We start from the raw sequence: 115,343 nt of genomic DNA, 5'->3' as shown, positions 1-115,343 counted from the left end.
CCGTCGGCGATGAGGCGGCGTAGTTCGCGGAAATCGTTCACGCCGGACAGCCCCTTGATGCCGGAGTCCCGGTTGAGCAAGGTGTCGATCTCATCGATGTCCATGTGCGCGGATCGGGCCAGATGCGCCACGATGCCGGGGTCGAGATCGCCGGACCTGGTGCCCATCACCAGACCTTCCAGCGGGGTGAGTCCCATGCTGGTGTCGACCGGACGCCCGCCGCGGATGGCGGAGGCCGACGCGCCGTTGCCCAGGTGGAAGACGATCTGGTTCAGCTCGGCAGGGTCGCGCCCGAGCAGTTGCGCCACGCAGCCGGACACGTACTCGTGCGACGTGCCGTGAAAACCGTACTTCCGGATGCCGTGCGCGGCGGCCACTTCGGCGTCGATGGCGTAGGTCTTCGCGGCGGCGGGCAGGCCGTGGAAGAACGCCGTGTCGAAGACGGCGACCTCCGGCACTCCCGGCAGCAGCGCACGCGCGCTCTCGATCCCGGCGACGTTGGCCGGATTGTGCAGCGGCGCCAGCGAAGCGAGTTCGGTGATCGCGGCGACCACGTCGTCATCGATCAGCGTGGGCCGGTAGAACACCTCGCCGCCGTGCACCACCCGGTGCCCGACGGCCCGCACACCCTCTCGGACCAGATCGTGGCCCGTCGCGGCGAAGGTGTCGAAGACCAGCCGCAGCCCGGCGGCGTGGTCGGCGATCGGCTCACGACGCTCGGTGGTCGAGCCGTCGGCGCGATGCACGATCCCGCCCTCGTCCTCGCCGATGCGCTCGACCATCCCGGACGCCGCGACCACGCTCGAATCCGGATCCACGAGCTGGTATTTGATGGACGAGGAGCCGGAGTTGATCACCAGCACCATGCCCTCGGCCGTCTTGCTCATCCCGCCTCCTGTGTCCCGCGCGGCGCCCGCACCCGGCGGGCTCGCCGCACTCGCACGGCAACCACGATCACGACGCGATCATTCCGCGTCGCCCGCTCGCGGCGGCATCAGCTGTCCTGCGCCTGGATGGCGGTAATCGCCACGGTGTTGACGATGTCGGCCACCAGCGCGCCGCGGGACAGATCGTTGACCGGCTTGCGCAGCCCTTGCAGCACCGGGCCGATCGCGATCGCGCCCGCGCTGCGCTGCACCGCCTTGTAGGTGTTGTTGCCGGTATTGAGGTCGGGAAACACGAACACCGTCGCGCGCCCGGCGACTTCGGAATCGGGCAGCTTGGTATCGGCGACAGTCGGTTCGATCGCGGCGTCGTATTGGATCGGCCCTTCCACCGGCAGCTCCGCCGCGCGCTCACGCACCAGCTTGGTCGCCACGCGCACCTTGTCCACATCCGCCCCGCTGCCCGATTCGCCGGTCGAGTACGACAGCATCGCGACCCTGGGTTCGATGCCGAAGCGGTCGGCGGTCGCCGCGGAGGAGATCGCGATGTCGGCCAGTTGCTGAGCGCTGGGGTCCGGCACGACCGCGCAGTCGCCGTACGCGAGGACCCGGTCGGCCAGGCACATGAGGAACACGCTGGAGACGGTGGAGACCCCCGGCACCGTTTTGATGATCTCGAGCGACGGCCGGATGGTGTGCGCCGTGGTGTGCGCCGCACCCGAGACCATGCCGTCGGCGATCCCCTTGTACACCATCATGGTGCCGAAATACGAGATGTCGGCGACGGTTTCGCGCGCCCGCTCCAGCGTCATGCCCTTGTGTTTGCGCAGTTCGGCGTACTCGGCGGCGAACTCGCCCAGGTAGCCGGAGCTGCGCGGGTCGAGCACCTCCGCGGCGGAGATGTCCACCCCCAGTTCGGCGGCGCGGGCGCGCACGGCGGTCTCGTCGCCGAGGATGACCAGGTCGGCGATCTTGCGCTGGAGCACCCGGCCCGCCGCACGCAGGATGCGGTCGTCGTCGCCCTCCGGCAGCACGATGCGCTTGCGATCGGCCCGCGCGCGCTCGATGAGCTGGTACTCGAACATCTGCGGCGTCACCACCGAGCTGGGCGGAACGTCGATGCGCCGCAACAGCTCCGCGGCGTCCACGCGCTGTTCCATCAGCGCGAGGGCCGTGTCGACCTTGCGCGGGTTGCCCGCGGACATGCGACCACGGGTGCGGTACGCCGCGCCCGCCGTGTCGTAGGTGCCGAGATCGGTGGTGAGGATCGGCAGCTTGGGCTTGAGGCCGGTCATCAGCCGCGCCACCGCGGGATGCGGCAGCAGGCCGCCGTTCATGATGATGCCCGACAATGACGGAAAGCCCTCGGCCTCATGCGCGTTGACGACGCTGAGCAGCACATCCGAGCGGTCGCCAGGGGCGATCACGACGACGCCCTCGACCAGCCGCTCCAGGATGTGCTCGGCCGTCATGCCGCCGACCATGACTTTCAGCGCCTCGCGGTGCAGCAACTCCGGATCGCCGCTGTACATCTCGCCGCCGACGGCCGTGCACAGCTCGGCCATGGTGGGCGCGATCAGCAGCGGGACCTCGGGCAGCGTCCACGACGGGACGCCGAAATCGCGCAGCGCCGCGCACACCTCCTCCAGTCGCTCCGGGTCGCAGCGATTGGCGATGATGGCGACCAGCTGCGCGTGCTCGTGCGACAGCTCGGCCGCGCACAGCTCGGCCAGCTGCTTCACCTCGGCCGGGGTGCGGTCCGCGCCGCGCACCACCAGCAGCACCGGTGCACCCAGATTGACCGCGATCCTGGCGTTGAAGCGCAGTTCGCTGGGGCTGGCCACGTCGGTGTAGTCGCTGCCGACCACGACCACCGCGTCGCACATCTTCGCGACCTCGTGGAAGCGCATGACGATCTCGCTGATCGCGGCGTCCGGGTCGGCGTGCACCTGCTCGTAGGTGGTGCCGATCGCCTGCGCGTAGTCGATGTCGGCCGTACTGTGCTCGAGCAGCAGCTCGAGAATGTAGTCGGGCCCGGTGGTCGAGCGCGTGATCGGACGGAACACCCCGACCCGCGCGGTCGTCGCGCACAGCATCTGCAGTACCCCGAGAGCCACCGTCGATTTACCGGTGTCGCCTTCGGGAGAGGCGATGTACACGGCGGATGGAGCGTTGTCGGCCATGACCGAGAGCTTAGTGAACCGGCGGCTACCGGGCCGTGCCACGCGACGGTCGGCACCGGCCGCGTGACCCGGGCCTCTCCCGCTCGAGAGCGGGTCCAGCGCGACGCGGACCTGCTCGGGGCGAGTCCCGACGCGACGGGTTCGCCGCGACAACGAGAGCGCGAGCAGCGCCGCCTCCCGAAGCCGCCGTGGCCGTTGCCGCTCGCCGCTATAGTCCGGGCATGGCTGAGCAATTTCCGGATCGGCAGTGGGGTTCGCGCACCAACCTATACGCCCGCGCGGCAAGTAGATTCGCGGCTACGAAGCTCGGTTCCCGGCTCGTCCGCGCCCTCACCCCGCTGGACCGGGCGGTCCTGGAACGCACCCACGCCAAATACACCGTGCTCGGACCGATCGGCGCGCCGGTCATCCTGCTCACCACCATCGGTCGCAAATCCGGCCGACCGCGCACGCAGCCGCTGCTGTACGTGCACGACGGCGACACGCTCTACGTGATCGGCAGCAATTTCGGCCAGGCCCATCACCCCGCCTGGACCGCCAATCTGCTGGCGAACCCCAAGGCGACAGTCGCCATCGCGGGTCGGCGCCTCGAGGTAACCGCCACCCCCGTCGAGGATCCGGATAAAACCGCCATCTTCCAGCGCTTCGTCGACATCACCGGCGCCTACGCCGCCTACCGCTCCCGAACCACCCGCGACCTGCGCATCTTCGCCCTCCGCCGGGCGTGATCGCGCGAGTGGCACACCGTCGCGGCCGAGAAGGCCACCGCGTGGTGTGCCGGTCGGGAAACGTCAGGCCAGCGCGCGCAGGCGGGGGGCCAGGTCGCGTTGGAAGAGGTCGAGGAAGCGCCGCTGGTCGTGGCCGGGGGCGTGGAAGACCAGGTGGTTGAGGCCGGCGTCGAGGTAGGGCTTGATCTGTTCGACCGCTTGGTCGGGGTCGCTCGCGACGATCCAGCGCTTGGCGATCTGTTCGATCGGCAGCGCGTCGGCGGCGGCCTCCATCTCGATCGGGTCGGTGATGCTGTGCTTCTGTTCCGCGGTGAGCGAGAGCGGTGCCCAGAAGCGGGTGTTCTCCCGGGCCAGTTCCGGGTCGGTGTCGTAGGAGAGCTTGATCTCGATCATCCGATCGATGTCCTCCACGCCGCGTCCGGCCTTCGCCGCGCCCTCGGCGACCGCGGGCATCAGCTTCTCGGTGTAAAGATCCATGCCCTTGCCCGAGGTGCAGATGAACCCGTCACCCGCGCGCCCGGCGTATCGCGCGACCAGCGGGCCGCCCGCCGCGACGTAGATCGGGATGCCACCCTTGGGCACGTCGTAGATGGAGGCGCCGACGGTCTTGTAGTACTGCCCGTCGAAGTCGACGCGGTCGCCGGTCCACAGGGCGCGCATCAGGTCGACCGCCTCGCGCAGACGCGCGAAACGCTCCTTGAACTCCGGCCATTCGCCGGTGTACCCGGTGGCGATCTCGTTGAGCGCCTCGCCGGTGCCGACGCCGAGCATGACCCGCTCCGGATACAGGCAGCCCATGGTGGCGAACGCCTGGGCGATCACCGCGGGGTTGTAGCGGAAGGTGGGGGTGAGCACCGAGGTGCCGAGTTGGATGCGCTTGGTGCGCTCGCCGACCGCGGCCAACCAGGCCAGCGAGAACGGCGCGTGCCCGCCCTTGTGCCGCCACGGCTGGAAGTGGTCGCTCACGGTGGCGCTGTCCAGGCCGTGTTCCTCGGCCAGCACCGCGATCTCCACGAGTTCACGCGGACCGAACTGCTCCGCCGATGCCTTGTATCCGAGCTTGAGTCCGCTCATCTGCCACGCTCCTCGCGTTTCGTTTCGCTGCCATCGCGATCCGTCATCGACAGTAGCCAACGCTGCCGCCGCCCCTGCCGATGGCCCGGCGCGGATGATCTTCGCAGTGGGGCGATCGCAGGCCCACCTCGACCGGCCGTAACAGGAGAACGCCGTGCCGGGGGTGGAATGTTTCTGCGGCCGAAGATGCCGACGGCACCGGCCCGGCCGGTCGTGCCGGTTTCGGTCGCGGGGCGATAGCGGATAATGGCCCGCGTGACCGCAGACGACGAGCCGATCCTGTCCTACTTGACCGATATGGACGGCGTGCTGGTGCACGAGGACCACCTCATCCCGGGCGCCGACAAGTTCCTCGCCGAACTGCGCGCCAACGAGACGCCGTTCCTGGTGCTGACGAACAATTCGATCCGCACCCCGCGCGATCTCCAGGCGCGGCTGCGCCACACCGGCCTGGACATCCCGGAAGAAGCGATCTGGACCTCCGCGCTGGCCACCGCTACCTTTCTGAGCGAACAGCGGCCGAACGGAACCGCCTACGTGGTGGGCGAATCCGGGCTCACCACCGCCTTGCACGAGATCGGCTATGTGCTGACCGACAGCGATCCGGACTACGTCGTGCTCGGCGAGACCCGCACGTACTCCTTCGAGGCGATCACCACCGCGATCCGGCTGGTCGAGCGAGGGGCCCGTTTCATCGCGACGAACCCGGACCCGACCGGGCCGTCCCGCGAAGGTTCGCTGCCCGCGACCGGCTCGGTGGCCGCGCTGATCACCCGCGCGACCGGCCGCGAACCGTACTACGTCGGCAAGCCGAACCCGCTGATGATGCGCTCCGCATTGCGTCGCATCGGCGCGCACTCCCAGTCCTCGGTGATGATCGGCGACCGGATGGACACCGATGTCATCTCGGGGCTGGAAGCGGGCATGCGCACCATCCTGGTCACCTCCGGCATCTCCACCCGCGCGTCCTTCGAGGCCTACCCCTACCGGCCCACGATGGTGGTGGACTCCGTCGCCGACCTGATCGGCAAGACCAAGTCCCCGTTCACGGCCTGATCTGGTGCGCGGGCCGACAGCCGCCCACCAGATCAGGGCTGGACGCTTCCGGTCCGAACACCGTCACGCGCACCGATCGGCCGTGATGCGTGATTCCTTCTGCGTCCGAGCCATTCGAGGAAATCCCGCCCTCAGTCGGCGTCGGTGGTGATCGCGTCCATCGCGGCGGACAGCTTCGTGAGCACCTCGACGGTGCGCACGAGCTGCTCGGGGCCGAGTTCGTCCGCGAGCCGTTCGGACATCACTTTGTGCTGCGGGTCGATGCGGCGGACCGCGGCCAGCCCCGCGTCGGTGACTGCGACGAGTTTCGCGCGGCGGTGCGCGGGGTTGGGACGGTATTCGGCCAGTCCCTTGTCCACCAGCAGATCCGCGATGCGCTGCACGCTCTGGCGGGTGATGCCCATTTCGCGGGCGATCCCGGCGACGGGCAGCGGCGTCCGCAACACCGCGCCCAGCACCTGCCACCAAGCGGCGGTGAGACCCGCCGGTCGCGCCAGTTCCTCGGCCACCGCGAGGAACTGACCGTTCAAACGGAACGACGTGATCGCCGCCGTGGCGAACAGCTCCTGTTCACCGGTCATGCCGAGCCTCCGATATCCCTCGCTCACGCATGCTGCGCGTCGTACTCCGCGAGCACCGCCCACCCGGCCGGATCGGCGTGGGCGAACAATCGGTACCAGCCGTCGAGCACATGCGGCTCGTACACCCCGAGCCTGCCGAGCACCTCGCGCGCGAATTCGAACGGCGCGCTCGCACTGGCGGTGATCACGTCCCCGTCGGTGACGGCAGGCTCGTCGACATAGTGCTCGGCGCCCGAATACCCGCTGTAGAGCAGGAATTCCGCGACATTGCTGGTGTGCCTGCGCGTATCGAGCAGGCCCGCCTCGGCCAAGCCGAACGTCGCCCCGCAGATCGCGGCGACCGGAACACCCGCGTCCACGAACTCGCGCGCCTTGTGGGCGAACGGCTCCAGCTCCGGCCCCTCCCAGGTCTCGGCGCCCGGCAGGATCAGCATCGCGCTGTCGGCGGGCGTGAGATCGGCGAGCACGAGGTCCGGCACGATGCGCATCCCGCCCATCGTTGTGATCGGTTCCGCCGTCGGGCCGACGGTCCGCACCTGCCAGGTTCCCGGCTCCCGATGCCAGCTCGACTTGTTGATGTGCGCGGTGGCCGCGCCCACCTCCCAGTCGGCGAGCGTGTCGTAAACGGCCATGTGCACTGTCTTCGTGGTCATGACAGTATCCTGTCATAATTGACAACATACTGTCAATCCTCGCAGCGCCGTCGAACGCCGGGTAGGAAGCACGACGCCTGGGCGAACCGGGAACTACGCTGAGTGCATGCGGATCTCGGTGGCGGCGGACGAGTGGGCCGGGGTGGCTCGGGAGCTGGTCGAGGAGCTGGGCAAGCGCGGCCACGAGATCGTGCCGCACGGCGCGCTATCGGACGAGGAACGCGACGACTGGGCGTGGGCAAGCGAAGCGGCGGCCCGCGACGTCGCCTCCGGCCGGGCCGATCAGGCCGTCGTTTGCTGCTGGACCGGTACCGGCGCCTCGATCGCGGCCAACAAGGTCGCCGGCGTCCGCGCCGCCCTCTGCGCGGACGCCTCGACCGCGGCCGGCGCCCGCACCTGGAACGACGCCAACGTCCTGGCCCTGAGTCTGCGTTCGACCTCCAGCGCCGAACTCCGCGAAATACTGGACGCGTGGTTCACGACCGAACCCAGCTCCGCCCCCGACGACCAGGCCAACATCGCCCATCTCGCCGAGATGGAACGGCGCTCCTGACACGCCGCACAGCTGCCCGAGATTCCCCTGACCCCTTGCCCGCGCGCGGCGGGATCAGGAGAGGGCGTGCTCGAGATCGGCGAGGAGGTCTTCGACGTCTTCCAAGCCCACCGAGATACGGACGACGCCGTCGGTCAGGCCGATGGTGGCCCTGCCTTCGGGGCCCATGGCGCGGTGCGTGGTGGTCGCCGGGTGCGTGATCAGGGTCTTGGCGTCACCGAGGTTGTTGGAGATATCGACCACGCGCAACCGGTTGAGAACCTCGAAAGCGCGCTTCTTCGCCTCGTGCTCGGGGGCGTTGAGCTCGAAGGTAACCACGGTGCCGCCCGCGCTCATCTGGCTGGTGGCCAGGGCATACTGCGGATGCGACGCCAAGAACGGGTAGCGCACCCAGCTGACCGCCTGATGATCTTCCAGGAAGCGGGCGATACGCAGGGCGGCCTCCGCCGAATGGCGTATCCGCAGCGGCATCGTCTCGAGGCCCTTGAGCAGCGTCCACGCGTTGAAGGGGCTCAGCGCGGGGCCGGTATGACGCATCAGCGTTTTCACCGGACCGTCGATGTAGTCCTTCGCGCCCAGGATCGCCCCGCCGAGCACCCGACCCTGCCCATCGATGTGCTTGGTGCCCGAGTAGACCACCACGTCGGCGCCGAGCTCGAAGCCGCGTTGCAGCAGCGGAGTGGCGAACACGTTGTCGAGCACGACTTTCGCGCCCGCCGCGTGCGCCAGCTCGGTCACCCGGCGCACATCGACCAAGGTCTGCATCGGATTGGCCGGCGTCTCGAAGAACACCGCCTGGGTGGGCACCGACAGCGCCTGCTCCCACTGGTCGAGGTCCTCGCCGTCGACGAAGACGGTCTCCACGCCCCAGCGCGGCAGGATCTCGTTGCACACCACGAAGCACGAGCCGAACAGGCTGCGCGCGGCGACGAGCCGGTCACCCGCCTTCAGCAGCGCGCCCAGCGCGGTGAACACCGCGGACATGCCACTCGCGGTCGCGAAGCACGCTTCGGCGCCGTCGATCAGGCGCATCCGCTCCTCGAACATGGCCACCGTCGGGTTGCCGTAGCGGGAGTAGACGAAGTGCTCGACCTCGCCGGTGAACGCGGCCTCGGCGGCCTCGGCGCTCTCGTAGACGAAGCCGGAGGTCAGATAGAGCGCCTCGGCGGTCTCCTCGAAACCGGAGCGCCGCAGCCCGCCGCGCACGCCCAGCGTCGCGGGGCCGACGCCGTCGGGCAGCGGCTTGTCGAACGCGCCGCCGGTGATCACGACTGCCGCCAGGGCAGTCCGAGGGCGCGCCAGCCGGCGCCGCCGCGATGCCCGAATTCGTCGAGAGGGCCTTCGAAGCCCTCGAGCACGTTGTAAGAGGTGCGGTAGCCCGCCGACGTGGCGGCGATCGCGGCGCCCACCGAACGCTGACCGGAGCGACAGAGGAAGACGACGGGGGCCTCGGGGTCGTGGCCGTCGAGCGCCTGCTTCAAATGCTCGACGAAGGCCTCGTTGCGGGCGCCCGTGGAATCGACCCACTCGATCAGCACGGTCGGCCGTTCGATCGAACTCGTGTCGGGGACGCCGACGAACTTCCATTCCGCTTCTGTCCGCACGTCCACGAGGACGGCGTCGGGATTGTCCCGCAACAGTTCCCATGCCTGCTGCGGAGTGATGTCACCGGCATAACTCATGTGCACCTCCTGCGAATCCGCACTTGCCGCGCCCGGGACCGAGGCGCCGCCAGGTCGTCACCCGGAGCACCCCACCGCGGAGGAGGGTTGCCGACCAGTAATGCCGGGGCTTGACACTGGTTCTCATGACCTTCGACTGAGATTGCACCGACCCGGGTCATCGTGTCAAACGATGGCTCACACTGCGGGAACGCTCAGGTGCAGACCAGCCACTTGTCGCCGGATCTGGTGAGAATCCAGGTGGAGGTGGCCGCCCTGCCGTCCACCGTCGTGGTGACGGTCGCCTTGCCCCGGTCGCCGTCCACCATCGGCGGGTCGATTTTCGCGATCTCGACGGGCTTTCCGGCGCCGTCCTGTCCCGCCAGGGGCGAGCGGTCGGCGTCGAATCCTTGGCACGCGGTGCCGGGCGGCGGCACGATGTCGCTCCGGTTGGAGCCGTCGACGAAGTTGCGCACGGCCGCCACGATGCGGTCGGCTTCTGTGACATTTTTCTCAGCGGGCGACAGCACGCCACCGAGCACGATCGCGATCAGCACGATCACCGCGACCACCGCTGCCGCGACGAACGGGGCCGCGGAGCGCTTGTCGGTCTGATCGACCCGGATGATCTCGTCCTCGCCCGCGGTCGGCTGCTGTTCGGTCATGGCTCGATGATCCCTGGTCGGCGCCGGTATCGAGCGCTCGGCCCCCGGCTCGAGACAGTGGCGGCGCGGACCAGCTGCGGGCGGGGCGCGATAGGCGGCGCGGGAGCGGGTAAGCGAGGAATGTGACATGCGATGGCATCCGCCGAGTTCACGCACCGACGCGGGGCGGTATGGACCATCCCGATAGAATCGCGGGACGGCGGCCTGCTGTCATAGCGAATCGGCAGCTCATCGCCGCGGCGAACGGAGCACCGTGCAGCCACGAGCCGGCAACGCCGGCGTCCGCACCGGACGGGTGCGACCGAGCCGGTGCGTCAACTTAGCCTAAGCTAAGCCCAGACGTCATTAATTGTTTCGACCATAAAGGTGCGCGTAAAGAGATGACCGAACAGAGTGAAGTATCGGATGGCGGTGTGCGCGAGCCCTCCGTGGTGACGCAGGCTTCCTCCTCCGGGCCTGACGCGCACACCGCGAGGACCCGCCCGCTGCGCATCGCGATCGTGGGCGCCGGGCCGGCTGGGATCTACGCCGCCGACGCGTTGATGAAGTCCGATGCGGAGGTGAGCATCGACCTGTTCGAGCGCATGCCCGCGCCGTTCGGGTTGATCCGCTACGGCGTCGCGCCCGACCACCCGCGGATCAAGGGCATCATCACCGCCCTGCACAAGGTGCTGGACAAGCCGCAGGTCCGCCTGCTCGGCAACATCGACTACGGCACCGACATCACTCTCGACGACCTGCGGGCCTTCTACGACGCGGTGATCTTCTCCACCGGCGCCAACGCCGACCGGGCGCTGCCCATCCCCGGCATCGATCTCGACGGCTCCTTCGGCGCCGCCGACTTCGTCTCCTGGTACGACGGCCACCCCGACGTCCCCCGCACCTGGCCCCTGGACGCGGAGAAGGTCGCGGTCCTCGGCGTCGGCAACGTCGCGCTCGACGTCGCCCGCGTGCTGGCCAAGACCGGCGACGAGCTGCTACCCACCGAGATCCCGCCGAACGTCTACAAGGGCCTGAAGGAGAACAAGGCCGTCGAGGTCCACGTCTTCGGCCGCCGCGGACCCGCCCAGGCCAAGTTCACCCCGCTGGAACTGCGCGAGCTCGACCACTCCCCCACCATCGAAGTCATCGTCGACCCCGAGGACATCGACTACGACGAGGGCTCCGAAGCCGCGCGCCGTCATTCCAAGCAGGTCGACATGGTCGCCAACACCCTCGAGCAGTGGGCCATCCGCGACGTCGGCAACCGGCCGCACAAACTGTTCCTGCACTTCTTCGAATCCCCCGCCGAAGTGCTCGGCGAGAACGGCAAGGTCGTCGGCCTGCGCACCGAGCGCACCCAGCTCGACGGCACCGGCAACGTCAAGGGCACCGGCGTGTTCAAGGACTGGGACGTGCAGGCGGTGTACCGCGCCGTCGGCTACCTGTCGCAGAACCTGACCCAGCTGCCGTTCGACGACCAGGCGGGCACCGTGCCGAACGAGGCGGGTCGCGTGATCGCCGACGAGAACGCCGACGGCGCCGAGCGCTACCTGCCCGCCACCTACGTCACCGGCTGGATCAAGCGCGGCCCGGTCGGCCTGATCGGCCACACCAAGGGCGACGCCAACGAGACCATCGCCTGCCTGCTGGACGACGCTCCCGGCTTCACCCCGGCCGAGCAACCCGAGCCCGAGGCCGTCACCGAGTTCCTGGAGAGCAAGGGCATTCCGTTCACCACCTGGGCAGGCTGGTACCGCCTCGACGCGCACGAACGCTCGCTCGGCGAGCCGGAGGGCCGCGAGCGGGTCAAGGTCGTCGAGCGCGAGGACATGCTGCGCGCCAGCGAGCCGCACAAGGTCTGATCACACCGCGGTGACCGACGCCGCTGCCACCGCCGCACCCCCGCTGTGGCAGCGGAAATTCCGACACTGAGGCATTCTGTACAAGTGTTCGATGCCCACCTGCACATCTTCGACCCGCGGTTTCCGCTGGCCGAGAACGAGGGCTACCTGCCCGATCCGTTCACCATCGCCGATTACCGCAAGCGCATGTCGCGATACGACATCGGAGGCGGCGCGGTGGTCAGCGGGTCGTTCCAGGGCACGGACCAGAGTTATTTGAAGGCCGCCCTCGCCGAACTCGGCGAGGGCTGGGTCGGCGTCACCCGGCTCGATCTGGACGCCACCGACGAGGAGATCCTCGAACTGGACCGGGTAGGTGTGCGCGCGCTGCGGTTCAACCTCAAGCGCGCGGCCACCGACATCACCGGGATGACGTTGCAGGCGCTGCGCGCCTACGAGCTGGCAGGCTGGCACGTCGAGGTCTACATCGACGGCACCATGCTGGCTTCGCTGCAACCGGTCATCTCCAAGCTGCCCGCGCTGTCGGTCGACCACCTGGGCATGTCCGCGGAAGGCGTGCCCTTCCTGCTCGATCTCGTCGACCGCGGAGCCAAGGTCAAGGCGACGGGTTTCGGCCGGGTCGCGATGAACGTCGCCGACACGCTGCGCCGTATCCACGCGGTGAATCCCGAAGCGTTGATGTTCGGCACCGATCTGCCCGGCACCCGAGCCGGACGCCCGTTCCGGGACTCGGACGTCGATCTGCTCTGTGATGTGGTGGGCACCGACATGCACGCGGTGCTGGAGGACAACGCCCGCGCGTTCTACCGGCTTCCGGCCCGGGAGCGCACCGTCAGCGACGATCCCGCCCCCACGCTGCCGCTGTACCGCCCGGAACCGCCGACTCTCCGGCTGCACCGCGACGAACTCCCGGGAAGCCGTGCGGGAGACACCATTCCGTTCCCCGCCATCGATCGGTAGCGCTCAGACGGCGAAGACGCCGACGATCCAGACACCGATGGCCAGCAGCGCGCCGAAGAGCTCGATCAGGATGGACAGGCCGACGCCCTTCAGCGCGTGTACCGTCGCTTGCCAGGCCTGCTGGTTGACGCGCAGCCGCTGGAGTTCCGAAAGGTACACGCCCAGCACGAAACCGATGAACAGGCCGACCACCGGAATGACGAAGAAGCCGACGACGCCGAGGATCGCGCCGAGCAGGACCGCTCGGTTGGACACTCCCGCGTCCTTCATCTTGCGCCCCGGCCAGGTGTATTTGACGACCCCGGAGAGCACCAGCAGCAGCGTGCTGATCGCGAAAACCGTCCAGGCCGTGGCCCCTCCGGTCAGAAAGGCCCAGACGGCGATCGCGGCGAAGATCAGGATGACGCCCGGCAGGATCGGGACGACGATCCCGACGAGGCCGACCAGAATCGCGAGGGCGGCGAGAAGGGTGTACCACCCCTGATCAGAGAGCGCTTCCACACGTGCAGCCTATAGTGGCCTGCCCCGCGGAGCCGTCATGAGATTCCGCCCACTCAGAGGAACTCGGCGAGTGCTTCGTTGAAGCGCTCCGGTTCCTCCGAGAACGGCGCATGACCGCTGTGCTCGAAGCGCACCGCCTTCGCGTTCGGCAATCGCGCCGCGAGCCATTCGTCGAGCGGACCGGGGAAGATCTTGCTCTGCGCACCGTAGATCAGCAGTGCGGGCACGGTGACCTGGGGCAGAACCTGCCGGAAGTCCGCGAAGGCCATGTCGTACCAGATGGCGCAGGCCGCCGCGGTCGGCGTTTTCGCCGTCTCCGCGTACACCGCGTCGATCACCTCCGGTGGCGGGGTGTCGGCGAAGCATGCCGCGATGAACGGCTTGATCACCGACGGCCGCGCATGCTTCACCGCTTGCACGAAAACCGCGAGATCGCTCTGGGAGTAGCCGCCCTGGAGCGGAAAGTCCCAGCCCGGCGCGTCGAGAAACCGCGGCGACTGGTCCACGAAAACCACCGAATCCAGCCGCTCGCAATCGAAGTGCTGGATGTAGGCGAGGATCACCGCGGTGCCCATCGACCAGCCGACCAAGCACACGTCCTCGAGCGAGAGGTGTTCGAGCAGACTGCGGATGTCCCGTGCGTACTGCGCGAGGGTGTGCCCGTCGTCGGTCTTCCCGGAGGCGCCGTGCCCGCGAAGGTCGAGATTGATCACCCGATTTCGCTCTGCCAGGGCGGGCACGTTCTGCGCCCAGAAGGTGGTGTTCATGGTCCATCCGTGGATGAGCACGACCGGCCGCCCGGCCCCGTGATCCTCGTAGTACATCGGCACACCATCGGGCAGTTCGAAGTACGGCATCGACAACCTCCAGTCCACGAGCAACGGTTTCGCACACGATGGCGCGCATTCGTCGCCGTGGAAAGGCGCCGGTCGGGGGTTGCATCAACGTTGCAGCGCAGCGCGACTCGTTGTCAGGGCGACGGCGCGGTCCTTAGTCTGGTCCCGACGCCGGGACGTCTCCGGGCGGTAGGACACCGCGGCCGATCCGAATACCACGAGGCACACGCTTTTGGTGACAAGGCAGACACACTCGACGCGTGCGGACGTGCGCGCCTCATGGGATCGCGCCCGAGGTCGCGGCCTGCATCCGGACCGGCATCTCCCCGAGGTCGGCCTGACCGACGACGAGGTGCGCACCTGGCGCAGGAATCATCGGATGGCCTCCGTTTGGCCGGTCCTGTTCGCGAGCCTCGAGGGCGCCGCGTTCGAACCGGGCCACGTGCTGTTCGGCGCCGACGCGGACGGGCATCTGCTGTGGGTGCAGGGCGATCCCGCGACCAGACGAGCGGCGGGACGAGCCAATCTCGTCCCCGGAGCGCGCTGGCACGAGACCGAAGCGGGGACCAACGGCGTTGGCACCGCTCTGGCGCTGGGGCGCGCGTTCCAAGTCCGCGGCACCGAGCACTACCTGTCGGTCGCCGCGGACTTCACCTGCTCGGCAGCCCCCATCAGGGATCCCGTGGGCGGCGCGGTGATCGGCGTCGTCGACGTCACCTGCCGACTGCGCGACACGAATGCCCTGGCGTTGCCTCTGGTCACGGCGGCGGCGCGGCTGGCCGAGGCGCATCTTCGTTCGCTCACCTGGCGGCATGACGCCGAGATACGGACCCGCTACCTCGATCGTGTCCTCAGCCGGCTCGGCGACCGTGGCGCCCTGCTGTCACACGACGGCCGGCTGTTGCACGCGTCGCCTCGCGGCTGGCTGCCCGACGTCTGGCCCGCACCACTGGTCGAGGGCGAAACCGAACTGCCCGACGGTCGTCGCGTGGTGCTCGAAAGGCTCGCGCCGGGCGGACCGTTCTCGGTCTGCGCTCTGGCGGGCAGCGTTTCGGGCGAACGGGCGCCGCGCGTGAGCACACTGGGCCGCGCCCGCGCCCTGTTGTGGATGGACGGCGTCGTCCATGAACTCAGTCCTCGGCACAGCGAGCTGGTGGTTCTGCTGCTCGACAATCCCGATGGACTGACCGCGGCGCTGTTGGCCGAAGAGCTGTACGGGACCGGCGGAAAGGCGGTCACGGTACGCGCGGAACTGGCCCGGCTCCGGCGAATCGTCGGATATCGCCTGGTATCGGACCCGTATCGTCTCGACCCGCGAATCCGCGCCGACTTCCGTCAGGTGGAGGACGGTCTCGGGCAGGAATCGGTCAGCGAACTCCGCAGCCGATATCCGGGTCCCTTGCTGCCCGGCTCCCAGGCACCCGGCATCCGGAGAATTCGACATCGGTTGGACAACCGGCTGGCATCCTTCGGTCCTGCTCGGTAGTGCCGGCTTCCGGCGGATGGCGTCTCGCGATTCCCAGTGGTGAGGACCGCGCGGTGAAATCGAGCGGCACAATCGATCTCGGCAACAGCGCTGGTTGAGAGGCGTGCCGGATGGGCGTGTGGGCATGCGGAGGTGGTCGTGACTAGCGGGGAAGCGACTCACCTCGTGGATGGCGAGGCAGCTCCCGAGGGCGGCGCTGTCGAAGACTCGACCAGCGCCCCGGGGCCCGCGACCTCCGCGTCTGAGCGAAAAGACTCCGACATCGCCGCCCAGGCAGCCCGTGTCCTCGCCGATCTGGCACGACACGCGCCCGGTGGAGCCCCCGCAGCCCCCACGTCGAACTCACGCGCGCAGCCCGTTTCCGCCCCCACCCCCGCCGCTCCGGCACCCAATGGCGCGCAACCGCCACCGGCTACCGGCACCGCGGTCCCCGGCGGAACGGTGGCGCCGCAGCCCGGTGGCGTGGTGGCGCCGCCCGGGGGCGCTGCACCGCCGCCGAACGGCGCCCCGCCACCACCGGACGGGGAGCCCGCCCCACCACCCCCCGGGATCGATCCGGAGATGATCGCGGCCATCGCCCCGACCGCCTTGATGGCCGGATCGATGGCCATGATGGCACTGCCGATGCTGGCGCAGGCGCTCGCCGGCCTCGCGGGCGGCGGATCCGGCGCGGGTGCGGGCGGGACGAATGCCACCCCCACCGCCGCCAATGCGGCCGCGCTGACTCCGGAGGCGCAACAAGCCCTGGACGCGTTGAAGAAGCTGGAGGCGCTGTACGGCACCGACGGCGACGCGGCGGGCACCGCGGGTCTGGGCGCACGACCCGGTGGGTCGGTCGGTTCGGGCGCGGGAGCTACAGCGATCAAGGCGCGAGCGTTGTACCAGAAGAACGCGGCGAAGGCGTTCAACAATCTGGACAACGACCTCGCGCGCTACATTGCCGGCCTGGCCGGGGACAACCGAGCCGACCGGAAAGCGGTGGTCCGGCTGATCCGGGAGGTCAACGTACAACTGGCCGAACTCGGGCCCAGCGCCTACACCAAGGAAGGTCAGCGGAAGGTACACCAGATACTCTCCGAGGCTTTGCGCAAGGCTCAGACCATAGTGCGGGGCGGGCAGGCCAAGGCGACCGAAACCGCCGCCATGGTCGACCGCCTCACCGCGCAATACCTCAACGGCATAGCCGGGAATCACAGGAGGCTCGCAAGCGCCTTGCCGGGCGACGGCCGCCCCCGCTCGCCCATCGACCCCGGGAAATACCGGATCAGCTCGCACTACGGTCCCCGGGGCGGCAAACACCACGGTGGGCTCGACCTCGCCGCCCCCGCAGGCACGCCCATCTACGCCGCCACCGGCGGCACCGTGGTGAAGGCGGGCAACTTCGGCGACGGCTACGGCTATCAGGTTCGGATCCGCTCCGCCGACGGCACCGAGACCATCTACGCCCACCAGACCCCGGGCAGCATCCGGGTCCAGACCGGCCAGCGAGTCTCCGCGGGCACCGTGATCGGCGCGGTCGGATCCACCGGCAACTCCACCGGCCCACACCTGCACTACGAGGTGCGGCGCAACGGCCGCGCCGTCGAGCCCGTCGCCTATCTGGCGTCACAGGGTGTTCGTGTATGACCCGGCTCCGGCCGCAGCGTTATTGTCATACTGTCAATACACCCCTCCCGGTCGCGTCCGGGAGGACGCACCGGCCATTCGGTGCGCTGGATCAACGACGAACCGAGGTAGGGCGTGAGCATTCCATCCACCGCCGAGAAGGGCCCGCTCGCGGGCATCAAGGTCATCGAGTTGGCCGGTATCGGCCCTGGCCCGCACGCCGCGCTGCTGCTCGCCGATCTCGGCGCCGACGTGGTGCGGGTGCAGCGTGCGGGTCAACTGCCCGGCGGGTTCGACCGCCCTCAGCTGCGCGGCCGGACCATCGTCGAGGCCGACCTCAAGGACCCCGCCGACATCGAGAAGGTACTCGGCCTCATCGAGAAGGCGGACGTGCTCATAGAGGGCTTCCGCCCCGGCGTCACCGAGCGGATGGGCCTCGGCCCGGACGACGCGCTCGCCCGCAATCCCCGCCTGGTCTACGGACGGATGACCGGTTGGGGCCAAGAGGGCCCGCTGGCCGACCGCGCCGGACACGACATCAACTACATCTCCATCACCGGCGTGCTGCACGCCATCGGCCGCAAGGGCGAGCGCCCGGTCCCGCCGTTGAACATGGTGGGCGATTTCGGCGGCGGTTCGATGTTCCTGGTGTTCGGCATCCTCGCCGCGCTGGTCGAACGGCAGCAGTCCGGCAAGGGCCAAGTGATCGACGCGGCCATGGTCGATGGCGCCCTTGCCCTTTCGCACATGATCTGGGGCATGCGCGGCGCCGGCGTCTGGTCCGATGAGCGGGGCGTGAACCTGCTCGACACCGGAATGTCGTTCTACGACACCTACGAGACCTCCGACGGCAAGTACATGGCGGTCGGCGCGATCGAACCGCAGTTCTACGCCCAGCTGCTGACCGGGCTGGAGATCGACGCGGAGGGCCTGCCCTTCCAGCTCGACCCCGCCGGGCAGGACACGCTGAAAAAGCTGTTCGCCGAACGCTTCCGGACCAAGACGCGCGACGAGTGGACCGAGATCTTCGTCGGCACCGACGCGTGCGTCTCGCCGGTGCTCACCTTCGAGGAGGCCACGCGCAACGAGCACATCGCGGCCCGCGGTTCGTTGCTCGAGTTGGATGACATCACCCAGCACGCCCCGGCCCCGCGATTCTCGCGCACTCCGAACGGGATTCCGACCCCGCCGCCCACCACCGCGACCCCGATCGAGTCGGTCTGGATCGACTGAGCACGCGGCGGGGTGTCGCGGCGCGGCATCCCGCCCGAGCGAGGCTGATTGAAAGTTGTAACAAACCAACCGGTTCGACAGTTCGGCGCTGCGCCTGCCATACTGTCCGCGAGCAGGTGGCTTCCGAGAACAGCGGATGCCCCGGACATCCTTCCGGTCCGCTTATTGACCGCCGCTCGAGCTGGAGGCCTCGGCGCCGTGCGAGCTTTCTGCACGCTGCCCGAGCACGAGGAGGGCCAGCCCCGAGGGGTGGCCGGCCGATCGTGCCCGGCGGCGCTCGGAGGGGAAGTGCCGCCGGCGGAGGCTCTCCCCGCTCCAATTCGGCAGAAACGAACGCGAAATCCTCTCAGTAGCAGGTCAACGGCGTCAGCGGATCTACCGCGCGCGGCGTCAGCGCGGCGTAGGCGGACGCGATGGCCTTGACCGCCAATCGCAATTCGGGCTCCTGATGGGTGAAGGGCAGCCGCAGGAACCGTTCGAACGCGCCTTGCACGCCGAATCGGGGCCCGGCCGCGAGCAATACGCCGTGGTTGGGAGCCGTGGCTGCCAGCGCCGTGGAGACCGAGGTCGGCAGCTGCGCCCACACCGACATGCCGCCGGCGCCGACAGTGACGCGCCAGTCCGGCAGTTCCTCGGCGAGCGTGTCGAGCAGGGCCGCACGCTGGGAACGCAGCTGGTCCCGCCGGCGGTCGAGGATGAGGTCCGCGTGCTCGAGCAGGTGCACGGTGGCCAGCTGATCCATGACGGGGGTGCCGAGGTCGACCGTGGAGCGGATGCCGAGCAGCTTGGTGATCAGCGCCTGGTTGGTCCGGATCCAGCCGACGCGCAGACCGCCCCAGAACGATTTCGAGGCCGAGCCGATGGTGACGATCTCGGAGCCCTTGGCGAAGGACGCGACCGGCGGCGGCGGTAGGCCGCCATCGAGGCCGAGATCCGCCATGGACTCATCGATCACGACGGTCATCCTGGTATCCCTGGCGATGGCGGCCAGTTCGGCGCGGCCCTCGGCGTCGAGCAGCAGGCCGGTGGGGTTGTTGTAGTCCGGCACCAGATAGGCCAAGCCGGCGGCGGTCTGCCGGGCGGCACTGCGGATTCCGTCGAGATCCCAGCCGCCCGCCGGGTCCTCCGGCCGCAAGGGCACCGGCACCGGCCGAGCGCCGACGTCGCGGATCGCCTCGATGGCGTTCGGATAGGTCGGATGGTCGATGAGCACACGGGCCGCGGGCGCCGTGAGCACGTTCAGCAGGAGACGCAGACCGTGCTGGGCGCCGAGGGTGACCAGGATCTGGTCGGGTTCGGTCGGCAACCCGCGCTCGGTGTAGCGGCGGGCGATCGCCTCGCGTAGCGCGAGCACACCGACCGGGTCCATGCCGTGGGTGCCCAAGTAGGCCGGAATCCCCTCCAGGGCAGCGGAATACGCCTCCTGCATCTCCAGCGGGGCGGCCATCGCGGCGTAGGTCATGTCGATGGTGGGCAGCTCGGGCGCGGCCATCATCGCCAGGATGCTCCTGGCCGGTTTGACGCCGTCGTGTTGCACGTCCCGGGGCAGTGCCACCGTACTGCGCGATCCCTGGCGGCTGATCAGGTAGCCGTGCTCGCGCAGCAACGCGTAAGTGGAGGTGATGGTCGTGCGGCTGACCCCGAGGGTGGCGGCGAGATCGCGTTCGCTGGGCAACGCGACACCAAGTGGTGCGCGACCGTCGTGGATCAGCAGCCGGATGCCTTCGGCGAGCGCGAGATACGCCGGGCGGGTGGACCGCCGCCCGGCCGCATCCGGACCACCGTCGTGCGCCTGCCGCCAGCGGCCCAGATCGCGGGCCAGACTGCCCGCGCCGATCACTCTCGTCGCCATGCGGTCCAGTATCGGCCGATTGGATATTTCTTGGCAAGGCCAGTGGCGCGCACGCTGACGGACATGACCGCCCTCGCCACCCTGCTCATTGTCGCCCTCTTCGGCTACCTGATCCACCGATTCGCGCCGAGGAACGACGAGCGCGCCTTCCGGCTCGAACGCTTCCACCCGGGCATGCCGGTGTCCCACCAGAGCCTGTCGTACTACGACCACCAGCGGCGATACTCCGATCTCACCGCCGTCTACGGCCGTGGCGACGTGCCGCACCAAGGCTTGCCCGGCTGAAAGGAGCCGCGCGAAACGCGCGGAATCGACTTCGTGCCGCGTACGAACCAAGCGCCCCGCTAAGCCACACTGCGCCCATACCAGGCCAGTGGGGGCGGCACTCCGTGTACCGTCACGTGACCCAGCACGTCGACGCCGCACGCGATCGTCGCGACACATACTGATACAAGGCCACTTGTGAAACTGGCCTGCTCATTGCGTACTTGTCGGTCCCGCGGTGCAAACTTGGCTCATGAGTGACGCCACTCGGCTCGCCGCCGCGACCGAGCCACCGGCGACGGAGACCACCGGTTCCGCTACCGAGCCTGGAGCCTCCGGCCGCCACGCCGCCGCGACGCTGTTCGACACGACGATCGGCTGCTGCGCGATCGCATGGAGTTCGGAAGGGGTGATCCGATTCCAACTCCCCGAGGCGAGCCCGGCGGCCACTCGCGCGCGCATCACGCGCCGTCGCGCCGGACACCCGGACGCGGAGATCCTCGAGGAACCACCCGCCGACGCCATCGCAGAGGCGATCGCAGGCATTCGCGCCCACCTGGCGGGCGAACTCGACGACCTGCGCTGGATCGCCCTGGACACCAGCGGCATTCCGCAGTTCCACCGTGCCGTCTACGCTGTCGCCCGCGCCATCGACCCCGGCCACACGCTCAGCTACGGTCAGGTCGCCGACCGCGTCGGCGCACCCGGTGCTGCCCAAGCGGTCGGGCAGGCTCTGGGCCGAAACCCGATTCCGCTGATCATCCCGTGCCACCGCGTACTCGCCGCCGATCACGCACTACACGGCTTCTCCGCCCCAGGCGGCATCGACACCAAGCAGCGTTTGCTGACCATCGAGCGCACATCGGGATTCGGCGAGCCCACTTTGTTCTGAGCAACCCAGGCGCCGGTACCGGCCGCGTACAGCGCCGGATCCGGCCGCTCGCAGTCCCGCGGATCCCACGCTCCGATGAATTCGTGGAGTTCGCTTCGTCCCTATGAGCGCAGCATCGGCGGAACCCGCCCGATAGGAAAGAAAGTGAGCAAACGATGGAGACTGTGACCTCGGCCGACGGTACCGCGATCGCGTTCGACCGGCACGTCGGCGGCGACAACGGAGTCGTGATACTGATCGGCGGCGCCTTCGGTTTCCGCCGATTCCCCAAGATGGTCGAGTTGGCCTCGGCACTGGCCGAGCAGCACCACCTGACCGTGATCAACTACGACCGGCGTGGCCGCGGCGACAGCGCGGATTCGCCTGGCGTCTACGAAGTCGACCGGGAAATCGATGACATCGCCGCGTTGGTCGAGGCCGCGGGTGGCACGGCGGCGTTGTTCGGCTGGTCCTCAGGCGCCGCGCTCGCGCTCCGCGCCGCCGAGTCCGGCCGGGTGCGGGGCATTACGAAGGTCGTCGCATTCGAGCCGCCTTTCGTGGTCGACCGCGAAGGATTCGTGCCCCAGGCCGACCTGGAGATACGGCTGCACGAACTGATCGCCGCCGACCGCCGCGGTGACACCGTGCGGTTGTACATGACCAAGGCTATGGGGATGCCGCGTGTCATGGTCGCGGCCATGCGTCTGACCCCCTTCTGGAAGGATCTGCGCGCCACCGCACCGTCCACCGCGCACGACTGGGCGGTGATGCGTGACTTCATGCGCGGAGAGCCGTTGCGCGCCGAGGATTGGTCCGGGGTCGGTGTTCCCACGCTGGTCATCGCGGGCGGCAAGAGTGACGCGCTACTCCGCAAGGGAGCCCGCGCCATCGCCGCGGTTCTTCCCGACGCCGTATTCCAGGAGATCCCCCGACTCAGCCACAACCCGGATATCAAGCTCCTGGCCCCAGTCGCCGGTTCGTTCCTCACCGGTGTCGAGCAGCATGCCGAGTAGGGCGGCTCACTCTATGGGGTGCGCGCGGAAGAATTCGCAAGCTTCTCCGGTGATGTAGCCGTCCGCGCAGCCGAAGTAGGTCTGGATGCAGGCGTTCGACGAGCAGCCGAGTTCGATCAGTTTCTGCCTGATCCGCGCGTTGCGCTCCTGAAGCGTCTCGGTCTTCGACGCCACCGTCGCCGAGGGAGGCGCCGAACTGGTGGCCGGTCCGGGCCGGCCGTCCGAGCATCCGGCGCCCAGGACCGCCGCGGCCGCCAGCACGCACATCACGAGGGTGGATCGCACGACCACTCACCCGCTCCCGGACTCGCCGCGCATCAGTGCTCCGAGGGACTCGCGATCGGTGACGTCCATCTTGATGCAGGCGCGATACAGATGGCCTTCCACCGTGCGCACCGAGACCGTGAGCCGGTCGGCGATCTGCCGGTTGGACAAGCCCGCCGCCACCAAATTCGCGATCTCGCGTTCCCGGGCGGTCAACGGCAGCGGCTGCGCGGCCTGTCGCAACGCCGGGGTACTCGCTCCGCCGCAGGCGGCGGCGAGCCGGTTGGCCGTGGCGGCGGACTCCAGCAATCTGCGCCGGTCCCCGGCTCGCTCGTGTGCCGACGCGGCCTGCGCCGAGGCGTCGGCAGCCGACAGCATCACGCCGATGCGCTCGAAATCCGCTGCTACCGCGTCGAGTCCGGGGCCGTCGTGGTCGGCGAGCGCCACCGCGTGCCGGGCCTGCACCTGCACCAGCCGCCCGTCCAGGCGTGCGGCCAGGTCCGCCAGTCGTCCGGCCACGGTATGATCGCCGAACCGGGCCGCCGTGTGCAGTGCCATGGCTTCGATCGCGTGCTGATGTGAGCGGGCGGCCGAGTCGGCGGCGCTCACCGCGATCCGGATGGCCGGGGTCACGGTGCCTTCGGCGGCCGACAGCCAGGCCCGCGCGATTTCCAGCTGCGGTTCGTACACCGCGCTGTGCCTGCCGCCTCGCGCGGTGGCGTGCATGATCGACTCGGCGGCTTCGGCGGCGCGCCCGAGCGCCGAATACGCTTCGGCCAAACGGATCCGCGCGGGGAACATCCAGGCGGCCGCGCCCTCGGCGGCCAGTGCGGCCAGCGCCTGTTCCAAATTCTCGATGCCGTCTTGGAACCGGCCCTGCGCCACGTCGACGGTGCCCTGCAGGATCTTCGACATGCCCCAGGCCAGGTACTGGCCGGGTGAGGAGTAGCCGACGAACGCCCCGGCGCAGCGTCGCGCCTCCTCCAGGTCGCCGGTGAAGGTCAGGGCGAGCACCTCGGCGTGCGTGGACATGAAACGGTTGAGCCCGTCGATGTGGCCTTCCACCTCGTGCCCACGGGCCGCGTACTGCCTGGCCGCTGCGCCCTTGCCCATCAACGCCAACGCCAAGCCGCCGCCGAAGGAAGCCCACCACACCGCCCACGGCGGCGCGCCATCGGCGGACATGACCGTTTCCGCCTCGGCGATCGCGTTCTCGACCAGGTTCTCGTTGACCGCGCTCGCGGACGCCAGACCGGTGAAGATGGCCGCGATCTTGGGATGACGCACCTTGCTCCGCACCAGTTTCAGCACCTCGTCGGCGCGGTCGGCGTCACCCATGGCCCACAACAGGTTCGCCACCCGGGTGCTGCCCCAGCGCGCCAGCTGCACCTCGTCGAGCTGGTCCGGGTCGAAGCTGGCCAGGGTGCGCTCGGCCTCGATCCGGTGCCCCTGCCACAGCAGGGCGCGGGCCAGCAGGTCGGCGGACTCCACACCGCCGCGCCGCTCCACCGCCGCCCGCGCGAAACGTTCCCCCAACGGCAGATTCGCCAATCCGATCGCGTCGGCGGCGGCGGCCTCGAACAACTCCAGATCGGCGGATTTGTCGCTGTCCAGGGCCAATTCGGCCAGCCGGATGCGGTCGGCGGCGGAATTGATCGGGCGTTCCTTCAGCGACGAGTACAGCCTGCCGCGCAGACGCCGCGCCGAGGCGATGCCCAGCCTGCGCCGGATCACCTCGCCGAACAGCGGGTGGTTGTAGCGCACCATGAGATCCCGGGAATTCTCCACGACCCGGATGACGCCGCGGGTTTCGGCGGCTTCCACCGCGTCCTCGCCCGCCAGCTCGGCGAGGACGTCGAGATCGATCGGCTCACAGAAGGTCAGCAGTTCCAGCACCCGCAGCACCGGCTCGGGCAACTGCTCGACCCGGTCCTCCAGCAGCGCGGCCAGCTCGGAGGTCACCGCTGCGCGGCCGCGCAGCTGCCACACGCCGTTGACTTGGCGCAGCGTGCCCGCCTCCAGCGCTCCCTCGACCAAATGCCGGAGGAACAACGGGTTTCCGGCGGAGGACTCCCACATCAGATTGGCGGTGAATCCCTCGAGCTGCCCGCCGAGCATCGACTCCACCAGCTCCACGCTCTGGCGCTGGGTGAACGGGCGCAGATCGATGCGCGTCAGGTGGCCGTCTTTCCACAGCGAGGTGACCGCGTCCGGCACCGGGACTCCGCTGCGAACGGTCACCACGATGTGGGCTGCCTTGTCGATGGCCAGCTGCAGCAGCAATGTGGCGGAGAGCTGATCGAGCAGATGCGCGTCGTCCACGCCGATCACCGTGTCCCCGTCGGCGAGCAACGCCTCGCGCGCCGCCGACATGAACGTGACCGGGTCGTGCGCCGTATAGACGCCCACCATGTGCGCGAACACGCCCAGGGGGATGCTGCGCGCCGACTCGGTGCCCGCGACCCAGCGCACGTTGCCGCCGATCGCGGAGGTGGCATGCCGGGCCAGGGTGGTCTTACCCACGCCCGCATCGCCGGTCAGTACCACCCCGACGTGCTCCGGACCGGTCAGTGCCGCGCGGATTGCCTCGAATTCGCTTTCGCGCTCGATCATCGGCCAGTTCCGAGCCATGCTCTAACTGTAGTTCTTCACCGATCATGATCGAAGCCGAGCGAGCACGATAGATGGGGCCAATGTGTGGTGATGTCCACGAATCTCCGCTGGACCGCGCGAAATTCGAACAGGTTCTAGCCGAGCACGTCGTGGCGGACGATGGTCTGATCCCGGCCCGGACCCACGCCGATGCAGGAGATACGGGCCCCGGAGAGCTCCTCCAAACGCAACACGTACGCCTGGGCGTTCGCGGGCAATTCCTCGAAGGCGCGCGCGCCGGAAATGTCCTCCCACCAGCCGGGCATTTGCTCGAAAATAGGCTTCGCGTGATGGAATTCGGTCTGGGTGGTCGGCATCTGCTCGACTCGCTCACCATCGACCTCGTAGGCGACGCAGATCGGCACCGTCTCCAGACTGGATAGAACGTCCAGTTTGGTGAGGAAGTAATCGGTGATGCCGTTGACCCGCGTGGCGTAGCGCGCGATCACCGCGTCGAACCAGCCGCAACGGCGGGCGCGGCCGGTGGTGACGCCGACCTCGCCGCCGGTCTTGGCCAGGTAGGCGCCGAACTCGTCGAACAGCTCGGTCGGGAAGGGGCCGGAACCGACCCGGGTCGTGTAGCACTTCAAGATGCCGAGCACGGTGTTGATCTTGTTGGGTCCGATGCCCGCCCCGACCGCCGCGCCGCCCGAGGTCGGATTCGACGAGGTGACGTAGGGGTAGGTGCCGTGGTCGACGTCCAGCAGGGTGCCCTGCGAGCCCTCCAGCAGCACGGTCTCGCCGCGCTCGAGCGCCAGATTCAGCTTCAGCCTGGTGTCGGCGATCCGATGGGAGAACCGGTCGGCCTGCGTGAGCACCTCGTCGACCACCTGCTGGGGATCCAGCGCCCGGCGGTTGTAGATCTTGACCAGCACCTGGTTCTTGAACTCCAGCGCCGCCTCGACCTTCTGGGTGAGGATCTTCTCGTCCAGCACGTCCGCGACGCGCACGCCGACGCGCGCGACCTTGTCCTGGTAGCACGGCCCGATGCCGCGCCCGGTGGTGCCGATCTTCTTGTTGCCGAGGAAGCGTTCGGTGACCTTATCGATGGCCACGTGGTAGGGCATGATCAGGTGCGCGTCGGCCGAGAGCAGCAGGCCGGAGGTGTCCACGCCGCGCTCTTCCAGCCCCGCCAGTTCGTCCAGCAGCACGCCGGGATCCACGACGACGCCGTTGCCGATGACATTCGTCACGCCAGGGGTCAGGATGCCGGAGGGGATCAGGTGCAACGCGAAGTTGTCACCGTTCGGCAACACCACGGTGTGACCGGCGTTGTTGCCACCTTGGTAACGGACCACCCAGTTCACCCGACCGCCCAACAGGTCGGTTGCTTTGCCCTTTCCCTCGTCACCCCACTGGGCGCCGATGAGGACGATTGCCGGCATGGTCGTGTCTCCTACGGTTCGACAGGCAACACTGATGTGTTGCAGCTACCTGCCGTACTGAGGCGGTGGCCGGAAGGACAGTCTAGCCGACCCGTCCGCGGCGGCATCGCGGCGGATCTCGTCGTAGGCTCGACAACCGTGTGGTCGCGGCCGGGCAGGGCTATGGTTGCACGGCACGCCGAGCGGCAGCGCGGCGTGGACGGACGAGCCGCAGCCGGTTCGGCCGCAATGGCGAGGGGCCCGACGGTGTCGGCTCGAACCGAGGAGGGTGTACGGCAGCTTGAGTACCCATGTTCTCCGCTGCGACGGCGCCCCCGTACCCATCGCGCTCGCGGCGCTGCCGACCACCCAGACGGCCGCCATCCCCGAGTCGTCCGTGATCGATGAGCTGCTTCCCGTGCTGGCCGCCGACAGCCTGCCGCGGCTGATCGTGCTCGGCGAGGACGCCGCGCTGGCCGCGGTGCTCACCCACCTGATGCGCACCGAGCGCCTGCACGTCGAGATCGGCTACGTACCGATCGAGAAGTCCTACGCTTCGCGCGCCTACCAGACCGGCACCGGCAACGCCGCCGCCAAGCGCGCCATCGAGGGCCGCGCTGTCCAGACGCCGCTGGTCCGCGACGACACCGGCAAGGTGCTCGCGGGCCGAGCCGTGATCACCGGCGTCGGCGGGGAGAAGCTGGAGGGCGAGGCGTACGTCGACGACACGCAACTGTTCTCCGGCAAGGTGGCGGCCATGCTCGTCTCGCCGTGCCTGGAACCGCCCGGCGTCCGGGCGACCGTGCGCAAAGGCTTCCGCAAGCGGCGCTGGCTGGAGGGGCGAGCGGCGCAGCTCGGTACGCCCGGCGCCATCGTGACCAGGGACGGCATCCGCGCCGACCGCCCGGTGCCGCGCTCGACTTTCTACCGCCACCACGAACCCTGGCTGCTTGTGCGATGACCATTCCGATCGACCGCAGGTCGCGCGCGGTGCGGCCGAGCCCGGTGTTCCTGCTCGTGATCGCCCTCACCGCCCTCGGCGGTGCGCTGGCCTGGGATGCCCCGCTGGACTCGACAAGAGCCAAGGCCGGGGTCTTCGTCTTCGTGGTGTTCGGCTGGGTGGTCTCGCTGTGCCTGCACGAGTTCGCGCACGCGTACACGGCGTGGCGGGCAGGTGATCGTGAGGTCGAGTTGCGCGGCTATCTGACGCTGAACCCGTTGAAGTACAGCCATCCCCTGCTGTCGATCGTGCTGCCGATGGTGTTCATCGCGCTGGGCGGCATCGGCCTGCCGGGCGGCGCGGTCTACGTGCACACGCACAATGTCGCGCCACGTACGCAGCGGATCATCAGCGGTGCGGGGCCCGCCGTGAACGCACTGTGCGCGGTGCTCCTCTTGGTGGTGGTTCAGCTCTGGGGCAGCACCGATTCCCATCCGGCTTTCTGGTTCGGTGTGAGTTTCCTTGCGTTCCTGCAGATCACCGCGACGCTGCTGAACCTGATCCCACTGCCGGGACTGGACGGTTACGGCATAGTCGAGCCGTCGCTGAGCTACCAGACCAGACGCTCGCTCGACCAGTTCAAGCCGTTCGGCATGCTGATCCTGTTCGCGCTGCTGTTCACCCCCGCCATCAACGAAGTGTTCTTCGACGCGGTGTACGCCCTGTTCGAGCTGTCCGGCGTTCCGTCGGACTGGTCGCGCTACGGCAGCTACCTGACTCGATTCTGGACCTGATCCGCGGCTCGAACCGGCCGACCTGCGACGCTCCGGATATACGCGGGCGCAGGGCCGCCCGGTCGAATCGGCCAGGCGGCCCTGCTTCTTCGCTCGCGTCCGATCCGCCCCTTCCCTGGCCACCACACCCCTTGGCCAAGGAACCATTTCGTCCGCGTGCGAAGCGGTCGACCGCGATTCCCCTCGACTCGCGGTCACATCGCAAAACTACGGCGGGAAGACGCGCGGAACACGAGTAGCGGACTACCCGAAGATCAATTTTTCGGCGCGCCGCACCGGACGCGGACCACGGTGCCGGGCGCGAATGTCCGATTACCGCTGAGTAGTCCGGGTTCATACCTCGGGCCGCACGTAGGGGTTCTTGACCGTCGGCGGCAGCAGGGCAATCGCCGAGACACGCTGGACGCCGCAGACTTGCATCAGGTCTACCAGCGTCGAACGCACCTGCGCGAAGACGACGTGGGCCGAAAGTCCCGCGCCCGCTACCAGTTCCGGACGCGCACCCTTCGCGACCGAGCGCAGTACGCGGGCGGCTTCGGCCCGGTCGGGCTGTTCGCCGGGGTCGGTCAGCATCATCCGGCGCACCACGTCGACGGCCTGGCCGAGGCGCTCCACCTCGTCGATCAATCCGGGGTGGAGGATTTCGTCGTCGCGCACCAGAGTCAGCGAGCGCCGCAACAGGACTCGGGTGTTGCGGATGGCATTGTCCAACGGATCGGCCGTGGCCCTGATGCGTTCGAGGCGGGAACGGGAGTTCCAGTACAGCGGCGAGATCCGGCTGATCTCGCGGCCACCCTCCAGAGTCGCGCGCAACGAGTCGATCTGCGGCTGGGTGGCGCGCATCGCGGTGAGCGCACGGTGCAGCTTCTCCGGATCCTGCTCGAGCAGACCGTCGGCGCAATCGGTGATAGATCTGCCCATCACGCCGAGAATGTCCGCGGCGAGCGTTCGCGCCCTGCGCACGGGGTGCAGGGGAATCGCGGCGACCACCACCACGCCGACCAGACCGCCCACGAGGGCGTCGATCATGCGGGAGAAGCCGCCGCCCACCGAGGGCGGCAGCAAAGTCGCCACCAGCACGGCGGAACCCGCCGCCTGCATGGTGATGATCGAACCGCCGTCCAGGAACACCGCCGCCGCCATGGCGACCGCGACGACCAGCGCGATCTGCCAGACACCCGTACCCGCGCGGGAGATGAACAAGTCGCCGATGCCGATGCCGACCGCGACGCCGACCACCAGCTCCACCGAGCGGCGCAGCCGGGCGCCGAAGGAGATGCCGATCGACACCACGGCGGCCGTCGGCGCGAAGAACGGCAACGCGTGGCCGATGACGTGGTGGGCGAGGAACCAGGCCAGCGCGGCGCCGACCGAACACTGGATGATCGGCAGCACCGACCGGCGCAGCCGCGCCCAAGAAGTGCGCAGCCTCGCCATACTGCTCGCGCGGGCGACGCCGACGCGGGAATCGGGCGCCAGCCCGCCGGTCAACCGGCCGCCGCTGCTCCTGGAATCATTACGCGATGCTGCGCTCACTACGGCTCAGTCGAGACCCAGCTCCGCGGCCGCCCGGGGGTCGCAGTCTTCCAGCAGGTCGAGGCAGCGCGCGTACTCCTCGGTCTCACCGATCGCCTTGGCGGCGCGGGCCAGCGCGCCCACGCTGCGCAGGAAGCCCCGATTGGGCTCGTGGCTCCACGGCACCGGCCCGAAGCCCTTCCAGCCGTTGCGGCGCAGCAGGTCCAGGCCGCGGTGATAGCCGGTGCGGGCGAACGCGTACGCGGCGACGATGTCGTGGTTGACCGCGTCGTCCTGGGCTTCGCCGCGACTCAGCGCCGCTTCGGCGAGGTGCGCCCATGCGATCGAGGCGGCCGGGTGATCGGCCGCGACCCGCACCGGATCGGCGTTGTCGAGCAGCGCGTCCTCGGCGTCGGAGATTTCGGGTAGCAGTACCGGTTGCGGTCCGAGCAGGTCACCGAACGAGGTCATGCGGTTCATTGTGCACCGCAGGCCGATTTGCCCGGTAGGCGGCTGCCTCTGCTCCAGCTCGCGTTCCGCTCTCTCCGGCGCGAGCCGAGCACGGATTTCGGTCCGGTCGCGGCTCGTCGTACGGGACGGTCGGCGCCGGTTCGGCTCGGCGTGGGTTGATGACGGACTTCGGCGGGCCGCGCCCATTAGGCTGGCCGTCGAGTTCAACAGTTCCGCCTTAGCGAGGGGTGTGCGTGTCCGACCCGAACGACGAGAAGAACACGGCGCGTGACAGTGCCGGACCGGCCGACACGGCAGGGGCCGACGCACGCCCCGGCGCCGCCACCCAACGTATTCCCGCCCCGGGCAAGAGCGCTGCGGATTCATCGGCTGCCCCCACCGAACGCATCGCCAAGACGCAGCGGCCGGGCGGCGAGAAGGCGCCGACCGGTCGCGACACCCCGGACGCTTCCCCGGCGGCATCGAAGGCGGACGCGGGCGCCGGTGGTCCGGCCGCCGGCGCGGCGCACGCAGAAGACCCGAAACCGGCAGCAACCGATAACGCGAATCCGGCGATGCCGAAACCGGTGACCCGCCCCGCGGACGGCACGAACTCCCCGGCCTCCGCCCCCGCGAACCCGGCCGCCCCCGCGAATCCGGCCGCCTCCGCGTCGGCGAACACCACCGCGAAGAATGTTCGCCCGGCACAGCAGACCTCACCCGGGCTCGGAGCGTGGAGCGGCACGAGGCCCGCCGCCCCCGCCAGGAAGAAGTCCCCGAACCAGCCCGCTTCACGTCCGGCCGCGCCGAGTTCCCCCGCGACCGGTGTTTCCGGTGGTTCGGGCGCATCCGCCGCCGGCGGCCCCGGCGCACCGGTCCCCGGCTCCGGAGGCGGCGCGAAGACGCCTTCCTCCGGCCCGGTCCCGAACTCACCGGCTACGGACAACGCACGTACCGGCGCGGCGGGTAGCGCAGACAAGTCGAAGCCCCCTGCTACCGGTTCGGCGGCTCCTACTTCCGCGTCGACCGGACCAGCCGTCCAGCCGAAGACCGGACCGAATACGCCGACCTCTTCCGGGCCCGCCGCATCGCCCGCACCCGGCGCCGCGGGCACGGCGCGTTCCGAATCGGCGAGCATCGGCAAGGCGAACGCCGCGCCCGAGGAATCCCGCGCCGACGCGGGCACGCCGGGCGCCGACGCGGAGACGACCGCGATCGATCGGACGTCCGCGTCGAAGCGGCCGGAGGGCGGTAGCGATACGACTGCCGACACCCCGAAGGCCGGTTCCGCAGAGGCGCGCACCGTGGTGATCAAGCGGGATCAGTTGCCGTCCGCCACCACGCGGGGTTCGGCAGCAGCGAGCGGCTCCGACGCGAAAGAGTCCGCGAAGCAACGGGAGCAACCCGCCGCGGACAAGACGGCGCCCGGCTCGGCCGCGAAAGCCGCCGCCGCCGCGAAGACCGAAGCGGCCGAGCCCGCCGAGGCTGCGCCGGGTTCGTCGGCGGACACAACCCGGAGCGGGAAAGCCGCGGCGAGCGATTCCGATTCGCCCAGCGGCGCCGCCGAGACGGCGGCACCCCCGCAGGGCGGCCCCGCTCCGGCGGGCGAAGGCGCGACCGTCGTGATGCGCAAGCCGCAGCCGCCGGCCGGGCAGGCGGGTCCGGGCTCGGCGACCGCCGCTGAGCCCACCCAGGGAAACGAGCAGAACCCACCCGGTTCCGATGACGTGACGATGGCGATGCCGGTCGTCGGCCTGGACGACGCGAAGACCGTCGCGCTCCCCATCCAGCGCCCCGCGGACGGCGGCAGGCCGGGGACCGATCGCGTGGTCGCGCCGCCCGCGGGACCGGTGCCGATCACGAAGCCGCCGAGCACGCCGCGTCCGGCCTCCGGGCCCAAGCAGTCCGGTCCGTCCGGTCCGCAAGGTCCCTCGGCCCCGCCGCAGCACGGACCGGGAGTCGAGGAGACCCGGCCGTCGCCGCAGCGCTCCCAGGGCAGACCGCGACAGGTGGCTACCGCACCGTCGCCCGCCGACGTCCAGCAGACCGTGCCCGCGCAATCCATGGCCGGTCCGCGGGCGCCGCACACCCGGCCCGTCGCGCCGCCGCAGCGGATCGCCCCTGCTCCGCAGCCCGGCGCCGGGGCGTCCGCCACCGCGTCCGCCGGGATCAATCGCCGACTCCTCGGGGTGGGCGCCGCAGTCGTGCTGGTGGTCGCGCTCGTCGCGGCGATCGTGGCGCTGGTCACCATGACCGGAGAAGACTCCCCCGAGACCTAGGTGCGCGGCGCGATCACCAGCTACACCGAGGCACTGCGGGCCGGCGACCTGGAGGCGCTGCGCTCCAGCACCTGCGGTCCTCTGCACGACTTCTATCAGGGCATTCCGAGTGACCAGTTCGCAGGCGTGCACAAGTTGTCGATGGAGCGCAAGAACATTCCGGTGGTCGACAGCGTCGACGCCATCCGCATCACCGACGACACCGCCATCGCCCAGGCCACGGTGTACACCGAGGCCGACCCGGCGAAGCGGTCGGCACGCACCTTCGATCTACAGCGCACCGACGGCGGATGGAAGGTTTGCGACCCGCCCTCCGGCACGCAGTAACCACTCAGCCACGTGATAGCCGACACGCATCGATGCCGGTCGCGCATATCACACACACCTGGTCAATGGTCCGGCTCGGCAGTAGCATGGCCCGGATCATGAGCAGGGAACAGACGATGGCGCGGCCGGATGTCGCTGTCGCTGCGGCGACGCCGGCCGGACAGCGATTCCGGGTGCGTGACCATTACGAGGTGGGCCGGGAGAAGGTCCGGGAGTTCGCGCGCGCGGTACAGAATCACCACGCGGCGCATCAGCGCGACGGCGATGCTCGCGCCCTCGGGTATCCCGGGATCATCGCGCCGCCGACCTTCGCCTCGGTGATCGGGATGACCGGGACCAGGGCGCTGCTCGACTCGGTACTCACCGACTACGACCTGTCCCAGTTCTTGCAGACCGACCAGGTTTTCGAGATCTATCGCCCGATCCTGGCCGGCGACCGGGTGCGCAGCGAGATAGTCGTCGAGTCGATCCGCCGCTTCGGTGACAACGACTTCATCGTGGTGCGCTTCGCGCTGAGCAACCGGCACGGCGACGTCGCCATCGTCGGGTCGACCACGATCGTCGCGCGCCGCGGCGCCGAGGCCGACGCCGCCTTGAACGACGTGGTCGAGAACATCATGATGCACGGGCGCCCGGCCGAGTCCGATACCGCCGGAGCCACCGTCGGCTCCAACGACGCCCTGGTGCCGCTCGGCGTCGGTCCCTTGGTCGAGCCGCACGAACACGAGAACGCGCCGGTGCACACGCTGCCGTCGTTCGACGAGCTCGCCCCGGGCGACCAGCTCCCCGACGGCTCCTTCCGGCTGACCCGCGGCGACCTGGCGAACTACGCGGGCGTGTCCGGCGATGCCAATCCGATCCACTTCAGCGATCACGCCGCACAGATCGCGGGGCTACCGACCGTCGTCGCGCACGGCATGCTGACCATGGGCTTGGCCGGTGGCTATCTCACCGCGTGGCTGGGCGATCCGACCGCCATCCGCAAGTTCAGTGTGCGGTTCTCCGGCTTCGTCCCGGTCGCCGCCGACGCGGCGAGCACGGTCGAGTTCACCGGCCGGATCAAGTCCCTGGACCCTGGTAGCCGCACCGCGACGATCCTGCTCGGCGGTTCTTCCGAAGGACGCAAGCTGTTCGGTCGCGCGCTGGCCGAGGTCCGGCTGCGCTAGGCGACCTGATCACTCGGCGAAGACCGAGTGCATCAGGTAGACGTTGTAGTCGTTCCAGGTCGACATGGTGAAGTAGAAGTCCGATCCCGAAGACCAGGGGTGGATGAACCCGCCGTAGAGCTCCGGATAGTTCAGCACGGACACCGTAGGCGTGCTCTGCGACCACACACCCTGCGGTGCGTCCGCCTCACGCACGACGATGGCGGCCTTCGCCGTGTCCAGATAGCTCATCTGCCAGACGTCGCGGGCGGCGTCGTAGCGCACGGAGAGTTCTCCGGCAGGGCCGTCGACGATCGGCGTGGCCGAGGCGAACCCGCCGACCGGCGTCCACACGCCGTCGCGCCAGTACTGGTAGGCGGTGGTGTTGAGGATCTGGTCCTCGGGCACCCGGGCCAGGCCGACCGCGCCGAGCCGGGTATTGGGCGTGCCGAACATGTACACGTAACCGCCCTGCGGAACCATCGCGCTCACTTGGAAATTGGCGAGACCGAAGATGTTGTCCCAGCGTGCGTGCGGATCCTTCGTCCAGGTCTGCCCGTGGTCGTCGGAGTAGGCGATGCCGCCGTAGTTGGTGAAGAACGTGCCGGGGAGGCTGTTCCAGGTCCGAATGGACATGTAACTCAGGTACTGTCGCCCGCCGAGCGCGAAACCCGACGTCGGAATGGTGGTGACCTCGACGTTGTCGAGTTTGCGGCTGGAGAGCACCTCGGCGGCGTGGCAGCGGTCGTCGGTGACCATCCGGTCGAAGCTCACGCCGTCGGCGAGGTCGCGGTCTGTGCTGAAGGCGAGCACGTTGCTGCGCCAATCCAGCCCCATGCCGCCCGGTGGATGGAAGCCGCGCCCGACGGTGTCGCCGAACGCGGCCGCGATCTCGCCCGGCGCGCTCTCCCACATGATGCCGAGGTCGGTGCCGTCCACCTGCCACCGTTTATCGGTGCGGTTCACCGAGTTCGCGCCGGTCAGCTTCGCCACCTCGCGGGCGGGGCCCAAGCGCGGCGCGGGCCGGGCGGGCGACTGCGCCGCGGGTTCGACCGGCGGCCGGATCGGCGCGGGCGGCGCGGGCACCGGGCCGGGATCAGGACCGGGCCCCGGAATCGCGAAGTGGAACGGTTTGGGATTCAACAGGATCTCCGGAATCCCGAGCTGGGCGGCGAGACCGGGCGGCGCGCCGGGCAGATCGGTGAGATCCGGGCAGGGACTGGTGCAGGGGTCCGGGGGAAGCTCCATCCGCGTCCGCTTCGGCACGGTTTCCGGCGCCTGCGCCGGGAGCACGGTGACCACCGGATAGGGGATCGGCACCTCCAGCGTCTTGGGCACCAGCGGCTCGTGGGTCGCCACCGGGTCGGTCGCGCACGGGCCAACTCCGGCTGGGCTGTCGGTCGCTTCCGGCGCGGCGGCGGCAGGCCCGTCGGCGTAGACGAGCACTCCCGCGCCGACGACGACCGCACCAACCGCGGCCAGCATTCGCATCGCCATTGCAAACCCCTCGAAATCCATTGCGGACACGAAACTCGCGGACACGAACCAGCGGAACGACCCTACCTCGTTCGAGTTTCGGATACGGCCGACCGACACGCCGAATAAAAAGCATGAGATTGCTTCAATTTGTCCAGCGGGACACGGCAACCCTGCTAGCGTCCACTCCGCGACGACTCCTGTCGGGGAGAGTGGCCGTCCGGAGCACCGCTCCGGGTCATAGTTCGAACCCGTTGCCGCCGAGTGTGTCCGACGCGCCCGGCGCCGACCGAAAACGGATCACATGAAGAACACGCTCCTGCGTACCCTGCTCGGCGTCGGCTCCGCCTGCCTGCTGACCACCGCCGCGCTCACCCTCGGATCGCCCGTAGCGGTGGCGGACCCGCTGACCGATCTGTTGTGCAATTCCGGCTCCGCTCAGTTCTGCCCGCCCCCCGCGGCACCACCGCATACACCTCCACCCCGGTCGGACAATCCACGGCAGCCGAACAACCCGCCGCCACAGGTACCGCCGAGCCCCTCCTACAAGAACTGCACGGAGGTCCGCAACGCGGGCCGAGCTCCCTTGCTGCGCGGACAACCCGGTTATGCCTCGCACCTGGACCGGGACAACGACGGAATCGCCTGCGAGTGAATCGACACCGAGTCCGGTGAGCCATCGCGGAAGACCTACACCGATTGCGACCAGGTCCGTGCGGAAGGGGCCTGGCCGCTCTACCGCGGGGAGCCCGGCTTCAACGCGCATCCGGACCGGGACGGCGACGGAATCGCCTGCAAGCGGCGCGACCAGCGATCGGAGCGACTAGCGCAGCGCCTGGAAGGTCAGGATCGTCGCGCCGATGCGGATCTGATCGCCGTCGGCGAGCAGTGCGCCGCTGTCGATCTGATCGTCGTTGACGAAGACGCCGTTGGCCGAGTGCAGGTCCTTGATGAGCAGGCCCGCGCGGCTCGGCATGATGTGCGCGTGGTAGCGGCTGGCTCTCGGATCGTCCAGGACCAGGTCGTTGTCGGTCATCCGGCCGATACGCAGACCGCCCTGGGCGATCGCCACCACTCGCCCGTCCGGCATGCGCAGTTGGCCGCTGCGCACGGCGCGCGGCACCTCGGTGACGGTCTCGGTCATCGCCGCGGCGAGGCGCTCGACCTGACGCAGTTCGACCGTGCTCAGCGGCTCCTGCCGCAGCACGCGCTGCTCCAGGTCGACCAGCGCCGGTCCCGGGTCGATGCCCAGTTCGTCGGCGAGCACCCCGCGTACCTTGCGGCAGGCTTCCAGCGCGTCCGCCTGACGTCCGGACAGATACAGCGCGGTGATCAACTGACCCCACAGCGGTTCGCGCAGCGGGTGTTCGGTGGTCATCGCGACCAACTCGCCGATCACCGAGGACGCCCGCCCGCAAGCGATCTCGGCGTCGATGCGGGCCGAGGCCGCCAGCAGCCGCTCCTCGTCCATGGCGGTGGCGAAACCGTCGGCGAACTGCAGACCGGCCAGATCTGCCAGCGCCCGGCCGCTCCACTCGCGCAGCGCGGTACCGAACAACTGCGCCGCCCCCGCGTGATCGCCCACCGCGGCGGCACGGGCGCCCGCTTCCCGCGCTGCCTCGAAACGACCCAGGTCACAGGCGGTCTCATCGATCTCCAACCGATAGCCCGAGGACTCGGTGCGCAGCACCGTCGCCGGGTCGACGCCGGAATTGCGCAGCGCCTTACGGATGTTCGAGACGAAGACCTGCAAGCTGGCGGCATAGGAGTCGGGCGGTTCCTCGTTCCACACCAGGTCGGCGAGCGCGGCCGACGACACCGCGCGCCGCCGGTTCACCGTGAGCGCGGCGAGCAGAGCTCGCGGTTTGGGCCCGCCGACCGCCACCGGCTCACCACCGACGAGCAGGCGAACGGGCCCGAGCACGCGCACATCCAGACTCATGTGCACCTAGCCCTTGACGGGTGTATCAGGGTCAGGCGCTGATCGAGCGTCCGGCGGAGTGCAGGTCGTTGCACGCCTCGACCACGCGCGCCGCCATCGACGACTCGGCCTTCTTCAGGTAGCTGCGCGGGTCATAGGCCTTCTTGTTGCCCACCTCGCCGTCGATCTTCAGCACACCGTCGTAGTTGGCGAACATGTGCCCGGCGACCGGCCGCGTGAACGCGTACTGGGTGTCGGTGTCGACGTTCATCTTCACCACGCCGAAGCGCAGCGAGTCCTCGATCTCGGACTTCAGCGAGCCGGAACCGCCGTGGAAGACGAAGTCGAACGGCTGCGCGTCGGCGCCGAGGCCCAGCTTGGCCGCCGCGACCCGCTGCCCTTCGGCGAGCACCTCGGGCTTGAGCACGACGTTGCCCGGCTTGTACACCCCGTGCACGTTGCCGAAGGTGGCCGCGAGCAGGTACTTACCGTTCTCGCCCGCGCCTAGCGCGTCGATGGTCTTCTCGAAGTCCTCCGGCGAGGTGTAGAGCTTTTCGTTGATCTCGGCCTCGACACCGTCCTCTTCACCGCCGACGACGCCGATCTCGACCTCGAGAATGATGTTGGCCGCGTGGGTGGCCTTCAGCAGTTCCTTCGCGATCTCGAGGTTCTCGTCGATCGGGATCGCGGAGCCGTCCCACATGTGCGACTGGAACAGCGGGTTCTGTCCGGCGTTGACCCGCTCCTGCGAAATCGCCAGCAGCGGCCGGACGAAGGTGTCCAGCTTGTCCTTCGGGCAGTGATCGGTGTGCAGCGCGATGGTCACGTCGTACTTGGCCGCGACCACGTGCGCGAACTCGGCCAGCGCGACCGCGCCGGTGACCATTTCCTTCACACCCTGGCCGGAACCGAACTCCGCGCCGCCGGTGGAGAACTGGATGATCCCGTCACTGCCCGCGTCCGCGAAACCCTTGATGGCCGCGTTGATCGTCTCCGACGACGTGCAGTTGATGGCCGGGAAGGCGAAGGAGTTGGCTTTGGCCCGACCGAGCATCTCGGCGTAGACCTCCGGAGTCGCGATGGGCACAGTAAGACCTCCGTGTTGTGCGGCAAAGACCTATTTTGTCAGCCTTCACCCTAAGGCAGCAGTGTTTCGCCTGGTATGCAGGGAGGGAGTGCGCAGATGACCCACGGGTAATTTCGCGCACAGCATGAGCATTCTCAGGTGGAGCCGGTACTGTGGTGCCGGTAATTTGCGCTGGCAGCTTCCGACGCGGTGGCAAGCGATGCAAGCCAGCCGTATCGGACAGGAGGCCACGTGATTCTGCAGGCAGCGACAGAATCGGTGACGAGCAACCTCGCGCTTACCGAGTTGCTCGACCCGATGCACCTGCTCACGGAGACGTGGCTGAAGAACGCGGTGCTCCCGGCCATCCTGGTCATCGTCTTCATCGAGACCGGCCTGCTGTTCCCGATCCTGCCCGGCGATTCGCTGCTGTTCACCGGCGGCCTGCTCGCCGCGCAGCCGAGTCCGCCGGTGTCGATCTGGGTGCTGGTGCCCGCCACCGTGGTGGTCGCCTTCGCGGGTGACCAATGCGCGTATTGGATCGGCCGGGCGATCGGTCCCGCGCTGTTCCACAAGGAGGACACCCGGTTCTTCAAGAAGCACTACGTGACCGAGACGCACGAGTTCTTCGAGAAACATGGACCGAAGACGATCATCCTGGCCCGGTTCGTGCCGATCGTGCGCACCTTCATGCCGGTGCTGGCCGGTGTGTCCAAGATGGACTACCGCAAGTACGTCGCGTTCGACATCGTCGGCGCGCTGCTGTGGGGCGGCGGTGTCACGATTCTCGGCTACTTCCTGGGCAACGTCGCGTTCATCCGGGACAACATCGAGGCGATCTTCCTGCTCATCGTGTTCGTCTCGATCCTGCCCGGCATCACCGCGGTGGCGAAGAAGCTGCTCAACCGCAGCGCGCCCGCGACCGAACCGGTCGAGGCCGAGCTGACCGCTTCGACCAGCGAGCCCACCCACTGAAGCCGGTGACGACCGAATCGTCGCCCCTAGCCGTGGGCAGTTTCGATCCCCTGTTGTCGGCGGGCCCCGCGCTCGTCTGGACAGTGGTGTTGACCTTCGTCTTCCTCGAGTGCGCCGTGATCCTCGGGCTGTTTCTGCCCGGTGACTCGATGCTCATCACCGCGGGCATCGTGATGGCCTCACATGCCTCGGGTGAGGCGCACGTCTGGGCGCTGTCGCTGGGCGCGATGGTCGCGGCCATCGCGGGCAACCAGGTCGGCTACGTGATCGGGCACCGGACCGGACAACATCTGGTCGCCCGCAAGGACGGCAGATACATCAACGTCCGCAACCTGCAGCGTGTCGCCGAGTTGCTGCACCGGCACGGATTCGTCGCGGTGTTGATCGCCCGGTGGATTCCGTGGGTGCGCACCCTGTGCCCCTCGGTCGCGGGCGCGGCCCGCATGGACCACCGCAAGTTCACCGTGGCCAGCACCATCGGAGCGATCGTCTGGGCGCCGGTGCTGTTGCTCATCGGCTACTACGCGGGCAGCTTCTTGCAGCGTGTGCCGTGGTTGATGCCGATCGTGATCGGCACGCTGGTGGTGGGCCTGATCATCGGAACGGCGCTCGGCGTGCGGCACTACCGGCAGGAGATGTCGCAGCCGGCCGAGGACTTCACGCTCGAGACCACACCGAGCGTGGTGCTGGAGTCGGAGAGCTGAAGCCGGTCACAGACCCGCGGCGCTGACCTGGTAGGCCGCCTCCATGAGCAGCCAGCCGGACAACTGCACGGACAGATCGCGTCCCGGTACTTTCGACGAGGTCACCGAACCGCCGGAGGTGAAGTGGCCCGCTCCGGCGCTGCCGCCGGGCAGTTGCGCAGGCTTGCTCCAATCGTGCCCGAACAGCGGCTCGCCCTCGACCTGGAGCCGGTTGGCCCAAGCCGCCTCGGCGGACGCCTGCACGATCGCGGCGGCCCGACGGCGGTCGACGACCCGTTCCCGGTCCTCACCCGGCAGCATCACGGCGACCAGCGCCAGGTAGCGGACCAGGATGCCGTTGAACAGTCCGCCGTCGCCGCCCCCGCCGCCGTTCACGACCCCCTCGGTGGTCATGTGTTCCTCGACGGCCGCGAGCAGCCGGTGCACGCGTTCGATGTGCTCGGGCTCGCCGGTCTGCACGGCCAGCTCGGTCTCCAGGCCGAGCGCCACGCCTTGGCAGTAACTGAACACCGGACGCTCGATCTCACCGGAGGGCAGGTGGATGCCGTCCAGGATCAAACCGGTCTCCGGATCGCGCAGCGTGGCATGCAACCAGTCGGCCATCTGCTGGGCGCGCTGGATCCGCCCGAGGCGTAACAGCGCGATCGCGGCGGGACCGTTCGCGGGCGCGTTGAAGTAGTCCGAGCCCAGGCGCCACGGCAGACCGCCGCCGATCTGCGGGCGCCACCCGTCGTGCAACTGCTTCTCCAGCGCGGCCAGCGCACTGCGCACGTCGGCGCCCTGAGTGCGCTCGGCACGTTCCAGCGCGATGGCCAGCCAGGCCATGTCGTCGTAGTACCGGTTGGTCCAGCCGGTCAGGTTGCGGATACGGTGCGAGCGCGCCAGCGCGGCGATTCGCCTGCGGCGCAGCGGTGTCGGCGTCCGGTTCGCGGCGTCGACCGCGCACTCGAGCAGATGCGCCTGCCACCAGTAGTGCCACGAACCGAAGACCCGCTCGCGCTTGGTGGCAGGCCAGCCGACCACGCCGAGCTCGGTCCCCGGCAGCGCCCACAGCGCGCGGAGGTGGCGTGAGACGACCGCCGATTCGGCCATGTCCGCCCGTTCGGACCACAGCGTCGCGGGCGCCCCGGCATCCCGGCCCGCCTGCGCCCGGCCGGCCGGCGGACGCGGTGCCGAGGAGCGCTTTTCGGCGTGCTCCGCGCGCGGCACCTCGATATCGTCGCTCCGCGAGGTCATGTGTCAATGGTGCCAGGCCAGAACGGATTTACGCGCCCGATTTGTTACGAAAGCGATGTTAAATCGTGCCGGTTCGCACCGTCACCGGAAGATCTCCTGTTCACGAGGCCGAGCGCGCGACACGATCATGACCACGCCGTGGACAGATCGGCGTGTTGCCGGATCCACGCGTGCATCGCGATCCCCGCGGCCACGCCCGCGTTGATGCTGCGGGTGGAACCGAACTGCGCGATCGACACCGTCATCACGGCCGCCTGCTTGGCGTGATCGGTGACACCGGGGCCTTCCTGGCCGAACAGCAGCAGGCACGCGCGCGGCAGCGTGACCGTCTCCAACGGGACCGAGCCCGGCACGTTGTCCACGGCGACCACCGTCAGCCCGGCGCGTTCGCTGAACGCCAGCAGCTCCCCGATGTCGGCATGGTGGCGGATGTGCTGGTAGCGGTCGGTCACCATGGCGCCGCGGCGGTTCCAGCGCCGTCGGCCGACGATGTGCACCGCCGCGGCGGCGAAGGCGTTCGCCGTGCGGACCACCGTGCCGATGTTCGCGTCGTGCCCGAAATTCTCGATCGCGACGTGGAACGGATGCCTGCGCCGATCGATGTCGGCGACGATGGCCTCGCGGCTCCAGTACCGGTAGGCGTCGACCACGTTGCGGCGGTCGCCGCCCGCCAGCAGTTCGGGGTCCAGACGCGGATCGTCCGGTGGCGGCTCGACGTGCTCGCTCGCCCACGGGCCGACGCCGTTGGGATGCTCACCCCACTCCGTCGGCCCGGGGAGGTCCTGCTCGGCCGTGTCCGGGTGACTCACCCCGACGATGCTAATTCCGGCCACCGCGCCGACGCGGGGTGGCCCTGTGCCCGGCTCAGTAGCTGGACGACGAGCTTCCCGCGAACGCGCCGACCAGGCCGAGTATCACGAACAACACGACGAACACCAGGCTCAGGCACAGCAGCGCGGTGGCGATGATCCCGCAGATGTAACCTGCGTTGACGTTCCCCCGGCCACCGATGGCCCCGCCGGACGTGTCGATCTCGTTCAGCGCCCGCTTGCCCATCACCCAGGCGAAAGGCCCCATGATCTGGCACAGCACGAGACTGAGGATGCCCAGGATCAAGATCGTGGTGGCCTGCGGGTGGTCCGGCGGAGGTCCGTAGGCACCGTAGGCTGGATAGCCGTACGGTGGCTGCTGCGGCGGATAGCTCATCAGCAGGATGGTAGTGGGTGTGGCCGACTACACCACATATTCGGCGGACAGCTCTATCGAACCCCCGAACCGCCGCGACAACCATGGAATCCATGACCGAGACACACGCCGAACCGACCCTCGCGCTCGACCCGCCGCCTGCTGCGCCGGAACCGGAAGAGCACGTGCTGCGCGCGGTGCTGCTCGCGCCGGTGCGCGCCCGGTTCTGGAAGGAACTCGTCTACGTACTCACCGTTTTCCTGCTCGGCTGCGTGGCGGTCGTCTATCTGTTCTTCGGGTTCGGCGGCGGACTGTATCTCGCGATCACCATCATCGGCCTGCCGGTGCTGGCACTGGTGCTGCTCGGTGGGCGGGTGTGGGGCCGCGTCTACCGCGCGCTGGCCGAGGACCTCCTCGGCGTCGCCGTCGCGCCGCCTCCGCCGTTCGCGCCCGCACCAGGCCCGATCGGATTCCTGAAGGCCGCTTTCACCGATCGGGCGAGCTGGCGTGTGGTGCTGTTCCTGCTCGCCCAGGCCGTGCTCGGCGTGGGCGTCGGGTACCTGGTGCTCGTCGTGGTCGCGATGACCATGTTCATCGCGCTGTCCCCGATTCCGTGGGCATTGGTCCACCCGACCAACGTCGACGAGCACGGCGTCGAGCACCAGTCGATGGTCCAGTTCGGCGATTTCTACATCGACAGCTTGCCGAAGGTGCTCGTCTTCGCGCTGATCGGCCTGCTCGGCTGCCTGGCGCTGCCCTGGCTGCTGCGCGGCGTCTGCTGGGTGCACCGGCTGCTGACCATCGCCCTGCTCAGTGCGACGGCGCGTGACCGCCGGGTGACCGAGTTGCAGGAAAGCAGGCGGACCGCGGTCGAGGACGCCGCGGCGACGCTGCGCAGACTGGAACGCGACCTGCACGACGGCACCCAGGCCCGGCTGGTCACCATCGCGATGGCGCTGGGCCGGGCCGAGGATCGGCTCGCGGCGGGCGGGGATCCCAGCGACCTGATCGCGGACGCGCACGCGGGCTCCAAGGAGGCGCTGGCCGAGCTGCGCGAGCTGGTGCGCGGAATCCACCCGCCCGCTTTGGAACTCGGTCTCGAGCCGGCCCTCGAGACGCTGACGGCGCGCTGCTCGGTGCCGGTGGAGCTGCGGGTGCACCTGCCCGAACGACCGACTCCGGCCATCGAGGCGATCGCCTACTTCTCGGTGGCCGAGCTGCTGACCAACGTGGTGCGGCACGCGCGGGCCACCAGCGCGTGGGTCTCCGTGCTGCCGAGTGACGGGCGAACCATCGCGGTCACGGTCCGCGACAACGGGATCGGCGGCGTGGCGCCCCCCGCGGACGGTGCGTTCGGCGTGGGCAGCGGGTTGTCCGGTCTCGCGGCGCGGGCCCGGACCGTGGACGGGACGCTGAGCGTGCAGAGCCCGGCAGGCGGACCGACCGTGGTGACCATCCTGCTCCCGCTGGCGGGGTCGCGATGAGCCGGCGGCGGGACGCGGCCACGAGCGAGGGACTGCGCATCGTGATCGCCGAGGACAGCGCCATCCTGCGGGACGGGCTGGCCGGGCTGCTCACCGAGCGCGGCCACGAGGTGGTCGCCATGGTCGGTGACGCGACCACCCTCGCCGACGTGGTCGGCGCGCACGATCCCGACGTCGCCGTGGTGGACGTGCGAATGCCCCCGAGCTACACCGACGAAGGGCTGCTCGCGGCCATCGAGCTGCGCCGCAAATACCCGATGACCGGCGTGCTGGTGTTCTCCCAGTGGGTCGAGACCCGCTATGCCACCGAACTTCTCGCCTGTGGCGCCAGCGGCGTCGGCTACCTGCTCAAGGATCGGGTCGCCGATGTCAGGGACTTCGTGGACGCGCTCTACCGCGTCGCCACCGGCGGCACCGCGCTCGATCCGGAGGTGGTGAGTCAATTGATGGGCGCCTCGCGTCAGCAGGATTCACTGGCCCGCCTCACCCCACGTGAGCGCGAGGTGCTCGAGCTGATGGCGCAGGGCCTGTCCAACAGCGCCATCGCCGCCGCCCTCACCGTCACCGAACGCGCGGTGGAAAAACACATCGGCAACATCTTCATCAAGCTCGATCTGCCGCCCTCCGACACCCACCACCGCCGTGTACTGGCGGTATTGCGACTCAAAGGGTGATTTGTCGGCCGCCTCGCCCACACTATGTGCCACACTCCCCAGCGAATCGACAGCATGGGAGGGCATCGTGAGCATCGGTTCCTACTGGCCTGATCACCTTCTGACGCTCGCGGAATGGGAGGCGCTACCCGAGGACAACAGCCGTTGCTACGAACTGGTGGAGGGTGTTCTGCTCGCCTCGCCGCGCCCGGCATCGCGACACCAGTGGGCGACCTTGCGACTCGCCGCACAGATCGAGCCGCAACTGCCCGCCGACTACAGCGCCCTCGTGCAGTCGGAAGTGGTGGTCTTCGATGGCCGACTGCCGACTGTCCGTGTCCCTGACGTGCTGGCGGGGCCGAGTGAGGACCTCGCCGCGAACCTCCCGCGCTGGAACGCCACCGACATCCTGCTCGCGGTCGAGATTCTCGCCGACGGCACGCGCCGCACCGATCGACTGACCAAATGGTTCGAGTACGCCGACGCCGGTATCGAGCACTACTGGCTGCTCGACCTGGAGCCGGTCCGCTTGACGGCATACCGGTTGATCGGCGGCGGCTACGAGCTGGTCGCCGAATGCTCCGGCTCCGTGACAACGGAGCTGGCGGGAAGTCCGATCACGATCGACCTCACCGGCCTGACCAGCCGTCGAGCGCGCGGATAGCCGCTCCCCGCCGACTGTGCCGGGCCTATCCTGGAGGTCTGGCACTCGGGGTGGAGGCTGGCATGGAACACGAGCGGATATTGCGCACGGTGCTCGGGGTCACCGCCGGGTATCTGGTTCTGCTCGCGTTGTGGCTGGGGTGGGTGGTGCACCGGACGCCGCCGGGGACGGTGCCGTATCAAATCGTGGCGCTGGTCGGGTTGTTCGGCTCCTGTGTCGGCGTCGGGATGCTTCTGGCGGCTCGTCCGTCCAAGGCGGATCGCCAACTGTGGCGACACGGCTTGGAGGGTTGGGCGACGGTGGAGGGCGTGCACCCGCTGGAGCGCACCGACCATCACACCGAGCTCACCGAACTGGATCTGGAACTGACCGTGCCCGGTTCGCAAAGTTACCGGGGCACCGTCGTTTTCGACGTCACACCGGCCGACAAACCCCGCCTCGCGGTCGGCGAGATCCTTTCGATCCGCGTCGACCCGGCGAACCGGGATCGCATCATTCTGGTGCTGTGACCACCGGCTCGAGGTGGGCTTTCGGGTCGGCGAGCAGATACTGCGCGGCCGCGTAGGTAGCCAGGATCACGCCTTCGGTCACCCGGCGGGCGCGCTCACCGCGCGCGAACAACCGCCGCAGCACGATGAGACCGTCGGAGACGGTGAACAGCAGCGCGCCGAGTCCGAGGCGGCTGCGCGGATCGGCGCCGGGGATGTTCAAGCCCGCCATGTTTTTCGTGGCGGGCGCCAGCGCCGGGTCGGAGGCCAGCACGGCCGCGGCGCCCAGGGTGACGCCGTATGCCGTCAGCGGTGCGGCTACCGAGGGCGCTTTGCTCCGCAGCAACCCTGCCGCACCCAGCCAGGCGACCACCCGCGGTATCGCTGCCCCGGCGGTGGGCCTGCCCCCCATCCGCCACCACAGCGTCGCGTACCCGGCCTGCATCACCGCGAACGACGAAGCCCCGGCGATCAGCCTGTGGTCGTCGTCCGGGTCGATGAGCAATATGTCGCCGACGGTCGCCGCACCCAGCGACCCGATCAGCACCCTACGCTCAGTGGACGGCAGCTGCTTGCCCTCGGTCGCCACGTCGGCCGCGAGCAGTGGCATGAGCAGCGGTTTCGCGATCCACTGCGCCTTCTCCCGTCCGGTGACCGCGCCGTAGACGGCGACCGCCGCCGCCGCGAGATACCCGGCTCGGAACAGGCGCATCGGCTAGAAGCTCGGCTCGGTCGGGGCGGGGGGCAGCGTGACGACCTGGCCCGCGTAGCTCAGACCCGCGCCGAAGCCCAGCAGCAGCGCCGTCTGCCCGCCCTTCGCCTTACCGGTGACAAGCATCTCCTCGATGGCGAGGGGGATGGAGGCAGCCGAAGTGTTGCCGGTGTTCTCGATGTCGTTGGCCATCGGGATCTCGTCGGCCAGCCCGAGGTTCTTCTTCATCAGCTCGTTGATCCGGGCGTTGGCCTGATGCGGGACGAAGACCTCGATGTCCTCCTTGGCCACGCCGGACACCTCGAGCGCGGTGGACAGCGCACGCGGAAGGGTGACCGCGGCCCAGCGGAAGACGCGCGGGCCTTCCATTCGCAGCGACATCCGGCCGACCGGATCGATGGCCGGGTCGAGACCTTGCATGGACTGGGCGCGGTGCATGTATTCCAGGAAGTCGATGTCCTGCATGATCGCCGCGGCGTTCTCGCCGTCGCTGCCCCACACGGTGGGCGAGATGCCGTTTTCTTCGCTCGGTCCGACCACCACCGCGCCCGCGCCGTCACCGAAGATCATCGCGGTGCCGCGGTCGGTGGGGTCGAGTCCGACGGTCATCGTCTCGGCGCCGATGAGCAGGACGTACTCGACGGAGCCGGAGCGGATCATGTCGGCGGCCACGCCGAGGCCGTATCCGAAGCCGCCGCAGCCGGAGGTCAGGTCGAAGGCCGGGACGCCGTTCATCCCGATGTCGTAGGCAACCTGGGGCGCGCCGTGCGGGGTGAGGGTCAGCCAACTGGACGTGGCCAGGATCAGCGCGCCGATCTTCGACCGGTCGATGCCGCTGTTGACGATCGCGCGCTCGCCCGCCGCCGCGGCTATCGAGCGGAGCGTCTCCTCACCGCTGATCCAGCGCCGGTTGCGGACACCGGTGCGCTCGTAGATCCATTCGTCGGTGGAATCCAGGACCTCGCACACCTCGGCGTTGCTGACCAAGCGCTTGGGTCGGTAAGCGCCGATTCCGAGCATCGCAACGTTCTCGCGACTTCTGTTGACTGCAATGCTCACCACTGGAGACTCACACGACCCTTCGCCTTTTTCGAAGACTTGACCATCGTCCAGGTTATCCCAGGGCGAGATCCTTCAAGCCGAGGATCGACCGGTACTCCAGCCCTTCCGCGGCGATCACCTGGTCGGCGCCGGTCTCCCGGTCGACGACGGTGGCGACGCCGACCACGGTAGCGCCTGCCGCGCGCAGCGCACGCACCGCGGTCAGGGGTGAGTTTCCGGTCGTGGTGGTGTCCTCGACGACCAGCACCCGCTTGCCCACGATGTCCGGGCCTTCGATCTGGCGCTGCATGCCGTGCGACTTCGCCGCCTTGCGCACCACGAAGGCATCGATCGGGCGGCCGGGCGCGTGCATGACGGCCAGCGCCACCGGGTCGGCCCCCATGGTCAGGCCGCCGACGGCGTCGAAGTCCCAGTCCGCGACGAGCTCGCGCAGCAACTTGCCGATCAGCGGGCCCGCGCCGTGGTGCAGGGTCGCGCGACGCAGGTCGACGTAGTAGTCGGCCTCCTTGCCCGAGGACAGGGTCACCCGGCCGTGGACCACGGCGAGCTCGCGTACCAGCGCGGCCAACCTATCCCTGTCGTTGGTAATCACGTCGATCATGTCAAGTCCTTCCGCGTGCGTTGAACAGCCCGCGATTGAGCCGGGCCCCCAGGGTTCGCGGGATCATTCCGGCGACGGTAGTGAGCGCTTTGTACTGCATACCGGGCACGCTGAGCACCCGGCCCTTCTCCAGATCACGCAGTGAGCCGGCGACTACCTGGTCGACGCTCAGCCACAACGCTTTCGGCAGCGAGGACATCTCGATGCCTGCTCGCCGATGAAATTCCGTGCGGACGAATCCCGGGCACAGGGCTTGGACCCGGACTCCGGTTCCGGCCAATCCCCCTGCCAACCCTTCGGTGAAGGATACGACGTAGGCCTTGGACGCCGAATACGTCGACCCTCGTCCGGGGATCAGGCCCGCGACGCTGGCCACATTGACGACGCAACCGTTCGCCGCCGCGATCATCGACGGCAGCGCGGCCCTGGTGAGCCGCACCACCGACGTGACGTTGACGTCGAGTTGCGCCTGCAACTGCTCGGGCGGCAACGTCCAGAACTCCCCCGAGTGCGCGAAACCCGCGTTGTTGACCAGGAATTCGACGCCATCGGACAGCCGTGCCGCGACCTGCTCCCGATCCTCGGGCCGGGCCAGATCGGCGACGAGTATCTGCGAGCGGGTGCCGAAGCGCAGTTCCATGTCGGTCGCGAGGGCCGCGAGCCGCCGCTCGTCCCGGGCGACCAGCACCAGGTCGTAGCCGAGCGAGGCCAGGCGCGTCGCGTAACCGTGGCCGATGCCCGAGGTCGGCCCGGTGATCAAGGCCACCGGGCGGGTGGCGCCGGGCAGCCTGGGATGTGGGTGCTCGGTCATGACCGCGCGATCGTTCGCAGTCGCGCGGGCCCGATGGGCGCGCGGCCGGTCACTTCGGCACGGGTCCCTGGTAGGGGCGGAATCCGGGATGGAACGGTCCGCCGGGCGGGTCCGAGGGCCGCTGCCGCGACTCCGCGTCGGACCGGCCCTCGGCGGCGGCGCGCTCGTCGCGCTCCCCGCGTGCCCGAGTCTTCTCGTCCTGGCGCGCGCGGGCACGGGCGTTCGGCACCACGGCGAGCGAGGGGCGACGGGCGGGTTCGGGACCCGGCTCGTCCGCACGGTCGTCCGAGTGGGAATCGTCGCCGGGACGTTCGTCGTCCACGTCGTCTGCGCGCGACCGGTCCGCGGCGTCGTCGTCGATGTTGCGAGCGTTCTCGCCCCGCTGGCGCTCGCGTGGGCGCGGACGGCCCGGATCGTGCCCGCCGTCGTCGAAGCGCGGCTCGCTGACCGGCGGCAGCACGTGCAGCAGGCCGGACAGGCGCAGCACCGCGTCGATCGCGCTCTCCCAGTCCTTCGGAGTGGTGCCGACCAGCAGCATGCCCAGCGTCCAGTTGCCCTCGCTCCAGAGCATCTGCACGGTGTCGGGCAGCGCCTCGATGAACGCGACCATGCGCTGATCGACGGCGTGCCTGGCGATTTCGGGATTGGTCGCGAAGACCACACGGTCGCCGATGGCGCCGAGCAGTTCCAGATCGTGGTCCTTGGGCGGCGAGGCCGTCTTCAACCGCATGTCCACGTCGATGTCCGAGCCGATCTGGCGGCGGACCGCGACCAGGGTCGCGGAATCCTCCAGGTCGAACAGCACGAACTTCTCACCCTTGCGGATGCCGGAGACCACGTCGACCGCGGAGAGATAGCCCAGTTTGGCCAGCGCGCCACGCCGCCACGTCGACGGCAGCGCGGGTTCCACGGACACGTAGGTATAGCCCTGCGACTTCGCCCAGACCTGTCGCGCGTGACCGGTCCGCTGCCGCTGGAGCCGATCGAAATACAGCAACACGATCGCGCCCACGAGCGCGACCGCCGCCAACCCGAACCACATTGCCGTCATCGACGCCTAGCCTAATGGTCCCGGCCGGACATGGTCCGTCATTACCCCCGCGCCGGGCCGAGCGAAACCGTGGCGGCCGCTCCCGGGACGAATGGGCGCCGCTGCGCGCGAAAGGCACTCGGGTCGGCTCATCGTCCGCCGCCGGGCAGCGAGGTACCGATGATGACCTTGGCCTGGATGGAACCGTCCGGCGCCTTGTCGCCCTGGATCAGCACGAGCTCACCGGGGGGCAGATCGGACACTTCGGTGCCCGACAACGCGATCACCTGGGTGTTCGCGTCGGTGCGCACCGTAATTGTGTTGCCCATCACCGAACTCACCGTCAAGGTGCCGCCGTCGTTGGCGGTGATGGTGCCCATGGTCGCGCCGAGTCCTTCGACGTCGCCCAGGCCTGGCACGCCCGGCAGCCCGCTCGGCGGGGTCGGCGGAGCGGTCCTGGTGCCGGGCAATGGCCTCGTGGTGGCGGGCGCCGTCGAGGCGGCCGCCGTGTCGGACGGACCGGAATCGCTGCCGCCGAGCAGCACGCCCGCGACAACGCCGATCGCACCGATCAACAGCACGACGCCGATCGCCAGGGCGATCCACAGGCCGGTATTGCGCCGCGGCGGCTCCGGCGGCCGGGGCGGCAATCCACCACCGGGCGGCGGCGCCGTACCCGACCACCGATCACCGCCACTGTCGGGATAGGCGGTCCACTGGGAGTCGTAGGGCGGGAACTCTCGCGTCGCGTTCGTCCCCGGCGGGCCCCAGGAGCCGTATTGCTGCGTCGGGGGGTACTCCGACGGAGCACCGGTGCCGTACGCGTCGTTGTACTGCGTGGTGTGCGTCGGATCCCCGTACCCGGACTTGCCCGGCGAGCCCAGGTGTTCGGTCGGCGCCTCCTCCGGCCGCTGCCCCCATGGATCGTTCGGGTTGGTCATGCGCTCCAGCGTAGGTCCGTTCGGTCGCCCGCGCCCGCAAGTAGGCGGCCTCGCTCCCAGCGCTGCCCGGAGCGAGTCCGCCTACCCTCCTCGGCTCATCTCCCGACGATCAGTCCGTCGCCGTCGGGGCTGACGGCCACCTTGACGCTGTCGCCGTCGGAGATCTCGCCCGCCAGCAGTTCCTTGGCGAGGGAGTCGCCGATGGCCTGCTGGATCAGCCTGCGCAACGGGCGCGCGCCGTAGGCGGGGTCGTAGCCGCGCACGGCGAGCCAGAACCGCGCCGAGTCGCTGACCTCCAGCTTCAGCCTGCGCTGCGTCAGCCGCTTCTGCAGCTGCTCTAGCTGGATGTCGACGATGCGCTCGAGCTGCTCCTCGTCGAGGGAGTGGAACATGACCACGTCGTCGAGACGGTTGAGGAACTCCGGCTTGAACGCCGAACGCACCGCGTTCATGACGAACTCGCGATCACCGCCCGCGCCCAGGTTGGAGGTCAGGATGAGGATGGTGTTGCGGAAGTCCACCGTGCGGCCTTGTCCATCGGTGAGCCTGCCCTCGTCGAGCACCTGCAGCAGGATGTCGAACACGTCCGGGTGCGCCTTCTCGATCTCGTCGAACAGCACCACCGTGTAGGGCCTGCGCCGCACCGCCTCGGTGAGCTGACCGCCCTGGTCGTAACCGACGTAACCGGGCGGGGCGCCGACCAGCCGGGCGACGGAGTGCTTCTCGCTGTACTCGCTCATGTCGATGCTGACCATGGCGCGCTCGTCGTCGAACAGGAAGTCCGCCAACGCTTTCGCCAGCTCGGTCTTGCCGACGCCGGTCGGGCCGATGAACATGAACGAGCCGGTCGGGCGGTTCGGGTCGGCGACGCCCGCCCGCGCCCGGCGCACCGCGTCGGACACCGCCTGCACCGCCTCGGTCTGGCCGACCACGCGACGCCCCAGCTCCTCCTCCATGCGCAGCAGCTTCTGCGTCTCCCCTTCCAGCATCCGGCCCACCGGGATGCCGGTCCACGAGGACACCACCTCGGCGATGTCGTCCGGGCCGACCTCCTCCTTGAGCATGACCTCGCCGTCACCCGCTGTCGCCGAGACCTTTTCGGCCTCGGCGAGCTGCTTCTCCAGCGCCGGAATCCGGCCGTAGCGCAGCTCGGCCGCCTTGCCCAGGTCACCGTCGCGCTCGGCGCGTTCGGACTCGCCGCGCAGCGCCTCCAGTTGCTCCTTGAGCGTGCGCACCTGGTCGATCGCGTTCTTCTCGTTCTGCCAGCGGGTGGTCAGCTGGTTGAGCTTCTCCCTGCCGTCGGCGAGTTCGGCCCGCAGTTTCTCCAGCCGCTGCTTGGAGGCCTCGTCGGTCTCCTTGGCGAGCGCGACCTCCTCGATCTCCAGCCTGCGCACCGCGCGCTCCACCTCGTCGATCTCCACCGGTCGGGAGTCGATCTCCATCCGCAACCGCGAGGCCGACTCGTCGACCAGGTCGATCGCCTTGTCCGGCAGGAACCGGGAGGTGATGTAGCGGTCCGACAGCGTGGCCGCGGCGACCAGCGCGGAGTCGGTGATGCGCACGCCGTGGTGCACCTCGTAGCGATCCTTGATGCCGCGCAGGATTCCGATGGTGTCCTCCACCGACGGCTCGCCGACCAGGACCTGCTGGAAGCGCCGCTCCAAGGCGGCGTCCTTCTCGACGTGCTTGCGGTACTCATCCAGGGTGGTCGCGCCGACCAGGCGCAGCTCGCCGCGGGCCAGCATCGGCTTGATCATGTTGCCCGCGTCCATCGCCGACTCGCCGGTGGCGCCCGCACCGACGATGGTGTGCAGCTCGTCGATGAAGGTGATGATCTGGCCCGCACTGTTCTTGATGTCCTCCAGCACGGCCTTGAGGCGCTCCTCGAATTCGCCGCGGTACTTCGCCCCCGCGACCATCGCGCCGAGATCCAGCGCCACGACTGATTTGCCGCGCAACGATTCGGGGACGTCGCCCGCCACGATGCGCTGAGCGAGTCCCTCGACGATGGCCGTCTTACCGACGCCCGGCTCGCCGATCAGCACCGGGTTGTTCTTGGTGCGTCGGCTCAGGACCTGCACCACCCGGCGGATCTCGGTATCCCGGCCGATGACCGGGTCGAGCTTGCCGGAGCGGGCGGCGGCGGTGAGATCGGTGGAGTACTTCTCCAGCGCCTGGTAGCTGCCCTCCGGATCGGGGCTGGTGACGCGGGCGCTGCCGCGTACGGCGGTGAACGCCGCACGCAGCGCGTCGGCGGTGGCGCCGTATTTGGTGAGCAGCATCGTGACGTCGGAGTCGCCTGCGGCGAGACCGACCATCACGTGCTCGGTGGAGACGTACTCGTCACCCAGCTCGGTGGCCAGACGCTGCGCCGCGGTGATCGCGGCGAGGGCCTCGCGGCCCAGCTGCGGCGCCGTGGTGGCGCCGGTGGCCCGCGGCAGCCGGTCCACGATGTCCTGGGCCTCGCGGCGCACGGTCGCCGGGTCCGTTCCGACGGCCTTCAGCAAGGGCGCGGCGATGCCGTCGGTCTGGTCCAGCAACGCCACCAGCAAGTGCGCCGGACGAATCTCCGGGTTGCCCGCGGCGGAGGCCGCCTGCAAAGCGGCCGTCAGAGCCGCCTGGGTCTTGGTGGTGGGATTGAACGAGTCCACGAGTCACCTTCCTACTAGTCGATTCCCACGGCGCCGAGCGCGATCGTCCAGTGCGTACCCCGAGGCTCACCCTCGCTTCGTCTGGCCGCTTCTTCGGCTCGGCGCCGTTCCTTACCGTCCAACGTTGGAAAGGTTGAGTCTGTTCCGCTCAAGTTTTAATTTCTTCGGCGCGCCGGTCCCGCACCGCCGGATGGAGTCGAACGCTACGCCCCGACACGGGCGAATGCGACGCCCGCGACACCGCCGAAGCGATGATTCCGCACGTCGACGGGGTTCGGATGCCTACGATGACCACGGCCGTCACTTTGTTGCATCACTCTTCACCCCGAATCAAGGAGCGAATGGATGCGCGCGATCGTGGTACGGAAGTTCGGAGCGACGCCGGAACTGGCCGAGATGCCGATGCCGGAACCCGGGCCGGGAAGCGTGCGGGTTCAACTCCAGGCGGCCGGGGTGAACCCCTTCGACCAGCGCATGGCCTCCGGGATCCTGGACGGCCGACTACCCCACGACTTTCCCATGATCCTCGGGGTGGACGGCGCGGGCACGGTCGCAACGATCGGCGAGGGCGTCAGCCGCTTCGCCGTCGGCGACCGGGTGGTCGGCAAATTCCTCACACCACCGGTGGGGCACGGCAGCTTCGCCGAGTACGCGGTGCTGCCCGAAGGCGGCACGCTGGTGCCGATCCCGCCGGGCGTGCCGACCGTCGCCGCCGCGGCGCTGCCGACAGCCGGAGTCACCGCCCAGGATCTCGTGGACGCCACCCAGATCCGGCCCGGCCAGACCGTGCTGATCGTAGGCGCGACCGGCGGCGTCGGCTCCTTCCTGGTGCAACTGGCCAATATCGCGGGCGCACGCGTCATCGCCACGGCGCGGGGCAGTTCCGCCGATCAGATGACCAGGCTGGGTGCGGCGGAGACGGTGGACTACACCGCGGCCCCGGTACGCGACCAGGTCGCCGCCGCGCATCCCGACGGCATCGACGTCCTGTTCGACCTGGTGAGCACGCCCGAAGCGCTCGCGGAGCTGACCACGCTCGTCCGCGACGGCGGCACCGTCTACTCCACCACCTTCGCCGCCGACGAGGACGCGTTGCGCGCGCGGTCGCTGCGGGGCGGCAATATCGAATCCAAGGGCAAGGCGCCGGAGCTGGCCCGGCTGATCCAGCGTGTCGCGGCGGGGGACGTGGTCGTGCCGATCGACGCGACCGTCCCGCTCGCGGAGGGACCCGCGGTCATCGGAGCGCGGGGCGCGCGCGGGAAGACCGTGCTCGCCATCTGAGCCGTACCGGCCCACCGTGCGGGCCGGCGTCCCGCGAGACCACCCGGAGGTGTGCGATGAGCAACCGAGCACCCCAATTCGGCTTGTTCCTGATTCCCGAGGCCGACGACTTCCGCCGGCTCGCCGAACTGAGCGCGTACGCCGACGTTGCCGGACTCGACCTGATCGGGATCCAGGACCACCCCTACCAGCGCCGCTTCTTGGACACCTGGACGCTGATCACCACTCTCGCCGCGCGGACCGAGCGGATCACCTTCTTCCCCGACGTGGCGAACCTGCCGCTGCGCCAGCCCGCGCTGCTGGCGAAAGCGGTGGCCTCGCTCGACATCATCAGCGACGGCCGGATCCAGCTCGGCCTCGGCGCGGGCGCGTTCTGGGACGCCGTCGCCGGAATGGGCGGGCCGCGCCGGACCGGCGGCGAGGCGGTGCGCGCCCTGGCCGAGGCGATCGCGGTGATCCGGGCCATGTGGAGCGACGCGCGATCGGTGCGGGTGCCCGGCGCCTCCTACTCCCTCGCGGGCGCGCACCCCGGTCCCCAGCCGCGGCACGATCCCGGCATCTGGCTAGGCGCGAAGGGGCCGCGCATGCTCGAGCTCACCGGTCGGGTCGCCGACGGCTGGGTGCCGTCGTCCGCGTGGGCGCCACCGGAGTTCCTCGCCGAGGCGGGCAGCCGGATCGATGACGCCGCCGCGGCGGCGGACCGGGACCCGCTGGCCGTGCGGCGGGTGTTGAACGTGTCCGGGCACATCACGGCGGACGGGGCCGATCACGGCTTCCTGGACGGTCCACCCGAGCGGTGGGCCGACGATCTGCTGACACTGCACCGCGCCCAGCGGATAGACGGATTCGTCTTCTGGCCGACCGAGGGGGAACCGGTCGAGCAGATCCGTCGTTATACCGAGCAGGTCGTGCCTGCGGTCCGTACCGGCGCCGGGACCTGACCTTCCGGGAACAAGCGTCTGGGCACGCCGGAGGGGTCGCGGCGACGGTCCATGACGGGTCAGCGACATTCGTCGTTTGCCCACCGATTACCGTGTGGCCGGGTCTCACGGCACCGACGGCGCGGTCGGACGTAGTCCGTCTCCAGCCCGCGCCCGGCCGCAGCGGAGGCGAAGGTACGCCTATACCCACACGACCACGGCATTTTCGGGGATACTTGTCGGCGGGAGACCGCCGGTAACGGGTATGTCCCCGGGCAGAACTGAGGGAAAGGAAGCTCCACGTCGTGGATGCGCGTTCGGCTGCGCTGGTCCGCGCCAATTTTCGTTCGGTGACCGAGTCGCCGAATGGACCCGAGCGGTTGGTCAGTGCGTTCTACGGACATTTGTTCGCCGAGGATCCCCGGCTGCGCGAATTGTTCCCACCGGTCATGGAGATGCAAGCCAAGCGCATCGCCACGGCGATCCAGTACGTGCTCGATCACCTGGAGGACTGGGAGCGGGCACAGGCATTCCTGGAGCAGCTCGCCCGCGACCACCGCAAGTACGGCGTCGAGGCCGCGCATTACGACATCGCCGGCCGGGCGCTGCTCGCGGCGTTCCGCGCCTACAACGGCGTGGCCTGGAATCGCGGCTTGGAGGAGGGCTGGCGCGACATCACCATCCTGATCTCCGCGTCCATGGCCATCGGCGCCAACTCCGACAAGTCGCAGCCGGTGTGGGAGGCCACGGTGGTCGGCCATCGCCGCGTGCTGGAGGACCTGGCCATCGTGCGGCTGCAATCCGACGGTCCGGTGCCCTACCAGGCCGGGCAGTACGTGCCGGTCACGATTCCGCAGCGTCCCAAGATGTGGCGTTATTTCTCCCCGGCGATCCCGTCCAACCCCTATGGCGAGATCGAGTTCCACGTGCGCAAGATTCGCGGCGGCTGGGTGAGCCCCGCGATCGTCAACGAGACCAGGGTGGGCGACCGGTGGCAGATCGCCGGCCCGCTCGGCGGCCTGCGCGTCGACCGGGACAGCGGGCGCGACGTGCTCATGATCGGCGCGGGCACCGGCATCGCCCCACTGCGCGCACAGCTGATCGAAATGGGCCAGCGCGGCATCAACCCGCGGGTGCACTTCTTCATCGGCGGCCGCTACCCCTGCGACCTGTACGACGTGGAGAACATGTGGCAGCTCTCGCAGAGCAACCCATGGCTGACCATCGTTCCGGTGTGCGAGCAGAAGACCAACCCGTGGTGGTACCCGCATCCGCCGCAGGACGCACCGTACGGCATGCACCGGCGCCTGATCGGTAATCTTGGCGCCGTGGTCGCGAGCTTCGGCGCGTGGGAGGACCGGCAGATCCAGATCGCGGGATCGGCCCGGATGATCGCGGACACCCGGCGCGCGCTCATCGCGGTCGGCACGCCGGAGCAGAACATCAGCTGCGACCCTGTGTAACGAAGGAGGCCCCGTTGGGGGACCCGAGCACGCTCGGTAACGGTGCGGATCAGGCGCCGGAGTGGACTTCGACCGTCGTCGGTCATCACCGGTTACGGCACGATCTCGCGGTGATCCGCCTGATCGGCGAATTCGTGCCGTTCGCCGCGGGGCAATCGGTCGAGGTGCGGGTGCCGCAGCACCCCGGTGTGCGGCGCAGGCTCTCACCCGCGCTGCCGCCGTCACTGGACGGCAAGCTGGAATTCCACGTGCGCACGGTGCCGGGCGGCTGGTGCAGCGGCGCGATCGTGGCCGACACCCAGCCGGGCGACGAGTGGCGCATCGGCGCTCCGCTCGGCGGGTTCTGGGTCGACCCCGACGGCGACGAAGTGGTGATGATCGCGGGTGGCACGGGATTGGCGCCGATGCGCGCGCAGATCCTGGAGCTGGCCCGCAAGCCGTCGCCACCGCCCACCTATCTGTTCATCGGCGGGCGATCCCCCCGCGACCTGTACGCCTCGGACATGCTCTTCCTGCTGGCCGCCGAATTACCTTGGCTCACCGTGATTCCGGTGGTCGAGAGTCCGGAGGACCCGGACTGGGTCGATGAGTGGTACGAGCAGTCCCGCGTCGACATCGGCTTCCCGCCCGACGACATGCTGTACGGGACGCTCGCCGACGTCCTGGGCTCCCATGGCGCATTCCTCGAGCACCAAGTGCTGGTCTGCGGCTCACCGGCCATGGTCCAGACCACAGTGGACCGCCTCCTGGAAACGGGAACTCCCCCGGAGCGGATCCAATTCGAGGGCCTGTGATCAATACAGCGGATCGTGGCGGATGTTCTTCGCGAGCGTTCCCGCTGCCATGAGGCGGAACTTCGTGGTCTGCACCATCGATGGGGAACCGGCGATCTGCACGTCGCGGTCGGGCCAGGCGCCGAAGCTCGCGACGACCTTGCCGATCTGGCCGGTGACTCGGGGTTCCAGACCGGGCCATGTGGTGCGGGGCTCGTCGGGTTCGGTGTACCACCACGGGTTTTCGTCGTGCTCACTGACCGGCGTGACGGTGAGCCAGCGGTTGGCCATCGCCAGCTTGCTCAGCGTTTCCAGGTCGTAGAGGTCACACGGGTGGTGACCGCCGACGAACAGGTGCACCTTCGGATTGGTCCGCCGCATCGCCATCGACATCAGCTGTGCCCGCAGCGGCGCGACGCCGGTGCCGCAGCCGACCATCAGCATCTTGCGTTTGATGTTGCGCGGAACGCCGAGGCCGCCGAGTGGTGAGCCGAGCAGCCACTGGTCGCCGACGACGGTCTGGCCGACGACGGCCGAACTGACCCAACCGCCCAGCACGCTCCGGACGTGGAACTCGATCTCCCCGTTGGCATTCGCGGGCACCGCGGGCGAGAGATAGCGCCACATGCGCGGCCGCGAGGGGATCTGCACGCTCAGGTACTGACCCGCCGCGTAGTGCATCGGCTGGTCCAGTTGCAGCCGGACGACGACCAGGTTGCGCAGCACCTCACGCCGCTCGATCACGGTGCCGGTCCACACCGGCGGCGTGGCCTCCTTCTCCGCCGCGCCGATCATGGTGTCGGCGATGACCTTCAGGCCCTCGTCCCAGGCCCGGTCGACCTCGTCGGTCCACATCTCCGTGCCCGCGAACACCTTGACGGCGGTCTTCAGCGCGGTGGACACGGCGGTGTAGTGCGCCGGCTGCACGCCGTACTTGCGATGGTCCCTACCGAGTTGGGCGAGGAAGGGCAGGAGCTTGTCGGGCTCCTCCAACCGGTCCAGCGCGTAGGAGATGGCCTTGACCAGGCGATCGCGCTGGGCGTCCATCGCGGCGGGAAAGAAATCGCGGACATGCGGGTAATCGGTGAACAAGATCGCGTAGAACGATCTCGCCAGTTTCTCCGGCCCCCCGTCCTCCGCAGCAACTGCCTTGAACGTGGTTCTGATCAAAGCGACAGTGCGCGAATCCATTGCCGTCACAACCCCATTTCGCACTCGTTCACGAACCATGCCGGCGAGTGAGGTGCTGCGGGCCACTCGACAGCAGCCGACGGAAAGGAGTGTAGGCGAGGTTTGCCAGCAACGGAATCTTTCGGAGGAACATCACGCGTGTAATTCTGTCGAAACGAGGTCGCCCGGCGAGACACGCCAGAGAAACCGACTGCACGACGGTGGATCTGGCACGAATTCGGTCGCGTTCACGGCGAATTGGCAACGGCCGCTTGGGAAATTCCATAGCGACTGGTCTGTTCTAGCGACATCAGAGCAACATGCATATCGCCACACGTAAAGCAAACCAGGCATACCGCACCGTTACCGTGATCCGGTCTATGGTGAGCAATCCCAGTTGATTCGACAACGAAATAACTTTCGCCACATGACCTCTGCCGAACGTGTTCTGGTTTACCGTCAGCAAATACAGGGTGATTCCGGCTCCCGAAACGACGAAGGCCCCGGCCTCGAATCGCGGTGTGCGACCGAGGCCGGGGCCGTCGTCGTGCCGGTTATCGCCGGTGCCTGCCGTCCTCACGACGATGCCGAGGCTGCCAGACGACCAACGCCGTACTGCGCTGCGGCGGCGAGAGATCGGGACGGTACCCGGCGCGCATTCGCTCCAGCTCCGCCGTCAGGTCCGCGACCTGGTTGCGCAGCTCTTCCACCTGATTGGTCAGTTCGATGATGCGCTTGATGCCCGCCAGGTTGACGCCCTCGTCCTGGGACAGCCGCTGCACCTCGCGCAGCAGCTCCACGTCCCGGGCCGAGTAGCGCCGCCCCCCGCCCGAAGTGCGTTGCGGCGTGACCAGTCCCAAACGGTCATACGTGCGCAGCGTCTGCGCGTGCATGCCGGCCAGCTGGGCCGCCACCGAGATCATGAAGAACTCGGCGCGCGACCCGCCGGACGCGTTCTTCGGTTCAGAGGACATCACGCACCTGCCCATCCCGCCCGTGGATCGAAGCCGCTGAGCCGCTCCACCTCCTGGTAGCGCTTGAGCGCCTCCACGGCGTCACCGTCCAGCTTCTGCGGTATCGCGACCTTCACCGTCACCAGCAGGTCGCCCGCGCCGCCGCCACGCTTGGGCACGCCACGGCCGCGCACCCGCAGGATACGACCATCGGCGGTACCCGGGGGCACCTTGACGCCGACCCGGCCGTCCAGCGTTGGCACCGAAACCGTTGTGCCCAGGACCAATTCACTGTAACTGACCGGCAGCACCAAGGTCAGGTCGTCGCCGTTGCGGCCGAAGACCTTGTCCTGGCTGACGTGGACGGTGACGAAGAGGTCGCCCGACGGCGCCCCGCGCAGTCCCGCCTCGCCTTGGCCGGCCAGCCGGATCCGTTGGCCGTCACCGACTCCCGGGGGAATCCGCACCGTGATGGTGCGCGTGCGGTTCTGGATGCCGTTGCCGTGACAGTCGACGCACGGGTCGTCGATGATCGAACCGCTGCCACGGCACTCGTCGCACGGCTCGCTGAAGCCGAACGCGCCCTGGTTGCGGCTGACGACGCCGGTGCCGTTGCAGATCGGGCAGACCCGCGGACTCGTGCCCGGTTTGGCTCCGCTGCCGTGGCACGTGGTGCACGGCGACGGGCTGGTCATCCGCAGCGGAACCGTGACGCCCTGGGCGGCCTCGCGGAAACCGAGCGTCGTCTCGGTCTCCACGTCGGCGCCGCGCCGGGGGCGGCTCGACGTCCGCGTGCCGCCCCGGTTGAACAGACCACCGAGCAGGTCACCGAGGCCACCGTCGGCGGCGCCCGCGCCGCCGAAGATGTCCCCGAAGGTGAATTCCTGCGAGAAGCCGCCACCCGCACCGGGACCGAACCCACCGCGACCGTAACCGCCACCCGCGAAGAGCTTGCGGGTGTCGTCGTACTCTTTGCGCTTGGCCGGATCCGACAGCACGGCATGCGCCTCGCTGACGGCTTTGAACCGCTCCTCGGCTTTGGTGTCACCGTGGTTGGCGTCCGGGTGCAAGTCACGCGCGAGCTTGCGGTAGGCCTTCTTGATCTCGTCCTGCGAGGCGCCGGAGGAAATACCCAGCTCCTTGTAGAAGTCCTTTTCGATCCACTCCCGCTGGCTCACCGAGCATCTCCTCCTCTCGCGTCCTTATTGTTCGTTCGCGCCGGCATCAACATCCGATGCCTCTTCGGTCGGCTGGTCAGGGGTTTCCGTCGAATCGGCTACGCCGTCGGTTACCCCGACGAGCGCGTGCCGAAGCACCCTATCGCCGAAGCGATAGCCTTTGCGCATCACGATGCCGATCACCGGGTCGTGGCCGGAGCCCTCGTGCTGCACGGCCTCGTGCAGGGTCGGATCGAAAGGCTCGCCCTCCGAACCGAACTCCTCGAGGCCCTGCTTGAGCAGCGCGGCCGACAATTTGTCGGCCACCGACTTCAGCGGACCGGACTCCAGGTCGCCGTGCGCCCGCGCCCGGTCGAGATCGTCGAGCACGCCGAGCAGTTCGGTGACCACCGACGCCTTGGCGGAGTCGATCGCGGCCTTGCGGTCGCGCTCGACCCGGCGCCGGTAGTTGGCGTACTCCGCGGTCAGCCGCTGCAGGTCGGCGGTGCGCTCGGCGAGCTCGCCGCTGATGGTGTCGGCGAGCGCCTGGGCGTCGCCGCCGTTGTCGGCCTCCGCACCGTTGCCCGACTCCGGGGCCTGCGCGGCCGCGGCGCCGTTGTCCGCGGCCTGCTGCCGGATCTCACCGGTCTCCGGGTCGATCTTCCGGTTGTCGACGAAGGTGATCGGCTCCTTCTCAGAGTTGCCCTCGGTCACTTCTTCTCCGTGTCGACCGGCTCGTCCACGACCTCGGCGTCCACGACCTGGTCATCATCCTGCGCCGAACTCGAAGCACCGTTGCCCTGCGCCGCGGCGTCCGCGGCGGAGGCCTCGTAGATGGCCTGGCCGAGGGCCTGCGACTCGGTCGCCAGCTTCTCGACGGCCGCCTTCACCGCGGCGATGTCGGTGCCCTTGAGCGCCTCGTTCGCCTCGGCGATAGCCGCCTCGACCTTGGTCTTGACCTCGGCGGGGACCTTGTCCTCGTTCTCCTTGATGAACTTCTCGGTCTGGTGCACCAGCGACTCGGCCTGGTTGCGGGTCTCGGCCTCCTCGCGGCGGGCCTTGTCCTCGGCCGCGTGCGCCTCGGCGTCCTTGATCATCCGATCGATCTCTTCCTTGGACAGGCCGGAGCCGTCCTGGATCTTGATCGTGTTCTCCTTGCCGGTGCCCTTGTCCTTCGCGGTGACGTGCACGATGCCGTTGGCGTCGATGTCGAAGGTGACCTCGATCTGCGGCACGCCGCGAGGGGCCGGCGGGATGCCGGTCAGCTCGAAGGAACCGAGCAGCTTGTTGTGCGAGGCGATCTCGCGCTCACCCTGGAACACCTGGATCTGCACCGACGGCTGGTTGTCGTCGGCCGTGGTGAAGGTCTCCGAGCGCTTGGTCGGGATGGTGGTGTTGCGCTCGATGAGCTTGGTCATCACGCCGCCCTTGGTCTCGATGCCCAGCGACAGCGGGGTCACGTCGAGCAGCAGGACGTCCTTGACCTCACCCTTGAGCACACCGGCCTGCAGGGCGGCGCCGACGGCGACGACCTCGTCCGGGTTCACGCCCTTGTTGGGCTCCTTGCCACCGGTCAGTTCCTTGACCAGATCGGAGACGGCGGGCATACGGGTGGAACCGCCGACCAGCACGACGTGGTCGATGTCGGACACCTTGATGCCCGCGTCCTTGATCACGGACTGGAACGGCGCCCGGGTGCGGTCCAGCAGATCGGAGGTGATCTTCTGGAACTCAGCGCGGGTCAGCTGCTCGTCGAGGAACAGCGGGTTCTTGTCCGCGTCGACGGTGATGTAGGGCAGGTTGATCGAGGTGCTCTGCGAGGAGCTCAGCTCGATCTTCGCCTTCTCGGCGGCCTCACGCAGCCGCTGCATGGCCATCTTGTCCTTGGTCAGGTCGATGCCCGAGCTGGCCTTGAACTTGTCGACCAGCCACTGCACGACCCGCTCGTCCCAGTCGTCACCACCGAGGTGGTTGTCGCCGGAGGTGGCGCGGACCTCGACGACGCCCTCGCCGATTTCCAGCAGCGAGACGTCGAAGGTACCGCCACCGAGGTCGAAGACCAGGATGGTCTGTTCCTTGTCGCCCTTGTCCAGGCCGTAGGCCAGCGCCGCCGCGGTGGGCTCGTTGACGATGCGCAGGACGTTCAGGCCCGCGATCTGCCCGGCTTCCTTCGTGGCCTGCCGCTGGGCGTCCTCGAAGTAGGCGGGCACGGTGATGACCGCGTCGGTGATCTCCTCACCGAGGTAGGCCTCGGCGTCGCGCTTGAGCTTCATCAGCGTGCGAGCGCTGATCTCCTGCGGCGTGTACTTCTTGGCATCGATCTCGACGGTCCAGTCGGTGCCGATGTGCCGCTTGACGGAGCGAATGGTGCGGTCGACGTTGGTGACGGCCTGGTTCTTGGCGGGCTGGCCGACCAGTACCTCGCCGTTCTTCGCGAACGCGACGATCGACGGGGTGGTGCGCGATCCTTCCGAGTTGGCGACGACGACCGGCTCGCCGCCTTCGAGCACGGCGACGACCGAGTTCGTGGTCCCGAGGTCGATTCCGACCGCACGAGCCATTGTGGTTCCTCCTAGTTGACGTACCTATGTGTGTCGGTGCCGAGGCGGACAACCGCCCTGCGACGCCCGGTGAAGGACGCCGCGAGACCTCGCCCCTAGCACCTCACGGAGCACGGCCCCAGCAATACTGAGCGTGGTCGGCTCAATCCTGCCCGGCGGGCGTTCCGGAGTCAACCGAAACTTGAGCCCTACACACTCAATCTTGTCGAAAAGCTCAACGGGCGACGCGCGCGATTAATTCCCGGACGGCGGCACGGAGCCGGAAAATTCTCGGGTCTGCCCGAGACGCCGGGCTCGACCACGAGGCGTGTCGCATCCGCCGTCGGTCCGCACCCCTCGGTTCCCCGCGGTGTCGCCGGTTCCCGCTTGATACCGTCGCCTGAACTGGCAGAATCGGCGGTCATGGACTCCTCGGCGACGACTTCGTGCTGCGATGACGGCGACTACGACGTTCTGCAGTGGGACACCAGGGCCGACTGCGAGGTGCGCCAGATCCTCGACCGGGTCGCCGACAAGTGGTCGCTGCTGGTTATCGCGCTGCTGGACCAGCGCAGTCTGCGGTTCACCGAACTGAAGCGGGCGATCGACGGCGTCAGTCAGCGGATGCTCACCAAGACCCTGCGGCATCTGGAACGCGACGGACTGGTCCGGCGCACCGTGTACCCGACGATCCCGCCGCGGGTGGAGTACGCGCTGACGCCGCTCGGCGCCAGCCTGCACACCACGATCAACGCACTGGTCACCTGGACCGAGACGCATCAGAACGAAATCGCCTCCGCCCGTGACGACTACGATCGCCGCGCGGCGGAGGAAGCGACGATGGGCGCTACCGCGCAGTAGGGTGACGACGGGCGTCCCGGCCGGGTCGCCCGCGCGCGCCGTCCATCGAGGAGCCGCCATGAGGGCCGCCGTCGTCACCGCTGCCGAGTTCGAGGTCGCGCGGCTGCCCACGCCGCGGCCTGGCGCGGGTCAACTGCTGATCGACGTCGCGCGCTGCGGCATCTGCGGCTCGGACCTGCACGCGCGCACCCACGCCGACGAACTGGCCGACCTGGCCGTGGCCACGGGCTACGAACACTTCATGCGCTCGCAGCAGAGCGTCGTGCTCGGGCACGAATTCAGCGGCACCGTGGTCGACTACGGGCCCGGCTGCCGCAAGCGGTGGAAGACGGGAACCCCGGTCGTCGCGCTCCCGATCGTCCGGCACGGCGAGCAACCCCATCTGGTGGGGCTCTCGGCCGCTGCGCCGGGCGGCTATGCCGAACAGGTGGTGGTCCAGGAATCGATGACCATGCCGGTGCCCAACGGCCTGCCCTTGGAACACGCCGCGCTGACCGAGCCCATGGCGGTGGCCTGGCACGCCGTGCGCAGAGGCCGCGTGGGCAAGGGACAGACCGCGTTCGTCATCGGCTGCGGGCCGATCGGCTTGGCGGTGATCAGCATGCTGAAGGCCGCGGGCGTGCGCACCGTTGTCGCCAGCGACTTCTCGCCGCGCCGGCGAGAACTCGCCACCGCGTGCGGCGCGGATGTCGTGGTCGATCCGGCGACGGAATCGCCGTGGGCAGCCGCGCCGAAGAAGAGCCGGATCAACGGCGTCACCGACATCCTGGGTCTCGGGTTCGACACCATGGACCGCCTGCGGCGGGTTCCGAACCTGCCATGGTGGTACGTCTTCCGGCTGGCGCACACGTTGAACGCGGGACCGGCCGGACCGGTGATCTTCGAATGCGTGGGCGTACCCGGGATCATCGACCAGATCCTCACGGCCGCACCGCCGCTGTCGCGCGTGATCGTGGTCGGAGTGTGCATGGAGGCCGACCGCTTCCATCCCGCGATGGCGATCAACAAGGAAATCGAACTGCGGTTCGTGCTCGGCTACGACCCCGGCGAGTTCCGTGACACCTTGTACATGCTCGCCGAGGGAAAAGTCGATCCCAGCCCGTTGATCACCGGGACCGTCGGGCTGGACGGCGTGGCGGACGCCTTCACCGCCCTGGGCAACCCGGAGCGCCACGCGAAGATCCTGATCGACCCGCGTGGTGTCGGCGCCGCGCCGATCTGAGAGCCGCTCAGGGCGCGGCGGCGAGGACCTCGTCGGCGATTTTCTCGTCCAGCGTCACCCGCACCAGGGCGGCGGCGAGTTCCGCGGTGTGGTGGTCCGGCGCCAGACGCGCCAGCCGGTCGGGGTCTTCCGGCAGCTGCACGCGCTTGGCGCCACGCAGTACGCGCTCGTCGAAGTGCGGCCGGACCCACGACCAGACGTCCTGGATCTCGCGCAGGAAGATATCGGCCCCGGTAGGACCGATGCCGTCGAACTCCTGGAGCAGTTCCGCGGCGCGCTGCGGGTCGTTGTCCGCCTTTTTCGCCAGTTCCCGCAGGTCACCGTGGTAGCGATCGAGTACGCGGGAGGCGTTGTGGCTCAGCCTCGTCGCGGTGCTCTCGTCGTATCGGCGATAGTTCCCCCGCCCCAGCGCATCGACCAGCTCCTGCCAACTCGCGTCAGCGACCCGGTGCGGTGTCCGGTAACCGCTACAGATCAGCTCTCGCGTCGCCCCGATCGCGATATCGGCGGAGATGCGGGCGCTGAGCAGCTGGGAAAGCATCAGCAACTGGAAGAGCGCGGCCGGTTTGTCATCGAGCGTGATGCCCGCTTCCTCGGCATATCCCGTGCCCGCGCGGACGAGCAATTCGTGTACGACGTCCTCTTGGCTCATCGTTACCTCCTCTCGCTACCAGGGCGCATACCCGGGCGCGAGGGGGCTACACCGGCGGCGCGGCCGCGGTTCGGCGAAACGTTTCGCCGCAGGTCACGGTGCTGTAGCGGTGCGGGCGCGGGGACATCCGCGGATCATTCCGGCAGGACGCTCAAGGTGCCCTCCGCGCTGCGGGCGGCGGTCAGGCAGGCCGTGGCGGTGAACTGGTCGGCGAGGGGGTGGCGAGCCCGGGCACGCCACTTCCGGACGGCGGCGACCGCCTGGGCACGCTGCGCGGGCAGCGGCGCGTCGATCGGCAGGCCGAGACGCAGGTGGGGTGCGATGCCGGAGCCGCCGATGAGGCGGTGCAGTTCGGCGAGATCGTCGGCGGGCAGCGTCAATTCGTCGGTGCGCAGGCGGCCGAGCAGGCGCAGCTCGGCGAATCCGTGCACGTCCGCGAGCAACGTGCGCACCCTCGGCAGCAGGCGGTCGGCCGGGGTGCCGCGGTAGGCGGTCAGCACCCGGGCCAGCGCGGTGAGCGCGGAATGCGCCTTGAGCTGGTCGGCGCGCTGACCGAACTGAACGTCGAGCACCGAGCGCAATTCGTCCACTCCGCTGCGGGCGGTCAATTCGGCGGCGAGCGTGGCCGAATCGCGCACGCCGAGCCGGATCAACGTCACCGCCATGCGGATGCCGAACAAACCGAACCGCTCGGCGAGCTGCGCGCGCAGCTCCGGCGGCACCGGCAGCGGCACGTCGGCACGCGCGAAACGGTCCGCCGAGAGCAACGCGGCGCTCAGCTCGTCGACCGGGACACGCGCCAGCGTCTCGAAAGCCGCGAACTCCTGCTGGCGCAGCGTCGCCGCGGCGAAGGCGAGCAGCCCGGCGACCGGGATCACCGCCTGACACAGACCTGTTCGCTCCAGTTCGCCCGCGAAACGCGTCGCGACGTCGCGCGCCGAGTGCAGTGCGTCGATGCGGCCCGCCCCGATCTCGTCGGCTCGGGAAACCACGCCGACTATGCCGAGCGGGCCTGCGGCGCCGTTGGCCACGGCGGTTCCGGCGCCCACACGCTCGAGGAACTGCACGTCCGTCGCGTCCAGCCTGCGCAGCAGATAGACGACCGCGTCGGCGCCCGGCATCGCGATTGCCTGCTCGGACCGCTCGTCGTCCGCACCTGGTGTCAACAGGCGCGCTGTTCGAAGCGACACCTCCCGCGACAGCGAGGACGTACCGGGGGTGTCGATGATGGTGGTGTGCGCGAGCGCCGCGGCGGGCCACTCGACCTCGAGATGGTCGACCTCACGCGGGGCCGGGACATTCCAATTGAGCCGGTCGAGGTCGAAGGTGAGCCCGTGCGTTCCGCTGCCGCGGCGGACCACGACGTGCGCGCGGGCGCCATCGGGGGCGTACGCCGTCACGCTGGGTGTCGAACCGTACCGGTACCAGGTGACCACCCTGGTGCACTCGGTCGCGTCGGTGGGAGCGATGTCTTGTCCCACAAGGGAATTCAGCAGGGTCGATTTGCCCGCCTTGATCGAACCGGCGAGCGCGACGCGCAACGGCTGATCCAATCGGCGGGCGCAGTCGGCCAGCATGGCACGCGGCCGCGGCTCGCTCGCGAGCGCCGCCTGTGCCGCGCCGACCAGCCGATGCGCCTCCGCGACGATTCCCGGCACCGCGCCACCATCACGTCTCACGGGGCTACCGTACCGGCGGGTCCCATCGGTAGTGCGGTCTGCATGGCATCGGCATATCGGCGCAGCTCGGCGACTACGCGCAGTTGCTGTTCCAGCTGTGCGCCGCGTTCGGCCCGGCGGGTGGCGACCATGCTCGCCGCCTCCTGCGCGGCCCGCAACGACTCATCGATGGAGCGGAGGCTGCGCTCGGCGACGCCCGCGTAGTGATCGCGCAACGCGCGGTGGATGCGGTGCAACCGGTCTTTCGACTCCTTGCCCGCCTGGAACGCCACATCGTCGACGAAACGGCGCACCGCCGCCTTCGCCTCGATGCGCCGCTTGGCCAGCCTGGCCTGCTTGTCGTCCCGGAAAGCCTTGCCGCCCACGATCAGCCCCGCGCCGATCGAGATCGGGTTGAGCAGGGCGAGCCCGGCGAAGGTGCTGGCCAGCCCCACCATGAGCACGCCGCCGTAGGAACCGCGCATGCCGACGAGCAGCTTGCTGCCGAAACCGATGTCCGGTTCCAGATCGGCGAGCGTGCCGGAGAGCGCACGGCCGCTATCGGCCCCCGCGCCGGGTCGCACATCCGGCAGGTCGACGGCGCCGAGTTCGGAGAAATGCTCGGCGACGCGCTCGGCGAGTTCGATCGCCCGGGAGTGGGTCCACAGCAAGTTGTCGCCGAGCGCGGTGTCGACGGTGCCGGTGAGGTGTTCGGCGATGCGGTCCCAATGCCTGCCCGGATCGTGCTCGTCGATCCATTCCTCCGTGCTGCGCGCGATGTTCCGCAGGCGGTCACGCAGATCGTGGTCGACGTCGCCGGCCAGGTCGGTGATGCCGTCGGCGAGCGTCTGCTGCCAGGCGGCGGTCCTGCGGTGCAGTTCCTCGGCCGCGCCGCGGGCGGATTGCAGCTCGCGCACCGCCGCCGCGCCCTGTGCCGGATCGCGGACCGCGACCAGCTCACTGCCCAGCGCCAACGCGAGATGCTCCGCCGCGGAGCGGATATCGCGCGCCACGGCGGTGCGTGTGGCCTGCTGATCGCGCGCCACCACCTGGTCGCGCAGGAATTCGTAGAGCACACCGAAGCCGGATTCGACACCCAGCTGCCTGTCCTGCAACCGCATCGCGTGGCTGCGCAGCAGCGACGACACCGGAATCATCGGCACGTCGAGGCGGGCCCGAGCGAGATGGCCGAGATCGGCCTCGTGCACCTGCCGCCAGTGCGGATACAGATCGGTCTTGGTGAGCAACAGCGCGACCGTCGGGCACAGCTCACGCACCTGCCGCAGGAACGCCAGTTCGGGCTCGGTGAGCTCGGTCGAGGCGTCCGAGAGCACCAGGACCGCGTCCGCGGCGGGCACCATGCCGAGCACACCCGCGGCATGGGCGTTGCCGTGCCCGCCGACGCCGGGAGTGTCGATCAGCACGATGCCGTCGGCCAGCAGCGCGTTGGGTATCTCGACCTCGAGGCGCACGATCCGTCGTCCCTGCGCCAGCGGCGAGCGCGAGTCGATCGCACCGATCTCCGCGATCGGCACCGTCACCCTGGTCTCCGCCCCGCTGGAGTCGCCGTGCGCCGCGAGCACCAGCTCCGCACGCGGCTCTGAGCCGTGCGCCAAGAGCATCGGAACCGTAGTGGTGACGTCGTCGCCGACCGGGCAGATGTCCAGGTTCAACAGCGCGTTGACGAAACGGCTTTTGCCTTGGTCGAGCTGTCCCGCGACGATAATGCGCCGACGCGGGTCACGGACCCGGTCGGCCGCCACTTCCAGGCGGCCGACCAGATCGTTGCGGCCCGCGGCACGCGCCGCCGCGATGGTTTCACCGAGTACCGAGAGCAGCGGTACCGCCGGTGGAGTGGCGTTCGGCGCGGGCGTCCCCATCGCGGTATGGACCTCTTTTCCGTACTACCGGGCATTCCTACCGGGCAACTGTCAGTGCAGGAATGTATCGCCACCGAGGTCGGCGCCTGCCGAACCGCTCAGCTCCGTGCCGGCATGGGTGTCGCCGAACAGGCCCGAGTCGGCGTGGCCGCTGGTCGTGCTGTCCAGGCCGGAACCGAACGCGCTCGACACGTCCAACGAGGACCAGGTGTTCGCGGTCGATCCGACGCTGCCGCCGAGACCTGCCCCGGTGTCCACTGTGCCGTGCGCCGCGCCGCCCGCCGAGCCGACCAGTCCGGCCCCCGCGTCCACCGCGCCGCCGACGCTCGACTGCGCCGCACCGCCGAGACCGGCCGTGGCGTCCAGGCCCGACGACAGGCCGGAGGTCGCGTGCCCACCCGCGCCGATGCCGCCGCTGATCCCGCTGTCCAGGCTCGAACCCAGGTGCGCTCCCGCGCTCGACGCGCCCTCGAGACCACTCGACAGACCCGCGCCCACGTTGCCCGCGGCGCCGAGACCGGTTTCCAGACCCGCGCCCGCCGCGCCTTCGATTCCGGTGGAGAGGCCGGTACCGAGACCGGCACCGGCTTCTGCGCCCGCGCCGAGTCCGGCCGACAGGCCCGAAGCGAGTCCGGCGCCCGCTTGGGCTCCCGCGTCCAGCCCCGCCGACAGACCCGAGCCCAGCCCCGCACCAGCCTGCGCTCCCGCGTCCAGCCCCGCCGACAAACCCGAGCCCAGCCCCGCACCAGCCTGCGCGCCCGCGTTGATCGCGCCGGTCAGGCCGGTCTCGAGGCCGGTGCCTGCCTGCACCGCGCCGTCCACGCCCGTGGACAGACCGCCACCGAGGCCGGTGGACAAGCCTGTTTCCAGCCCGGTCGCCGCTTCGATCCCCGCGTCGATGGCCCCGCCGAGACCGGTTCCCAGGCCCGTGCCGAGCTGGCCGCCGATGTTCAGGGAGCTGTCCAGTCCGCCGCCGAGTTCCGCTCCGGTGCTCACAGCCGCGCCGAGACCGGTCTCCAGACCCGCCGTCGCCTGCGTGCCGAGATTCCCGGCACCGCCGATGGCGGAGGAGAAATTGCCTCCCAGTCCGGTGGTCAGGTTGCCGGAACCCTGCACCGCGCTATCGAGGCCGCCGGTGAGTCCGGTCGTCGCCTGACCGGTGGCGTCGAGCGCACCGCCGAGACCGGACTCGAGACCGGAACCGATCTGCGCGCCCGCGTCGGCCGCTGCGTGCAGTCCGGTGGAGACCCCGGCGCCGAGGCCGGCGCCCGCCTGCGCACCGCCGTCCAGAGCAGCGTCCAAGCCTGTCGTCACCGAACCGGCCCCGTTCACGGCCCCTTCCAGACCCGCGCCCACACCGGCAGTCAGGTCCGTCGCGGCACCACCAACGCCCACGAGACCTGCACCCAAGCCCGTGGTCACACCCGCCATCCCGTCGATCGCACCTTCCAGGCCCGCGCCCGCACCGGCGCCGAGACCCGCGGTCAGGTCGGTCGCCGCACCCGCGGCGCCGCCGAGACCAACGCCCAAACCGGTCGCCGCATCGACCGCGCCCTCGAAGCCCGCACCGACACCAGCGGTCGAATCAGTCCCCACACCCACAGCGCTCTCCAACCCCGCACCCAAACCGGTCGTCAGGTCCGCAGCGCCCTCGAGACCCGCACCGATCTGCCCACCAGCACCCAGTGCCGCATCCACACCCGCAGTCACACCACCGACCGCATCGAGCGCACCATCGAGACCGACACCAAGACCCGTCGTCGCGTCGATTGCACCCTCCACACCGGTACCGAGGCCTGCGGTGAGATCGGTCGCCGCACCCGCGGCGCCTTCCAGCCCCGCACCCAAACCGGTGGTGAGGTCCACCGCGCCTTCCAGTCCTGCGCCGAGCCCGGTTGTCAAACCGGTCGTCGCATCGACAACGCCCCCGAGACCCGCGCCCAAGCCTGCGCCCAGATCAGCACCCGCCTGCGCACCCGCGCCGAGGCCTGCGGTCAAGTCGGTTGCCGCGTCCACGGCACCCTCCAGACTCGCGCCCAGCCCGGTCGTCGCATCGATAACGCCCCCCAGGCCCGCGCCCAAGCCGACACCGAGATCAGCACCCGCGCCCAAAGCCGCGTCCAGACCTGCGGTCAGACCGGCTGCGGCGTCTACTGCGCCTTCCAGTCCGGCTCCAAGGCCCGTGGTGACACCAGCTGCCCCGTTCACCGCGCCTTCCAAGCCCGCGCCCAGGCCTGCCGCCGCATCCACCGCGCCGCCCGGGCTCGCGCCCAGCCCGCCGCCCGCGCCCAGTGCCGCGTCGATGCCGGCAGCGAGGCCGGTCCCGAGTCCGGCGGTGATGTCTCCCACGCCTTCGAGGTCGGTGTCGAGGTCGAGGCCCGCTCCGATGCCGCTGATCACCTGCGCACCCGCGCCGAGCAGACCGCCCACGGCGGCGGAGAGGTCGGCGCCCGCGTTCACCACGGTGTCCAGGCCCGCCGCCAGTCCCGCACCCAGACCGGCCCCGAGCTCGAGCCCGGTTTCGATCGCGGTGTTCAAACCGGCGCCCAGGTCCACGCCCGCGCCGAGATCGACGCCCGTGCCGACGCCGAGATCTATGTCGACATCCCCGCCCGCACCGGCGCCGAGGTCGACTCCCAGATCCGCGCCCAGATCGACTCCGGCGCCCGCCACCGCCGCCGCACCCACGGTGCTCGCCGCGCCGACCGCGGCCGCGGCGCCGGTCTGCGCGCCCGCCGCCACGATGGCTTGCAATTGAGAGCCGCCGGTGACCAGCGCCGATTCCGCCACCATCGGGGCGCAGAGCGTGATGTCCTCTGGTGTCACCGCGCTCAGGCCCGCGGCGGCCAGCGCCTGGGTGGGGTTGGCGCAGTAGGCGACCGCGGCTTCGTCGTTCCGCAGCAGATCGAGGATGAACTCCAGAATCGCGTTGGGTGTCATGAGAATCGTCTCCTGAGTCCCGGCGGACCTAGATGATCCGCAGTCGTTGGAATGCAAATCACGCTAGGAGCGCAGGGCGTTACGCCGAAACGGGGCGAACCCCTACGACTGAGCGGGGGCACCCGATAGGGGTGTGAGCGAAATTAGGGGAATTTCCCTAATGGTTCCCCTAACGGGGTAACGGCTGATGGCCAGCAACCGACAGAACGGTTGCGTCGGCAACTACCAGGCCAAGCGCACCATCTCGCACACACTGCAGCGACACCGGACCAGACAGCTCTTCGAACGGGGTTCTCGAATGACACAGCGCCTGGCGCTCGGCATCACTGTCGGGGCGTCGAATTCGGTCGCCGTGGCGGCAACGGAAGATGGCGACGAGGGCATCGGCCCGTCCGGCGGCGGCTATCTACGCTCGCATCCGAGCGTGTTGCGGCTGTCGCAGGACATGGCACCCACGCTCGGCGCGGGCGCGCGCCCCACCGGCCGCCATTCCAGCGATGTCCTGCTGGAGGGCTTCCTCGCCAGGGTCGGCGATCCGGTCGGCATCCTCGCCGAGGACGGCTCCTCGTATTCCGCTCCCGACCTGGTCGCCACCGCGATCGGATGCCTGGTCGACGAGATCGCCGCCGAGACGGGAACGAACGCCGCGGCGGCGATTGTCGCCTGCCACCCGGCGTGGTGGTCGCGGCACACCGTCGAGATCCAGCGCGAGGCGCTCGAGCGGGCCGCGCTCGGCGAGGTCACCCTGGTGCCGGAACCGACCGCCGCGATCCGCTGGCTCGACGCCGCACACGGCAGGACCGACGACGGCGCGGTGATCGTCTTCGACCTCGGCGCGACCGGCTCGACCGTCTCCGTGGTACGCACCGGTGAGCATGCCAGTCTGCTGGGCACGCCGCTGCGCACCACCGACGTCGCCGGTGCGGAATTCGATCTGCTGACCATGCGCTATGTTCTGGCAAACGCCGTGCTCGCCGCGGATTTCGATCCGTTCGATCCGCTGGTCGAACGTGAATTAGCGGCTTTGCGCGAGCGCTGCAGAAAAGCGAAAGAAGAGCTTTCCATAAATACCGCGACGGTTGTCCCGGTTCGGGTGGACCCCGCCGATCCGCATGGCAGCACCGTACGGCTGGTACGCGGTGAACTGGAAGACCTGCTGCGCGGGCCGTTGTCGAGTTCGATCGACCTCATCAGAGACGCGGTGCATCGGGCCGGGCTCGATATCGGCGACGTCGGCCGCGTCCTGCTCACCGGAGGCGGCGGCGCCATCCCGCTGGTCGCGGAACTGATCTCCTCCGAGTTCGGATTGCCCGTCGTGGCGGCTCCCGACCCGGAGCACACCACAGCACGCGGCGCCGCGCTGCTGGCCGCCGATCTGCTCGCCGCCGAAACCGACCAGCTGCCGATGGTGGATCCGGGCGCCGAAGACGAGACCGTGCCCCAGCCCAGAGCGCTCCCCTCGTCCCCCTCGTCGGGACTCCCGGCATTGCCCGAGGAACGCCCCGCACGCCCACGGGCGCTCACCAGCAGGCGACGCCTCGCGGTGGTGGCGGGCGCGGCGGCCGCCATCGGCCTGCTGGCCACCGGCACGCTCGCCATCGGCACCGGCATCCAGTCCGGCCCGAGCCATCCCGCCACCACCGAGCAGTCGACCACCGGCGCCGCGCAGGTCGCCGCGACCACGGGAGCGCAGACGGGCGATCCGTCCGCACCTTCCGGTGTCGCCGCCACGGACTCCACGACATCGACCGGCCGAGCGCGAACCGAGGCGACACAGGCCGGTTCGCCTTCGTCCCCGGCTCAGGGCACCACCGTGGCCGTGGTGAACAGCGAGCAGACGCCCGGCCGGCCCGACCCGGCACCCGCGGACTCCCCGGCTCCGCAACCCGCGCCGCAGCCCCAACCCCAGCCTTCTCCCGCTCCCGCGCCCGCCCCGGCCCCGACCAACCCGCCGCCGCCCACCCAGCAGCAGCCGCGGCCTATGCCGCCCACCGCGCCGAACCTGCCGACCGGCGTGCTCGGCGACACTCTCGGCACGGTGCTGCGCGCTCCCGGAGAGATCCTGGGAGGCTCCGGTGGCTGACACCGCATTCGACACCCTCCCGTCCGCACGGGACATCTTCCGCGACCTGGAATCCGCCGATGACCAACCGGTGGTCTACCTGATCCGCGGCCGCTCGCAAACCGGCAAGTCGACGCTTCTCGCGGAGATCCGGGCGCGTCTGCGCGCCCGGGGCGTCCCGCTGCAGGACGACACCGCCGCCGTCCAGCACGCGCACGCGCACAACGGCTCGCACCCACTGACCCGCACGCCGGCCTCGGTCGCGGGCGCTACGGCAGGGGTGACGACCGACACCGCCCGCCCGGCCCTGATCATCGACAACGCGCACACGCTGGGCGGGCTCGATCTCGAATATCTCCGCGCCGCCGTGGAAGCCGGGCGCCGCACGATGGTGATCGCCGCCCAGCCGCGCCCGCACGACCCGCGGCTGCGGCTGCTCGCCGACGCGGTCGCCCGGCGCGGTCGCGTCGTGGACCTGCGCCCGCTCGGCGTCGCGGACATGGCGCCGTTCGCCAGGGAACTGGGCATGATGGTGCCGCGCCAAGTCGCTCAGCACATCCACGTGCAGACCGCGGGTATCCGCGGTGGCGTCGTGGCGGCGCTCACCGCCGCCTGCTCGGCGCGTCTGGACGCGGGCATCGCCGCCGTCGACACGGCCGTCGCCGCGTGGGCGCGCGGTTTGCTGGACAACCTCGAGCCCGACCTGTTGGAGACCCTGGTGGTCGCCACCACGGGCACGGGCCTGGATTCCAGCGAGCTGACCGAGGTGCTCGGCGTGGAACCGGCCGTTGCGCAAGATCTCATCGACCGAGCCAGGGCCAGCGCCCTGGTGACCGATGCGGATCTGCTGATCGAACCCGCCGTCGCCCCACTGCGCACGCTGCTCGGCGACCGCAGGTTCGTCGCGGTCGAGCGCCGGTTGCTCGGCGCCCGGCTGGAGGCGGGCCTGCTGCGTGACCGCACCGCGCTGCAACTGGCCGAGTCCGGCGTCCGTGATCCGCGCCTGGCCGATTTCCTCGTCGACGCCGCGGAGCGGACCGGCCGCGAGGCGGTTCGCTACTACGCCGCCGCGGCGGCCGCGGGGGCGGAACTCGATCTGATCGCGCTGCGCTGGGCCGAGGCGGCCGCACGGACCGGTGACGGTGACACGGCGATGCGTCTGGCCGAGCCGATGCTGGCTCGTTCGGGCAGTTCCGGTACGGAACTCGCGACGGCGGTGCGCATCTGCGCGGCGGTGCTGACCCGACGTGGCCTGGTGGGTCGCGCGGCCCAGTTGTACACCTGGCTCGGTGCGGATCGGGTAGGCCCCGATTGGGCGATCGGCGCTACGGTGCTGCGCTTGGCCGGAGACGTGGCCGGCGCCGAGGAGATGGCCTCCTCGGCGACGCAGTGGCCCCCCACCGAGGCGCACGCGCACGCGCGGCTGATCGCGACCGCGCTGGCGGACTCCATCGCGCCGGGCAACAGCACCGCGTCCGCCGTGTCGGCGCTGGTGCAGGCGGCGAACGCGGACGCGGGCGTGGACCGCTTCCTGCCCTGCACGGCGGCCTCCATCGCCGCGCTGCTCTCGCTCGGCACCGGCGAGCCGCGCCGCGCCCAGGACGCGTTGCGGCGGGCCACCGCGAGCGGGCTGCGCTGCCACCAGCTCGACGTGCTCGCGGCCTGGACGGCGATGCTCGGTGGCGACGAGCGCGCCGCCGCCGCCACCGTGGCCGCCCTGGATTACGACCGACTCGACGTCCGCGACCGGCTGCTGGCTCACGGCGTCGCCGTCGGCCTCGCCCGGCGCAGCGGCGATCACGCCTCGCTGGCCCGCGCGTGGCAGGCGGCGTATCCGCTCTTCGACGACGTGCAGGCCGACCTGCTGGCACTGCTGCCGATCGGCGAACTGTGGCTGGCCGCCATCCGGATGCGTGACGAACGTCGGATCGAGCCTCTGGTGGAGGCCGCCCTCACGCTGCTGCGCCGCTTGAACGAACCGCCCGCCTGGTCCAACGCCTTCCATTGGTACGGCGTGCAGGCCGCGATCGCGCACGAAAGCCCCGACGACCTGCTGCCGCACGCGCGAGCGCTGAAAGCCGCGGCCGAGGCGGGTGACCGGCACGCCGCCGTGCTCGCCGACGCGGGCCGCACCTGGGTGCTCGTGCTGCGCGGCCAGGTCGCGACCGCGCCGGTCCACGCGGCGGTCGCCGCGCTCACCGAGATCGGCATGACCTGGGACGGTGCGCGGCTGGCCAGCGAGGCGGCGCTGGCCGCGCCCGACTCCGCGACGGCCACCGCGCTGCTCAAACTGGCTCGCACGGTCCGCGCCGACGCTCGTCCGCAGGAACCGCAGACCCGGCCCGCCGCACCGGCCGCAACCGACGGCGACACCCCGGCGCCGCCGCCCACGCCGCCGCAGGCCGCGATCCTCAGCGAACGGGAACGCGAAGTGGCCGAGCTGGTTCTGCTCGGGCTCACCTATCGCGAGATCGGTGCGCGCTTGTACATTTCCGCTAAGACGGTCGAGCACCACGTCGCGCGCATCCGACGCCGGGTCGGCGCCCGTTCCCGTTCGGAGTTATTGTCGATGCTCCGCGCCATGGGACACGGCTCGCTTCTGGTGTGACTCGGGTGCGGTTCCGTCAGCGGGAACGCCGAAGCGAGGTAGGTGGAGGATGGCCACTGGGGTTGGCCTGCGCGTCGCCGAGGACGAGTGCACGGCGGTCATCGTCACCGATGGTGACGAGCAACCGCGGTACATCGTCCGGGAGTCGATCCTGCACATGTCCGAGGACGGTGACGCCGAACTGGGCGGTCCCGCGCCCGCCGGGCACTCCCATTCGATCACCGGCTTCGTGCCCGCCGTCGGTGACCCGTCCGGTATCCCGGTCGACGACGGCGAGGCCTACCGCGCCGAAGACCTCGTCGCGACCGCCTTGTTCTGCCTGATCAATCTGGCCGCCGAACATCTCAGCGGCCCGGCCGAGTTCTACGCGACGCATCCGGCGGACTGGCCCGCCGAGCACGTGCGTTCCTTGCGGGACGCGCTGGACTACCTCGGCCTGCGGTCGGTGCTGCTGGTCAGCGAGGGCGAACTGCCGAGCGCCGGGAGCACGGCGCCCGACGGCTCGTTCGCCTACGACGCGGCCCGCGCGGCGCTGGCCGCCGTGCTGGCCACACCCGCGGGCGCCACTCCACCGGACCCGTCCACCGCCGAGAACTCGACGGTGGACACCATCGTCATCCCGGCGGTGCCCGCCGCCGAGCCACAGCCGCAGGCGTACTCGGCGGCCTTCCCGATCGCCGAGCCGGTCGCGACCGCCGACCCGGAGCCGGCCGAGAAGCCCACGGCGACAGAGGTTCCCGCGAAAGTTGTCGCGAAGAACCCGCGGCGTACGCCCTTGCTGGTCGCCTGCGCCGCCGTCATCGGCTTGGTGCTCGGCGGCATCGTGGTGGCCGCGCTGTTCCGCGACGGCGGGGAGACACCGGTGCCGCCCCTGCCCGACGCGAAATCGGAGCAGACGTCGGCGAGTCCCGTCCCGCCTCCGCCGGTCGTGTCCTCCACCGAGCCCATCACCACCGAGCCGTCCGAACCGCCGGTGGAGATCACCGAGACCACGACGCCGGAGACGACCACGACGCCTCCGCCTCCGCCTCCGTCGACCACCGAGCCGCCGACGACGCCACCGAGAACCACCCGTCCCTCGACGACCCGGAGCACGACGACTGCCCCCTACCCGTTCCTGCCGCTACCGCAGTTACCGACCATCCCCGGTATGGGAACACCGGGTAGTCGGTGATTAGTAGCGTCCTTTCCTGGTTTGTGGCCTAGAGTGATGCGCTGACCGTGTTGTCGGATGGCTTCCGGCACAGGTCGGTTGCTGGACGAAGACTGTGCGCCAACGGATTCTGCCCATGGCCACGGATTTAGCTGGCACGTGCGTGCCGACGAAGGGACTTCATGCGCAAGTTGGTGGCGCGTCGCGCCGCGGTCAAAGCTGTCGCCATCGCCTCGACCGTTCTCCTGGCTCCCTTGTTCGGCACGACGACCGCATCGGCGGTTCCCGACGCTCCCGCCCAGCTCGCCGCGGACAACCTGCCCCCGGAACTGGTGCAGGCCATCGCGCGCGACCTGAAGATGACCCCGACGGAGTACCTGGACCGCGCCGCGCGCGCCCAGCAGCTGCGGGACTACGCGCGCGAGTTCCGTTCCGAGCGACCGGATTCCTACGCGGGCGCTTGGATCGGCCCCGACGGCAAGCCCGTCGTGGCGGTCACCTCGCTGGACGCCGCCAAGATCGCCGCGGACGACGGCTACCAGACCCGACTGGCCCCGGTCTCCGCGGACAGCCTGGAAGGCTCGCTGGTGCAGCTCAACCAGTGGGTCACCGGTCTGCCGCGGGAGATCTCGCAGGCGATCAACTCCGTGGCCATCGACTTCCTGAACAGTCAACTGGTCCTCAGCGTCGCCAACACCCCCGCGGGTCACATGCTCAACCTGCCGACCTTGCTGGCGAACATCAAAGTCATCCTGTCGCCGGGCAGCGGCGGCCCGGTCGAGCGCAGGCCCATGGGCGGTGACACCTACATCAGCGCCCCCGGTCCGCTCGCGGACTCGTCGCTGCGCGCGGTCGACGTGTGCTCGTTCGGGTTCAACAGCATCGACGCGTCCGGCAACGCGCTGAACATCAGTGCGGGACATTGCGATCCGAATCTGGGCAAGGCCAACCAGGAAGCGGCCGTCTACCTGCCCAACGTCCGGGACATCCCGGCCAGCCCCGAACTGGGCACCTTCGTGCATGCCTCGCTGGGTGGGCACTCCGCGCTGGACTACTCGGTGATCAAGCTGAACGAGCGCGCGGTGCGGGCCGGCATGGACCAGCCCTCGGTGCGCGGCGCCAACGGCACCACGCTGGCGATCACCGGCACCGCCGACCCGATCACCGGCGCCCCGGTCTGCAAGTCCGGCCAGTCGTCCACGTTCACCTGTGGCTTCGTCGTGGCCGACCGGGTGGAGACCCAGCTGTTCACCGCGGAGGGCGAGAGCAAGACCGTTCGCGGGTTCGCCAGCTCGGCCTGCACGCTCGGCGGCGACAGCGGCGGCGCGATCGTGTCCGGCACGCTGGCGCTCGGCATCACCAGCGGTTCCAACGCGGCGGACGCGCCGAACTGCAACGAGGCCAACATCGCGCTCGCGCAGTACGGCGGCACCGCTTCGCTGGGCATTCCGATCCGTGCGATCCTGGCCGATGTGGACGCCTCCTCCGGTGGCGGAATCGGCAGCGGTATCACCGTGCGCACCCGGTCGAACGTCGGCTGAGCGCACGCACGCGTCCTGTGTCGATCGGCATATCGCCGGTCGCCGGGCTATGCGGGAATCGGGAACCACAAGATGAGTAGGCATACCGCTGCGAACCCCATATAGTCTGCTCATGCTCCTGCCACGTATAGGTCCTCTTCGATCAGCCGCGCGACAGACCGGAATCCGAAAAACAGTGATCGCCGCCTCGGCGGCGATCCTGCTGTTCGGGCCCACGGCGGCAGTAGCGACGGCTGAGCCCGATCAGGCTCCCGGCCTGCCCGCCGAGCTGGTCGCCGCGGTGACCCGTGATCTGAAGATCTCGCCCGACGAGTACCTGCACCGCGCGGAGCTCGCGCAGCAGGTGGCCGCGTTCGCCACCACCGCCCAGCGGCAGTACCCGGCCGTGTTCGGCGGCTCCTGGCTCGACGACGCGGGCAAGGCGGTCGTGGCGCTGGCCCAGGGCCCCGGCGCCGACGAGGCCAAGAAGGCGGCCGAATCGGCCGGTTTCGAGGTTCGCAACGTCGCCAAGAGCGAAGCGGCGCTGCGCGGCGAGAAGAGCGCGTTCGAGCGCTGGCTGGAAGGCCAGCCCGAGGCGGTGCAGTCGCTGGTGCGCGGCGCGGTGGTGGACACCGTGAACAACGCGATCGCGGTGCGCGTCGACCAGGCGGGCCTGCCGATGCCGAACTTCATCGACCCGGCGCGCGTCATCGTGATGGCCCCGCCGGTGGCAGGCGAACAGGGCACCCTGCAGGCCGGTGAGATCGCCGGTGAGGCGCGCGGCGCCCTCGCGGGTGGCGACGGCTACGCCTCGGTCGCCGGACGCAGCTCGCTGCGCTGCTCGCTCGGCTTCAACGGCACCGACCGCAACGGCAACACGGTGAACATCACCGCGGGCCACTGCAACCCGGACATCGCGTCCGCGGGCAACGGCAACGCCGCGGGCGTCTACGAGATGAGCGGCGAGCGCCTCGGCCCGCAGCTCGGCGTCTTCCAGAAGTCGGTGCTCGGCGAGCAGGACTACTCGATCGTGCGGATCAACGACCAGGCCAAGGACCGCTTCGCCAACAACGGCGTGCGCGCGCCCGGCGCGGCTCCGATCGCCGTCGAGGGCGTGGCGACGCCGGTCGTCGGCGCTCCGGTGTGCAAGTCCGGCGCACGCACCGGCTTCAGCTGCGGCGTGGTCAACGCGGTCGACCAGACCGTGCAGGTCGGCGACCGGGAACTCACCCAGAGCTTCTCGGCCAACATCTGCGCGCTGCCCGGCGACAGCGGCGGCCCGATCGTGACCGGCCGCCTGGCGCTCGGCATCTCCAGCGCGTCGTCGGTGGCGGACTACCCGATCTGCGAGATCCCGAACCTGATCGGAGCCCTCACCGGTAACGTGCCGCAGCTGTTCGCGCAGCCGGTGCACGTGGTGCTCTCCGACAACCCGGGGCTGCGCGTGCGCACCAACTGACAGCAGTGACGCGAAGAGGCCGGCAGCCGTTGCGCTGTCGGCCTTTCGCCGTCCCGGGGTCTTTCCACTGCCCTTACGCGGCCCCGCGTGCGGGAAAGACCGCATGGAGTGCGGCGCCGGTCCGGCATTCTGGTCGGCATGTGTTTGGTGTTGATCGGCTGGCGCGCCCACCCTGACTACCGGTTGATCGTGGCCGCCAACCGGGAAGAGTTCTATACCCGGCCGACCGAATCCATGCGCTGGTGGCCGGAGGCGCCCGGCCTGCTCGCCGGACGCGATACCGGGGCCACCGGCCGCACCGAGGGCGAACCTCCCGGCACTTGGCTGGGGCTGAGCACCCAGCCGCACGGCAACAACCGCTTCGCGGCTGTCACGAATGTGCGTGATCCCGCCGATCAACGCGTCGATGCCCGTTCCCGGGGCGCGCTGCTGCTGGACTTCCTGCGCGGCGCCGCCGACCGCGGTCGAGCGGGCGAGTTCCCCGGGCCGGAGAAGTACGTGCTCGACGTCGCCGCCGCGCCGGACGACTACAACGGCTACAACCTGTTGGTCTCCGACCTGCGCACACTGTGGTGGCACTCCAATCGCAGTGCGACCGAACCACGCGAGCTGACTCCGGGCTTCCACGGGCTCTCCAACGGCACGTTCGTCACGTCCGCGGGTCCGACCCTGGGCGAAGCGAATCTGACCGCGCCACAGCCCATCTGGCCCAAAGTGCGGGCGGGCGTGACCGAGCTGCGCGAGATCGTGGGGACCGAGCCCGGTGCGGTGGATCGCTACTTCGAGGTGCTGGCCGACCGCACGGAAGCTCCGGACGACCGGTTGCCGCGCACCGGCGTCCCCTACGAGATGGAGCGTGCGCTCTCGGCCAGGTTCGTCGCGCACACCGTGCACGGCACCAGAGCCAGCACGGTGCTGGTCGTCCGCGAGGACGGGACGTTCGAGATGGTCGAGCGCTCGTTCGGCCGATTGGGTGAAGAACTGGGCGAGGTCGTCGTCCGCGGCTTGCTCGATTTGACCGGATAAACGACCGGCGGCCCGCCCTCCGAGGAGAGCGGGCCGCCGGGGATCGAACGTGCAGCGTTCGGCCGAATATTTAGTTCGGCTTGTCCGCCCACTTGGTGGTGCCTTCGGGCGCCTGCAGCGTGTTGATCAGGTCGATGCCCGCGACAGCCAGCATGGGGCCACCGACGGCCACCGTGCCGAGGATGCCGCCGATACCCGCGCCCGCGATCGCGGCGGGGATGCAGCCGACACCGAGGAACGGCAGGCCGAGGATGCAGCCGATCACGGCGCCGCCGATGACGCCGATGGCGGTGCCGACGAAGCCGCCGACGGCGGTCGCGATGCCGAACTGGCTGGCGAACTCGTTCTGCGCGCGCTGGTTCTCGATCGGCGAGGCGATCGGCTGAGCGACGACGTTGACCGCGTTGGCCAGCTTGTCCCTGGGGACCTCGACACTCTGGTCAGGCGTGAGTTCGAGGACCGTGGCGTCTTCCTTCACGACCGGCTTCACCGGGACGACGGTCCCGGCGACCGTGAAGGCGATCGGCAGGGCCAGGACGTCGTTGCCCTGCGAGTCCTTGATCTTGTAGACGTCGTCTTCCTTGACGTCCTCGGAGGACTTCGCCAGTTCGAACGTTCCCCCCTTGAGCGTCGTAACGACGGTCTTCTCCACCAGCTTGACCGAGTACCGGATGGGATCCGGCGCAGCGTCCGGCTCGGCATGGGCGGTCCCCAATCCGATGGTCATCGCACCGATGACCATCGCGGCCGCCGCGGTGGTTCTGCGGAAGTTCATTCAGTTTCCAATCCATCATCAGGTCGATCGTCGCCGCGGGTCTCCAGCACGCGAGAGCTCTATCCAGCAAATCCGGGTGGTCGGCTCCGGATCCTCCCCGAGCAGTGTGCAGACGAGTCGCAAGCAACAGAACGACGTGAGCCTAATAGAACGCCGCGCATTAAGCGAGATGCCTTATCAGCCCTGGGGACTAAGCCAATCCTTACCGACTGGACGGAATGGTTCCCCGTTTACGGTGGTGACCGACCCTCTGTCCGCGAGATCGGTGAATTTTACTGTGATATTGATCACAGGTAAATAAGCGGTCAAGCCCCAGCATATGGGGCTATAGCCCAAAAGCCGATCGTACGATGGACACTGTTGTTACTGGCGGGTAACTTACCTCCGGTTAAGATACGAGCCAACCGAGGCGGTAGCGGAAACTGCCGCACTCGAGGTGCCTCTAAAGAAAGGTCGCGACATGAATGCCCTGACAGTGACGCTGGGCACGATTGGGGCGGCGCTCAGCCTCCTGTGTTGGGCGTCGTTCTTCGGCGGCGTCCGCAATATCGTTCGCGCCATCATGATCGGACAGCCGGCCCCGGACCGCTGGCGGCCCTTCTTCCCGCGCTTCAAGCAGATGATCGTGGAGTTCCTCGCGCATACGCGCATGAACAAATTCCGCACCGTGGGCTGGGCGCATTGGCTGGTGATGATCGGCTTCCTGGGCGGCGCCATGCTGTGGTTCGAGGCGTACGGGCAGACGTTCGACCCGGCGTTCCACTGGCCCATCATCGGCAACACCGCGATCTACCACCTGTGGGACGAGATCCTCGGCATCGGCACCGTGGTCGGCATCCTCACGCTGATCATCCTGCGTCAGCTCAACCATCCCCGGCTTCCGGAGCGGCTGTCGCGCTTCAGCGGTTCCAAGTTCGCCCCTGCCTACGTCATCGAGGCGATCGTGCTACTCGAGGGCCTCGGCATGGTCTTCGTGAAGGCGGGCAAGATCGCCGCCTACGGTCACGCGAACCCGGCGACCGACTTCTTCACCATGCAGGTCGCCAAGCTGCTGCCCGCCAACACCACGATGGTGGCGCTGTTCGCATTCGTGAAGCTGATGTCCGGCATGGCGTTCCTCTACCTGGTCGGCCGCAACGTGACCTGGGGCGTGGCCTGGCACCGCTTCTCGGCGTTCCCGAACATCTACTTCAAGCGGGATGAGGACGGCGGCGTCGCGCTGGGCCCGGCCAAGCCGATGATGTCGAAGGGCAAGCCGGTCGACATGGAGACCGCGGACCCGGACACCGACACCTTCGGGGCTGGCCGGATCGAGGACTTCTCCTGGAAGGGCTGGCTGGACTTCACCACCTGCACCGAGTGCGGTCGCTGCCAGTCGCAGTGCCCCGCGTGGAACACCGGTAAGCCGCTCTCGCCGAAGCTGCTGATCATGTCGCTGCGTGACCATGGTTACGCCAAGGCCCCGTACCTGCTGGCCGGTGGCCGCAAGGACATGGGCGGCGACGAGGTCGGCCTCGTCGACGCCGAGGGCAAGCCGAACGAGGCCCAGCTGGCCAAGATCTCCGAGGCCGCCAAGGCCGAAGCGGAGCGCCCGCTGGTCGGCGGCCCCGAAGTGGGCGGCGTCATCGACCCCGAGGTGCTGTGGAGCTGCACCACCTGTGGCGCGTGCGTCGAGCAGTGCCCGGTGGACATCGAGCACGTCGACCACATCATCGACATGCGCCGCTACCAGGTGCTGATCGAATCGGAGTTCCCGTCCGAGCTCGCCGGCCTGTTCAAGAACCTGGAGAACAAGGGCAATCCGTGGGGTCAGAACGCCAAGGACCGGCTCAACTGGATCAACGAGCTCGATTTCCAGATCCCGGTCTTCGGCCAGGACGCCGACAGCTTCGACGGTTACGAGTACCTGTTCTGGGTGGGCTGCGCGGGCGCCTACGAGGACCGCGCCAAGAAGACCACCAAGGCGGTCGCCGAGCTGCTGGCCACCGCGGGCGTGAAGTTCATGGTGCTCGGCGCGGAGGAGACCTGCACCGGTGACTCCGCACGCCGCGCGGGCAACGAATTCCTGTTCCAGCAGCTCGCGCAGCAGAACATCGAGCTGCTGAACTCGGTGTTCGAGGGCGTCGAGGATCGCAAGAAGAAGATCGTCGTCACCTGCGCGCACTGCTTCAACGCGCTGAACAACGAGTACCCACAGGTCGGCGGCACCTACGAGGTCGTGCACCACACCCAACTGCTCAACCGCCTGGTGCGGCAGAAGCAGCTGATCCCGGTGGCCTCGGTCTCCCAGAATGTCACCTACCACGACCCGTGCTACCTGGGCAGGCACAACAAGATCTACAACGCGCCGCGCGAGCTGATGGCCGCGTCCGGCTCGAACCTGGTCGAGATGCCCCGGCACGGCGAACGGTCCATGTGCTGTGGCGCCGGCGGCGCGCGGATGTGGATGGAAGAGCAACTCGGCAAGCGGGTCAACATCGACCGGGTGGAGGAGGGATTGAGCACCCTCGCCGCGCCTTCTGGTCGCTCCGCGGGCTCCGCCCCTGGGAAGATCGCGACCGGCTGCCCGTTCTGCCGCGTGATGCTCACCGACGGCGTCACCGCGCGCCAGGAGAAGGGTGAGGGCGAAGGCGTCGAAGTGGTGGACGTCGCGCAGTTGATGCTGGATGCCATCGAGCGGGTCGAGCCGACGGTGCTCACCGAGAACCTGACCGTCATCCAGGAGCCGAAGGCGCCCGAGGCGGAACCCGAGCCGGAGCCCGAACCCGCCCCGGCCGCCGAGGCTCCCGCCCCGGCCAAGGCCGCGCCGACCGGTGGCGGTCTGGCCATGAAGGGCCCGGCGAAAGCTCCCGGTGGCGGCGGTCTGGCCATGAAGGGCCCCGCGAAAGCTCCCGGTGGCGGCGGTCTCGGCATGAAGGGCGCCGCGAAGGCTCCCGGCGCCAAGGCCCCGGCCGCGGAAACGGCGGAGACCGAGGCCACGGCGGCGCCTGCCGCTCCGGTCAAGGGTCTGGCCATGAAGGGTCCGGCGAAGGCTCCCGGTGGTCTGGGGATGAAGGGCGGCGCGAAAGCGCCCGGCGCCAAGGCCGCCGCGGCCCCCGCCGCCGAGTCAGCGCCCGAGGCTTCGGCACCCGAAGCTCCGGCGGCGAAGCCGGTCAAGGGTCTGGGCATGAAGGGCGGCGCCAAGGCGCCCGGTGGTGGTCTCGCCATGAAGGGCGCGGCCAAGGCTCCCGGCGCTAAGGCTCCGGCAGCGGAAACGTCCGCGGCTGCGGCCGAAGCAGCACCCGCCACCCAGGCGGCTGCGGAACCGGCCGACGCCGAGCCGACCGAGACCAAGCCGACGGTGCCCGCCAAGGGTCTGGCCATGAAGTCCGGCTTCAAGCGTCCCGGCCCCAAGGCCCCTGGCAAAGCCGCTCCGGTCACTGCCGAACCGGCCTCGGCGGACGAGCCCGCCGCCGCGGAAACTCCTGCCGCGCAGCCCGAAGCCGCTGCCGAGCCGGAGCAATCCAATGGCACTGGCGGCAACGGCGCGCACCAGGTCGTACCGCCCGCCGCCAAACCGGGCGGCTTGGGCTTCAAGTCCGGCGCGAAGGCGCCGGGCCGTAAGAGCTGAGCCCAGAAACAACTGAACACCGACATCGGCCGGGTCCAGCGATGGACCCGGCCGAGTTGTATCCGGTAGTTTCGAAGTCGCTGAAGTGACCAGCGCACCTGGCGCTCTTGTGGCGGGATATCATCTCACCGCGCTCGAGATCGGCTACTCGGCGCGATCCCATGCCGACTACATCGCCAAGATCGCCGGTCAAAAGGCTTTGGTCTGGCTCCCGGTAACGGAAGAAGCGATGGACCGGGCCTTGGAGGTCCAGGGTCTTCTCGCCGCCCGAGGCGCACATCGTTTACCGATTCCCGATCTCATCCTTTCAGCGACCGCTGAAGTCCACGGGGCAACCGTTCTGCATGTGGACAGCGATTACCAGACCATTGCGGAGATCACCGGTCAGCCGCATCGGCGACTCGGGACAAGCTGATTCGGCAGCTCGTCCGATACCACCGCAGCGGTAAGGACGGCTGAGCACGAGCCAGTGGGGCCGGGGAGGTGTGGCCCCGGCCCGAGAACCGGATTACGGCCGTGTCAGCGCGGCGTAGCGCGCGAGATGCTCGTCGGTGGAGCCGAATTCGTGCTCGACAACGGTGAGCCGTTTGAAGTAGTGGCCGATGGCCAGCTCTTCGGTCATGCCCATCGCCCCGTGCAGTTGCACGGCGTTCTGCCCGATGAACCGCGCCGCGCGCGCGACCGTGACCTTCGCCGCGGAGACGGCGCGCGCACGGTCCTCGGCGGGCGCGCGCAGCGAGTGGACGGCCAGGTGGACCGCCGCGACGGCCTGTTCGAGTTCGATGTACATGTCGACCATGCGGTGTTGCAGTACCTGGAAACTGCCGATCGGCTGACCGAACTGCTGACGCTGCTCGGCGTATTCGATGGTGTCGGCGAGCACTTTCCGCATACAGCCGACGGCCTCGGCGCAGACCGCCGCGGTCGCCTCCGCGATGGTCGGCTCGATGACGGTCCAGGCGTCCGACTCCGCGCCCAGCAGGGCGTCGGCGGGCAGACGCAGGCCGGTGAACACGAGATCGGCGGCGGCCCGGTCGTCGATGGTGCGGTAGCTGTGCACTTCGACACCGGCAGGGGGCGCGACCGCGTCGAACTCCACCCGGAACAACGAGATCCCCGCCTTGTCGCGCCGCTCGCCGGATGTGCGCGCGGTGATCAGCAGGTGAGTGGCCAGCGGCGCGCCGGTCACCACGGTCTTCGCGCCGTCGAGCACCCAGCCGTCGTCGTCGCGGCGGGCAGTGGTCGACACATCGTGCAGCGCGTGTCCGGAGGTCGGTTCCAGCGCGGCGAACGCGATGCGCGCGTCACCGGACACGATCCGGCGCAGCACGGCGTCGGCCTGTTCGCCGCCGCCACGCTCGAGCAGTCCGGCGCCGATCACGACCGTGTCGACGAACGGCTCGACCACCAGCGCGCGGCCGAGTTCCTCGGCGATCACCATGAGCTCGACGGGGCCGCCACCGGTGCCGTCCACCCGCTCGGGAAGCGTCGCCCCGAGAATCCCCAGCTCGTCGGCGAAGCCGCGCCAGACCGCAGGCTGCCAGCCCTCCGCCGATTTCGCGGCTGCGCGGCTCTTCTCCAGGTCATAGCGGGCGCCGAGGTATCCGGCGACCGCGGAGCGGAGCAGTTCCTGCTCGTCGGTAAGCGTGAAGTCCATCAGAGCCCCAATGCTGCTTTGGCGAGGATGTTTCGCTGAATCTCGTTGCTGCCCGCGTAGATCGAGCCCGCTCGGTCGTTGAAGTACCGCAGCGGCGCGACAGCTTGCCAGTCCGCGCCGCTGTGGTAACCGTCGGCCGGCGGCGTGAACTGGGCGATCGGCCCGCCGGGCTCGGTGGCGTGCGGTTGGTAGACGCGACCGCGCGGTCCCGCGGCTTCCAGCGCCAGCTCGGTGAGCTTCTGGCTGAGTTCGGTGCCGAGGATCTTGAGCATGGAGGACGCGGGGCCCGGGTTCTTGCCCTGCGCCATCGCGGAAATGGTGCGGTACTCCAGGACTTCGAGCACTTCGGTGCGGATCCGCAGATCCGCCAGCTTCGCGGCGAACGCGCGGTCATCGATGAGCGGGTTGCCGTCCGGGCCGGGCTGCTGTGCCGCGTTGGCGGCGATGTCCTGGGCCATGACCTGCAGCCACGGGGCCGCCGTGCCGCCGCGCTCGTGCACCAGCAGGTATTTCGCGACGGTCCAGCCGTCGTCGATCCGGCCGAGCACATTGGTCTTCGGCACTCGCACGTTGTCGAAGAAGACCTGGTTCTGCACCTGTTCGCCCGAGGTCATCACCAGCGGCCGGACCTCGATGCCCGGTGAGGTCATATCGATCAGCAGGAACGTGATGCCCTGCTGCTTCTTACCCGTGCGCGAGGTGCGCACCAAGCAGAAGATCCAGTTCGCCTCGGTGGCGTGGGTGGTCCAGATCTTGCTGCCGGTGCACACGAAATCCTCGCCGTCGTCGACGGCGGCCATGGTCAGCGCGGCCAGATCCGATCCGGCCTCCGGCTCGGAGTACCCCTGGCAGAAGAAGACCTCGCCGGTGAGGATGCGCGGCAGATAGAAAGCCTTCTGCTCGGCGGTGCCGAACGCGATGATCGCGGGGGCCACCATCTTGATGCCCATCGGAGACAGCGCCGGCGCGCCCGCCAGCGCCGATTCCCGCTGGAAGATGTAGTGCTGGGTCAGACTCCAGTCGCATCCGCCGTGTTCCACCGGCCAGGCCGGCGCCGCCCAGCCGCGCTCGTGCAGGATGTGCTGCCATTCCATGCTCGCCTCGTGGTCGGGATACACGCTCGTCGCCAAGCGCCCGGCGCGGCGCAATTCCGGCGTCAGTTTCGCGTCGAGGAACTCGCGTACCTCGTCCCGAAACGCCAGATCCTCCGCTGACCAGTCGTAATCCATCTGCCCTCCCGGAGGGTGCGCACCGTTGCTTCACTGGCGACCATCCCGTCACCATGCGACAAAATGTACGATTGTTTCTCTCATCGAGTCAAACTGAAGGCACCCGCCCGCAAATTTTGGGCATTACTTGCCGCGCGGGCGGCTCGCGTGCCGGATCCACCGCTTCTAGCAGTCCTCGAAGAAGGCTTTGGTGAAACCCACGGATTGGTAGAGGTAGTCGTAAGCCCAGCGTGGGAGGGAGAGGTCGGGGTCGGTGTCGACGAAAAGGAGTTCTCCGTCCCAGCACTTTCGCAAGATGTAGCGCGCTCGGGAGATGTGGGGCGTGAAGGTGACGACGATTACTCGCCGCCAGTTGTGGGCGCGGGCGAGGCGGGCGAGTTCGCGGCCCTCGCCGCGAGTGGTGCGCGGCGAGGGGTCGAAGCACAGGACCTCGAAGCTGTAGCCGCCGTGACAGATGCGGTTCAGCATGGCGCTGTTCTCATAGGGATCGGAGAACACCACGCGTGGCGCGTACCCGTCGCGCGCCAGGCGTAGCCCGAGTTGCTCGCGTCCGTCGTGCGCTCCGCCCAGGACGAGAACGGCGTCCGCTCGCGCGGGCGGGTCGGTGCGCGGACGTACGTAGACCGGCCACAGCGCGCCCGCGGCGATGGCGACCGCCAGACCGGCGCCGAGGAGGATCCAGGCCCACCGATGACGTCGCACCCCGCCGATGCTAGCGGGCGCGGGAACCGATTCATCCAGGTCAGGGCGTTGCACCGCGCGACGTCGCCGCATGTACATCTGCTGTTGCCCGGACCCTTGCCTCGGTGACGTGGCGTGGCCACCGGAGGGGCTTACCAATCGATCATGCGATGCACAGTCTTCGGAACCGGGTATCTCGGGGCCACGCACGCTGCGTGCATGGCCGAACTCGGGCACGACGTCATCGGGGTGGACGTGGACCCGGGCAAGGTCGCGAAGCTGTCCGACGGGGTGGTGCCGTTCTACGAACCCGGCTTGGAGGCTGTGCTGCGCCGCAACCTCGACGCGGGCCGGCTGCGGTTCACCACCTCCTATGCCGAGGCGGCCGCCCACGCGGAGGTGCATTTCCTCGGCGTGGGCACCCCGCAGAAGAAGGGCGAGTACGCCGCCGACCTGAAATACGTGCACGCGGTGGTGGATACGCTCGCGCCGCTGCTGGAGCGCCCCTCGGTGATCATCGGCAAGTCGACGGTACCGGTCGGCACGGCGGCTGCGCTCGGGACCCGGGCTCGCGCACTGAGTCCCACCGACGTCGAGGTGGCGTGGAATCCGGAGTTCCTCCGGGAAGGCTGGGCGGTCAAGGACACCTTGCGGCCGGACCGGCTGGTCCTCGGTGTCGACCGTACGCGCGCCGCCGCCGGGTGGGTCGAAGATCTGGTGCGCGAGATCTACGCGGATCTCATCGCCGCCGAGATTCCATTCCTGCTGACCGACCTCGCCACAGCGGAATTGGTGAAGGTCTCCGCCAACGCTTTTCTGGCGACGAAGATTTCGTTCATCAACGCCGTGTCGGAGGTGTGCGAGGCGACCGGCGCGGACGTGACCATGCTGGCCGACGCCCTCGGCTACGACGCGCGCATCGGCCGCCGATTCCTCAACGCGGGCCTCGGTTTCGGCGGGGGATGTCTACCCAAGGACATCCGCGCGTTCATGGCCCGCTCCGGCGAACTCGGCGCCGACCACGCCGTCGCCTTCCTGCGCGAGGTGGACAACATCAATATGCGCCGCCGGACCAAGGTGGTGGACATGGCCGCACGCGCCTGCGGTGGTTCGCTGCTCGGCGCGAACGTCGCGGTGCTCGGCGCGGCGTTCAAGCCGGAGTCCGACGACGTCCGCGACTCGCCCGCGTTGAACGTGGCGGGCATGATCCAGCTGCACGGCGCCGTGGTGACCGTGTACGACCCCAAAGCGCTGGAGAATTCGCGCCGGGTGTTCCCCACCCTGAACTACGCGACCTCGGTGGCCGAGGCATGTGAACGCGCCGACGTGGTGCTCGTCCTCACCGAGTGGGACGAATTCACCGCGCTGCGACCGCAGGACCTGGACCGAGTGGTGCGCGCCCGCTCGATCATCGACGGCCGGAACTGTCTCAATCGTGCCACCTGGAGAGCAGCCGGATGGGTGTACGCGGGACTCGGCACGCCGTAGAGTTGCGGAGCGAGGCGGGCTACTGCCGGACAGGTGACCAGTCCTGCCTTAAGCACAGCTGATCGCCGGCGGTAGGGTCCGTCCAGCGGGCCTCCGCCGACGGACGGCGCAGGCTCGCATGTCGTGAAGTGTGGAACGAGATGGGCAGCTGATGAGTTCGGTACTGGGAGTTTCGGTGGGGGCCGGCGCTGTCCGTATGGCCCGGCCACACGCCGGCAACCCCCACGGGCATGTCTCCCCGCATTCCTTCGATCTGCAGACCATTCCGGTCGTCGACCAGAGCGTGGAAGAGCTGGCGGCCGAAGCCATCGGAGTCACCCTCGAAGCCACGCCGGGCATCGGCGCCACCGCGATCGCCTACCGCAGTGAGCAGCACGCCCGCGCCATTCGCGCGGCCATGGCCCGCCAGCAGCTGACCAATTACGAACTCGTCCCGGAGATCGCGGCGGCACTCGAGTTCGCGCAGGCCACCGGCGATATCCGCGGCATCTCCTCGCTGGTCGTCTATGACCTGGGCAGCTCGGGACTGACGGTGAGCGTGGTCGACACCCAGACTCGTGAGGTGCGTCATAGCGAGCGCACCAGCGACATCAGCGGTGACTATCTCGACTCTCTGATCCGCGAGCAGCAGATCGCGTCGGGGCGCATCGCACACCCCCCGAACGCCGCGGGCCTGGCCGCTCTGGACGCGCTGTGCCGGGAGGCCAAGGAGCAGTTGACCACCAACACCGCGGTGGCGCTGCCCAGCGAGCAGGGTTTGGTCCTGCTGGCGCAGGAGAACTTCGAATCGCTGATCATGCTGGCGATCGAGTCGTCGGCGCGGATGGCGCGCGACGTGATCGTGCGCTCGGACCGCCCGGTGCACGGCGTGCTGGCCATCGGTGGCTGCGCTCGAATCCCGTTGGTGGCCAAGGTCCTCGAACGGTGGATGGGCGTTCCCGTCATCGTGCCGGACAGCCCCGAGACCGTCATGGCGCGCGGCGCCGCCCTCTTGGCCAGACCGGTCCGCAAGGAGAGCCCGGCCGCGAGCGCCGTGCTGGACGACGACTTGTCACCCGCCTGGTTGTCGGCGCCTGCCCAGCGCGGCAAGCGCGAGATCAGCGGGGCCGTGTTGACCGTCAGCGCGCTGGCCGTGGTCGCCGCGATCGGGCTCGGCCTCGGCTACGGACCGCAGGTGCTGGAACGGGATTCGCACACCAGCGAGAGCTCGCCGTCGTTGTCACCGACCACCGCACCGCGTACGACCAGCCTCGATCCGCAGATCGCGGTCGCGCCGGGTACAACCGAGGCGCCCGCGCACGAATCGGTCGCCGCGCCACCGCCGAACCGGCGGCAGACCACCAGCGAGGCGCCGCCGACACCCGGCCCGAACACTATTGTGGTGCCCGGCCTTCCGCCGATCGTGGTTCCCACGATCCCGCCGGAGGTTTTCCCCTTTCCCCCACCGCCGCCACGCTGAGCCGGGTTCACCGGCGGCGTCTCAGCTCACCGGGATTCGGGCTCAAACCCTGGCGTGCTTGGCCCGGCGCGGGCGCGGCGGCGGGCTCGATTCCTTGGCCTTGAACGGGCGAGCCAGCAGGACCGCGATGCCGGTGGTCAACGGCACCGAGAGCGCCAGCGCGATGCCGCCGACCGAGGAACGCGCGATCTCGATGGCCACCGCGTCACCGGCGAGCACGTCACGGATGGACCGCCCCGCCACGCTGAACAGCAGCAACAGCGGCAGCGCCCCACCGGCGTAGGCGAGCACCAGCGTGTAGACGGTGCTGGCGATGTGGTCGCGCCCCACGCGCATGGCGGCGGCGAAGATCTCTCGCCGCGATGCCGATTCGTCGAGGGCGGCCAGCTCGAACGCGGCCGACGCCTGGGTGATCGTCACGTCGTTGAGCACGCCCAGCGAGCCGATGATGAACCCGGCCAGCAACAGTCCGGTGATGCTGACGTGCTCGATGTAGGTCGCGACGTTGGTGTTCTGTTCCTCGGAAAGCCCCGTCAGATTGGTCATCTCGATCGTGAGCCAGGACAACACGGCGGCCAGCAGCATCGAGGTGAGCGTGCCCAGCAGCGCCGAACTGGTGCGCAGGTTCAGCCCGTGCGCCAGATACAGCACGGCGTAGAGGATCAACGAGCCCGCGACCAGCGCGACCGGGATCGCGGGTTTGCCGTCGAGCAAGGCGGGCAGCATGAACATCACCAGGACCGCGAAGGCGAACACCAGACCCAGCAGCGCGCGGACGCCGCGCCAGCGCGCCACCACGATGATCACCACCACGAACGCCAGGGCGATCAGCGTGAGCGGCAGCCCCCGTGAGTAGTCCTCGAACGAGTACAGCGGCGTCCCGGTCGGATCGGTCTGGCGGACCAGCCGGAGCTCGTCGCCCGCGCGCAGGTCGGGTTGTCCTGGGCCCGGTGCGATTTCCAACAGCGTGCGGTTGCCCTTGTGCGGGCCGGACTCGATCGCGATCACACTGCGCTGACAGTTGTAGGCATTGCTGCGCGGCGGTTCGGGCTTGTCGATGAACACCTTGCCCAGTGACGGACTGCCGCACGGGCCGATATCCTGCATGACCACCGTGCCCGCCTCGGTCTGCACCGCGCCGCCACCCGCGTTCTGCATCGGCAGCGGGATATCGACATGCTGTTTGCTCGGCCACAGCGCGATCGCGCCGATGAGCACGGCGACGCCGATCACGGTGAGTAGCCCGATGACCACCCGCGCCGCGGTCGCGCCGATCGCGATCGGACCCGAGTGATCGTGGTGATGGTGGTGGTCGCTCACCGCGCTCCTACCTGTCAGATGTGTTTCTGCCCGCAGCGAGCCTAAAGGATTTCATTTTCAAGACCGTCGCGGCTGCTACCGAACACAGCGGATACACACTCGGAGCGATCCGATCGCGGTAAGGAAACGGGATTTGGAGGGGGCGGCGGAGAGCAGGGGGATGTCTCCGCCGCCCGCAGGGCAGGCGGCCCAGGGGGGTAGGCGGCCTAACCCAAGGCCGGATGTGCCCAGGGGGGTAGGCAATCCGGCCAGGCACCTTAAGTGCCGAGGACCACTGTACACAAAAATACTTCTTTTGCGCTAGTTAGTCGCCAAATCCGACAGGTATCCGTACATCAGGTTTGTTTCCGGGCCGGAAGCGGGGCGATTATATTGTCGCCCGACCTCCTTCCCACTATTGGCGATAGCTGGCGAGGAAGTTGCCGAACCGTTCGATCGCGACCGCGAGATCCCGGGCCCAGGGCAGGGTGACGATCCGGAGATGGTCGTGGTGCGGCCAGTTGAAGCCGGTGCCCTGCACCATCAGGATCTTCTCCTGCAACAGCAGATCCAGGATCAGCTTGGAGTCGTCGTAGATCTCGTACACGTTCGGATCCAGCTTCGGGAACGCGTACAGCGCGCCCTTCGGCTTCACACACGAGACACCAGGGATCATGTTCAACCGCTCCCACGCGACATCGCGCTGTTCGAGCAGCCTGCCGCCGGGCAGGATCAGATCCTCGATGCTCTGGTGGCCGCCGAGCGCGACTTGGATCGCGTGCTGCGCGGGCACATTCGGGCACAATCGCGACGAGGCGAGCAGGTCGATGCCCTCCAGGAAGCCGGCCGCGTGGTCCTTCGGCCCGGTGATCGCCAGCCAGCCCGACCGGTAGCCCGCCACCCGATAGGCCTTGGACAGCCCGTTGAAGGTCAGGCACAGCAGATCCGGCGCCACGCCCGCCAGCGAGATGTGCTTGGCGTCGTCGTAGAGGATCTTGTCGTAGATCTCGTCGGCGAGCAGCAACAGTTGATGCTTACGCGCCACGTCGGCGAGTTGCTGGAGCACCTCGGCGGAGTACACCGCGCCGGTGGGATTGTTCGGGTTGATCACCAGCAGGGCCTTGGTCTTGTCGGTGATCTTGGCTTCGATGTCCGCGATGTCGGGTTGCCAGCCGTTGGCCTCGTCACAGAGATAATGCACCGGGGTGCCGCCCGCCAGGCTGGTCATGGCGGTCCACAGCGGGTAGTCCGGCGCCGGGATCAGCACCTCGTCGCCGTTGTCCAGCAGGGCCTGCATGGTGATGGTGATCAGCTCGGAGACGCCGTTGCCGAGGTAGACGTCGTCCACGTCGAGCTCCGGGAAGCCGGGCACGAGTTCGTAGCGGGTTACGATCGCGCGCCGCGCCGACAGGATGCCCTTGGATTCGGAGTAGCCCTGGGCGTACGGGAGCGCCGCGATGATGTCGCGCATGATCACGTCCGGCGCCTCGAACCCGAACGGGGCGGGGTTGCCGATGTTGAGCTTGAGGATGCGGTGCCCCTCGGCCTCCAACCGTGCCGCCTGCGCGTGTACCGGTCCACGGATCTCGTAGACGACGTTCTGCAGCTTCGTGGACTGCTCCAGAACACGCGGGGGACGGTGCGGATGATGAGGACTCACCCGTCCCATGGTGCCATCCGTCGCAACTGGATAAACCGCCTGTCCGAGCCCCGCCCCGGGCGTCCGCGGCCACGACGGCGTCTCCCGCGTCACCGGATGTGACGCGTCACTCAATGGGCGGGCCCGCCCGGTGGGATGCCTTTGGCCGCGGTGGAGCCGCAGAACTCCTCGATGCGCTCGTCCAACCGCCGCGCCTCGATCGCGTCACGGAAGGTTCGACTCGCGATCCGCCTGCGCACACCGGTCAGCCGCTCCTCCAGTTGCGCGATGCGCTTGTCCTCCTCGAGTCCGAGCACCGGCTGCAACGCCTCGGCCGCGCCGTCCAGGCTGCCGTTGATCAGATGGGCGGCCGCGCAGTCGACCCTGGCCAGGGATTCCGCACCGTAGGAGCGCTGTTCGGACGGTCCTTTCGAGTACAGCTCGATGGCCCGCTGCGTGGCGGTGAGCGCGGGCTCCGCCTGGCCGAGGTGGATGTAGGTGGCGCCAGCGTAGTAGTTGGCCTTGGCGTCGTTGAACCCGAAGACCCCGCCCACCTCGTCGTGCAGGGTGTCGGTCGCGGCGATCTCACGGGCGTCGTCGGCCGCGCGGACGCAGCGGTCGGTGTCCGCGGCGCTGCCCAGCGCCGACCAGATCCTGGCCTCGATGTTGAGCAGTCGCACCTGCGCGGTCGCGGACTCGGCGAACTCCCGTCCGCTCTGGGCCAGCTCCACCGCCCGGCGGGGGCGCTGCGACCAGTACTCGATCAGCGCGTGCATGCCGCGGGTCCAGGCACGAAGCCCGTTGTGCCCGCATAGTTCCGCGTAAGCCCAGGCAGCCCGCACCTGCTCGCCCGCAGCGTCGTAGTAGCCGAGATCGGTGCTCGCGTTGGCGAGCAGTCCCGAGAGCGTGCCCGCCAGGAGATACAGATGCCCCGTATCGGCGGGCCGCTGATGGCCTTCCAGCAACCGATACACCCGGCGTCGCACCCGCACCATCTCCACCATCATCGGCACCGGCGGAATATGCACGTAATCGTTCGCGATGCGTACGACATCCGCGTCGAGCTGTTCCAACGTGCTCGCACCGACATTGGTGCTCTCGGCCTTACCGGCGTGCTCGCTGGCCTCGTGGGCAGCCGCCATGATCAGATCCCTCTCCGAAATCGCTGCTAACGCAACACCTCTCATCGCACCGGCGTCTATGAGAGCCAAAATGTCAGCGTCGCTCGAATAATGAATGCGCGCCGAGGCGTCGGCAGGCGCGTCGAATCCCGGCGGGACGGCTCGATCGCTCGAGGGCTGATCGATCAATGCCGCGAACCGCGCCCGCACCACATCGTCGGACCTGGCCAGTGAGGTATCCAGAGCGGCTTGGTTGATCGGTCGTGGATGGACCCGGGCGCCCCCGGCTTCCCACTTCGACACCAAGCGTTCGTGCACCCCTAAATGGGCAGCGAATTCCCTGATGCTCATCCGCTTGGCATCGCGAAGGGCGCGGGCCTCTTTGCCTGACCAATGCCTGATCACGATGCCATCCCTTCCGAACGAGCCCCCTCCAGAGTACGAGCGGTTTGTGATCACTGCCACAAGTGAATTGCGCCTTCTATCAAAGGCAGTGGAAGGGCAGCGTAAGGCGGGTAGGCAGGCAATACCGAATCCAGCTGCGGGCCGGGACTATTGAGGCGGAAGGCAAGGAGTTCGCCGTGAATGTCGAGAAACTCAGGACCGTGGACGATTGGGTGGCGTTCTATCGGCACGAGTTCGGGTTGCCGGTCACCGAGCGTGGCGGTTTCGCCATGCTTCCGATCACCGGACGCGTCTGCGTAGTCCACCTGCCGACCGCGCGGGCCGAGAAGGTCCGCGTCGCACTGGAACAACAGGGAACGAGGGGTCCCATGTTGGCCAGGCAGATCCGATGGAGCTTCCTCGCCGAGCCCGACAGCCGACCGGGACCACAGGTGCTCGAGGTGCTCAATCGGCTGGATATCGGCCTGCCGGCCATCGGCAGTGCCGTGATGTTGCCGACCGGTCTCGGTCGCTGGACTCGGGAAGGGTGCTTCTGGGTCAGCCCGCCGAACCGCGGTGACACGCTTCCGCCGCTGTCCGTCATCCTCACTACGGCGCTCGCGGTGGGAGCGGGCGGCGGGGACTGATCACCTCCGCGATCAGCTCCCCGCTGCCACCCGCCGGGTCCGCTTCTCCTCACAGTCGACGAGGCGGACTCGGCGTGGGTCGGTCAGCGTGATTCGGCGGCCTCGATCGCCGCGGCCGCGATCGGGAAGTTGAGATAGGACCGCGACGGCGTCGGTCCGCGCTGGCCCTGATACTTCGAGCCCGCCACGGCACTGCCGTAGGGATGCTCGGCCGGACTGGTCAGCCTGATCAGGCACAACTGACCGATCTTCATGCCGGGCCACAGCGTGATCGGCAGGTTGGCCACGTTGGACAGCTCCAGCGTGATGTGCCCGCTGAACCCGGGATCGATGAAGCCCGCGGTGGAGTGGGTCAGCAGGCCGAGCCTGCCCAGGCTGGACTTGCCCTCCAACCGTCCGGCCAGGTCGTCCGGCAGCGTGCACACCTCGAGGGTGGAGCCGAGCACGAACTCGCCCGGATGCAGCACGAACGGCTCACCCTCGGTCGGCTCGACCAGAGTGGTGAGTTCGTCCTGCCGCTGCGCGGGATCGATGTGGGTGTACCGGGTGTTGTTGAACACCCGGAACATCCGGTCCAGGCGCACGTCGATGCTCGACGGCTGGATCAGGTTCTCCAGCAGCGGCTCGACGCCGAGACGCCCAGCGGCGATCTCCGCACGGATGTCACGATCGGAAAGCAGCACGCGACGAGCGTAGCGCCTGTTCGCCGGGACTCCTCAGCCGCACAGTGATATGGAGAGAGCGGTATCCTCGCATCCACTCGGGGCGCGTCGCCCGCGATCGAAGGGATGGACCATGAGCGAGGGCCCGCTGTTCGACCTGACCGGCCACGTCGCCGTCGTCACCGGCGGCAATTCCGGCATCGGGCTCGGGTTCGCCCGCGGGCTCGCGCGAGCCGGAGCCGACATCTGTGTCGTCGGCCGCAACACCGAACGCAACGAGGCCGCCGCCGCGGAATTGAGTGCCTTCGGCGGGCGAGTGCTGGCCCTGCGCTGTGATGTCGGCGAGGAACAGCAGGTGATCGACACCTTCGGTCGCGCGGCCGCCGAACTCGGCCGGATCGACTCGTGCTTCGTGAACGCCGGGGTCATGCAGGGCTTCATCCCCTTCGTGGAGACCGATCTCGCGGAATTCCGCCGGGTCACCTCCATCAACCTCGACGCCGCGTTCGTCACCCTGCGCGAAGCGGCGAAGGTTCTGCTCGCCCAAGGCGAGGGCGGCAGCCTGGTCGCCACCGCGAGCCTCGCCGCCCGCCAGGGCGTTCCGCGCGGCCAGTCCTATGCCGCGAGCAAGGCGGGTTTGATCGCCATGGTCAACTCGATCGCGGTGGAACTGGCCAAGCACGGCATCCGCGCGAACTCGGTGCTGCCCGGGTGGGTCGAGACGCCGATGACCGAGGGCGCCTTCGCCTGGGACCGTTTCCGCGAACGCGTCGAGCCCAGGATTCCGGTGCGCCGCTGGGGTCAGCCCAGCGATTTCGAGTCCGTCGCCGTCTACCTCGCCAGCCCCGCCAGCGCCTACCACACCGGCGACACCCTCCTGATCGACGGCGGCTACAGCCTGTTCTGACGCATCCAGCGCTTCGGCGTCCGGTTCGCGCGAGGTGCCGGTCGACGGCGGTGCTCGCTACGGGATGACGAAGCCGCCCTGGGTTGTCATCCCAGGTGGGAAGCGCGCCGGGTTAACTTGCGGCGTCGGGCATGGGAACGTGGAGTTGTGACCTCCCCTCGCATTCGGAACGCTATCTGGGTGCTCACCGCGTTGCTGGTGGTGTGCGCCGCGGCTCTCACGGCAGGTGTGGTCGGGGACGGCGGCCCCGGCGGGATTGATCGCGGCATCGCCGACTGGGCCGTCGCACAGCGCAGCGACGCGCTGACTCCGGTGGCCGTGGTGGTCAGCGTGCTGGGCGGCACGCTCGCGATGACAGCGCTGGCCACCGCCACCTGCCTTGTGCTGTCCTGGCAGCGACGCTGGTCGTCGGCGGCGCTGGTCGCGGTCACCGGCCTCGGCGGCGGGTTACTGGTCCGCGGCGGCAAGCGCCTGACCGACCGCGACCGCCCGCCCGTCGAGGACCACCTGATCAGCGTCTCCAACCAGGCCTATCCCTCCGGGCACAGCATGGGCTCGTTCGTCGTGGTCGGCATCGTCCTGGTGGTCACGCTCCCCCGCCTGCGCGGCCACGCCCTGCGCGTCGGCGTCGCGGCCGCCGCCGCGCTTTTCGTTCTCGCGGTGGGAATGACCCGGATCTACCTCGGCGTCCACTGGACCACCGACATCGTCGGCGGCTGGTGCATCGGCGCGCTGTGGCTCATCCTCTGCCTTACCGCCTACCGGTACCTGATCCGCGCCGACGACTCCGCCGAGCCGGCTCGCCACGACCTCGACGACATCCCCTCGGACAATGCCGGGATCTCGTCCGACCACCGAAGGGCATAGCGAATCTGCCCACAGAGCAGTCATGCCTGCGACGCCTCGGTCCGCCGACGAACGATCGCGGCCTGTGCGATCGCTTTAGCGCGGCCGATGTCGCCGGTCGTCTCGGTGCACGCGCACACCAGCCGTCCAGAGTCGTCGCCGAGGGTGACGCGCAATGTGCCATCGGCCGCGATGACCCGGATGACGGCGCGGCCACCGGGAAACGGCTTGGTCAACCAATGCTCGGTGGCCGGACCGCTCAGCACCCACCCATGGGTGGCATCGATCGCGCGAATCCGCGACCATCCGGAGTGGTCCATATCAGCCCGCCATCGCCGTCGGCCGGTGCGGACCACGGAAGCGCTCGCCGTTCGAGACCGGCCGAGCGAATGCGCCGTCCGCTACCTGCGGACGCTCGGCGACGTCCGCCATGGCCGACCACGGAGCCCGACACCGTGCGCAGCCGGAATCCGAGTCTTCTCGGGCGAGCGGGCGGACCAGCAGCCTCGCGCCACCGAAGTAGCACGCCATTGTCCAAACGACGGCGACGATGGCCGCGATGCTCACGGCCATCAGTCTTCGCTCCTCATCGAGTGACTATCCGGCACGCAGCCACGCGCTCTGCGTCTCCCGTGCGCCTGATCGGCCCATGCGCGCACGGCAGCGATGACTACTTGCCCCGAAGGACGAAATGTGTTCCGAGGAGGCACTATCCAATGGCGGATCGCCCCAACCGACGCGGTGGGTGATGGAAGCGCGATGCACGCCCCCGTCCGCGCCACGTTGACATCCAGACGGAACATCTCGGCGAACAACTTCACGTCCCCCAGGTCGATGTCGGGGCGAATCAGGAAAGTCCATCGCCCGGACCGTGGGTGCCCGATGATCGGGCCGACGGCGCTCCCGCAGCTAGGCAGGTGAGCCTTGACCGCTTGACCGAGCCGCGTCGGCATCGCGACTCCCCACACGCTGCCCGCGCGAAGAATGATCCGCCCTAGTTCGGGTGGATCGATGACGACGGGTAGACCGCAAGTCCGCCGGTAGTACTGACAACGGGACAGCAGGGTGTCCCCGAACGCTCCTTCGTCCATCAGTAGACCTCTGCTCACTTCGAAGACGGGTGGAGTGCGCCGAGCCTCGTTGGCCGAGATGGAACGTGGAACCGAGGCGAGGAGTGGGGAGCAGAACAGCCTCCCCACCGGCGCAGAACTAGCAGACCACCGCGCTTATACCTGTGGCATGTCAGTTTGAAATTTTCATGATCTGCCCATAAAACGCCAGTAAAGCTCTCAATCAAGCAGTTAGTATCTTTCAATCTGAAAGAAGGAGGAACGATGAGTGGAGAACGTACGCCCCCACCCCCGTCTCTGCCGAGGCGACGGTTCGGCAATCACATCCGCGACGCCCGGCACGCAGCGAACCTCAAGCAGCCGGATGTGGCCAAAGTGATGCGATGGAGTGTTCCGACTCAATCTCGGATCGAGCGTGGCTATCTCGGCACATTGAACGACCGAGACGTGCGAGACCTGTGTGCCGTCCTCGGTATCGAGGACGAAGAGGAAGTCGCGGCGCTGATCGGCATGCTCGAAGAGGCGACTGCGCAACCCAAGAAGTGGTGGCAGCAGCAGTACGGGGAAGTCATGCAAGAACGCTTCGACGTCTACGTGGGGCTCGAGTACGAAGCTCGCGCCATCGACATCTTCCGTTCCGAGCTCGTACCCGGATTGTTCCAGACCGCCGACTACGCACGGGCGCTGAACCACTTGTTCTTTCCACATGAATCCGAGGAACAACAAGCGCGCCGGATCGAGCTGAAGCTCAAGCGACAGGCAAGTCTGACCCGGAAGACCAAGCCTCTAGAAGCGACGATGGTTCTGGACGAAGCGATCTTGAGGAGGGTCGTCGGAAACGCGCGGATCATGGTGCCGCAGCTGCGGCACCTCGCCGACATGAGTACGCGAGACAACATCGACATCCGCGTGCTGCCGTTCAGTGCTGGATATCCCACGGGAACCGCAACAGGCGCGTTCTCGATACTTTCGTTCGAGCTCGACCCCTCTGTGGTGTACGTCGAGTCCTTCACAAGCAACATGTACCTTGAGGATGAGACGGACGTCGCGACGTACCAGACCGCGTCTACGATCATCCGCCGCTCCGCATTGGATGCGGCAGCGAGCAGGAGTCTGCTGCGACAGATGGCGAAGGAGTTTGCAAGGTGAGCGCCGATCTATCGGGGGCACAGTGGTTCAAAAGCAGCCACAGCGGAGGCCATGGCGATTGCGTCGAGGTCGCATTCTTCGGAGGGGGTGAGGTCGGCGTCCGCGACTCCAAAACCCCCGCTGGCCCGGCACTGGTGTTCACCCCCAGCGAGTGGGACGCCTTCACTGCTGGCGTCGCGGCGGGAGAATTGGACCGGCATTGACCGCCCAGACGGGCCTATCGACCCTGGTCACCGGTATCTAGCTGGACTTTTCCCACCCCGCGCGTAGCTTCTGCTACAGTCTCGATTGGCACATCTGCCTCTGCCGATGTAGTTCAATGGTAGAACTTCTGCTTCCCAAGCAGACAGCGCGGGTTCGATTCCCGTCATCGGCTCCACCACAAACCCGCTCTGGCCAGGGCGGGTTTTGTTTTGAGATGGGATGGTCAGCGCAGCGAACTCTCCTGTCCGAGCGTTGGGGCCGGGTGCGGGGCTGATGCTCTTTGGAGGGCTTGCCGGGGATCAACGGAGCCGGTTCGACGCCCTGCTTCGGGCACGAAAAAGCCGCTGCGATCCGATTCTGAGGTCGGGTCGTCAGCGGCGGTTTTCGAGTCTGTGTACCCGAGCTGGGGGTCTAGCTGCTCATGGCCGAAGTTGCTGGCTACTGCTCGGCCCAGAACTGGTTGAGCCGGGCCACCGCCTCAGCCTTGGTCATGTTCTCGATCTCCTCTGGCACGAGATGCACCAAACGCGTTAGTTTCTCGACAACACCGAGTGGGATGGGCTCCTTGTCCGGGATCGCGACCGTGGCCGATGCGCGTCCTGGCCGCTTCCGGTCGTTCACGCAGGCCCAGAACTGTTCCTCGCTGACCTCGAGCTGTTCTTTGAGGATCAGATTCCACATTCTGGCCCCATAGTCGGTGTTGTCCGCAGGCCGCGAGATGCGGGTGCGCAGGACGCGCCCGTCCGGGAGTGGCAGCTCCAACGTGATGTGGTGATCGACTGCGCCGCCTCTGGCGTTGCGGACGACCGTCCATTCATCGTTGGAGCAGAATGTCTCGTGGGCCTTCTTTGTGCCCGGAGGATACCGGGTCACTGCTCGGCCGCTATCAACCATTCTCTGAGTTGTTCATCGGTGGATAGTTCCACGAACTGCACGAAGTCGACGTTGCCGCGATGATTGATCGCAGCGTGGAGGTGATCCTGCCAGTCGCTGGCATATTCGCGCATGGCTTCGATGAGCGCATCGAGTGCGGCGTCCAGTTCGGGTTCTTCCACTGCCAGCGGAAGGCCTGGAAGGTAGGCGACCCAATTGCCGCTTTCGCGCACGACTTGCGGTTCGTGAGGACGAATGATGTGGGCCAAGAGGAACCGCAGTCGGCCTACTTCCACTAGCGCGGAGTCCTTGCCTTTGCGTGAGACGACAGCGACGTTTCCATTTTCGGCAGTGGTCAGCATCTGACTGAAATGTTCTCGAGCGTTGTGCATGGAGTCATACCGTGTGACTGACGTGATTCGTTCCATGGTCGCCATCGGTCCCTCTATCTCTTCCGGCACGGCCATATGTACATCGTGTACATCATGTACACGTCACAGGCGACACGCCAAATGTGACACGCGACACAACCAACTAGTCCCCTGGCCGCGAAGTCGCGCGCGCCACGCCCGCGTGCAAGAAACGGTCGACCGGCACTACGCCCGGTTGCAGACGTCGGGCCGAACCAGGACCCTTTTTTTGCACCCACTCAACGAGGCGCCAGGCGGTAGAGGGACGTCACCTCCGCAGCTCGAGCGGTGTGCAGCGGTGAGGCCGGGTCGTGGGCTCGGCGGTGGGTGGGGCGCGTGTCCAGTCGGGCGATCACGCGGAGGTCGGCGGCGGTGACGCGGTCGAGTAGTTCGTCTCGGGTGCGTAGACCGAGGTGTTCGGGGAGGTCGGAGAGGATCAACCAGCCCTCCCTGCCGGGGCGTAGGTGGGCACGGAGGCCGGTGAGGAAAGCGTGCAGCATGGACGAGTTCTCGTCGTAGACGCCGGTTTCCAGAGCCGAGGTCGGCACGCCGGGGAGCCAGGGTGGGTTGCACACCACGAGGTCGGCCTTGCCGTCCGGGAAGAGCGCCGGGCCTCGCACGGCGACGGATGACAGGCCGATTCGGTCGAGATTGTCACGGGCGCAGGTCAGTGCCCGAACGTTGTTGTCGGTTGCGGTGATTCGCGTGCAGCCGCGGCGGGCCAGGACGGCGGCGAGAACGCCGGTGCCGGTGCCGAGGTCGTATGCGATGTCCGCCCGTGCGGGCAGTGGAGCGCCCGCGACAAGATCGATGTACTCACCGCGAACCGGGGAGAACACGCTGTAATGCGGATGGATGTGGTCGCCGAGGGCGGGCACGTACACGCCCTTCTCCCGCCACTGCGCCGCACCGATCACGCCGAGCAGTTCGCTGAGCGCGACCACCATGTGCCCTTGCGGCGCGCCGTACGCCTCGATACAGGCGCGCCTCACGTCCGGGGCGCGGCGTAAAGCCAGCGAATAGTCTTCTTCCAGCAGCACGAGCAACTTGCCGAGAATTTGCGCGCGGCGACGACGCGACGCACGATACCGCCGGAACGATTCGGCGGGATCGTCGCTGGTCGGAAGCTTCCGCTCCACCCGCCGCCCCATCGCGCGCAACAGTTGCCGCGCATTGTGGAAATCACCGCGCCACAGCAGGCCGGTTCCCGCTCCGGCCATCCGGCAGGCGGCGTCGGCGGTCGTCCGATCGTCCGCCACCACGATCGACTCGGGTGACGAGGCGGCACTTTCGGAATGCCAGCGAGCGGTGCGGGATGTGTTGTCTTCGGTCCAGGAAATGGTGGACACCGAGTACTCCTCGTAATCGAACGTGCAAGGGCACGACGAGCACTTCGACGCGGCGTCGCGAAAAAAACCGTGCGGCTAGCGCACAGGAATCACTCGAGATTGATCTACACCCGCGCCGAAGTGCGCGGGTAATCGCCGAGAACCATGCCGAGCGTCACGACCAGGACCTTTCCGAAGGAGACATCCGAGTCTCCCACAGCGTCGAGAGCCGGAGGAATCCGCCTCGTCAGTCGGCGAGCAATCGTACGGCCGTGCGGATCGCCGCTTCGAAGCTGTCGCGGTTGCGCGAGTGGTTGATGCCGGGCGGGGACGGTGACGCGCCGTGTACCAGCTGAATGTCCGGACCGGTCAACGCCATCTTCATCCAGGCGTGCTGAGCGGGACGGCCGAGCAGGACGACCACGCGCAATTCGGGAAGCAACTCGAGCATTCGGCGCGTGTACGGCTCGGCCCGGCCGAGTTCGAAGCGCGAGGGAGTGTCACCCTTGATCGGAAACGGGCAGGCGTTCCAGGCGGTACAGCGTCTCCGGTCGAGACCGTACGCGGCGCAGGTGCGGAAGAAGTTCGCCGCTCCCGCGTCGTCGTTGTCCCAGCTGAGGAAACGCCTGTCGTGCAACTCGGGACTCGCGTCGCCCTCGGGCGCTTTCAGCACGAACAACAACTCTGCCGCGACGCCGCCGAACAGTGGATCGATGTATGGCAGATTATCCAGACCGGTATCCGCTTCTATGCGATCGACCAACTGGTTGAGCGCCCGAACGTGTGGCAGCTCGATCGCGGCGGCAGCCCGGTCGCGACGAATTCGCCGCTCACGCAATGCTCTCGGATGATCGGGGACTTCCATGGGCCACCTCGGAGGACCGCTGACAGCGCTACGAGAGTCACCCTACGCGCCGGCCATCCGGTATCGGACGATTCCGTCCGTCAGGCCGCCCCGTTCGCCGTTTCGGCGTGCAGCCGGCGGAAACGGCTGCCGTGGAAGACGAGGGGGTCGACGTCGGTGCGGGTGGCGATGCGGTGGATACGAAGGATGACGACGGCGTGGTCGCCCGCCGGGACGTGCGCCTCCTGGACGCCCTCGATCCAGGCGGAAGCGCCGTCGATGAACACGGCGTCGCCCGAGCCGCGGTGCAACCGGATATCGCGGAAGCGGTCGCCGTCACGGGTGCCGAGCGAGCGGGCGGCGGCCTGCTGATCGGTGCCCAGCAGGCTCAGGCCGAGATGACTCGCGGCGGCGAGCTTGGGCCAGGTGGCCGAGGAGTTCTGCACGCAGAACGAGACCAGCGGCGGGTCGAGCGAGACGGGAACGAACGTGCTCACCGCGAGACCGTGTGGCACACCGTCGATTTCGGCGCAGACCGCGACGACGCCGCTGGGGAAGTTGGCGAACGCGCGACGCAGACCGGCTCCGTCTGCGGGGAATTCGAACAGGTCATGCATGATTCGCAGCCTTCGAGCTGTGGGCCAGTGCCTGGGCGACCGAACGCCACCGACCACTGTACCGGTCGATGACGCCGTCCTCGGCGAATGTGCGATCGGACAGGTAGAGCCCGGGCAGCGCCGCGGTGGCCCCGATCTCCACGAGCACGGGCTTCAGCAGCAGGTCGGGCGCCAGAGCGTGGGCCGGTCCGGCGCCGAGCATCAACGGCACCGCGAGCACGCCTTCGAGTCCCGTTCCGCCTTCGAATTGTTCGAGGAACAACTTCAGCAGACCGGTGTAGGTCGCCTTGAAGGTCGGGCTGGCGAAGACGACGAGTTCCGAGTCCGCCACGGTGCGCACCGCCTCGGCCACGGCCGGGTCACCCCAGCTGAGCAGGCCCGGACCGAACTCCACCAAGTCGATCACGGTGGGCTCCGCCTCCGGCCGCAACCCCTTCGCGACCAGCGTGGCCGCGGTGAGCGTGCGCGAAGCCGGTTTCGGGTTGCCGACGACGACAGTGACTGTCATTGCGTCTCCTCTCAGATCACGCCGTGCAGTGGCGGTGGTGCGTCGTGCAGCACGGCACGGCCGATGTGCTGGTATTTCCAGCGCACCGGGTCGTGCAGGGTGTGCGTGCGCGCGTTGCGCCAGAAGTGATGCAGGTTCAGATCCGCCGCGGCGCTGCGCGTTCCGCCGACCTCGAACAACGCGGCGGACACGTCGTTGGCGGCGCGGTCGGCGAGCACTTTGGCGGTCGCGACCGCCAGCGACGCCTCGGCGACGCGATCGGCGCTCGGATCGGTCCTGGTGGCCGCGTCCACCGTCCATCCGGCCGAAGCGAGGGTCGCCTCCGCGGCGGTGACCGCGACGGACAACTCACCGAAGCGCTGGACCAACAGCGGGTCGTCGACCGCGTTCGCGACCCCCGCCTCGAACCATGGACGACTCTTCGTGCGCACGAACTCCGTCGCCGCCGTGAGCGCGCCCCGGGCGATGCCGGTGTCGATGGCGGCGTGCAGCAGCTGGGCGAACGCGCCGTAACCGGTGGGCGCGCGCACCGCACCGGCACGGGGGATCACTTGATCGCGGTCGACCACCACGTCGTCGAAGGACACCGTTCCGCTGCCGGTTGTGCGCTGCCCGATCCCGTTCCAGTCGTCCACGACGCGCACGCCGGACATGTTCGCGGGCAGGTAGGCGATGTACTCGCCCGGATCCAGGCCGCTGTGTCCCTGTGGATCGTCCAGCCGGGTCAGCACCGCGAACAGGTCGGCGAACAGCGATCCGGTGCAGTAGTACTTCACGCCGTCCACGCGGAAGCGATCGCCGACGGGTCGCAACGTGGTCGATATCTCGGCTACCGTCGCGCCACCGCGCTCGGACTGCGCGTTGGCGATGCGCCCACCGTCGAGCACACGTCCGAAATACCGCTTCTGTTGCTGGTCCGTTCCCGCGAGCCGGAGCAGATTCAGATACACGAAGTGACTGTGCGGAATCTGCGCGATGTTGGGATCGGACGTGGCGAGAATCCGCGTCACTTCCGCGACCGCGCTCGGCGGAAGATCCGCGCCGCCGTGTGCGGCGGGCACCGTGATCGCGAGCAAGCCGCTGGCCGCCAGCCGATCGACCTCCGCGTACGGCAGCGCGCGGTCGCGGTCGCGCTGCGCGGCCCCCGTAGCGAAGTCGGCCGCGAGCCGCTGCGCGACGGCGAACGCCTGTGCCGCCGAGAGAATGCGATCGGCGGCGACCGCGGTCATCAGCTCACCGCCGCGACAGGTCGCTGCGCGGCTTCCAGCTCGCGCACCAGCGGGAGCACCTTCGCGCCGAAGTATTCGATCTCCTCCTGGAAGTGCAGGAAGCCGCCGAGGATCAAGTCGACGCCGAGCTGCTTGTAGGCGACGATCCGCTCGGCCACCTGCTCCGGCGTCCCGATCAGCTGAGTGCGGAAACCGTCGTTGTACTGCACCAGGTCGTCGAACGTGGAGTCGGCCCACATGCCCTTGCGGTCCTTGGTGGACGCGCCCGCCTGCTGCACCGCGTCCCGGAAGCCCTCCACCGCGGGCTTGTTGGCCTTCTCGATGATCTCGCGGAGGGTGTCGCGGGCCTCGGCCTCGGTATCGCGGGCGATGATGAAGCCGTTGAGGCCGAACTTCACCTCGCGGTCGTGGGCGCGGGCGACGCCGCGCAGGTCGTCGAGCTGTTCGGTGACGCCGTCGAAATCCTTGCCGTTGGAGAAGTACCAGTCGGCGTAGCGTCCGCCGTTGCGCCGGGCGGCCGTGGAGTTACCGCCTTGGAACAGTTCGGGATTCGGGCGCTCAGGCGTGTTCAGCGGCTTGGGCTTCAGGGCGAAGTCCCGGATACGATAGAAGTCACCGCCGTAGTCCACGTTGTCCTCGGTCCAGATCTTGCGGATCACTTCGAGGAATTCCGCGCTGCGCCGGTAGCGCTCGTCGTGCTCGAGCCAGGGCTCGCCGAGCGCGGTGAACTCACCGGCGAACCAGCCGGAGACGACGTTGATGGCGAACCGGCCGCCCGACAGGTGGTCGGCGGTCGCGCCGAACTTGGCGAGCACGGCCGGGTGCCACAGCCCGGGATGCACGGCCGCGATGACCTTCAATCGTTCGGTGGCACCGAGCAGCGCGAGGCTGAACGAGGTCGACTCGTGCTGGAACTCCGCGCCGTAGGAGGCGGTGTAGCGCACCTGGGACAGCGCGTAGTCGAAGCCGTTGTTCTCCGCGGTCTGCGCGAGCTTCTTGTTGTAGTCGAAATCCCAGCTGGTGCGCTGTTCGATATCGCTGGTGACCAGTCCCCCGCTGACGTTGGGCACCCAGTAGGCGAACCGGATCTGTTCGGCGATCTGCTCCGTTGTCATAGCTGCTCCATGGTTTTCGGGGGTAGCCGTCGGATCGGAGGCCGGACGCCACGAATGCGTCCGGCGCTCCTTCCACTCCAGCACCGGCCCCCGATCGGGACGAGAGTTCGAATCCGTGCGATCAGATCAGGCGTCGGCGAGCGCGGGCGCGTAGCTCGACCTGGAGAACGTGCCCGCGGGTGCGAACCTGCCCAGCAGCTCGGCGGCGTCCACACCGGTGACCCGCGTGATGAACTCGTTGGCCGCTTCCGGCGAGTCGACGGGCAGGAACGGCTGCGGGCGATGCAGCAAGCCGACCAGCGCCGAGGCGAACGCCGGGTCGACGGCCGCCGCGGCGAAGAACGCGTTGCCGATGTCGGCCAGCTCGGGATCGCTGAGGAACAGCCTGGTCACTTTGTTGGCCGCGTCGGCGCGGGCGGCCAGGAACGCCGTGTACTGACCTGCGATCCACGCCTCGTCGAACGGTCCCTCGTGCACGGCGGCGGCCGCGACCAGCCGCTGCGCCTGGATCAGTCCGCTCTGCGCGCCCTGCCCGGCGATCGGGTCGTAGGCGATGGCGGTGTCACCGAGCGCGGCGACCGCGTGTCCGCCGGCCGTGCGCCCCACACCGGACCGCACGACCGGACGCACCGCGCCCTTCAGCCACGAGTGCGGGTCCTCCGGAATGGTCCGGGTGGCCAGCACTTCCGGCAGATCCCAGTCGATGTAGTCGCGGTAGAGGTCCTGCACGATGCGGTGCGCCGATTCGGCGGAGTCCGCGGCGGCGAAACGCTTCTCCCAGTCGCTGCCGGGACGTGCCCAACCCAGGAACGCCCAGCTGGGGCCGACGTCCTTGTGCAGGTACGGACCCCACCACCCTTCGCCCTGCTCGGCGAGGATGGAGAAGCCGCTGTGCGCGCCGCCTGCGACGCTGCGATGGGCGAAAACGCTCTCGTCGTGACCGATGCCGGTCACCGTGACGGTGAGCAGCGAGCGCTGCGGGGCGTCGTAAGGGGTGCGCTGCGCGTCGACCGGGAACAGGTCCGACAGACCGCCGCGCCCGGTCGCGACCAAGGTGAGGTCGTTGGCCGCGGCGATGCCGTCGAGCGTCTCCGGCGTCACCTGCTCGACCAGGAACCGGCCGCCGCGCTCGAGAAACGCGGTGAGCCGCTCGTCGGACTTGAGCCGGGTGTCGACCGCGACGCCGACGTATCCGTCGAAATGGCCGTCGAACTGGATCAATTCGGCCCGTTCGGGTCCCGCGATGCGCACGCTCAGGCCGGTGTGGCGGGGCGCCCGCGCGGTGTAGCTGTCCAATCCGAGGGCGGCCTCGGCTTGCTGGGTCTCGCCGAATTCCAGCGCGGTGCCGGTGGCGGGCACGCCGTCACGCAAGGCTCGCTGATCACGCTCGCTGTAGAGGGTGACGTCGAAACCGGCGTCGAGAAGTCCTAGCGCCGCAGTGACGCCGGTCTGTCCGGCGCCGATAACCGCGGCCGAACGAGTGGAACGGGATACGGATTGCTGCGATGTCATGCAGGGATGATGCTGTGCCCGCACGGCGTTGCGAGAGTGTTGCGATCACCGAGAATCAATGGGCAGACAGCGCTTTCCGAGCGCGTACCATTCGGGCCATGTCGTTCGTCGTCGCCGAATTGACCGGAGACCGCACCGAGCAGTACCGTCGGCTCGCCGCGCAGGCCGAAGCGCTGGTCGAGGGCGAAACGGATCGTATCGCCAACGCCGCCAACCTCTCCGCGCTGGTGTTCCATGCGCTGCCCGATGTGAATTGGGTGGGTTTCTATTTCTACGACGGACGCGAACTGGTCGTCGGCCCGTTTCAGGGCAAGCCCGCGTGCGTACGCATCGCGCTCGGAAAAGGCGTGTGCGGCACTGCGGCGCAGACCGGACAGACTCAGTTGGTGCCGGATGTGCACGCGTTCGACGGCCATATCGCCTGTGATGCCGACACGCGTTCGGAAATAGTGGTGCCCTTGGTGCGGGACGGAGTACTCGTCGGGGTGCTCGACCTCGACAGTCCGCGCCCCGGGCGTTTCGACGAAGTCGATCGTGCGGGATTGGAAGCGGTAGCCGAAATATTCCTCGCCGCGATCTGATCGCCTCGCGGGCAAAGACCCGCCGGGCGGCGCCGAGCAGGGTTTCCGGCGCCGCCCGACTACGTTACGGAAGCACGTCGGCCGCATCGGCGGGACCACCTCGCGGCGGCACCGCGGGCACCGGTAGTCGTACTGCGTGCCGTAGCGCACTGCCCCGGACAACGGCACCCCGATCTTCCACGACCAGACCGCCTCGACGTCGTCGTGCGAGGGGATCCTCGTCTGGGCGCGGGATGTGTGCGGGGGTCGCCGTAGTATCGGCCGAAAATCGGGCGGATATGGCTTGGCGGGCTGGTAGAGAACGTTTTCGTGTTCGGGGTCGGGTGGGTTGGGTTGGTGCTTGGGCTCGGCTGCCGATGAGGGTTTGGTTCGGCTTCTGGTAACGCGCCATCGCTGCTGGTCGGACCCTTGTCGTTGTTTTCCGCGCGAGTACTACCAGGACCCTTTACCGGCTCTCGAGGTGGGGTCGTACAGGGTTTAGCGGTCGGATAGCATGCTTCGAGGGCATGCAACGGAAGGTCACCGCAAAGGTTCGATTCATGTGGGCCAGACACCTGCTTCGCGAGGGCGCCCAGCGGATCGGTCGAAGTTTCGGAAGGTTCACCCAGGGACACAAATCCTTCTCCGATGACATGACCGGGGAACTTCGCTCGGGGCTCGACGAACTCGAGGCAAAGGACGCACAAGGCGGCGATCGGGTCGCTCGGTCGATGGGAGATACGGCCGGGTCCGAAGGGGGGCCGGGGAAACCCGAGACCCCGACGGTCGTCCGTCGTGTCTGCCCGGCCCCTCCTGACGAGCGAACTCTCGCGACGGCCAGGCAGGACTTGGACCGCAAACTACGCGAGCGGTTCGGAGACCGCGGCCCCACAGAGTTCGAGCTGGAGGACTTACGGGACGAGCCCTGGTCACGACTCGAGCAGTACGCTCACATTCATCGGAATATGGAGCAGTTGGCGTCCTCGCTCGGTCGAAGTCTCGACGATGTGCGGACGCAGATGAGAAACGAGTTGCGAACCGCCCTCGAAGGCCAACCGGTGGTGATCCGAGTGCCGACCGAGCGGGACTTGATCTCCATACTCGGTGAGGGCCATTACAAGCCGGTCTGGAACGACAGATGGCGCGAACACGACGAAAGCCAGTGGTTCGGCCGGGAATTCGTAGCCGGACGCTCCCCCGTCTACGGTTCTGTCGCCGTCGGGGGCGTGCGTCCTGCCGGACCTCTCCTGGATGGCTTAGGACCGGATTTCTTGACCAGGGAGTACGGCCGTTACCAGCTCTACCTGACGCCTGACGTTCGTGAACGCACCGCCTTCGTTGTCGGTGACTCGGGCGTACACAAGCCATACGCAATTCCGTCCCCGCTCACCGATCCCCTCGAATGGTCCTATCACGCCCGAGCGCGGTCTGCCGATCCCGTGCTGAGCGGCGTCGGCCGCGACTACGACGGTCAGCCGTTCAGATCGAGGCAGCATGTCGAAGCGCAGATCCTCGGCGACGTCACGACGCCGGATTTCGATCTTGTGGTGCTACCCGAAGCACCCGGCCCGCAGTTGCGCGCCGCCCTGCAAGGCTCGGGCGTCGATTGGCGGGTGGTGACCAATGAGACCATCGCCCGTGAAGGCACCCCGCTCGAACGAGCTTCGGCGATCCGACGGACCGCCGAAGACTTGCAATGGGCGCAAGAAGGAACCAACTCCGCCGTGTCCGAGGGCTCCAGGAACGCTTATTCGAGTCTGGAACAGACCCTCCGTGCGGATCTCGACCGGTTGCTGGCAGCACGTACAACATGAGCACAGCAACCCCCAGCTACAAAGGGTCGCGGTAGTAATCGCCGAAAAACAACATATGCTCGTTCTCCCTGGTCAGTGCGACCGCAAATACACGCCTAGGTGTATGAGGCCGTGACGTTGGTGACGCCGGTGTGGAGGCGGCTGGCTGGGGGCCGGTTTCCGGCGGCAGTGTGGGGTCGATGGTAGTTGTAGTGGATGTTCCAGATTCCGAGTGCGTCGGTGCGTTGGGTTTCGCTGGTCCATTCACGGGCGTAGAGGAATTCCTCGGCCAGGATGCGGTGGTAGCGCTCGACCTTGCCGTTGTGCCGCGGCGTGTAGGGGTTGATGCGCTGGTGGCGAGCGCCGAGCAGCACCTTGGAGAAATCGGCCGCCCGGTAGCAGGCGCCGTTGAGTTCCTAACGGATGTCAACTCAGTAGAGTCTTCTCGCTGCTGCGTTGTGTGGCTCGGTGCGTCGTGAGGTCGAAGCACCCGCTCGGCCGGTCGTGCGTCGCGTGACCCGGATTTCGGCAGGGAC

Annotated in this window: 104 protein-coding genes, 1 tRNA gene, 2 pseudogenes and 1 riboswitch (1 of these 108 running past the window's edge); of the genes and pseudogenes, 48 read left to right on the top strand and 59 right to left on the bottom strand. The window is 68.7% G+C overall.

Translation table 11 applies throughout. The features are described from left to right. Together GVY39_RS06345 and pta are read right to left on the bottom strand one after the other, a co-directional pair. On the bottom strand, positions 1-887 hold the 5' portion of the coding sequence (locus tag GVY39_RS06345; RefSeq protein ID WP_159921944.1) for an acetate kinase. The gene continues 325 nt to the left of window position 1, outside the view; only the first 887 of its 1,212 coding nucleotides appear in the window; it begins with the start codon at positions 885-887; the stop codon falls past the left edge of the window. Positions 888-994: 107 nt separating this feature from the next. Beyond that, the gene (gene pta / locus GVY39_RS06340; protein ID WP_159921946.1) at positions 995-3,067 is read right to left on the bottom strand and encodes a phosphate acetyltransferase; all 2,073 of its coding nucleotides are present in this window, start codon (positions 3,065-3,067) and stop codon (positions 995-997) included. Between the two features lie 221 nt (positions 3,068-3,288). Here pta and GVY39_RS06335 point away from each other — a divergent pair, with 221 nt between their 5' ends. Beyond that, positions 3,289-3,795, top strand: coding sequence for a nitroreductase/quinone reductase family protein (locus GVY39_RS06335; RefSeq protein ID WP_159921948.1), 507 nt, complete (start codon positions 3,289-3,291; stop codon positions 3,793-3,795). A gap of 63 nt (positions 3,796-3,858) precedes the next feature. On the opposite strand, the gene fgd is transcribed toward GVY39_RS06335, so the two are convergent. After that, the gene (gene fgd, locus GVY39_RS06330; RefSeq protein ID WP_159921950.1) at positions 3,859-4,869 is read right to left on the bottom strand and encodes a glucose-6-phosphate dehydrogenase (coenzyme-F420); all 1,011 of its coding nucleotides are present in this window, start codon (positions 4,867-4,869) and stop codon (positions 3,859-3,861) included. 297 nt (positions 4,870-5,166) lie between these two features. Between fgd and GVY39_RS06325 the strand changes: the two genes are divergently transcribed. Then, positions 5,167-5,925, top strand: coding sequence for an HAD-IIA family hydrolase (locus GVY39_RS06325; protein ID WP_283779477.1), 759 nt, complete (start codon positions 5,167-5,169; stop codon positions 5,923-5,925). Positions 5,926-6,056: 131 nt separating this feature from the next. On the opposite strand, the gene GVY39_RS06320 is transcribed toward GVY39_RS06325, so the two are convergent. Beyond that, positions 6,057-6,506 carry a MarR family winged helix-turn-helix transcriptional regulator gene (locus tag GVY39_RS06320; protein ID WP_159921954.1) on the bottom strand — a complete coding sequence of 150 codons (450 nt, stop codon included), beginning with the start codon at positions 6,504-6,506 and terminating at the stop codon, positions 6,057-6,059. Positions 6,507-6,529: 23 nt separating this feature from the next. Further along, on the bottom strand, positions 6,530-7,159 hold the full coding sequence (locus tag GVY39_RS06315) for a type 1 glutamine amidotransferase family protein (protein WP_159921956.1): 630 nt from the start codon (positions 7,157-7,159) through the stop codon (positions 6,530-6,532). A gap of 106 nt (positions 7,160-7,265) precedes the next feature. Here GVY39_RS06315 and GVY39_RS06310 point away from each other — a divergent pair, with 106 nt between their 5' ends. Next, complete coding sequence (locus tag GVY39_RS06310; protein WP_159921958.1) at positions 7,266-7,712, top strand: RpiB/LacA/LacB family sugar-phosphate isomerase; 447 nt, start codon at positions 7,266-7,268, stop codon at positions 7,710-7,712. A 54-nt stretch (positions 7,713-7,766) separates the two neighbouring features. Here the strand turns inward: GVY39_RS06310 and GVY39_RS06305 are convergent, their stop codons facing one another. The 3 genes from GVY39_RS06305 to GVY39_RS06295 all read right to left on the bottom strand — a co-directional run bounded on the left by GVY39_RS06305 (position 7,767) and on the right by GVY39_RS06295 (position 10,038). Beyond that, positions 7,767-8,981 carry an O-succinylhomoserine sulfhydrylase gene (locus tag GVY39_RS06305; RefSeq protein ID WP_159921960.1) on the bottom strand — a complete coding sequence of 405 codons (1,215 nt, stop codon included), beginning with the start codon at positions 8,979-8,981 and terminating at the stop codon, positions 7,767-7,769. Then, positions 8,978-9,394, bottom strand: a complete 417-nt coding sequence (locus GVY39_RS06300; RefSeq protein ID WP_159921962.1) for a rhodanese-like domain-containing protein — start codon at positions 9,392-9,394, stop codon at positions 8,978-8,980. The genes GVY39_RS06305 and GVY39_RS06300 overlap by 4 nt, the downstream gene beginning before the upstream one ends. A 14-nt stretch (positions 9,395-9,408) precedes the next feature. After that, positions 9,409-9,525: riboswitch (SAM riboswitch) on the bottom strand. A 63-nt stretch (positions 9,526-9,588) separates the two neighbouring features. Then, positions 9,589-10,038, bottom strand: coding sequence for a hypothetical protein (locus GVY39_RS06295; protein WP_159921964.1), 450 nt, complete (start codon positions 10,036-10,038; stop codon positions 9,589-9,591). 380 nt (positions 10,039-10,418) lie between these two features. On the opposite strand from GVY39_RS06295, the gene GVY39_RS06290 reads away from it, so the two are divergent. Then, positions 10,419-11,882: an FAD-dependent oxidoreductase gene (locus tag GVY39_RS06290; RefSeq protein WP_236565333.1), complete on the top strand. Its 1,464-nt coding sequence runs from the start codon at positions 10,419-10,421 to the stop codon at positions 11,880-11,882. A gap of 84 nt (positions 11,883-11,966) precedes the next feature. Further along, on the top strand, positions 11,967-12,842 hold the full coding sequence (locus GVY39_RS06285) for an amidohydrolase (RefSeq protein ID WP_159921966.1): 876 nt from the start codon (positions 11,967-11,969) through the stop codon (positions 12,840-12,842). Positions 12,843-12,845: 3 nt separating this feature from the next. On the opposite strand, the gene GVY39_RS06280 is transcribed toward GVY39_RS06285, so the two are convergent. Together GVY39_RS06280 and GVY39_RS06275 are read right to left on the bottom strand one after the other, a co-directional pair. Then, complete coding sequence (locus GVY39_RS06280; RefSeq protein ID WP_159921968.1) at positions 12,846-13,343, bottom strand: DUF456 domain-containing protein; 498 nt, start codon at positions 13,341-13,343, stop codon at positions 12,846-12,848. Between the two features lie 53 nt (positions 13,344-13,396). Continuing rightward, positions 13,397-14,200 (bottom strand): alpha/beta fold hydrolase, encoded by an 804-nt coding sequence (locus GVY39_RS06275; protein ID WP_159921970.1) that lies wholly within the window; start codon positions 14,198-14,200, stop codon positions 13,397-13,399. A gap of 214 nt (positions 14,201-14,414) precedes the next feature. On the opposite strand from GVY39_RS06275, the gene GVY39_RS06270 reads away from it, so the two are divergent. The 3 genes from GVY39_RS06270 (at position 14,415) to GVY39_RS06260 (ending at position 18,503) form a co-directional block, all read left to right on the top strand. After that, complete coding sequence (locus tag GVY39_RS06270; protein WP_159921972.1) at positions 14,415-15,665, top strand: GAF domain-containing protein; 1,251 nt, start codon at positions 14,415-14,417, stop codon at positions 15,663-15,665. A 138-nt stretch (positions 15,666-15,803) separates the two neighbouring features. Then, the gene (locus GVY39_RS06265; RefSeq protein WP_159921974.1) at positions 15,804-17,291 is read left to right on the top strand and encodes a M23 family metallopeptidase; all 1,488 of its coding nucleotides are present in this window, start codon (positions 15,804-15,806) and stop codon (positions 17,289-17,291) included. Positions 17,292-17,405: 114 nt separating this feature from the next. After that, positions 17,406-18,503, top strand: coding sequence for a CaiB/BaiF CoA-transferase family protein (locus GVY39_RS06260; RefSeq protein ID WP_159921976.1), 1,098 nt, complete (start codon positions 17,406-17,408; stop codon positions 18,501-18,503). A 346-nt stretch (positions 18,504-18,849) separates the two neighbouring features. Here the strand turns inward: GVY39_RS06260 and GVY39_RS06255 are convergent, their stop codons facing one another. After that, positions 18,850-20,355, bottom strand: coding sequence for a PLP-dependent aminotransferase family protein (locus GVY39_RS06255; RefSeq protein ID WP_159921978.1), 1,506 nt, complete (start codon positions 20,353-20,355; stop codon positions 18,850-18,852). A gap of 63 nt (positions 20,356-20,418) precedes the next feature. Between GVY39_RS06255 and GVY39_RS06250 the strand changes: the two genes are divergently transcribed. The 3 genes from GVY39_RS06250 to GVY39_RS06240 all read left to right on the top strand — a co-directional run bounded on the left by GVY39_RS06250 (position 20,419) and on the right by GVY39_RS06240 (position 22,503). After that, the gene (locus GVY39_RS06250; protein WP_159921980.1) at positions 20,419-20,640 is read left to right on the top strand and encodes a hypothetical protein; all 222 of its coding nucleotides are present in this window, start codon (positions 20,419-20,421) and stop codon (positions 20,638-20,640) included. A 232-nt stretch (positions 20,641-20,872) separates the two neighbouring features. Then, positions 20,873-21,511: a methylated-DNA--[protein]-cysteine S-methyltransferase gene (locus GVY39_RS06245; RefSeq protein WP_159921982.1), complete on the top strand. Its 639-nt coding sequence runs from the start codon at positions 20,873-20,875 to the stop codon at positions 21,509-21,511. A 155-nt stretch (positions 21,512-21,666) separates the two neighbouring features. Continuing rightward, positions 21,667-22,503, top strand: coding sequence for an alpha/beta fold hydrolase (locus GVY39_RS06240; protein WP_159921984.1), 837 nt, complete (start codon positions 21,667-21,669; stop codon positions 22,501-22,503). A gap of 6 nt (positions 22,504-22,509) precedes the next feature. Here the strand turns inward: GVY39_RS06240 and GVY39_RS06235 are convergent, their stop codons facing one another. The 3 genes from GVY39_RS06235 to GVY39_RS06225 all read right to left on the bottom strand — a co-directional run bounded on the left by GVY39_RS06235 (position 22,510) and on the right by GVY39_RS06225 (position 26,804). Further along, on the bottom strand, positions 22,510-22,773 hold the full coding sequence (locus GVY39_RS06235) for a hypothetical protein (RefSeq protein ID WP_159921986.1): 264 nt from the start codon (positions 22,771-22,773) through the stop codon (positions 22,510-22,512). Between the two features lie 21 nt (positions 22,774-22,794). Further along, positions 22,795-25,398 (bottom strand): LuxR C-terminal-related transcriptional regulator, encoded by a 2,604-nt coding sequence (locus tag GVY39_RS06230; RefSeq protein ID WP_159921988.1) that lies wholly within the window; start codon positions 25,396-25,398, stop codon positions 22,795-22,797. Positions 25,399-25,514: 116 nt separating this feature from the next. After that, positions 25,515-26,804: an adenylosuccinate synthase gene (locus GVY39_RS06225; protein WP_159921990.1), complete on the bottom strand. Its 1,290-nt coding sequence runs from the start codon at positions 26,802-26,804 to the stop codon at positions 25,515-25,517. A gap of 280 nt (positions 26,805-27,084) precedes the next feature. Between GVY39_RS06225 and GVY39_RS06220 the strand changes: the two genes are divergently transcribed. Continuing rightward, positions 27,085-27,744, top strand: a complete 660-nt coding sequence (locus GVY39_RS06220; protein WP_236565334.1) for a hypothetical protein — start codon at positions 27,085-27,087, stop codon at positions 27,742-27,744. Next, positions 27,741-28,517: a site-2 protease family protein gene (locus tag GVY39_RS06215; RefSeq protein WP_159921994.1), complete on the top strand. Its 777-nt coding sequence runs from the start codon at positions 27,741-27,743 to the stop codon at positions 28,515-28,517. The genes GVY39_RS06220 and GVY39_RS06215 overlap by 4 nt, the downstream gene beginning before the upstream one ends. 333 nt (positions 28,518-28,850) lie before the next feature. On the opposite strand, the gene GVY39_RS06210 is transcribed toward GVY39_RS06215, so the two are convergent. The 3 genes from GVY39_RS06210 to GVY39_RS06200 form a co-directional block, all read right to left on the bottom strand. Then, complete coding sequence (locus tag GVY39_RS06210) at positions 28,851-29,954, bottom strand: aromatic acid exporter family protein (RefSeq protein ID WP_195069772.1); 1,104 nt, start codon at positions 29,952-29,954, stop codon at positions 28,851-28,853. A gap of 105 nt (positions 29,955-30,059) precedes the next feature. Then, complete coding sequence (locus GVY39_RS06205) at positions 30,060-30,512, bottom strand: DUF3151 domain-containing protein (protein WP_195069686.1); 453 nt, start codon at positions 30,510-30,512, stop codon at positions 30,060-30,062. A 208-nt stretch (positions 30,513-30,720) separates the two neighbouring features. Further along, on the bottom strand, positions 30,721-31,785 hold the full coding sequence (locus tag GVY39_RS06200; protein WP_159921998.1) for a hypothetical protein: 1,065 nt from the start codon (positions 31,783-31,785) through the stop codon (positions 30,721-30,723). Position 31,786: 1 nt separating this feature from the next. On the opposite strand from GVY39_RS06200, the gene GVY39_RS34285 reads away from it, so the two are divergent. From GVY39_RS34285 to GVY39_RS06190, 3 genes are all read left to right on the top strand, one after another. Next, positions 31,787-32,761 carry a hypothetical protein gene (locus GVY39_RS34285; protein ID WP_236565335.1) on the top strand — a complete coding sequence of 325 codons (975 nt, stop codon included), beginning with the start codon at positions 31,787-31,789 and terminating at the stop codon, positions 32,759-32,761. Beyond that, positions 32,762-33,088: a hypothetical protein gene (locus tag GVY39_RS34280; RefSeq protein ID WP_236565336.1), complete on the top strand. Its 327-nt coding sequence runs from the start codon at positions 32,762-32,764 to the stop codon at positions 33,086-33,088. Positions 33,089-33,186: 98 nt separating this feature from the next. Further along, positions 33,187-34,254 carry a fused (3R)-hydroxyacyl-ACP dehydratase subunits HadA/HadB gene (locus GVY39_RS06190; RefSeq protein ID WP_159922000.1) on the top strand — a complete coding sequence of 356 codons (1,068 nt, stop codon included), beginning with the start codon at positions 33,187-33,189 and terminating at the stop codon, positions 34,252-34,254. Positions 34,255-34,263: 9 nt separating this feature from the next. Here the strand turns inward: GVY39_RS06190 and GVY39_RS06185 are convergent, their stop codons facing one another. Next, positions 34,264-35,730 carry a DUF4185 domain-containing protein gene (locus GVY39_RS06185; RefSeq protein WP_159922002.1) on the bottom strand — a complete coding sequence of 489 codons (1,467 nt, stop codon included), beginning with the start codon at positions 35,728-35,730 and terminating at the stop codon, positions 34,264-34,266. Between the two features lie 283 nt (positions 35,731-36,013). Here GVY39_RS06185 and GVY39_RS06180 point away from each other — a divergent pair, with 283 nt between their 5' ends. Together GVY39_RS06180 and GVY39_RS34275 are read left to right on the top strand one after the other, a co-directional pair. Beyond that, entirely contained in the window at positions 36,014-36,364 is a 351-nt protein-coding gene (locus tag GVY39_RS06180; RefSeq protein ID WP_159922004.1) for an excalibur calcium-binding domain-containing protein, read from the top strand. Next, a pseudogene (locus GVY39_RS34275) lies at positions 36,365-36,493 on the top strand (excalibur calcium-binding domain-containing protein); the annotation flags it as partial. It lies immediately after the preceding gene. Positions 36,494-36,532: 39 nt separating this feature from the next. On the opposite strand, the gene GVY39_RS06170 reads toward GVY39_RS34275, so the two are convergent. Together GVY39_RS06170 and fbaA are read right to left on the bottom strand one after the other, a co-directional pair. After that, positions 36,533-37,651 carry a BTAD domain-containing putative transcriptional regulator gene (locus GVY39_RS06170; protein WP_159922006.1) on the bottom strand — a complete coding sequence of 373 codons (1,119 nt, stop codon included), beginning with the start codon at positions 37,649-37,651 and terminating at the stop codon, positions 36,533-36,535. Between the two features lie 31 nt (positions 37,652-37,682). Further along, positions 37,683-38,717 (bottom strand): class II fructose-bisphosphate aldolase, encoded by a 1,035-nt coding sequence (gene fbaA / locus GVY39_RS06165; RefSeq protein WP_159922008.1) that lies wholly within the window; start codon positions 38,715-38,717, stop codon positions 37,683-37,685. Between the two features lie 297 nt (positions 38,718-39,014). Between fbaA and GVY39_RS06160 the strand changes: the two genes are divergently transcribed. Next, positions 39,015-39,671, top strand: coding sequence for a VTT domain-containing protein (locus tag GVY39_RS06160; RefSeq protein ID WP_159922144.1), 657 nt, complete (start codon positions 39,015-39,017; stop codon positions 39,669-39,671). Positions 39,672-39,676: 5 nt separating this feature from the next. Then, positions 39,677-40,375, top strand: a complete 699-nt coding sequence (locus GVY39_RS06155; RefSeq protein ID WP_159922010.1) for a DedA family protein — start codon at positions 39,677-39,679, stop codon at positions 40,373-40,375. Positions 40,376-40,381: 6 nt separating this feature from the next. On the opposite strand, the gene GVY39_RS06150 is transcribed toward GVY39_RS06155, so the two are convergent. From GVY39_RS06150 to GVY39_RS06140, 3 genes are all read right to left on the bottom strand, one after another. Beyond that, positions 40,382-41,467 (bottom strand): glycoside hydrolase family 76 protein, encoded by a 1,086-nt coding sequence (locus tag GVY39_RS06150; protein WP_159922146.1) that lies wholly within the window; start codon positions 41,465-41,467, stop codon positions 40,382-40,384. Positions 41,468-41,736: 269 nt separating this feature from the next. Further along, entirely contained in the window at positions 41,737-42,420 is a 684-nt protein-coding gene (locus GVY39_RS06145) for a TrmH family RNA methyltransferase (protein ID WP_159922012.1), read from the bottom strand. A 55-nt stretch (positions 42,421-42,475) separates the two neighbouring features. Continuing rightward, on the bottom strand, positions 42,476-42,817 hold the full coding sequence (locus tag GVY39_RS06140) for a DUF4190 domain-containing protein (protein ID WP_159922014.1): 342 nt from the start codon (positions 42,815-42,817) through the stop codon (positions 42,476-42,478). Between the two features lie 92 nt (positions 42,818-42,909). On the opposite strand from GVY39_RS06140, the gene GVY39_RS06135 reads away from it, so the two are divergent. The 4 genes from GVY39_RS06135 to GVY39_RS06120 all read left to right on the top strand — a co-directional run bounded on the left by GVY39_RS06135 (position 42,910) and on the right by GVY39_RS06120 (position 46,106). Next, complete coding sequence (locus tag GVY39_RS06135) at positions 42,910-44,280, top strand: sensor histidine kinase (RefSeq protein WP_159922016.1); 1,371 nt, start codon at positions 42,910-42,912, stop codon at positions 44,278-44,280. Next, a complete protein-coding gene (locus GVY39_RS06130) occupies positions 44,277-44,954 on the top strand; it encodes a response regulator transcription factor (protein WP_223519319.1) in 678 nt (225 codons plus the stop codon). The genes GVY39_RS06135 and GVY39_RS06130 overlap by 4 nt, the downstream gene beginning before the upstream one ends. A gap of 67 nt (positions 44,955-45,021) precedes the next feature. After that, positions 45,022-45,597, top strand: a complete 576-nt coding sequence (locus GVY39_RS06125; protein ID WP_159922018.1) for a Uma2 family endonuclease — start codon at positions 45,022-45,024, stop codon at positions 45,595-45,597. A gap of 62 nt (positions 45,598-45,659) precedes the next feature. Then, complete coding sequence (locus tag GVY39_RS06120; RefSeq protein ID WP_159922020.1) at positions 45,660-46,106, top strand: hypothetical protein; 447 nt, start codon at positions 45,660-45,662, stop codon at positions 46,104-46,106. On the opposite strand, the gene GVY39_RS06115 is transcribed toward GVY39_RS06120, so the two are convergent. The 7 genes from GVY39_RS06115 to clpB form a co-directional block, all read right to left on the bottom strand. Next, on the bottom strand, positions 46,090-46,797 hold the full coding sequence (locus tag GVY39_RS06115) for a lysoplasmalogenase (RefSeq protein ID WP_159922022.1): 708 nt from the start codon (positions 46,795-46,797) through the stop codon (positions 46,090-46,092). The two genes, GVY39_RS06120 and GVY39_RS06115, sit on opposite strands and share 17 nt — an antisense overlap. 3 nt (positions 46,798-46,800) lie before the next feature. After that, positions 46,801-47,859 carry a beta-ketoacyl-ACP synthase 3 gene (locus GVY39_RS06110; protein WP_159922024.1) on the bottom strand — a complete coding sequence of 353 codons (1,059 nt, stop codon included), beginning with the start codon at positions 47,857-47,859 and terminating at the stop codon, positions 46,801-46,803. Between the two features lie 52 nt (positions 47,860-47,911). Next, positions 47,912-48,460, bottom strand: coding sequence for an orotate phosphoribosyltransferase (pyrE, locus tag GVY39_RS06105; protein WP_040870748.1), 549 nt, complete (start codon positions 48,458-48,460; stop codon positions 47,912-47,914). A 1-nt stretch (position 48,461) separates the two neighbouring features. Next, positions 48,462-49,271 (bottom strand): SDR family oxidoreductase, encoded by an 810-nt coding sequence (locus GVY39_RS06100; protein ID WP_159922026.1) that lies wholly within the window; start codon positions 49,269-49,271, stop codon positions 48,462-48,464. A gap of 49 nt (positions 49,272-49,320) precedes the next feature. Next, on the bottom strand, positions 49,321-50,322 hold the full coding sequence (locus GVY39_RS06095) for a hypothetical protein (RefSeq protein WP_308221172.1): 1,002 nt from the start codon (positions 50,320-50,322) through the stop codon (positions 49,321-49,323). Between the two features lie 128 nt (positions 50,323-50,450). After that, positions 50,451-51,242, bottom strand: coding sequence for a DUF5666 domain-containing protein (locus tag GVY39_RS06090; RefSeq protein WP_159922028.1), 792 nt, complete (start codon positions 51,240-51,242; stop codon positions 50,451-50,453). Positions 51,243-51,337: 95 nt separating this feature from the next. Beyond that, entirely contained in the window at positions 51,338-53,893 is a 2,556-nt protein-coding gene (clpB, locus tag GVY39_RS06085) for an ATP-dependent chaperone ClpB (RefSeq protein WP_159922030.1), read from the bottom strand. A 345-nt stretch (positions 53,894-54,238) separates the two neighbouring features. On the opposite strand from clpB, the gene GVY39_RS06080 reads away from it, so the two are divergent. The 4 genes from GVY39_RS06080 to GVY39_RS06065 all read left to right on the top strand — a co-directional run bounded on the left by GVY39_RS06080 (position 54,239) and on the right by GVY39_RS06065 (position 58,351). Further along, the gene (locus GVY39_RS06080; RefSeq protein ID WP_159922032.1) at positions 54,239-55,174 is read left to right on the top strand and encodes an NADP-dependent oxidoreductase; all 936 of its coding nucleotides are present in this window, start codon (positions 54,239-54,241) and stop codon (positions 55,172-55,174) included. Positions 55,175-55,230: 56 nt separating this feature from the next. Then, positions 55,231-56,115 (top strand): LLM class flavin-dependent oxidoreductase, encoded by an 885-nt coding sequence (locus tag GVY39_RS06075; RefSeq protein ID WP_159922034.1) that lies wholly within the window; start codon positions 55,231-55,233, stop codon positions 56,113-56,115. A 284-nt stretch (positions 56,116-56,399) separates the two neighbouring features. After that, on the top strand, positions 56,400-57,557 hold the full coding sequence (locus GVY39_RS06070) for an FAD-binding oxidoreductase (protein WP_159922036.1): 1,158 nt from the start codon (positions 56,400-56,402) through the stop codon (positions 57,555-57,557). A gap of 14 nt (positions 57,558-57,571) precedes the next feature. After that, the gene (locus GVY39_RS06065; protein WP_159922038.1) at positions 57,572-58,351 is read left to right on the top strand and encodes an FAD-binding oxidoreductase; all 780 of its coding nucleotides are present in this window, start codon (positions 57,572-57,574) and stop codon (positions 58,349-58,351) included. Here the strand turns inward: GVY39_RS06065 and GVY39_RS06060 are convergent, their stop codons facing one another. The 5 genes from GVY39_RS06060 to dnaK all read right to left on the bottom strand — a co-directional run bounded on the left by GVY39_RS06060 (position 58,352) and on the right by dnaK (position 64,171). Then, a complete protein-coding gene (locus GVY39_RS06060) occupies positions 58,352-59,521 on the bottom strand; it encodes a globin domain-containing protein (protein ID WP_159922040.1) in 1,170 nt (389 codons plus the stop codon). Positions 59,522-60,054: 533 nt separating this feature from the next. Next, positions 60,055-60,474, bottom strand: coding sequence for a heat shock protein transcriptional repressor HspR (locus tag GVY39_RS06055; RefSeq protein WP_159922042.1), 420 nt, complete (start codon positions 60,472-60,474; stop codon positions 60,055-60,057). Next, on the bottom strand, positions 60,474-61,631 hold the full coding sequence (dnaJ, locus tag GVY39_RS06050; protein WP_159922044.1) for a molecular chaperone DnaJ: 1,158 nt from the start codon (positions 61,629-61,631) through the stop codon (positions 60,474-60,476). Before dnaJ ends, GVY39_RS06055 begins: the two co-directional genes overlap by 1 nt. 24 nt (positions 61,632-61,655) lie before the next feature. After that, positions 61,656-62,324 (bottom strand): nucleotide exchange factor GrpE, encoded by a 669-nt coding sequence (gene grpE / locus GVY39_RS06045; RefSeq protein WP_159922046.1) that lies wholly within the window; start codon positions 62,322-62,324, stop codon positions 61,656-61,658. Next, on the bottom strand, positions 62,321-64,171 hold the full coding sequence (gene dnaK, locus GVY39_RS06040; protein WP_159922048.1) for a molecular chaperone DnaK: 1,851 nt from the start codon (positions 64,169-64,171) through the stop codon (positions 62,321-62,323). The genes grpE and dnaK overlap by 4 nt, the downstream gene beginning before the upstream one ends. 402 nt (positions 64,172-64,573) lie before the next feature. Between dnaK and GVY39_RS06035 the strand changes: the two genes are divergently transcribed. Further along, a complete protein-coding gene (locus GVY39_RS06035; protein ID WP_159922050.1) occupies positions 64,574-65,011 on the top strand; it encodes a helix-turn-helix domain-containing protein in 438 nt (145 codons plus the stop codon). 58 nt (positions 65,012-65,069) lie between these two features. After that, complete coding sequence (locus GVY39_RS06030) at positions 65,070-66,233, top strand: zinc-binding dehydrogenase (protein WP_159922052.1); 1,164 nt, start codon at positions 65,070-65,072, stop codon at positions 66,231-66,233. A 7-nt stretch (positions 66,234-66,240) separates the two neighbouring features. Here GVY39_RS06030 and GVY39_RS06025 read toward each other — a convergent pair whose 3' ends face one another. From GVY39_RS06025 to GVY39_RS35110, 4 genes are all read right to left on the bottom strand, one after another. Then, the gene (locus GVY39_RS06025) at positions 66,241-66,885 is read right to left on the bottom strand and encodes an endonuclease (protein WP_159922054.1); all 645 of its coding nucleotides are present in this window, start codon (positions 66,883-66,885) and stop codon (positions 66,241-66,243) included. A gap of 134 nt (positions 66,886-67,019) precedes the next feature. Beyond that, a complete protein-coding gene (locus GVY39_RS06020; protein WP_321209599.1) occupies positions 67,020-68,564 on the bottom strand; it encodes a dynamin family protein in 1,545 nt (514 codons plus the stop codon). Next, positions 68,561-70,423: a dynamin family protein gene (locus tag GVY39_RS06015; protein ID WP_159922056.1), complete on the bottom strand. Its 1,863-nt coding sequence runs from the start codon at positions 70,421-70,423 to the stop codon at positions 68,561-68,563. Before GVY39_RS06015 ends, GVY39_RS06020 begins: the two co-directional genes overlap by 4 nt. Positions 70,424-70,474: 51 nt before the next feature. Continuing rightward, a complete protein-coding gene (locus tag GVY39_RS35110) occupies positions 70,475-73,363 on the bottom strand; it encodes an S-layer family protein (protein ID WP_159922058.1) in 2,889 nt (962 codons plus the stop codon). Between the two features lie 298 nt (positions 73,364-73,661). Between GVY39_RS35110 and GVY39_RS06005 the strand changes: the two genes are divergently transcribed. The 6 genes from GVY39_RS06005 (at position 73,662) to GVY39_RS05980 (ending at position 83,191) form a co-directional block, all read left to right on the top strand. Then, on the top strand, positions 73,662-75,446 hold the full coding sequence (locus GVY39_RS06005; RefSeq protein ID WP_159922060.1) for an Hsp70 family protein: 1,785 nt from the start codon (positions 73,662-73,664) through the stop codon (positions 75,444-75,446). Next, positions 75,439-78,033 (top strand): LuxR C-terminal-related transcriptional regulator, encoded by a 2,595-nt coding sequence (locus tag GVY39_RS06000; RefSeq protein WP_159922062.1) that lies wholly within the window; start codon positions 75,439-75,441, stop codon positions 78,031-78,033. Before GVY39_RS06005 ends, GVY39_RS06000 begins: the two co-directional genes overlap by 8 nt. 49 nt (positions 78,034-78,082) lie before the next feature. Next, complete coding sequence (locus tag GVY39_RS05995) at positions 78,083-79,207, top strand: hypothetical protein (protein WP_159922064.1); 1,125 nt, start codon at positions 78,083-78,085, stop codon at positions 79,205-79,207. Between the two features lie 161 nt (positions 79,208-79,368). Continuing rightward, the gene (locus tag GVY39_RS05990) at positions 79,369-80,727 is read left to right on the top strand and encodes a S1 family peptidase (protein WP_159922066.1); all 1,359 of its coding nucleotides are present in this window, start codon (positions 79,369-79,371) and stop codon (positions 80,725-80,727) included. A 112-nt stretch (positions 80,728-80,839) separates the two neighbouring features. Next, positions 80,840-82,165, top strand: a complete 1,326-nt coding sequence (locus GVY39_RS05985; RefSeq protein WP_159922068.1) for a S1 family peptidase — start codon at positions 80,840-80,842, stop codon at positions 82,163-82,165. A 138-nt stretch (positions 82,166-82,303) separates the two neighbouring features. After that, positions 82,304-83,191: an NRDE family protein gene (locus GVY39_RS05980; protein WP_159922070.1), complete on the top strand. Its 888-nt coding sequence runs from the start codon at positions 82,304-82,306 to the stop codon at positions 83,189-83,191. Positions 83,192-83,261: 70 nt separating this feature from the next. On the opposite strand, the gene GVY39_RS05975 is transcribed toward GVY39_RS05980, so the two are convergent. Continuing rightward, complete coding sequence (locus GVY39_RS05975; RefSeq protein ID WP_159922072.1) at positions 83,262-83,966, bottom strand: hypothetical protein; 705 nt, start codon at positions 83,964-83,966, stop codon at positions 83,262-83,264. 460 nt (positions 83,967-84,426) lie between these two features. On the opposite strand from GVY39_RS05975, the gene GVY39_RS05970 reads away from it, so the two are divergent. Both GVY39_RS05970 and GVY39_RS05965 read left to right on the top strand, forming a co-directional pair. Then, a complete protein-coding gene (locus GVY39_RS05970) occupies positions 84,427-87,576 on the top strand; it encodes a (Fe-S)-binding protein (protein WP_159922074.1) in 3,150 nt (1,049 codons plus the stop codon). A gap of 85 nt (positions 87,577-87,661) precedes the next feature. Beyond that, positions 87,662-87,991: a PIN domain-containing protein gene (locus tag GVY39_RS05965; protein WP_201295176.1), complete on the top strand. Its 330-nt coding sequence runs from the start codon at positions 87,662-87,664 to the stop codon at positions 87,989-87,991. A 93-nt stretch (positions 87,992-88,084) separates the two neighbouring features. Here GVY39_RS05965 and GVY39_RS05960 read toward each other — a convergent pair whose 3' ends face one another. From GVY39_RS05960 to GVY39_RS05950, 3 genes are all read right to left on the bottom strand, one after another. Further along, entirely contained in the window at positions 88,085-89,233 is a 1,149-nt protein-coding gene (locus GVY39_RS05960; RefSeq protein WP_159922076.1) for an acyl-CoA dehydrogenase family protein, read from the bottom strand. Continuing rightward, a complete protein-coding gene (locus tag GVY39_RS05955) occupies positions 89,233-90,462 on the bottom strand; it encodes an acyl-CoA dehydrogenase family protein (protein ID WP_159922078.1) in 1,230 nt (409 codons plus the stop codon). Before GVY39_RS05955 ends, GVY39_RS05960 begins: the two co-directional genes overlap by 1 nt. Positions 90,463-90,627: 165 nt before the next feature. Then, positions 90,628-91,164, bottom strand: a complete 537-nt coding sequence (locus tag GVY39_RS05950; protein WP_236565337.1) for a YdcF family protein — start codon at positions 91,162-91,164, stop codon at positions 90,628-90,630. Between the two features lie 144 nt (positions 91,165-91,308). Here GVY39_RS05950 and GVY39_RS05945 point away from each other — a divergent pair, with 144 nt between their 5' ends. Next, entirely contained in the window at positions 91,309-92,631 is a 1,323-nt protein-coding gene (locus GVY39_RS05945) for a UDP-glucose/GDP-mannose dehydrogenase family protein (RefSeq protein ID WP_159922082.1), read from the top strand. A 151-nt stretch (positions 92,632-92,782) separates the two neighbouring features. Further along, positions 92,783-94,090, top strand: a complete 1,308-nt coding sequence (locus GVY39_RS05940; RefSeq protein ID WP_223519356.1) for an Hsp70 family protein — start codon at positions 92,783-92,785, stop codon at positions 94,088-94,090. A 42-nt stretch (positions 94,091-94,132) separates the two neighbouring features. On the opposite strand, the gene GVY39_RS05935 is transcribed toward GVY39_RS05940, so the two are convergent. From GVY39_RS05935 to GVY39_RS05925, 3 genes are all read right to left on the bottom strand, one after another. After that, the gene (locus tag GVY39_RS05935; RefSeq protein WP_159922084.1) at positions 94,133-95,410 is read right to left on the bottom strand and encodes a YibE/F family protein; all 1,278 of its coding nucleotides are present in this window, start codon (positions 95,408-95,410) and stop codon (positions 94,133-94,135) included. A 394-nt stretch (positions 95,411-95,804) separates the two neighbouring features. Then, positions 95,805-97,058 (bottom strand): pyridoxal phosphate-dependent aminotransferase, encoded by a 1,254-nt coding sequence (locus GVY39_RS05930; RefSeq protein WP_159922086.1) that lies wholly within the window; start codon positions 97,056-97,058, stop codon positions 95,805-95,807. Between the two features lie 101 nt (positions 97,059-97,159). Further along, positions 97,160-98,170 (bottom strand): XRE family transcriptional regulator, encoded by a 1,011-nt coding sequence (locus tag GVY39_RS05925; protein WP_236565338.1) that lies wholly within the window; start codon positions 98,168-98,170, stop codon positions 97,160-97,162. 560 nt (positions 98,171-98,730) lie between these two features. On the opposite strand from GVY39_RS05925, the gene GVY39_RS05920 reads away from it, so the two are divergent. Further along, the gene (locus GVY39_RS05920; protein ID WP_159922090.1) at positions 98,731-99,180 is read left to right on the top strand and encodes a hypothetical protein; all 450 of its coding nucleotides are present in this window, start codon (positions 98,731-98,733) and stop codon (positions 99,178-99,180) included. 83 nt (positions 99,181-99,263) lie between these two features. Here the strand turns inward: GVY39_RS05920 and dcd are convergent, their stop codons facing one another. Then, complete coding sequence (dcd, locus tag GVY39_RS05915) at positions 99,264-99,863, bottom strand: dCTP deaminase (RefSeq protein WP_159922092.1); 600 nt, start codon at positions 99,861-99,863, stop codon at positions 99,264-99,266. A 112-nt stretch (positions 99,864-99,975) separates the two neighbouring features. Between dcd and GVY39_RS05910 the strand changes: the two genes are divergently transcribed. Beyond that, entirely contained in the window at positions 99,976-100,749 is a 774-nt protein-coding gene (locus GVY39_RS05910; RefSeq protein ID WP_159922094.1) for an SDR family NAD(P)-dependent oxidoreductase, read from the top strand. 180 nt (positions 100,750-100,929) lie between these two features. After that, positions 100,930-101,616 (top strand): phosphatase PAP2 family protein, encoded by a 687-nt coding sequence (locus tag GVY39_RS05905; protein WP_159922096.1) that lies wholly within the window; start codon positions 100,930-100,932, stop codon positions 101,614-101,616. A gap of 20 nt (positions 101,617-101,636) precedes the next feature. Here the strand turns inward: GVY39_RS05905 and GVY39_RS05900 are convergent, their stop codons facing one another. Both GVY39_RS05900 and GVY39_RS05895 read right to left on the bottom strand, forming a co-directional pair. After that, positions 101,637-101,915 carry a hypothetical protein gene (locus tag GVY39_RS05900; protein WP_159922098.1) on the bottom strand — a complete coding sequence of 93 codons (279 nt, stop codon included), beginning with the start codon at positions 101,913-101,915 and terminating at the stop codon, positions 101,637-101,639. 1 nt (position 101,916) lies between these two features. Beyond that, complete coding sequence (locus tag GVY39_RS05895; RefSeq protein WP_159922100.1) at positions 101,917-102,168, bottom strand: hypothetical protein; 252 nt, start codon at positions 102,166-102,168, stop codon at positions 101,917-101,919. A 761-nt stretch (positions 102,169-102,929) separates the two neighbouring features. Here GVY39_RS05895 and GVY39_RS05890 point away from each other — a divergent pair. The 3 genes from GVY39_RS05890 (at position 102,930) to GVY39_RS05880 (ending at position 104,193) form a co-directional block, all read left to right on the top strand. After that, entirely contained in the window at positions 102,930-103,814 is an 885-nt protein-coding gene (locus GVY39_RS05890; protein WP_159922102.1) for a helix-turn-helix transcriptional regulator, read from the top strand. Next, entirely contained in the window at positions 103,811-104,017 is a 207-nt protein-coding gene (locus GVY39_RS05885; RefSeq protein ID WP_159922104.1) for a DUF397 domain-containing protein, read from the top strand. Before GVY39_RS05890 ends, GVY39_RS05885 begins: the two co-directional genes overlap by 4 nt. Before the next feature lie 102 nt (positions 104,018-104,119). Next, a tRNA-Gly gene (locus GVY39_RS05880) sits at positions 104,120-104,193 on the top strand. Positions 104,194-104,456: 263 nt separating this feature from the next. On the opposite strand, the gene GVY39_RS05875 is transcribed toward GVY39_RS05880, so the two are convergent. From GVY39_RS05875 to GVY39_RS05835, 9 genes are all read right to left on the bottom strand, one after another. Continuing rightward, positions 104,457-104,891 (bottom strand): cytotoxic translational repressor of toxin-antitoxin stability system, encoded by a 435-nt coding sequence (locus tag GVY39_RS05875; RefSeq protein WP_236565339.1) that lies wholly within the window; start codon positions 104,889-104,891, stop codon positions 104,457-104,459. Beyond that, positions 104,888-105,358, bottom strand: coding sequence for a prevent-host-death protein (locus GVY39_RS05870; protein ID WP_159922108.1), 471 nt, complete (start codon positions 105,356-105,358; stop codon positions 104,888-104,890). Before GVY39_RS05870 ends, GVY39_RS05875 begins: the two co-directional genes overlap by 4 nt. A 182-nt stretch (positions 105,359-105,540) precedes the next feature. Beyond that, a complete protein-coding gene (locus GVY39_RS05865) occupies positions 105,541-106,650 on the bottom strand; it encodes a class I SAM-dependent methyltransferase (RefSeq protein WP_159922110.1) in 1,110 nt (369 codons plus the stop codon). A gap of 226 nt (positions 106,651-106,876) precedes the next feature. Continuing rightward, the gene (locus tag GVY39_RS05860; RefSeq protein ID WP_159922112.1) at positions 106,877-107,494 is read right to left on the bottom strand and encodes a uracil-DNA glycosylase family protein; all 618 of its coding nucleotides are present in this window, start codon (positions 107,492-107,494) and stop codon (positions 106,877-106,879) included. Between the two features lie 80 nt (positions 107,495-107,574). Continuing rightward, positions 107,575-108,090, bottom strand: a complete 516-nt coding sequence (locus GVY39_RS05855; RefSeq protein WP_159922114.1) for a flavin reductase family protein — start codon at positions 108,088-108,090, stop codon at positions 107,575-107,577. Then, the gene (locus GVY39_RS05850) at positions 108,083-108,598 is read right to left on the bottom strand and encodes an NADPH-dependent FMN reductase (RefSeq protein ID WP_159922116.1); all 516 of its coding nucleotides are present in this window, start codon (positions 108,596-108,598) and stop codon (positions 108,083-108,085) included. Before GVY39_RS05850 ends, GVY39_RS05855 begins: the two co-directional genes overlap by 8 nt. 11 nt (positions 108,599-108,609) lie before the next feature. After that, positions 108,610-109,827: an SfnB family sulfur acquisition oxidoreductase gene (locus tag GVY39_RS05845; RefSeq protein WP_159922118.1), complete on the bottom strand. Its 1,218-nt coding sequence runs from the start codon at positions 109,825-109,827 to the stop codon at positions 108,610-108,612. Further along, positions 109,827-110,942, bottom strand: a complete 1,116-nt coding sequence (gene sfnG, locus GVY39_RS05840; RefSeq protein ID WP_159922120.1) for a dimethylsulfone monooxygenase SfnG — start codon at positions 110,940-110,942, stop codon at positions 109,827-109,829. The genes GVY39_RS05845 and sfnG overlap by 1 nt, the downstream gene beginning before the upstream one ends. Before the next feature lie 126 nt (positions 110,943-111,068). Next, positions 111,069-112,454, bottom strand: a complete 1,386-nt coding sequence (locus tag GVY39_RS05835) for a styrene monooxygenase/indole monooxygenase family protein (protein WP_159922122.1) — start codon at positions 112,452-112,454, stop codon at positions 111,069-111,071. A 98-nt stretch (positions 112,455-112,552) separates the two neighbouring features. On the opposite strand from GVY39_RS05835, the gene GVY39_RS05830 reads away from it, so the two are divergent. Then, positions 112,553-113,035 (top strand): GAF domain-containing protein, encoded by a 483-nt coding sequence (locus GVY39_RS05830; protein WP_159922124.1) that lies wholly within the window; start codon positions 112,553-112,555, stop codon positions 113,033-113,035. 998 nt (positions 113,036-114,033) lie between these two features. Next, positions 114,034-114,828, top strand: coding sequence for a hypothetical protein (locus GVY39_RS05825; protein WP_159922126.1), 795 nt, complete (start codon positions 114,034-114,036; stop codon positions 114,826-114,828). Between the two features lie 95 nt (positions 114,829-114,923). Here the strand turns inward: GVY39_RS05825 and GVY39_RS05820 are convergent. Then, a pseudogene (locus GVY39_RS05820) lies at positions 114,924-115,217 on the bottom strand (integrase core domain-containing protein); the annotation flags it as partial. Positions 115,218-115,343: the final 126 nt, after the last annotated feature.

The organism is Nocardia sp. CY15 (assembly GCF_009829295.1).
Classification (GTDB): Bacteria; Actinomycetota; Actinomycetes; order Mycobacteriales; family Mycobacteriaceae; genus Nocardia; species Nocardia sputi.
This window is presented reverse-complemented; position numbering and strand designations above follow the sequence as displayed.

Coding starts and splice junctions, on each gene's coding strand:
- pta (WP_159921946.1), bottom strand. CDS start 3,067: ATGGCCGACAACGCTCCATCCGCCGTGTACATCGCCTCTCCCGAAGGC.
- GVY39_RS06335 (WP_159921948.1), top strand. CDS start 3,289: ATGGCTGAGCAATTTCCGGATCGGCAGTGGGGTTCGCGCACCAACCTA.
- fgd (WP_159921950.1), bottom strand. CDS start 4,869: ATGAGCGGACTCAAGCTCGGATACAAGGCATCGGCGGAGCAGTTCGGT.
- GVY39_RS06325 (WP_283779477.1), top strand. CDS start 5,167: ATGGACGGCGTGCTGGTGCACGAGGACCACCTCATCCCGGGCGCCGAC.
- GVY39_RS06320 (WP_159921954.1), bottom strand. CDS start 6,506: ATGACCGGTGAACAGGAGCTGTTCGCCACGGCGGCGATCACGTCGTTC.
- GVY39_RS06315 (WP_159921956.1), bottom strand. CDS start 7,159: ATGACCACGAAGACAGTGCACATGGCCGTTTACGACACGCTCGCCGAC.
- GVY39_RS06310 (WP_159921958.1), top strand. CDS start 7,266: ATGCGGATCTCGGTGGCGGCGGACGAGTGGGCCGGGGTGGCTCGGGAG.
- GVY39_RS06300 (WP_159921962.1), bottom strand. CDS start 9,394: ATGAGTTATGCCGGTGACATCACTCCGCAGCAGGCATGGGAACTGTTG.
- GVY39_RS06295 (WP_159921964.1), bottom strand. CDS start 10,038: ATGACCGAACAGCAGCCGACCGCGGGCGAGGACGAGATCATCCGGGTC.
- GVY39_RS06290 (WP_236565333.1), top strand. CDS start 10,419: ATGACCGAACAGAGTGAAGTATCGGATGGCGGTGTGCGCGAGCCCTCC.
- GVY39_RS06275 (WP_159921970.1), bottom strand. CDS start 14,200: ATGCCGTACTTCGAACTGCCCGATGGTGTGCCGATGTACTACGAGGAT.
- GVY39_RS06255 (WP_159921978.1), bottom strand. CDS start 20,355: ATGGCGACGAGAGTGATCGGCGCGGGCAGTCTGGCCCGCGATCTGGGC.
- GVY39_RS06250 (WP_159921980.1), top strand. CDS start 20,419: ATGACCGCCCTCGCCACCCTGCTCATTGTCGCCCTCTTCGGCTACCTG.
- GVY39_RS06245 (WP_159921982.1), top strand. CDS start 20,873: ATGAGTGACGCCACTCGGCTCGCCGCCGCGACCGAGCCACCGGCGACG.
- GVY39_RS06240 (WP_159921984.1), top strand. CDS start 21,667: ATGGAGACTGTGACCTCGGCCGACGGTACCGCGATCGCGTTCGACCGG.
- GVY39_RS06230 (WP_159921988.1), bottom strand. CDS start 25,398: ATGGCTCGGAACTGGCCGATGATCGAGCGCGAAAGCGAATTCGAGGCA.
- GVY39_RS06225 (WP_159921990.1), bottom strand. CDS start 26,804: ATGCCGGCAATCGTCCTCATCGGCGCCCAGTGGGGTGACGAGGGAAAG.
- GVY39_RS06215 (WP_159921994.1), top strand. CDS start 27,741: ATGACCATTCCGATCGACCGCAGGTCGCGCGCGGTGCGGCCGAGCCCG.
- GVY39_RS06210 (WP_195069772.1), bottom strand. CDS start 29,954: ATGGCGAGGCTGCGCACTTCTTGGGCGCGGCTGCGCCGGTCGGTGCTG.
- GVY39_RS06205 (WP_195069686.1), bottom strand. CDS start 30,512: ATGAACCGCATGACCTCGTTCGGTGACCTGCTCGGACCGCAACCGGTA.
- GVY39_RS06190 (WP_159922000.1), top strand. CDS start 33,187: ATGAGCAGGGAACAGACGATGGCGCGGCCGGATGTCGCTGTCGCTGCG.
- GVY39_RS06185 (WP_159922002.1), bottom strand. CDS start 35,730: ATGGCGATGCGAATGCTGGCCGCGGTTGGTGCGGTCGTCGTCGGCGCG.
- GVY39_RS06180 (WP_159922004.1), top strand. CDS start 36,014: ATGAAGAACACGCTCCTGCGTACCCTGCTCGGCGTCGGCTCCGCCTGC.
- GVY39_RS06170 (WP_159922006.1), bottom strand. CDS start 37,651: ATGAGTCTGGATGTGCGCGTGCTCGGGCCCGTTCGCCTGCTCGTCGGT.
- GVY39_RS06160 (WP_159922144.1), top strand. CDS start 39,015: ATGCACCTGCTCACGGAGACGTGGCTGAAGAACGCGGTGCTCCCGGCC.
- GVY39_RS06150 (WP_159922146.1), bottom strand. CDS start 41,467: ATGGCCGAATCGGCGGTCGTCTCACGCCACCTCCGCGCGCTGTGGGCG.
- GVY39_RS06140 (WP_159922014.1), bottom strand. CDS start 42,817: ATGAGCTATCCGCCGCAGCAGCCACCGTACGGCTATCCAGCCTACGGT.
- GVY39_RS06135 (WP_159922016.1), top strand. CDS start 42,910: ATGACCGAGACACACGCCGAACCGACCCTCGCGCTCGACCCGCCGCCT.
- GVY39_RS06130 (WP_223519319.1), top strand. CDS start 44,277: ATGAGCCGGCGGCGGGACGCGGCCACGAGCGAGGGACTGCGCATCGTG.
- GVY39_RS06120 (WP_159922020.1), top strand. CDS start 45,660: ATGGAACACGAGCGGATATTGCGCACGGTGCTCGGGGTCACCGCCGGG.
- GVY39_RS06115 (WP_159922022.1), bottom strand. CDS start 46,797: ATGCGCCTGTTCCGAGCCGGGTATCTCGCGGCGGCGGCGGTCGCCGTC.
- pyrE (WP_040870748.1), bottom strand. CDS start 48,460: ATGATCGACGTGATTACCAACGACAGGGATAGGTTGGCCGCGCTGGTA.
- GVY39_RS06100 (WP_159922026.1), bottom strand. CDS start 49,271: ATGACCGAGCACCCACATCCCAGGCTGCCCGGCGCCACCCGCCCGGTG.
- GVY39_RS06095 (WP_308221172.1), bottom strand. CDS start 50,322: ATGACGGCAATGTGGTTCGGGTTGGCGGCGGTCGCGCTCGTGGGCGCG.
- GVY39_RS06090 (WP_159922028.1), bottom strand. CDS start 51,242: ATGACCAACCCGAACGATCCATGGGGGCAGCGGCCGGAGGAGGCGCCG.
- GVY39_RS06080 (WP_159922032.1), top strand. CDS start 54,239: ATGCGCGCGATCGTGGTACGGAAGTTCGGAGCGACGCCGGAACTGGCC.
- GVY39_RS06075 (WP_159922034.1), top strand. CDS start 55,231: ATGAGCAACCGAGCACCCCAATTCGGCTTGTTCCTGATTCCCGAGGCC.
- GVY39_RS06060 (WP_159922040.1), bottom strand. CDS start 59,521: ATGGATTCGCGCACTGTCGCTTTGATCAGAACCACGTTCAAGGCAGTT.
- GVY39_RS06055 (WP_159922042.1), bottom strand. CDS start 60,474: ATGTCCTCTGAACCGAAGAACGCGTCCGGCGGGTCGCGCGCCGAGTTC.
- dnaK (WP_159922048.1), bottom strand. CDS start 64,171: ATGGCTCGTGCGGTCGGAATCGACCTCGGGACCACGAACTCGGTCGTC.
- GVY39_RS06035 (WP_159922050.1), top strand. CDS start 64,574: ATGGACTCCTCGGCGACGACTTCGTGCTGCGATGACGGCGACTACGAC.
- GVY39_RS06030 (WP_159922052.1), top strand. CDS start 65,070: ATGAGGGCCGCCGTCGTCACCGCTGCCGAGTTCGAGGTCGCGCGGCTG.
- GVY39_RS06025 (WP_159922054.1), bottom strand. CDS start 66,885: ATGAGCCAAGAGGACGTCGTACACGAATTGCTCGTCCGCGCGGGCACG.
- GVY39_RS06015 (WP_159922056.1), bottom strand. CDS start 70,423: ATGGGGACGCCCGCGCCGAACGCCACTCCACCGGCGGTACCGCTGCTC.
- GVY39_RS35110 (WP_159922058.1), bottom strand. CDS start 73,363: ATGACACCCAACGCGATTCTGGAGTTCATCCTCGATCTGCTGCGGAAC.
- GVY39_RS06005 (WP_159922060.1), top strand. CDS start 73,662: ATGACACAGCGCCTGGCGCTCGGCATCACTGTCGGGGCGTCGAATTCG.
- GVY39_RS05995 (WP_159922064.1), top strand. CDS start 78,083: ATGGCCACTGGGGTTGGCCTGCGCGTCGCCGAGGACGAGTGCACGGCG.
- GVY39_RS05990 (WP_159922066.1), top strand. CDS start 79,369: ATGCGCAAGTTGGTGGCGCGTCGCGCCGCGGTCAAAGCTGTCGCCATC.
- GVY39_RS05985 (WP_159922068.1), top strand. CDS start 80,840: ATGCTCCTGCCACGTATAGGTCCTCTTCGATCAGCCGCGCGACAGACC.
- GVY39_RS05980 (WP_159922070.1), top strand. CDS start 82,304: ATGTGTTTGGTGTTGATCGGCTGGCGCGCCCACCCTGACTACCGGTTG.
- GVY39_RS05975 (WP_159922072.1), bottom strand. CDS start 83,966: ATGAACTTCCGCAGAACCACCGCGGCGGCCGCGATGGTCATCGGTGCG.
- GVY39_RS05970 (WP_159922074.1), top strand. CDS start 84,427: ATGAATGCCCTGACAGTGACGCTGGGCACGATTGGGGCGGCGCTCAGC.
- GVY39_RS05960 (WP_159922076.1), bottom strand. CDS start 89,233: ATGGACTTCACGCTTACCGACGAGCAGGAACTGCTCCGCTCCGCGGTC.
- GVY39_RS05955 (WP_159922078.1), bottom strand. CDS start 90,462: ATGGATTACGACTGGTCAGCGGAGGATCTGGCGTTTCGGGACGAGGTA.
- GVY39_RS05945 (WP_159922082.1), top strand. CDS start 91,309: ATGCGATGCACAGTCTTCGGAACCGGGTATCTCGGGGCCACGCACGCT.
- GVY39_RS05940 (WP_223519356.1), top strand. CDS start 92,783: ATGAGTTCGGTACTGGGAGTTTCGGTGGGGGCCGGCGCTGTCCGTATG.
- GVY39_RS05930 (WP_159922086.1), bottom strand. CDS start 97,058: ATGGGACGGGTGAGTCCTCATCATCCGCACCGTCCCCCGCGTGTTCTG.
- GVY39_RS05925 (WP_236565338.1), bottom strand. CDS start 98,170: ATGGCGGCTGCCCACGAGGCCAGCGAGCACGCCGGTAAGGCCGAGAGC.
- GVY39_RS05910 (WP_159922094.1), top strand. CDS start 99,976: ATGAGCGAGGGCCCGCTGTTCGACCTGACCGGCCACGTCGCCGTCGTC.
- GVY39_RS05900 (WP_159922098.1), bottom strand. CDS start 101,915: ATGGACCACTCCGGATGGTCGCGGATTCGCGCGATCGATGCCACCCAT.
- GVY39_RS05895 (WP_159922100.1), bottom strand. CDS start 102,168: ATGGCCGTGAGCATCGCGGCCATCGTCGCCGTCGTTTGGACAATGGCG.
- GVY39_RS05890 (WP_159922102.1), top strand. CDS start 102,930: ATGAGTGGAGAACGTACGCCCCCACCCCCGTCTCTGCCGAGGCGACGG.
- GVY39_RS05870 (WP_159922108.1), bottom strand. CDS start 105,358: ATGGCCGTGCCGGAAGAGATAGAGGGACCGATGGCGACCATGGAACGA.
- GVY39_RS05860 (WP_159922112.1), bottom strand. CDS start 107,494: ATGGAAGTCCCCGATCATCCGAGAGCATTGCGTGAGCGGCGAATTCGT.
- GVY39_RS05855 (WP_159922114.1), bottom strand. CDS start 108,090: ATGCATGACCTGTTCGAATTCCCCGCAGACGGAGCCGGTCTGCGTCGC.
- GVY39_RS05850 (WP_159922116.1), bottom strand. CDS start 108,598: ATGACAGTCACTGTCGTCGTCGGCAACCCGAAACCGGCTTCGCGCACG.
- GVY39_RS05845 (WP_159922118.1), bottom strand. CDS start 109,827: ATGACCGCGGTCGCCGCCGATCGCATTCTCTCGGCGGCACAGGCGTTC.
- sfnG (WP_159922120.1), bottom strand. CDS start 110,942: ATGACAACGGAGCAGATCGCCGAACAGATCCGGTTCGCCTACTGGGTG.
- GVY39_RS05835 (WP_159922122.1), bottom strand. CDS start 112,454: ATGACATCGCAGCAATCCGTATCCCGTTCCACTCGTTCGGCCGCGGTT.
- GVY39_RS05830 (WP_159922124.1), top strand. CDS start 112,553: ATGTCGTTCGTCGTCGCCGAATTGACCGGAGACCGCACCGAGCAGTAC.
- GVY39_RS05825 (WP_159922126.1), top strand. CDS start 114,034: ATGAGAAACGAGTTGCGAACCGCCCTCGAAGGCCAACCGGTGGTGATC.